Raw genomic sequence first — 108,692 nt, forward strand, 5'->3', positions numbered from 1 at the left:
CTCCGACTGCTCGCTGGTTTCCGACGGCGCGGCGGCGCTGGTCATTTCGGCCGAGCCGGTTGCGTCGGCGACGGTCCCGGCGGTGCGCTGGCGCGCGCGCACGCAGGTCAACGACTACCTGCCGCTGTCGCGCCGCGACCCGACGCGCTTCGAGGGCGCGGCGCTCGCGTGGCAGCGGGGGCTGGCCGCGGCCGGGCTCTCGCTGCATGACCTGGGCTTCGTCGAGACGCACGACTGCTTCACCATCGCAGAGCTGCTCGAGTACGAAGCCATGGGCCTGGCGCCGCACGGGCAGGGCGCACGCGTGATCCTGGACGGCGTGAGCCGCAAGGACGGCAAGCTGCCCGTCAATCCGTCGGGCGGACTGAAGTCGCGCGGCCATCCGATCGGCGCTACCGGCGTGTCGCAGCATGTGATGGCCGCGATGCAGCTGGCGGGCCTGGCGGGCGACATGCAGGTGGTCTCCGGCAAGCCGGGCGCGGTCTTCAACATGGGCGGCGCCGCGGTCGCCAACTACCTGAGCGTGCTGGAGGCGGCATGAGCCAGGCGCGGGCGATGAACCTGTCCGCGCTGCTGTCGCAGACGGCCGCGCTCTTTCCCGAGCGGCCGGGGCTGATCCAGGGCGAGCGGCAGTGGACCTGGCGCGAGATCGATGCGCGCGTCGATGCGCTGGTGCAGGCGCTGCGCGCGCTCGGCATGCGGCCGGGCGACAAGCTGCTCGTGATGTCGCGCAACAACCCGGCGCTGTTCGAGAGTTGCTGGGCCGCCTTCCGCCTGGGCGCGGTGTGGGTGCCCGTCAACTTCCGGCTCACGCCGCCGGAGGTCGCCTACCTGGGCAGCGCCAGCGAAGCCAGCGTGATGCTGGCCGAGGACTGCTTTGCCGAGCATGTGGAGGCGGTGAAGGCCGCGTCGTCGCATCTGCGCTCGGTCGTCACCATCGGTCTTCCGCGCGCGGATGAACTCGGCTACGAGGCGCTGCTCGCGGCCAATGCCGGTGCGCCCGCGGCGATGGTGCAGGTCGATGCCGACCAGCCGCTGTGGTACTTCTACACCTCGGGCACCACCGGCCGCCCGAAGGCCGCCGTGCTCACGCACGGGCAGATGGCCTTCGTCGTGGCCAACCACCTGGCCGACCTGATTCCGGGCACCACCGAGCACGACTGCTCGATCGCCGTCGCGCCGCTGTCGCATGGCGCGGGCATCCACGCGCTGCTCAACGTGGCCCGTGGCGCCGCCACCGTGCTGCTCGCGTCCGACAGGCTGGAGCCGGCCACCTTCTGGGCGCTGGTGGAGCGGCACCGCGTGACCAACGTCTTCACGGTGCCGACCATCGTCAAGATGCTGGTGGAAGACCCGGCCGTCGACCGCTTCGACCACGGCTCCCTGCGCTACGTGGTCTATGCGGGCGCGCCGATGTACCGCACGGACCAGAAGCGCGCGCTGCAAAAACTCGGCAAGGTGCTGGTGCAGTACTTCGGCCTCGGCGAAGTCACGGGCTGCATCACGGTGCTGCCGCCGGCCATGCATGCCGCCGACGACGACGATCCGAACGCGAACATCGGCTGCTGCGGCCGGGCCCGCACCGGCATGGAGGTGGCCATCCTCGACGCGTGGATGCAGCCGGTGCCCGCCGGCACCGTGGGCGAGATCTGCTGCCGCGGACCGGCCGTGTTCGCGGGCTACTTCAACAACCCCGAAGCCACCGAGAAAGCGCTGCGCGGCGGCTGGTTCCACACCGGCGATCTCGGCCGCATGGATGCGCGCGGGCTGCTCTACATCACGGGCCGCGAATCGGACATGTACATCTCGGGCGGCTCCAACGTGTACCCGCGCGAGGTCGAAGAAATCTTGCTGATGCATCCCGCCGTGCGCGAGGCGGCGGTGCTCGGCATCGCGGACGAGAAATGGGGCGAGGTGGGCGTGGCGGTGATCGTCGCTTCGCAACCCGGCCTCACGGCCGAGCAGCTGCTGCAGCACCTGGACGGCCGCTGCGCGAAGTACCGCTGGCCGCGGCACATCTTCTTCTGGGATGCACTGCCCAAGTCGGGCTACGGCAAGGTCGCCAAGGCCGACATCCGCAAGCAGTTGCTCGAACGCGGCGACGTGAAGGAGGCCGCCACCACCTGAGCGCACCCATCGACGCCGCCCCGCACGAGCAGATCCATTCACAAAAGGACCAGGAGACAAAAAATGAGCATCACCCGCCGCACCGTGCTGCGCTCGACGGCACTGGCCGCCAGCCTCGCCGTTCCCATGCATCGGGCCTTCGCGCAGAAGGCCGAGTTCAACTACAAGTACGCGAACAACCTGCCGGTCACGCATCCGCTCAACATCCGCGCCAAGGAGATGGCCGACGCCATCCGCGCCGAGACCGGCGGCCGCGTCGACATCCAGATCTTCCCGAGCAACCAGCTGGGTTCCGACACCGACGTGCTGAGCCAGTTGCGCTCGGGCGGCGTGGAGTTCTTCACACTGTCGGGGTTGATCCTTTCCACGCTCGTGCCTTCGGCGTCGATCAGCGGCGTGGGCTTTGCCTTCAACGACTACGCGAGCGTGTGGAAGGCGATGGACGGCGAGCTGGGCGCGCACATCCGCCAGCAGATCGCCAAGGCCAACATCGTGCCGATGGAGAAGATCTGGGACAACGGCTTCCGGCAGATCACGTCATCGAGCCGGGCCATTGCCGCGCCGCAGGACATGAAGGGCTTCAAGATCCGCGTGCCGGTGTCGCCGCTGTGGACCTCGATGTTCAAGGCACTCGACGCCGCGCCCACGTCCATCAACTTTGCCGAGGTCTATTCGGCGCTGCAGACCAAGATCGTCGACGGGCAGGAGAACCCGCTCGCCATCATCGCGACGGCCAAGCTCTACGAGGTGCAGAAGTACTGTTCGCTGAGCAACCACATGTGGGACGGCTTCTGGTTCCTGGCCAACCGGCGTGCCTGGGACAAGCTGCCCGCCGATCTGCGCACCGTGGTGGCCCGCCACATCAACGCAGCCGGCATGAAGGAGCGCGCCGACGTGGCCGAGCTCAACGCCGGGCTGCAGAAGGAACTGGCCGCCAAGGGCATGGCCTTCAACCAGCCGGACGCAGCCGCCTTCCGCGACCAGTTGCGCAAGGCCGGCTTCTACAGCGAGTGGAAGGCCAAGTACGGCGACGAGGCCTGGGCGCTGCTCGAGCGCAGCGCGGGCAAGCTTGCATGAGCGGGCCGGCCCTCGGCCTGGCGGCCGGCGCGCGGGTGGATGCGCCCCGGCTGTCGGCCATCGAGCGCCGGCTCGGCATGCTGGTCGACATGGCGGCCGGCGGCCTGGTGCTGGCCGACGTGGCGGTGCTGCTGGCGGGCGTGCTCGCGCGCTTCGTGTTCCACAGCCCGCTGGTCTGGTCCGACGAGCTCGCGTCGATCCTGTTCATCTGGCTCGCGATGCTGGGCGCGGTGGTCGCGCTGCGGCGCGGCGAGCACATGCGCATGACGGCGCTGGTTTCGATGCAGCCGCCATCGCGGCGCCCGCTGTTCGAGGCCCTGGCGCTGTGTGCCTCGCTCGCGTTCCTGGCGATGGTGGCATGGCCGGCCTGGGAGTACGCGTCGGAGGAGCGCTTCATCACCACGCCCGCGCTCGACATCTCGAATGCGTGGCGGGCTGCGGCGCTGCCGGTGGGTGTGGGCCTGATGGGCCTGTTCGCGGTGCTCAGGCTGCTGCGCGATGTGGAGTGGCGCATCACGGCCAAGGCGGTGGCGATCGTGGCCACGCTGGTGGTGGCGTTCACGCTGGGCCGCTCGGTGTTCCAGGAGCTCGGTCGGCTGAACCTGCTGGTGTTCTTCGTCGGCGTGGTGCTGGCGGGCGTGCTCGCGGGCATTCCCATCGCCTTTTCGTTCGGCCTTGGCACCTTCGGCTACCTGGCGCTGGCCACCGACACGGCGCTGCCGGTGATCGTGGGTCGCATGGACGAGGGCATGTCGCACCTGATCCTGCTGGCGGTTCCGCTGTTCGTGTTCCTCGGCCTGCTGATCGAGATGACCGGCATGGCCAAGGCCATGGTCGCGTTTCTCGCGGGCCTGCTGGGGCATGTGAAAGGCGGGCTGTCGTACGTGCTGGTGGGCGCGATGTACCTCGTGTCGGGCATCTCGGGCTCCAAGGCGGCCGACATGGCGGCGGTGGCGCCGGCGCTTTTTCCCGAGATGAAGCAGCGCGGCGCGAGCGAGGGCGAGCTCGTCGCGCTGCTGGCCGCGACCGGCGCGCAGACCGAGACGGTGCCGCCCAGCCTGGTGCTGATCACCATCGGCTCGGTCACGGGCGTGTCGATTGCCGCGCTGTTCACGGGCGGCCTGCTGCCGGCCGTGGTGCTGGGCCTGATGCTGTGCGTGGTCGTGTACTTCCGCTGCCGCGGCGAGGACCTGCGCGAGGTCGTGCGCACGCCGTGGCGCGAGGTCGGCCGGCTGGCCGTCGTGGCGCTGCCGGCGCTGGCGCTGCCGTTCGTGATCCGCGCGGCGGTGGTCGAAGGCGTGGCCACCGCCACCGAGGTGTCGACCATCGGCATCATGTACGCCGTGGTCGCGGGGCTCGTCGTGTACCGGCAGTTCGACTGGAAGCGTCTCGGGCCGATGCTCGTTGCGACGGCGTCGCTGTCGGGCGCCATCCTGCTGATCATCGGCACCGCGACCGCCATGGCCTGGGGCCTCACGCAGTCGGGCTTCTCGCGCCTGCTGGCCGAAGCGATGACCGGCCTGCCCGGCGGCGCGCCGATGTTCCTGGCGGTGTCGCTGGTGATCTTCGTGGTGCTGGGCAGCGTGCTCGAGGGCATCCCGGCCATCGTGCTGTTCGGGCCGCTGCTGTTTCCGATAGCGCGCCAGTTGGGCATCCACGAGGTGCACTACGCGATGGTGGTGGTGCTGTCGATGGGCCTCGGCCTGTTCGCGCCGCCGCTGGGCGTGGGCTACTACGCGGCCTGCGCGATCGGCCGCGTGCATCCTGACGCGGGCATCCGGCCGATTGCAGGCTACATGGTGGCGCTGCTGGTGGGGACGATTGCGGTGGCGGCGATTCCTTGGCTGTCCATCGGGTTTCTTTGAGGGGGCGGGGGACCTGCTATCAGTGGTTGGCAGCTTTGCCCCTGGCGCTCGGAGTTCGGGGCAGCAAGGCCTTGATGCGCTGGCGAAGCAGCGCGGGTGTCACAGCAGGCGTCATTTGCAGCACCGCCATGCAGCGGTCCATTCGTCCGTGGCGTGTCAGCAGTGCATTCACGGCCTTTGCCAGATCGCTGTCGATGCTGCTGCCGTAGGCTTGTCTGGCCTTGGTCGCCGCGCGGCGCAGCAGTGCAGAACCAGGGTGCATCATGGCCAGGTCGATGATGTCGCGGCTGAAGACGCTGTCGTCGGCCCAGCGATCCGAATTTGCAAGCAGCTTGCTTGCGGCCATGTCCAGCACGGTGAGCGTCGCAATGTCGCCGATGCGGTCTTGCTCGCCCGGCGCATCAAGTTCGATGCGTGCTTCGAGCACGATCTCGAACTTGATATCGACGTCACCCACACGCACCATCGATCGGATGCCATATTGATCGGCGCGAAGTTCGCCGGTCTGCTGGATCTTCGCGCCCTTGCGGGCCAGCGCGCTCAGCCCCTGCTCACCGGTCAGCAGCTGGCGCAGCTGCCGGTAGCCATCGATATCGGAAACGAGGAAGTCGATGTCCACCGACTCGCGGTACTCGCCATAGCGAAGCGCGATGGCCGTGCCGCCGCCGAACAGGCAATGGTTCTCGGCGAGCACTTCGGCATCGAGCATTGCAAGTGCCTCGGCGACCCGCCGGTGGTGCGGGCGTTCAAACATGCAGCGGCTTCCTGCCCAATGCGCGTGCCAGCTCGTCGAGCAGTTGCCGCTCCCGCGCGTCGAGCGCCGATGCGTCGACATGGCGCCAGTTGCGTTCGTAGGTGGCCCACGCCTCTGTGGGGGTGAGTTCGGTATCAGGCGCCAATTGCCAGGCGAGCCGGCGCAGTTGGGGGTAGTCGGCGATTCGGATGCCGCCCGCAATCGGCGCGGGGGGCGCGGATTGCGTTGATGGGACCACGTCGACATCGAGGCCCAGCGCCGCGAGGGCATTCATGTAGGCCCCCATCGTGACCGACGGCTCGCCGCGTTCGATACGGTGCAGCGTCATGCGGGACACGCCCGCCGCCTCTGCCGCTGTGGTGGCGCTGACCTTCAGGGCCTTGCGGCGAGCGTGGATGCGCCGGCCGAACGCTGCGAGGCGGCGATCGGCCGCCGGGGCAAGGGGTGGCGCTGCAGAGGGCATATATGTATCTCATACTAGACAAAACTTGAGAATATGTCCAGAATGAGATACGTAAATTGAGATTACGGCGAACATTGCCGCACGGCGCGGCCTGCTCAGGTCCTTTTCGGGCTGGCAGAACTCCTCGCGCGTTCATTCGCCCTTGACGTAGCCGCGCGCTTCCACGATCTGGCCGCCGCGCACCAGCATCAGGTTCACGCCGCGCACCGACTGGCTCTCGTCCTCGCCCCAGTGCAGCCGCCAGCGGATCGTCGCCCGCTCTCCGGCGACCGTCACGTCCTCGATGTCGAACCAGGTATCCGGACGGGTCGCGATTCCCCGCCACAACGCCAGGCAGGCGTCGTGGCCGACATGGCGCGAGCCATTCGGCGCCGGCGTGGTGTTCTCGATGACGCAGTCCGCGGCGATCAGTTCGGGGAGGGCCGTCGGATCATGCCGCTGGAAGACCTCGTTGAACCGCCGGATGACCTCGGAGGTGCTCTGCTGCCCGGCCTGGCCGAGGTTCGACACCGCCGGTGTCTTGGCGTAGCCCAGGGCCTCCGCGATCCGGCCGTGGCGCACCTTGATCAGCGTGACGCCCCGGACCGAGTTCTCCTGGCCCTCGCCGAAGCGGTAGCGCCAGCGGTTGATCGCCCGGTCGCCGCAGATGACCACTTCCTCGGTCTCGAAGGCGCCGTTCGGATCCGCGATCATGGCCTGCCAGAAGGCGACATTGGGCTCCTGGCCCTCCACCCGCAGCCCGTCGGGCGCCGGCTGCATCGCTTCCATGATGCAATCCGGAGCGACGAGCTCCCGTATGGCGGCGGCGTCCTTGTGCCGGAATGCGGCCATGAAGCGCCGCACGGCATCGGCCGTCTCCCCGGCCGATGCGGAATCGGAAAATATGAAACTGCTTGCGTCGGTCATGATGGTGTGTCCATGGTTGTCGAGCCCCAAGGATGGGCCGCCTGCGGCCGCATGACCTGATCGAGCGTCCGGCTTACTTTGCAGCGCATGAACCAGACCGATCCCCTTTCCGAAGCGTTGGGCAACGTGCGCCTGAGCGGCGCGATCTTTCTTGACGCCGAGCTGAGCGCGCCCTGGGGCTTTGCGTCGCCGCCGGCCAGTGCGGGCGCGCACCTCATCGCGCCTTCGGCGGAACACATGGTGCTGTTTCACCTGCTTGTCGAAGGCAGGGCCTCCGTGCGGCTTCCGGGGCAGCCCCGGTTGGCGCTCGAGGCGGGCGACGTTGCCATCCTCCCGCTGGGAGACGCGCATGAGCTCTGGAACGGGCGCGGGGCCGAGCTCACCGACTCGTCCGCGCTGCTGCCGAAGATCCTGGAGGGAGCGGTGGTCTCGGAGCGCGGCGGCGGCGGCGGGCCCGTCACCAAGTTCATCTGCGGCTATATCGGCTGCGATCGCCAGGCCAGGCGCTTCTTCCTGGCGGGCTTGCCGCCGCTGTTCAAGGTGAACATCCGCCGCGGGTCGACGGGCGCGTGGATCGAAAGCACGCTCCGCCACCTCGCCTCCGATCGCGAGCCGGCCGGCGCCGGGCGCAACGCGCTGCTCGCCAAGCTGGCCGAGGCGCTCTTCATCGAGACGCTGCGCCGCTACATGTCCGAGCTGCCGCGGCAGCGGACCGGATGGCTCGCGGCCGCACGCGATTCGGCGGTGGGCCGGGCCCTGGGCGCGATCCATCGCGAGCCCGCGCACCCGTGGACGGTCGCGTCGCTGGCCGAACAGGCCGGGATGTCGCGCACCGTGTTTGCGGAACGGTTCACCCGTCTGCTGGGCGAGGCGCCGCTGGGCTATGTCGCGCGCTGCCGCATGCAGCTCGGCGCCCGCCTGCTCGAGAGCACCGATGACACGGTGCTCGAAGTCGCGCTGAACGCGGGCTACGAGTCCGAGGCCGCCTTCAACCGTGCGTTCAAGCGCGAGTTCGATGTTCCGCCTGCGCGCTATCGGATGCAGCGGCGCAGGGGAGACCGGATGGCGGCGGACAGCGGCGCGCAATGACCGCCCGCCCGGGTGACTCAATAGCCGAGCAGGGCGTCCCAGACACCCAGTTGTGCGACCTTGGGTACCGGGCCGATCGTTGCCACCGCGGCATTCTGTCCACCGAACGACGCCGCGGAGTCCGATGCGCCCGAAAAGCGCGGCCAGTCGAGCGCGGGCGCCAGCCGTGCATTCCCATCGCTTGCGAACGACAGCACCGCGGTCATCAATGCGTCCGACAGCTGCGCTTCGGCAGCGCCTGCTCCCACCTTGTCCCGGTAGTAGTCGAGCCCGAAGCTGCCGAACAGCATGGGCAATTCCGCGCAATGGGGCACGCCGCGCCCCGGCGCCTGTATCTGATGCGCATAGGTGGCGTATCGGACATTGCCTCCGTCGCCGGCAACCTTGGCGGCATAGCGCACGCTGAAGTTGCGCAGGACGCGGTCGCCATAGATCTCGATCCACACATCACCCGGCGCGGTCGACCGGCCTTCGCGTGCGGCTGCATCGGTGTAGGCGTCGATCACCGCATCGGCGTTCGCCTGCGAGCCACCTGCTTGTGGTGTCACCAGGGCCAGGAGCTCGGCGCGGCTGGCGGGCAAGGCCGGCGTCAGCCGTGCCTGGGTGATCGGGTCGTAGGCATCGAGGAAGAACGATCCTTCCGTCAGCGTATTGGTGATCACGAGGGGAAGATCGCCTGGCCACGCGGTGCGCGTCCAGTCGGAAAGGCAGACCTGGCCGTCGATGATCGGTGCTGCGCGCAAGCCCCGGCCGGAGGTGATGCCCGCCGGCAGCGGCTGCGCATTGAGCGCGAGTTCGGCCTGGTGCAGCGTCGAAGCCGGAATGTCGCGCAGGCCCGAGGGCGTTGTCTGCAGCCTGGCGGCCAGCGCTTCGGCATACCTCCCGGCGTCGGCCAGGGTGAAGCCGGTGGGCGCCGGCACGCCGGCCGGGCTCAACAGCATGGCCTTCTGGAAGCAGGCCCGCGCCACCGGGTTCTGCGCCAGGATCGCGCCGCTCGTGCCGCCGGCGGACTGCCCGATGAGGCAGACATTGGCGGGATCGCCACCGAACGCCTCGGCGTTGCGCCGCACCCACTGCAGCACCGCGATCTGGTCCTGCAGCTGCCAGTTGGCCTGCGTCCCGGTGTCGGGATCGACGAGGTCCGGGTGCGACAGCGTGCCCATCGCGCCGAGCCGGAAATTGGCGGTGACGACGACCACGCCCTTGCGCGCGAGCGCCTCGCCGTTCATCAGCGGCATGCTGGTGGCGCCGGTGCGCCATGCGCCGCCGTGCAGCCACACCACGACGGGCAGCTTGCGGCGCTGGCTCGGCGCCCACACGTTCAGCGTCAGGCAATCCTCGCTCTGAACCGCAGGAGAGGGATAGATCCAGGTCACGTACGCCGGCAAGGTCTGCAGGCTGGCGGCCCCGAAGGCCGTTGCGTCGAACACGCCGCTCGGGGCCCGGTACGGCTGCGGCGAGCGAAAGCGCAGGGCGCCGACGGGCGGCTGCGCATACGGGACGCCGAGGAAGAACGCGACGGCGTCATCGGCCGTGCGCTGGCCCTTCAATGTGCCGGAGCTCGTTTCGACCATGGGTGCCGGGGCCGGGGCCGGGGCCGGCGAGGGCGCGGGTGCAGGGGCGGGCGCGGGTGGCGCCGCCGCAGTGGGCAACGGGAGAAAGCCGTTGCCGCTGTTGCCGCCACCGCCGCAGCCACTCAGCGGCACGGCGGCCAATGCGCCGGCGGAAAGGATGAACCGCCGCCGGCTGGTAGCCGAATGCCCGCATGGATCGCTCGAGGTCGTCATGTGCTTCCTTGTTCGCCGGCCCGGATGGTGCCGAAGCGGTGGCGAGTCTAGGAAGGATGACCGCCGCATGACAGGGCCGGCGGCGCAACTCAGCTTTCCAAAAATGCGTTGCCTTGGCCCGGCTTGCCCAGCGCCGAGGCCGCTTCGCAGAGTTCGTCCAGGAAAAGGCGCCCCGCGATGGTGAGATCGCGCCGCGAGAGATAGAGCGCAAAAAGCGAGATCGGCGGCGGCGTCCAGCCGGGCGCGACCAGGCCGAGGCGCCCGGCCTTGAAGTCCGCGGCGCACATCGACGCGGGCAGCTGCGCCACACCGAGCCCCGCGAGCGCAGCTTCGCGGATCTGCAGCAGGCTGTCGCTCGTGAACTGCACGCGCACATCGATCTCCGCGTCGCCCTCGTGCGCGTGGCTCAGCAACCAGCGTGCAGGATGCGGCATGAAGGTCCAGCCGATCGCCGGGCAGCCCTGCAACTGCGCGGGAAGCATGGCACCCGGCAGCGCATCGCGGACCTTGGGCGATGCGACGAGCACGTAGGGAATGTCGGCCAGCTTGCGCATCACCAGGCTCGAGTCGCGAAGCGGCTTGACCGAAGGGCGTATCAACAGGTCGACGGGATCGCTGAATGCCGAGGGCCGGCCGTCGGTCGCGTCGAGCGTGATCGCCACGCGCGGATGCCTCAGGCTGAAGTCGATGGCCAGCGGGCCCACGAGCATGGCACTCAAGGCGATGGGACACGAGATGCGAAGCGTCCCCGATGCCTCGCCCAGGCTGTCGCGTGCGGCGGACAGCGCGCGCTGCGCTTCGGCCCGGATGTTCGCGCCATGCGCATACATCCGCTGCCCGATGTCGGTCACCTTGAACCTGCGCGAATTGCGCACGATCAGGCTGACGTTCAGGCGTTTCTCCAGCCCCGAGATGCGGCGGCTGAGCCGCGACACGGGAATGCCGAAGCGCTGGCTCGCGGCGCTGAACCCGCCTGCCTCGACCACGGCGACCAGGGCCATCAGGTCGTCCGCGACATCTCCGGTTTCGTCCATCTTCGGCTCCCAAGGCAAAAGACGGCATTGTGGGTTGGCCTGGCGCCTGGCGGCGGCCCGGGTGGCACGCGCTACGCGCTCAACTGTTCATGACGCGCGCAAAGAGGGCCTGGTGCAGCCATCGCGGCGTTGCCCACACCATCGCCACGGCAGCCTTGTTGTTGAAGCCTGGAACGACACTGACGCGGCCGGCGTGCAGCGCCCGGATTCCCGCCCGCACCACCGGTGGCGGCGTCATCATCAGCAGCTTGAGCCCCCATGTGATCTTCTGCTTTGCGGCCTGCGCAAAGCCGGTGTCGGACATGCCGGGGCACAGCGAGGTCACCGTCACGCCATCGCGCTTGAACTCACGGTGCAAGGCATCGCCAAGGCGCAGCACATAGGCCTTGGCTGCGCCATAGACGGCCATGTTTTCCACGCCGAAGTAAGCCAGCATGCTGGCCACCAGCAGTATCTTGCCGTGGCCGCGTGCGCGCATGTCCTCGCCGAAGAGCCGCGTCATGACCGTCAGGCTTGCGATGTCCAGTTGCAGCATGTCCAGCGCGCTTTGCATCGGCGTGTCGAGGAAAGTACCCTGCAGGCCATGGCCTGCGTTGTTGATCAGGATCTCGACCTCGATGGCGCGCTCGCGAAGGCTGGCGTGCAGCGCTTGGACGGCGGCCGTGTCCGACAGGTCGGCCTGCTCCACGATGACCCTGGTGCCCCACTCCTGTTGCAGCGCCGCAGCCAGGGCTTGCAGCCGATCGAGCCGGCGCGCCACCAGAATCAGCGGGTGGCCCTTGGCGGCGTATTGCCTTGCGAATTCTTCGCCAAAACCACTGGATGCACCAGTGATGAGAACCCAGGAGTCGATGTTGGTAGCCATGATGTTCGCCTTTGTTGAAGCCGCTGTGATGCTGGAGGTGGCCGGCATCCTTGCTTTCAGGTAAGATTGGAGACCGACGGTCTGTAATTTAACAGACCATCGGTCTTTTAGCAAATGGAGTGTGATCGCCGCATGAATTCGCCCATCCCCTACGTACGCGCCCGCTCTGCCGAGCAGAAGGAAGAGCGGCGCCGCCATCTGCTGGCCACGGCCCGGGAAATGCTGCACCGGAGCCCGGAGGCCCTCGACCTGGGCATCAACGAACTCGCGCGCGAGGCGCAGATGACCAAGTCGAACGTCTACCGGTACTTCGAAAGCAGCGAGGCGGTGTTGATGGACCTGCTCGTCGAAGAATTCGCAGGCTGGCATGCCGAGCTGGGCGCGGCACTGGCGCGCGGCGGCAAGGCCGGCGCGAGCGTCGAGCACATTGCCCGCGTCTTCGCCTCGACCATTTCTGCGCGGCCCTTGCTTTGCCGGCTGATCAGCATCCTGCCGTCCATCCTCGAGCGCAAGGTGTCGTTCGAACGCATGGTCGACTTCAAGGGCAGCCTGCTGGCGGTCCGCCAACAGACGGCGCGGGACTTCCATGCCCGCGTGCCCGCCATGCCGGTGCCGGCCTTCGAACAGGTGGTGAAGCATTCGCTGCCGCTCATCATCGGGCTGTGGCCGCTCAGCAACCCGGCGGGGATGGCCGCGCAGGTGATCGAGCTCCCCGAGTTGAAGAGCCTGCGGTACGACTTCGAGAAAGACCTCGAACATGCCCTGCTCACATTGATGCGGGGAATGGCCCAGGCGTAGAAGGCGTTCGCAGCGGGAATGCGCCATGCGCGGTTGGAGCGCTGTGCATCGTGGCCGCCGACACGTTGAACTGACGGCACGCCGTGCGCTCCCGGCTGACGCGCGCATCGGCGGCAGCCTACGTTGAAAACCAAGGTCCTCACATTCAAATGGCGCCGACGTCGAACGGGGACCGAGGCGTGCCGTGCGTCTTGCCGTCGGCGGATCAGGAGACTGCCATGCGCATCCACGACGAGAAGAAGAACAACGGCGAGGCAAGCCATGCCGTTCACGATGCAGACACCGACCCCTCGCAAGCCCTGAGCGGCACCACCCGGCGCTCGCTGCTGCGCAGCGCCGTGCTGTTCGCGATGTTCTCGGGCAGCGGCATCGGCCTGACCGCCTGCGGCGGGGGCGGCGGAGGAGGAGGAGGAGGAGGGGGCATCGGCATCGGCGGCGGAGTGGGGGGCGGGCGTCCGCCCGACGACTCCAACTCGGTGTTCAAGCACGGGATCGCGAGCGGCGATCCCCTGTCCGACCGCGTGATCCTCTGGACCCGCGTGACGGCCGCCGCGCCGGGCACCCTCAACGTCGAGTGGGAAGTGGCCAGCGACGAGCGCTTCGGCATCATCGTGGCGCGCGGCACCGCGAGCACCGGTCCCGAGCACGACTACACGGTCAAGGTGGACGCCATGGGGCTCCAGCCGGCCAGCACCTATTTCTATCGCTTCCTGATGGGCAACGACCACTCGCCCATCGGCCGCACCCGCACGCTGCCGGTGGGCGGCGTATCGCAGGCCAGGCTGGCGGTGGTGTCGTGCTCCAATTTCCCGAGCGGCTACTTCAACGTCTATGCCGACATTGCCAAGCGCACCGACATCGACGTGGTGCTGCACCTGGGCGACTACATCTACGAGTACGGGGTGGTGGGCTATGCGTCGCAGCTGGCCATTGCGATCGACCGCACATCGAACCCCGACCACGAGATCCTGACGCTCGCCGACTACCGCCTGCGCCATGCGCAGTACCGCACCGACGGCGACCTGCGCGCCCTGCATGCGCGGCTGCCCATGATCGCGGTGTGGGACGACCATGACCTGGCCAACGGCGCATGGTCCGGCGGCGCCGGGAACCACGACGAAGCAACCGAGGGCAGCTTTGCGGCCCGGCGCGCGGCCGCCGTGCAGGCCTACCACGAGTGGCTGCCGACGCGGCTGCCCGACCCGGCGAACCCGCTGCGGATCTACCGCTCCTTCGACTTCGGCACGCTGGCTTCGGTGCACATGCTCGACACCCGGCTGATCGGCCGCGACAAGCAGGTCACGCTCTCGCAGTACCTGGCCGGCGAGGCTTCGGCGGCCACGCGGCAGCTGATGGGCCAGCCGCAGGTGGACTGGCTGTCCCAGCGCATGGCCGCATCGCCCTGCACCTGGCAGGTGCTCGGCCAGCAGGTGCTCATGATGCGCATGGCCATCCCCGTGAGCATCGCGACCGACTTCAGCCTCGAGACGCTGAGCGCCTACCTGGCGGCGCAGGCGCTTCCGGATTCCGCCCGCAGCGACAGCCAGCGCGCGCTGATCACGCAGCAGAAGGTGCCCTACAACCTGGACGCGTGGGACGGCTACCCGGCCGCGCGCGACGTGGTGCTCGCCATGGCGCGCAACCAGGGCAAGAACCTGATCTCGCTGGCCGGCGACACGCACAACGCCTGGGCCGGGAACCTCACCGACGCCTCCGGGCAGCGGGTCGGCGTGGAATTCGGAACCTCGTCGGTGTCGTCGCCCGGCTTCGAGCGGGCGCTGCCGCTGATTGCCAACGACCTGCTGGCCGATGGCTTCCGGCGCATGGTCGACGACCTGCGCTACGCCGAGACCAGCAAGCGCGGCTATGCGGTGCTGACCCTCACGCCGGCCGAAGCGCGCTGCGACTACATCGAGATCAGCACGGTGCTGAGCCGCGACTATTCGGTGAGGACCGCAGCCACGCTGCGCGTGCTGCCCGGTGTCGGCAACCTGCAGGTGCTCGCTGCCTGAACATGGGTGGGTGGGTGGCGCGGTGCCGTCAGGATCGCGCCACCAGGCCGCGGATGTAGGCCTCGAGCGTCGTCGAGCCGCGCAGCGCGTCGCCTGGCATCTCGAAGCCGCTGTCGACGCTCACCGCGGTCATTCGCGCATACGAGTCCGCGGCAGCTTCGGAAAAGCCGAGGCCGCGGAACGCTGCCTTCCACTTGCCGCGGGGCGTGACGTCGAGTTCCACCGGCCGGCCGAGCGCCTCCGAGAACGCCCTTGCCACGTCGGCCGAGGTATAGCGCCGCGGGCCCTCCAAGTAGCGGATGCCGACGTCGTCGAGCGGGGACACCAGCCTGCGGGCCGCGATCTCGCCGAGGTCGTGCGGCGCGGCCATGGGAATGGCAAGCTCGGGGTCGAACATCGTGGGCAGCCTGCCCGTGCTGCGCACCGTATCGAGCAGTCCGTCCCAGTTGCTCATGTAGTAGGCCGCGCGGTTGATCGCCGCCGGAATGGATTGGCGGCGCAGGCCCTCTTCGAGTTCCCACAGCACGCTCAGGTCGCCGATGCGCTCGCCGGGCTGCGCGCCGCCGGTCGATTCCGCCACCACCTTCTGCAGCCCCGAGCCTTCGAGCGCCTGCAGGATGTTGGCGACCGTGCGCCGCTCGATGGTGTCGGTGTCCGCCGACGTGTCCGCGGACGGATTGAGCAGGAAGGCGCGGCGCCCGCGCTGCAACGCCGCGCGCAGCGACGCCACGTCTTCAGCATTCGCCTCGGCAATCTCGGCGCCCTTTGCGCGCCACGCGCCTGCGCGCTTCGCGTCGCGCGTGACGATCGTCACTGCTTCGCCGCGGCCGAGCAGCGCCTGCGCGACCGCCGAACCGACATGCCCCGTACTACCCATGATGACGTACATCCGTGTCTCTCCTTTTCGTCGTGCCTGGAGGAAAGCCTGGCGGGGTGCGACTGGCGCAATGGCTCACCGCGCGGGCGCGGGGCCTGCGCAGACGACACCCTCGATCAGCGCCTTGGTGTAGCGCACGAATGCCGCGAGCTGGGTAGGACGATCGGCCAAGTTGTCCGGCGCACGGCCCAGGTAAGCCGCAAGCGCGCTTGCCAGCACGGGCCGATGCTCGCTCGGCAGGCGCTCCAGCGCCCATGCGGCGGCGGTGTCCTTGGGCGCAATCTGGCCGGTGCAGGCACTGAACCAGATGCGCGCGAGTGCGAGCACCACATTGCGCTCGTCACCCTGCCAGTCCGGCGCGTCGTTCCACTGCGCCACGGTGTCCAGCAGGGAGCGCGAGAAATCGGCGCGCGGCACGGGGTCGAACAGTTCGTCCGCAGGAGGGCCGAGCAGGCAGACGCTGTGCTGCCGGAGCTTCGTGAGCAGGATCGCCAGGTCATGGTCCGGCATGGCCGGCTCCACGATGCCGGCCTGCAGCTCTTCGCGCAGCCATTCGCCGAACTGCAGCTCGCGCAGCGGCGGATAGCGCCAGGGCACGACCTCGTCCCGCACCACGAGCGTCACTTCGAGCGGGCGCCATGGGCCATCGGTGCCGGGGCTGCCCGACACCGACAGCAGGTCCGTCATCAGCGGATGCCGCACTTGTGCGGCCAGCGGCGCTTCTACGGTCACCATCAGGTCGATGTCGCTGTGCGGCTTGAGCCCTCCATCGACGGCGGAGCCGAACAGGTGGATGGCCTGGAGCGTGCCGGCCAGGTGGCGCTCGAGAACGGCGCGCGCCTGTGCCAGCTGCGGGATGATTTCGGGTGGCAGTGAAGCGGTCATCACGGCCGATGTTAAGGGCCGCGAGGAGTGGAAGCCGACGGGCGCGGCAGGTCAATCCACGCGGATGTTGCGCGCCTTCACGACGCGGCTGTAGATCTCCGCGTCGCGGCGCACCATCGCGCTCATCTCGGTGCGCGTGACGCCCAGCGGCTCGCTGTTGAGGTCCTTGATGCGCCTGGCAAGGTCCGGGTCCTTGCTCGCTTCGACGAACACCGCGTTGAACCGGTTGAGCACCGCGGCCGGCGTGTTCGCGGGCGCCCAGATGCCGTGCCACGACATCATCGAGAAGCCCGGCATCACCTCCGAGAGCGTGGGCACGTCGGGCAGCGCGGGGTGCCGCGTGGGGCCCGAGTAGGCCAGCGCCTGCACGCGGCCGCTGCTGATCAGCGGGTAGCCCGTGGCGATAGGTTCCATCAAGGTGTCGACCTGTCCGCCGACGAGATCGGCGATGGGGCTCGCGCGGTAGGGCACATGCAGCATGGTGATGCCCACCTCGTCCTTCAACGATTCGACGATCAGCTGCGAAGGGCTTCCCGCGCCGTACGAGGCGTGCGAATAGGTGCCGGGCTTTTCCTTGGCTGCGGCCACGAGCTCCTTGAGGGTCTTGGCCGGGAACTTGGTGTTGGCGATCAGCACGAGGCCCTGGCGCATCGTGGTGGCGACGGGAACCAGGTCCTTCTCGGGGTCGAACGGCAGCTTGCTGTAGATGTACGGGTTGATCGTGAACGCGGTCGACAGGTTGTAGAGGAAGGTGTAGCCGTCCGCCGGCGCCTTGGCGACGGTGTCCGACGCAAGGTTGCCGGCCGTGCCGGGCTTGTTGTCGATGAGCACCGGCACGCCGAGCTTGCGGCTCGCATAGTCGCCGTACATGCGCGCGAAGATGTCGGGCGGCGTGCCGGGCGCGAAGCCCACCACGATCCGGATCGGCTTGGTGGGCCACTCCGCGGCCTGGGCGCTTGCATGGCCCGTGGCCAGCATGCCGGCAAGGCCCAGCACCAGGCCGAGCATCTTCTTGACGAGGTTTTTTGTCGAACGCATGGCTTGTCTCCTTGGGCTATGGGTGCCCGTTTGTTGGGTTGTTCTGTCTTCTTCAATCCACCTGCGCGCCGGAGCGGCGCACGGCCTCGCCCCACTTCGCGATCTCGGCCGCGGCGAAGGCGGCCATGTCCGATGCGTTCATCGCCATCGGCTCGATGCCCTGGGCCGCGAGCTTGTCGCGCACCGCGGGCTGCGCGAGCACCGCCTGCGTGGCCTCGCGCAGGCGGTCGCGCTGCGCGGCGGGCATGTCGGCCGGCGCATACAACATGAACCATGCGACCAGGTCGAAATCCGGAATGCCCTGCTCGGCCAGCGTGGGCACGTCGGGCGCGGCCATGCTTCGCCGGGCGCTCGATGCACCCAGCGCGCGCAGCCTGCCGGCGCGGATCTGCGGCAGCACGGCGGCCGGGTGATAGAACATGAACTGCACATTGCCCGCCATCACCTCGGTGAGCGCCTGGGCGCCGTCGCGGTAGGGCACGTGCACGAAGTCCTTGCCGAGCCGCAGGTTGAGCAACTCGCCCGCCAGGTGCCCCGAGGTGCCGTTGCCGGCCGAGGCAAAGCTCACCGACTTGCCGCTGGCCTGGCGCAGGTCCGACACCGTCTTCCACGGCGCGGCCGCGGCCACCACCAGCAGCGTGGGCGTGGCGCCGACGAAGCCCAGCGGCACGAAGTCGCGCTGCGGCTGGTAGGACAGGCGCTTGTAGAGCGTCGCGTTGATGGCATGCGTGCCCACGGTGCCCAGCAGCACGGTGTGCGCATCCGCCCCCGAGCGGGCCACCAGTTCGCTGCCGATGGCGCCGCCCGCACCGGGCCGGTTGTCGACGATCACCGCCTGCGACAGCTGGCGCCCGAGGGCTTCGGCCAGCACCCGTCCCACGATGTCGGTCGTGGTGCCGGCCGCGAAGGGCACGACCAGCTTGAGGGGGCGCGCGTCGCCTGCCTGCGCCCATGCGCCGCTGCTGCCCTGCGCCAGCATTGCTGCTGCGGCAACGGCCAGGATGGCGCGGCGCTTCGTCACCGCGCCTCCCCGAAGCCCGCGGGCACGGTGCCTTCGTACTGCAGCTCGCGCGTGGCCTGGTAGGACAGCGCAAAGCCGCTCGGCATCTCGGCCTCTTCCGCGAGGTGTGCGATCAGCCCCGCGGTGCGCGCGAGGATCGGCACGCCGCGCAGCGACGCCACCGGAAAGCCCACGCCCAGCAGCACCGCCGGAATCGCCGCCGAGACGTTCATGCGCAGGTCCTTGCCGACGATGGCCGGGATCGCCTCTTCCAGCGCCTGCGCGATGCGCACATAGCGCAGGTCGGCGCCGGCCTGCGTCGCCACGTCGATCAGCCGGTCGACGCGCGGATCGCGTTCCTTGTGCAGCGGATGGCCGTAACCGGGGATCGCGGCGCGCGCGGCCTTGAGTTCGGCGATGGCCGCGGCGGCGGCCTGCGGCAGCGTGGCGCCCGCATCCACGCGCGCCGCCACCTCGATGAACAGCCGGCCCGCGGTTTCGGACGCGCCGAGGATGACGGAGCCGCAGCCGAGGATGCCGGCCGCCACCGCGCCCTGCAGCGCATCGGGCGCGGCCGCGAAGGTCATGCGGCTGGCCTGCACGCTCGGCACAAGGCCGTGCTCGGCAATTGCCACCAGCGTGGCGTCGAGCACCGTGCTGCACGCGGCATCGGGGCGGCGCCCGGTGAGCAGCAGGAAGAAATAATCTGTGAACGACAGGTGCCCGATCAGCTCCCGGCACAGGTCCTGGCCGCGCACGACGATGGTGTGTTCGTCCGAGGTGCAGATGGCGGTGCGCGGGACGGTGGACTTTCCGATTTTCATGGGCGTGGTCTTTCAGGCGTGTCGGGGTTCGAGGCGGAAGTCGTAGTGCGCGGACCAGTAGGGCGTTTCCAGCGGCCTGCCATCGGGCGCGCGGCCCGGCGGATGCGACTCGAAGTCGATGACGAGCCGCGGCCGCACGCCGAACACCGCATCGGACTCGATGTACGGGCTGCCCGCCACGAACAGGTGCGTGGTCACGGGCACATGGCCCGGCGCCGAGACCATCATGTGGATGTGGCCGGGGCGGTTCGGATGGCGGCCCATCGCTTCGAGCATGCGGCCGACGGGCCCGTCGACCGGGATCGGATAGAAGTTCGGGCGGATCGACCAGAACCAGTATCGGCCTTCGTGGTCGGTGCGGATGCGCCCGCGCGCCTGCATCGCGGCGCCTTCGAGCTGCATGTCGTACACGCCTTCGCCGTCGCCCGACCAGATGTCGAGCAGCGCACCCTGGAGCGGCTGGCCGCGGGTGTCGGTGACGCGGCCGCTGTAGAAGGTCGGCTCGCCGCGGGCGCCCTGGGCCACGTCGGCGCCCAGTGGCAGGTCGGGCGCGCCCTCCCAGTAGAAGGGGCCTTGCACGGTGGCGTGCGTGGCCTCGGTGAGCTCGGTGGCTTGCATGGCTTCGCTGGCCTCGGCCCGGCCGCGCTTGCCGGCGGCGGCGCGCAGCTGGTCCAGGATCACGACCATCATCGAGGCGCCCAGCGTGTCCGACAGCAGGATGAACTCCTGGCGCTTGTCGGTGCAGGTCTGGCCCGTGGCCGTCAGGAACTCGATGCCCTGCATCCATTCGTCGGGCTTCAGGTCCACTTCGCGGATGAAGGCATGCAGGTGCGTGATCAGCGACTGCATGATCTGCAGGAAGCGCGCGTCGCGCGTTCCCTCGAGGCTCTGCAGCACGGTCTGCGTCAGCTCGCTTTCGTTCGATGGGGTCATGGTTGTCTTGTCTCCTGGCTCGTTATGTCTGGAAGGCCGCGCGGGGTCAGCGCGCGGCGTTGGGCGGCTGCCCCAGGCGCTGGCGGATCGGATCGACGATGGCCGCGTTGTCGGCGCCGAGCATGGGCGGCGCCGTCACCTCGAGCGGGCGCTCGCCGTCGAAGCTCACGGGCGAGCGGATGGTGCGCCACTCGCCGCCCTCGGGGTGCGGCGCACTCACCTGCAGCTGCAGGTGCCGCGCCTGCGGGTCTTCCATGGCTTCGCGCGTGTCGTACATGGGCGCGTGCGGCACGTCCTCGGCCTCGAGCCGCGCGCACCACGCCGCGCGGGTCTGCTGGCGGAACAGCCCGCCGAGCAGCGCGATCAGGTCTTCCTGGTGCGCGATGCGCGCCTCGCGCGTGGCGAAGCGCGGGTCCGCGAACAGGCGAGGGCGCTCGATGGCATTGGCCAGGCCCTGCCAGAACTTCTCGGGCGAGGACATGTGCAGCGCGATCCACAGGCCGTCCGCGCACTCCAGCACGTAGGACTGCGAGACGCTCGGCCGGCTGAACGGGCCCATGACCTCGCTCTCGGAAAAGTAGTGCGTGAAGGCGTCGAGGTTGAAGTGGCACATCGCCTCCAGCATCGACACCTCGACCGCGCGCCCGCGGCCGGTGCGGCCCCGTTCGACCAGTGCGCCGAGCACGCCGTAGGCGGCGTAGAAGCCGGTCATGGCATCGGCCAGCGCGGGGCCGACCACGCGCGGGTTGGCCGGGTTCACCAGCAGCTTGAGGAAGGCGCTCGCGGCCTGCGCCACCGTGTCGTAGGCGGGGCGCCCGGCTGCGGGGCCGGTCTGCCCGAAGCCGCTGATCGCGCAATACACGAGCCGCGGATTGAGCGCCCGCAGCCGCGACTCGCCGGCGCCCAGCCGCTCGGCCGCACCGGGGCGGAAATTCTGGATGTAGACGTCGGCGTCCTTCACCAGCTCGTCGAACACGGCCGCATCCTCGGGCAGCTTCGGGTTGAGCGTGACGCTGCGCTTGTTGCGGTTGTAGGTCTGGAAGTGCGGGCTGTAGAGGCCGCCGCGGAAGGCGCGGAACGGATCGCCCGCGCCGGGCTGCTCGATCTTGACCACCTCGGCACCCAGGTCCGCGAGGAACATGCCGGCGGCCGGTCCGGTGATGAACGTGCCTTGCTCCAGCACCTTGATGCCGCTGAGGACTTTTTGCACCGGGGAGTCTCCTGTCGTTGTGGTGGGCCGGAGAAACTTTAGGTTGCATCCAAGAATTCCGAAAATGATTGTTTTCCATCGTTAGCATCGATGCCATCGATCATTGCTCCCGGGGAACGCCATGGAACTCAGGCACCTGCGCTACTTCATCGCCCTGTCGGGCTCGCTGAACTTCACGCGCGCGGCCGAGCGCCTGCATGTGACGCAGTCGACGCTGTCGCACCAGATCAAGCAGCTCGAAGAGGAGATCGGCGTTGCGCTGTTCGACCGCATCGGCAAGCGCGTGAGCCTGACCGATGCCGGCGACGAGTTCCTGCACTACTGCACCAAGGCCCTGCACGAGATCGACCTGGGGCTGGGTGCGCTGCGCCAGGACAGCTCCGAGGTGGCGGGCGAGCTGCGCGTGGGCTCCACGCACACCTTCAACCTCGGCTTCATCCCCGACTGCATCGCGAGCTTCCAGGCGCGGCATCCGCGCGTGAAGGTGGTGGTCGAGGAACTGTCGGCCGACCAGATCGCCGCGCGCCTGCAGCAGGGCACGCTGGACCTGGGCATCGCCTACCGGCCGAGCGCGCCCGGGCCGCTGCAGTTCGAGCCGCTCTACAACGAGGAGATGGTGCTGGTGGTGGCCAGGAAGCACCCGCTCGCGCGGCGCAAGCGCGTGCGCATGGTGGAGCTGCACCGCCTGCCGATGGTGCTGCTGCCGGCCAGCTTTGCCACGCGCCAGATGCTCGACGAATGCTTTCGCTCCTGCGGTGCGCAGCCGCACGTGGTGGCCGAGATCAACACGCTGGCGCCGATGATGGACCTGGTCGCCAAGACGCAGCTCGCGTCCATCGTGGCCGCGAACGTGGTCAACCCGCTCTCGGGGCTGGTCGTCATCCGGCTCGAAAGCCCCACGCCCGTGCGCACGCCCGGCATGCTGTGGTCGCCGGTGGCGCGCGACGCAGCGGCCACGCGCGCGTTCTCGACCATCGTGCGCAAGCTGGCGCTGCGCAGCAGCCTGCAGGGGGCTGGCCCGCGCGTGCGGTAGCAGCGGGCCGGTTCTTCAGGCAGTTCCGAGCTTCTGGAATTCGCCGCGCAACAGCGCGATCGCGCGGCGCAGTTCGGCGGCTTCCAGCGCACCCTCGGTGAGCAGCACCCAGAGATCGAAGTAGTCCTTCATGCGGGTATTGGCCATGCCCAGCAGGCACACCGCATGAAACTTCTCGGCGACCACCGTGTATTTCGGATAGGCGCGCAGTTGCGGCGCGGACAGGTCTTCGAGCAGCACCGGGTAGCTCACCGGTTCGGGTGCCGGCGTGACCGCATCGCCAAAGCCGATATCCACTTGCAGCGCGAGGCGCGCGCCGTCCAACTTCGCAAGCAAGTCGATCCGTACGCCGCCGTAGCCCGCCTCCTTGCGGATCACCGAGCCCCTGACCGAGGCTGCGTCGAACGCGATGCCGTCGTCCACTTCGATCTGGCAGATCTCGCGGAAAGCCGATACCGCGGTGTCGACGTCATCCGGACCAAAGCCCAGCAGATCTGCGTCGCGCGTCGGCCGATGCGGCTGGTCGTACCACAGCGAAAACAGCAGCGCACCCTTGAGCAGGTAGTTGGCTGCATGCGGCGACACCGAGAGCCGGTACAACAGCCGCTCCAGCCCGTAGCGGGTGAGCGTCAGGTTGAAGTCCTGTCTCGTGGCATCGGCTCGCTGCTTCAAGCGGGCGCGGACGGACGCTGCGAGATTGCGGCTCATGCAATGACGCTTTCCAGGTAGGGCCGCATGACATTGGCCACGCGATTCACCGTTGCGTAGTGCCAGAGCGCATCCATCGACAGCTTGCGCTGCGACCAGCCATCTCGCAGCGCTTCCAGTGCCACGTCCAGGCCGATCTTGTTGCGGTACTTGAAGCAGTCGGCCACCGTCTTGGCGGCATTGAATACCGGCACTTGCACGCCGTCGATGTCGACGAGATCGACGCCTTCAGTCAGAGCCGCCCCCGACATGCGCACCACGCGAAGCGCGGGCTGGTCCAGCCGCGGCGTGGGCGAGTGATGGGGAATCGCCATCCAGACCTCGAACGGCGCCTGGGTGCCAATGCCGTGGACGCGCAGCGCCGACAGCAGGCACACCACGCCTCGCGGCACCCGCAGCGCCGCTTCGGCCAGCGACCGGTGCTCGCTGAGCGCGCGTCCCGGAAGGCTATAGACGCCGCGGGCAACGCGTTCGAGCCTGCCGGCAGCCACGAGCCGGCTGAGAACCACCGTCGGCAGGCCGTGCGTTGCAAGATCTCGCGCGCGCAGCAGTGGCTGACGCTCGGCGAGTGCCAGCGCGGCTTGTTCCAGGGTGGGATCGGAGTGCAGTGTCACCGTGCTAGTTTGTTGCAATTACTAGTCAATTGTCAATAAATGACTAAATATTGCACCGCGAGGGCGTGAGCACGTACTCGGTCTCGGTAGCGAAGGCGGTGCGAGGCTGGTAGAAGCACGGCATGACCGTCTCGCTCGCGGCCTCCCTCATCGAACTCGCACTCGGATCGGAACTCGGGGCGTCCGGCGATGCCGGGCGCAACCGTTGCACGCTCGAGGGCGTGACGTGGCAATCCATGCCGGACGGCGCCGTCGAGCTCCGGGTCCGGCGGTTCGAGGCGATGGCGCTGCGGCTTGCGTCGGATCCGTTCGTCCTTGAAATCGGCCGCATCGACGTGCGCGAGCTGGTGGCCCGGCTGCGCACCGAGGCCGGCGTGCCGCGGCTGGTGTCCGTCCAGGCGGACAAGGCCGAGTGCTCGGGATTGAAGCTGCATGGCCCGTTGGTGCTGCCGCCGCAGATCCAGAAGATCCGCGAGGCGAGCCAAGGCGTGGACGCGTCGGCGGCAACACCCACCGTGGCCGGCCAGGCTGCCGCCGATGCGTGGCGCCTTGCGCCGCTCAACGAGGCCGAAGGCACCATCCGCGGCCAGATCACCGACGCGCACCTGCTGTTCGATGCCGATGTCACGGTGCCCATTCGCCACGGCCAGATCGACTTCAACGATGCGACGGTTGAACATGTCGGGCCCGACTCGCGCATGGGCGTGAGCCGGATGGGCATCTACGTCGATGCGCCCAACGGTCGCAGCTACCTGTACCAGTTCGCCGCGGCGCCGCTCGCGGGCGTGGTGTTCGAGCACCGCGGTACCTTGCTGGGCCCCTGGGTTTCCGAGCGCGGCAAGTTGCAACTGCAGGCCTTTGCCGAATCGATGCTGCGCCAGGGCCGGCGCGGACCCGGCCAGGGCCTGACGCAACAGGCGCGCCTGCTGCTGGGCCGCACATCGCTGTCGGGCGAGCTGCGGCTTGGCGAGGGGCTCGTCGCGGTGCCGGGCCTGCAAGTGCATCTGGAAGGGCGCCATGCGATCGGGGTGCATTCCCAGTCCGTCGGCCGCGGCCTCAAGGTGGAGATGGCTTCACTCGCGGCCCGCGATGCCGCGGCGGCCTGGAAGGGTGCGCAGATGGGCTTCGATCGGGCGACGGCGAAGCTGGCGATCGAGATCCTGGTCGAAGGTCCGGCGATGCGTTTCGCGCTTCATGTCGAGAACGGCACCGCCGAGGGGCTGCGGGTCGATCTTCAGCGCAGAGGGCCGGACGGCGGCGAAGGGACCTGAGGCAAGCGCACCTCGCTGAAGCGCATCCAGGCGAAGGTCGCCCTCGGCACTTGGGCGCGCATCAGGGGCGAAGCCGTTGAGGCGCCAGAACGCTCGCAGGATCAGAGCCTCCACCAGCCACCATTGACCGGCCAGCAGGCCGAGGGCTGTTGCTGCGACCGGCCAAGCCCTGAGGCCAGTCTGCAGGAGAAGTCTCGCCGCGAACACGGCGCTCAGGCCAGCCAGCAGCCACAGGAGCGCGTAGTACCACTCGCTCGCGGAAAGGGTCCTGTAGACCAGGAAAGCGAGGGCGGATACACAGGCAAAAGGAATCCAGGGACTGGCTTGCCGCAGGTTCATGCGTCAAGCCTGAGACCGAGCCGGGACCATCGAGGCATGCGGGAGTCCAGATCCTATTTCACGCCATTGCTCAATGCCTGAGCGGCGCTGCGCGAAAGCGACCGCAGGTGCGCATCGATCGAGGCAGCCACAGGCGCGAACTCTGCATTGCTCAGCCGCTTGAAATCGCGGGGCTCGGGAAACTTGTCGAGTTGCCGGACACGGCGCGCCTGCAGGGTCTTCATCGGCTCGTAGGCCATGAGGTCCATCGGAGGATCCATGACAAAGACCTTTGCCTCGATGGCCGGCACGGCGAAGTATCTCGTCATGCCCAACATGCTGCGCGTGAAAAGACCCGAGTTCGCCATGTAGCTTTCGGCGCAGGGGCCACCGGTGCATTCGAGCCGCGCGAGCGTTCGTTTCCCTTCGACCAGGACGACTGCCGAGATCTGCTCTTCCCGGAGCTTTCGGGCCGCCCATTCCTGCTTTGGATTCGCGCTCCATCGGTCGTCGGATGAAACGGCCAAGGCATCGATGGTGCTCGTTGCAAAGCTCGAGAGCCGCACGACCTGGAAGCCCTCCTTCTCCAGGTCTGACGCGACGATCTCGTAGGCCCTGGCGGTGGGCGTCCAGGGAAACTGATAGTTCGTGGAGAAGTTGTTGAAGACGGTGGTACCCACGTGCAGGTGCTGCGCCGGCGAAGGCATGTAGACCAGCACCCCGACCTTGGCGCCTTTCGCCAGCTTGCCTGTATGGGGCGGAACCGGTGGCGCCGTGGCAGCGCATCCGGACAGGACGATCGCAATGACAAAGGCAAGCAGTCGGCTGCGCATGGTTCTCTTCTCCTCTTTATGTATGGCTGGCACGGTGGATTGTGCCCGTGCACGGTCTCAGGGCTCGCGGCCCAAGGCCTTGTGCAGCTTCGCCGCGAGCTGCTGCGCATGCAGCGCCGAGCCAACATTGGTGAAGCCCATCAACAGCCCCTCGTCCCGGAAACTTGCCGTGCCCCGCGCGGACAGCGGCTGGCAGTTCAGTCCGGCGCGTTGCGCCCGGCGTGCCAGTTCCGCGTCGCTCTCGCGCCGCCGGTCGAAGCGCGCGATCAGGTGCATGCCGCCGGCCTGCAGGTCGATGCGCACTTCGTCGCCGAAGGCCTTCTGCAGCGCGGCCGCGAGCATGTGGCGGCGACGCGCATAGAGCAGCCGCATCTTCTTCAAGTGGCGCGAGAAATGGCCTTCGCGCATGAAATCGGCGACCACCGCCTGCGTGAGCTGCGGGCATCCGTTGGACCCGGTCCGCGCGGCCTCGTCGAAGGCGCCGCGCAGCGCATCGGGCACCACCACGTAGCCGAGCGCCAGTCCGGGATACAGCACCTTCGAGAAGCTGCCGGCGTAGAGCACGCGGTCATGGCGGTCGAGGCTCTTGAGCGCGGGCAGCGGCAGGCCGGTGTAGCGGTATTCGCCGTCGTAGTCGTCCTCGACGATCCAGGCCTTCGCCTGCGAGGCCCAGTCGAGCAGCTGCAGCCGGCGGGCGAGCGACATCGAGACGCCGAGCGGCGCCTGGTGCGAGGGCGTGACGACGGCCATCTTCGCCTTCGCTGCCTTGCGCATGCCGCGCGCAACGACCAGGCCTTCTTCATCCACCGGCACGGGCACCGTGCGCTGGCCGGCGCTGCGCAGCACCTCCTGCGTCGGCGGATAGCCCGGGTCTTCCACCCACACGCGCTCGTCCCTTGCGAGCAGCGCGTGCGAGATGAGCGCGAGCGATGCGCGGTAGCCGCCGGTCACGAAGACCTGTGACGGATGGCATGCGACGCCGCGCGACACCCGCAGGTAGGCGGCAATGGCGATGCGCAGCGGCGGATGGCCCGAGGGGTCGCCATAGAACATGTCGGCCGCGGCCATCGCCCTGGCGCGGCGTGACACCAGGCGCGCCCAGAGCTTGCGCGGGAAGGCATCGAGCGCCGGGATGCCCAACTGCAGGGGCGGTGGCGGCGCGGGATCGGCCAGGTCGTGCTCCACGGCCCGCGCCTCGGCTTGCCGGGACGTGCGGCGCGCCGACCGCGGGGAGGGCAGCGAGGGCGAGACCACCGTGCCGGCCTGGCCCTGCGGCGAGAAATAGCCTTCGCCCGCGAGCTGGTTGTAGGCCGCCTCGATGGTGCCGCGCGCCACGCCCAGTTCGCTGGCCAGGCTGCGCGCCGAGGCCACGCGGTCGCCCGGGCGGAGCACGCCCTGCTCGATGGCCGTGCGAAAGCGCTCGTAGATCTGCCGGTGCAGCGGCGTGGACGCTGCGCGGTCGATCGCGAGGAGGGCGGCGGGCGGTTTCTTCTCCTGGATCATGGCCCATTCATTTTGACGAATCTTGGCTCTTTGGAATGGGGCATCGAAAACCTAAGCTTCGAACTGCCCATGAAAAAAGGAGATGCGATGAGCGAGAAGATATTCGTGGCGGGTGCGGCCGGGGCCATCGGCAGCGCACTCGTGCCCCTGTTGGTCGACGCGGGCTACACCGTGTACGGCAGCACGCGGCGCACCGAGCGCGCGCAGGCGCTGGAGGCGAGCGGTGCGGTGCCGGTCGTCGTCGACGTGTTCGACGCGAAGGCGCTGCGCGCGGCGCTGATGCGCATCGCACCGGCGATCGTGATCCACCAGCTCACCGACCTGCCGCGGGATCTCGATCCCAGGCGGATGGCCGATGCCGTCCATCGCAATGCGCGCGTGCGCACCGAGGGCACGCGCAACCTCGTGGCCGCCGCGGTGGCGGCCGGCAGCCGCCGGCTGGTGGCGCAGAGCATCGCCTGGGTCTATGCGCCCGGCGCCACCCCGCATGTCGAGGAAGACCCGCTCGATCTCGCGGCCGAGGGCACGCGCGGCGTCAGCGTGGGCGGCGTGGCGGCGCTGGAGCGCAGCGTGCTGGGCACGGCGGGCCTCACGGGCACGGTGCTGCGCTACGGGCAGTTCTACGGTTCCGGCACGTCGACCGCCGAGCCCAGGGGCGCGTGTCCGGTCCACGTGGAGGCCGCGGCCTGGGCAGCGGTGCTGGCGCTGCGGCATGCACGCGGCGGTGTCTTCAACATCGCCGAGGACAACCCCGAAGTCAGCAGCGAGAAGGCCAGGCGCGAGCTGGGCTGGAGTGCATCGCTGCGGCTGCGCCAGCGGCAGGGAGTGGCCTCGTGAAGGCGGGGCGGCTTCATCGCCGGCAACTCGGCGCGGGCATTGCGGCGCTCTCGCTGGTGCTGGCCGCCGGCTGGGCGCTGACGCCGCATGGCAACCGGCAGGAGGCGGCGCAGTGGTTTGCCGACGTGTGCAGCAGCGTCGCCCGGCCGATGTTCGCGTCGGCCCCGGCGCCCGCGGGCTCGGGCGCCGATGCGAGGCCCGCGACCTCGAGCAAGGTGCTCTCGTGCGAGGCGCTGCCGAACGTGCCGGGCAAGTCGGTGACCACCGTGCTCGTGGACTTTCCGCCGCTGGCCTATTCGCCGGCCCATCGGCATCCGGGCTCGGTGACCGCGATCATCCTCGAAGGCACCATCCGCTCGCAGCTCGGCGGCGGACCGGTGGGCACCTACAAGAGCGGCGAAACCTTCTTCGAGCCGCCGCGCACGCTGCATCTCTTTGCGGAGAACCCCGATCCGGTGCGCCCTGCGAAGCTGCTGGCGGTGTTCGTGGCCGACGAGAACTGCGGGCCGCTGGTGCTGCCGCCGGATGCCGATTGAGCGAAGGCCCGTCGAGATACACGCGGCCTCAGGTGTCCCTCGTCGTTCCGAAGCCGGGCAGCGTCCGAAGCACCGCCGTCATCGACTTGGCGGCAAGCACCGGTATGTCTGCGGGGTCCACCCACTTGAACTGGTCCACCTCGGGCGTCATCACGCCTGAAGCGTGATGAGGAAAGAAGCTCGTGCACTTGCACGCCGAAATATCGCAGTCGCGCGTGTGCACGAAGGCACGGAACAGGTGCAGGTCCTTGGCCGGGCGGTAAGGCATGCGCCCGAGCTCTTCCAGCGAATCCGCGGACAGCTCGATGCCCGTCTCTTCCCGAACCTCGCGGATGGCCGCTTCGCGCGCGGACTCGCCTGCTTCTGCGCCGCCCTTGGGGATGTCCCAGTGCTTCTGGCCCGTCGCGTGCGCCATGAGAAGCTGGTTTTGCTCGTTGACGATGAGCACGCCATAGGAGGTGGTTGGCATGATCGAACGATTGTCGCCATGCCGCTGCAACGCTGCAACAACGTCGCTCGAGCTGCGCTCAGGCCGCCTGCCGCCACGCGACAACCCCCGCCGTTCGCGCCCGCACTTCCGGCGACGCCAGGCAGGTGGCGACGGCCTCGTAGCCCGGCGCGCCGGGGCAGGGTGCGACCACGGTCGGCGGGCTGTGGTTCGCGGGGCACAGGATGATCGCCTCGTCCGGTCCGACGGCCGTCAGGTCGAGGATTGCGCAGGAGCGCGTGAGCATGAAGATCGGCCGCGCGTTGGGTCCGCGGCAGCGCAGCCGGGCGATCAGCGCCTCCTGGGTGGCCTGGTCCAGGCCGTGTTCGATCAGGTCCACGACCACCGCATCGGGGCCTTCGGCTTCCAGCCCGGCCAGAAGTGCAATCAGCGCATCCGATGGCGTTGCGCCGTCTTCCACGAGCCAGGCCAGCGCGTGGTCGACCCGAGGCTCGCGCGCAGCGGCGCCGCACTCCGCCTGCCGGTCCAGCCCGAGCCAGGCCGCGTTGGGCAGCACCTCGGCAATGCGCTGCGCCAGCCGGGTCTTGCCGCTGCCGAGCGGGCCGACGATGTAGTTCAGCGGCCGGATGTCCCGAAGCTCGAAGCGCTCTCCGCCCCAGGGCCATGGCAGGTCGAAGGCCAGGCGCACTTCGCCGGCGGGCGCGAGCAGGCCCGCGAGTTCGCCGATGCTCGGTGTCCGGCCTTGCGCAACATCGCTTCGCAAGTCGCGAACCTTCTCGACGGTGCGCATGAGCTGGCGAAGCTGCGCCTCCAGCGCCGCCTGGTGCGCGGCCAATGCCTGCTCCAGGCCTTCAGGGTTGCCCGCGAGCACCCGTGCCACCTGGGCCAGGCTGAAGCCGAGCGCGCGAAGCGCGACGATCTCGCCGGCGCGCGCCATCTCCGCCGGGCCGTAGGCCCGCCATCCCGCCGCGGTCCGGCCGGGCTCGACCAGGCCGCGCTGCTCGTACAGCCGCAGGGCCTTGGCCGAAACGCCGAGCTGCCGCGCGGCTTCGGAAGGGGTCAGGTGCGGGGCGGGAGATCGCATGAAGTGTTCCTTTCGATGGATCTTCCCCTTTTAAAGGGTGCCCCTGGGGCCGGGTCAAGCCGGAATGCCGAAAAGGCGCGATTGCCGCCTCAAAGCCCGCCCTGGCACAGGTACTTGGTGTGCATGTAATCGTCGAGCCCGTGCACCGAGCCTTCGCGCCCGTAGCCCGACTCCTTCACGCCGCCGAAGGGCGCGGCCTCCGCGGCCAGCGCGCCTTCGTTGATGCCGACGATGCCGGATTCGAGCGCCTCGGCCACGCGCCAGATGCGGCGCACGTCGGTCGAATAGAAGTAGGCGGCCAGGCCGAAGGGCGTGTCGTTGGCAGCCGCGATCACCTCGGCCTCGGTCTCGAAGCGCGTGACCGGCACCACCGGCCCGAAGGTCTCTTCGCAGCTGCAATCCATGCCCGCATCGGCGTTCACGAGCACGGTCGGCGCGTAGTAGTTGGGGCCGTCGCAGCGTGCGGAGCGCAGCCGTTCGCCGCCGACCACGATGCGCGCGCCGCGGGCCACGGCGTCGCGCACGTGGCGCTCGATCTTGTCGACCGCGCGTGCGTTGATCATCGGGCCGATCTGTGAGTCGGGCGCCGTCGCCGGGCCGACCTTGAGCGCGCTGACCCGCGCGGCCAGCTTGTCGACGAAGGCGTCGTGCACCCTGGCCTGCACGAACACGCGGTTCGGGCACACGCAGGTCTGGCCGCCGTTGCGGAACTTGGCGGCCATCAGACCTTCGACCGCGGCATCGACGTCGGCATCCTCGAACACGATGAACGGCGCATTGCCGCCGAGCTCGAGCGACAGCTTCTTGAGCGTGTCGGCCGAGGCGCGTGCCAGGTGCTTGCCGACCGGCGTGGAGCCGGTAAAACTGATCTTGCGCACCCGCGCATCGGCCAGCCATACGTCGACCACCTCGGGCGTGCGGTCGCGCGAAGCCGTGACGATGTTGAGCACGCCTGCGGGCACGCCGGCCTCCTGCGCGAGCCTGACGAGCGCGAGCGAGGTCAGCGGCGTGTCCTCGGCCGGCTTGCACACCACGGTGCAGCCCGCGGCCAGCGCGGGCGCGATCTTGCGCGCGATCATCGCGGCCGGAAAGTTCCACGGCGTGATCGCGGCGACCACACCGACCGGCTCCTTCAGCGCGAGCATGCGGCGGCCCGTGACGGGTGCGGGAATCACGTCGCCGTTGGCGCGCGTGGCTTCTTCGCCGAACCATTCGACGTAGCTCGCTGCATAGGCCACTTCGCCACGGCCTTCGGCCAGCGGCTTGCCCTGCTCGCGCGAGATGAGGCGGCCCAGGTCTTCCTGGTGCGCGAGCATCAGGTCGTTCCAGCGCTTGAGGATCTGCGCGCGCTGCTTGGCCGGCACGGCGCGCCAGGCGGGGAAGGCGGCATGCGCGGCATTCACCGCGGCGCGCGCGTCGGCGGCGGTGCCGTCGGGCACGCTCGCAAAGACGCCATCGGTGGCGGGGTCGGTCACGTCGAGGCGGCGGCCGTCGCTGGCTTCGCGCCATTCGGCGCCGATGAGGTGCTGGCCGGGCAGCAGGTCCTGGCGTTCAAGTGTCAGTGTCATGGTCGAAAAGGTCCTGGATGAATGGAGAGGTCAGGCAGCCGCCACGCGCTGGGCAATGGCCATGCCCACCTCGGTGGTCGAGGCCGTGCCGCCCAGGTCGCGCGTGCGCGGGCCGTCGCGCAGCACCGCTTCGATCGCGCCGAGGATCGCGTCATGCGCGGCGCGGCCCGCACCCTGGCCCTGCGTGAGGAAGTCCAGCATCAGCGCGCCCGACCAGATCATCGCGATCGGGTTCGCGATGTTCTGGCCGTAGATGTCGGGCGCCGAGCCGTGCACCGGCTCGAACAGCGATGGAAACTTGCGCTCCGGGTTGAGGTTGGCCGAGGGCGCGAGGCCGATGGTGCCGGTGGTGGCCGGACCGAGGTCGGAGAGGATGTCGCCGAACAGGTTGCTTGCCACCACCACGTCGAAGCGCGTGGGCTGCAGCACGAAGCGCGCCGACAGGATGTCGATGTGCTGCTTGTCGATGGTCACGTCCGGATGGTCGCGGGCGACGGCGTCGGCGCGGCCGTCCCACCACGGCATGCTGATCGCGATGCCGTTGCTCTTGGTGGCCACGGTGAGGTGCTTTCTCTTGCGCGATTGGGCGAGTTCGTAGGCGTACTTCAGCACGCGGTCGGTGCCGTGACGCGAGAACACCGATTCCTGGATCACGATCTCGCGCTCGGTGCCTTCGTACATCACGCCGCCGAGCGAGGTGTATTCGCCTTCGGTGTTCTCGCGCACCACCAGGTAGTCGATGTCGCCGGGCTTGCGGCCGGCCAGCGGGCAGGGCACGCCTTCGAACAGGCGCACCGGGCGCAGGTTGATGTACTGGTCGAACTCGCGGCGGAACTTCAGCAGCGATCCCCAGAGCGAGACGTGGTCGGGCACGGTCTCGGGCCAGCCGACGGCGCCGAAATAGAGCGCGTCCACGCCGCGCAGCTGTTCCTTCCAGTCGTCCGGCATCATCTGGCCGTGCTGTGCGTAGTAGCCGCAGCTGGCCCATTCGATGGTGCGGCAGTCGAGCTCGAAGCCGAAGCGCTCTGCGGCGGCCAGCACCACGCGCAGGCCCTCGGGCATCACTTCCTTGCCGATGCCGTCGCCGGCGATCAGCGCAATGCGGAATGTGGGGGTCATGCGAGTGCTTCCCTGGTTGATGGCGTGGCTGCTGCTGCTGCTGCGTGGTCCATGTCGTCGAGCCAGCCCTGGCGCAGCTCGGGCACGGAACGCGCCAGCAGTTCGTAGTAGGGATGGTGCGGCCCGCGCTCGTAGTCGGCACGCGCCACCTGCGAGAGCTTGCGGCCGTGCTGCATCACCACGATCTCGTCGCACACCGAGCGCACCGTGTGCAGGTCGTGGCTGATGAAGAGATAGGACACGCCGAGCTCGCGCCGCAGCTCGGCCATGAGGTCGAGCACCGCCGCGGCCACCACGGTGTCCAGCGCCGAGGTCACTTCGTCGCACAGGATGAGGTCGGGCTCGGCCGCCAGCGCGCGCGCCAGGTTCACGCGCTGCTTCTGCCCGCCCGAGAGCCCGCCCGGCAAGCGGTCGGCCACCGTGCGCGGCAGCTTCACGAGATCGAGCAGCTCGAAGATGCGCTGCTTGAGCGGCTCGCCGCGCAGGCCCTTGTAGAACTGCAGCGGCCGCGCCAGGATGCGCCAGATGGTCTGCGAAGGGTTGAGCGCCGTGTCGGCCATCTGGAACACGATCTGGATGCGGCGCAGCTGCTCGCGATCGCGCTGCTGCAGCGTGGGCGCGAGCGCGTGGCCGTCGAACGCGACGCTGCCATGGCAGGGCTTCAGAAGCCCGGCAACGGCCCGTGCCAGCGTGGTCTTGCCCGAGCCCGATTCGCCGATCACGCCAATGGCCTGGCCGCGGTAGAGCTTCAGGTTGATGTCCTCCAGGATGATCTTGGCCGGCTGGCCCTTGGCGTCCACCGCGCCGTAGCCGCATGAAAGCTGGTCCACGTGAAGCAGAAGCGCGGAATCGCCCGAGGCCTGTCCGGAGGCGCGCACCGCGGGCCGCGCGGCCGCGAGCAGGCACTTGGTGTAGTCGTCGGCCGGGGCGGCAAGGATCTGCCCGGTGGCGTTGAGCTCGCTCATCCGGCCATTGCGAAGCACCAGGATGTGGTCGGCCATTTGCGCGACCACGGCCAGGTCGTGGCTCACGTACACGGCGGTGGCGCGGCGCTCGCGCACCACGCGGCGGAAGGCGCGCAGCACCTCGATCTGCGTGGTCACGTCGAGCGCGGTGGTCGGCTCGTCGAGGATCACGAGCTCGGGATCGCCGATCAGCGCCATGGCCGCCATCAGCCGCTGCAGCTGGCCGCCAGAGACCTGGTGCGGATAGCGCGCGCCGATGTTCTCCGGGTCGGGCAGCGCCAGCTCGCGGAACAGCTGCACCGCCTTGGCCTCGGCCTCGGCCCGCTTGCACAGGCCGTGGATGACGGTGGGCTCGACCACCTGGTCCATGATCGTGCGCGAAGGATTGAAGGAGGCGGCCGCGCTCTGCGCGATGTAGGAAACCGTGCGGCCGCGCAGCCCGCGCTGCCGCGCCGCATCGAGTGCCAGCACGTCGGTGTCGCCGATCTGCACCCGGCCGGCCGAGATGCGGCAGCCGCTGCGTGCATAGCCCATCAGCGCGAGCGCGGTGGTGGTCTTGCCCGAGCCCGATTCACCGATCAGTGCCAGCACTTCGCCGGGCTGCACCGAGAAGCTCAGGTTGTCGACCAGCGTGTTCGCGCCGGCCACGATGCTGAGGCCCTGGACAGTGAGTGGTGCGCCCATCAGCGTGCTCCTCGTTCCCGGGCCGCACGGCCGGGCAGGTTGTCGATGACGAGATTGACCGCAATGGTCAGGCTCGCAATGGCCAGCGCCGGCACGATCACCGAGGCGCCGCCCATGGCGAGCGCACCGATGTTCTCGCGCACCAGCGAGCCCCAGTCGGCCGCCGGCGGCTGGATGCCCAGGCCCAGGAAGCTCAGGCTCGCCAGCAGCAGCACGACGTAGACGAAGCGCAGGCCCAGGTCGGCCAGCATCGGGCCCAGGATGTTGGGCAGGATCTCGCGCAGCATGATGTAGAGCGTGCCTTCGCCGCGCGTGCGCGCCACGGTCACGTAGTCGAGCGCGTTGATGTTGACGGCCAGCGAGCGCGCCATGCGGTAGGCGCCCGGCACGTAGATGATGGCCGCCGTGACCACCAGCATCGGCACCGAGGAGCCGAAGCCCGCCACCATGATGAGGGCGAACATCTTGCTCGGGATGGCCGTGAGCGTGTCCAGGCCGCGGCTCAGCACCGCGTCGATCCAGCGGCCGCTGGCGGCGGCCAGCAGCGCCAGCACGGTGCCGGTGCCGCTGGCCAGCAGCGTGGCCAGCAACGCAACGCCAATCGTGTAGCGCGCCCCTTCGATGATCAGCGCCAGCATGTCGCGGCCGAGGTAGTCGGTGCCCAGCCAGTGCGCCGCGCTCATCGGCTCGAAGACGTTCGAGGTGCCCATGGCTGCCGCGCTGTGCGACAGCAGCCAGGGTCCGAGCAGCGCCGCGAGCAGCCAGAACAGCAGCACCGCGAGGCCCAGCAGGCCGGAGGCGCCAAAGCCGGCGAGCCAGCGCAGCGGACCGGCCCGGCGCTCTTGCGGCACCGGCGCCAGCAAGGCCGTGGTGCTCGCGACCGTTGAAGTGGTGGAGGTTTCCATGGCGCTTCCTTCAGCGGTGCCGCAGCCGCGGGTTGGCAAGAATGCCGAAGATGTCGGCCGTCGTCACCAGGATCAGGTAGGCGCAGCAGAAGATCATGGCGCAGGTCTGCACCAGCGGCATGTCGCGCTGCGACACGCCGTCGACCATCAGCTTGGCGATGCCCGGGTAGTTGAAGATGGTCTCGACGATGATCACGCCGCCCAGCAGGTACGACAGGCTCAGCGCCACCGCGTTGGCGATCGGCCCCACCGCATTGGGCAGCGCGTGCGCCAGCACCATGCGCATCGGCGAGGCGCCCTTGAGCCGCACCATCTCGATGTAGGGCGCCTCGAGCTGGTCGATCACCGCGGCGCGCGTCATGCGCATCATCTGCGCGACGATCACGCAGCACAGCACCAGCACCGGCATGGCGAAGGCGCGCAGCAGCTGGCCCAGTGACTCGATGTCGTTGACGAAGGAGAGCGCCGGCAGCCAGTGCAGCTGCACCGCGAACACCAGCACCGCCAGCGTCGCCACCAGGAACTCCGGCACCGACACCACGCCCACCGCCGCCGTCGAGGCCGCGCGGTCGAACCACGAGCCGCGCCACACGGCCGAGGCGATGCCCAGCGCCAGCGCGATCGGCACCGAGAACAGGGCCGTGACCGCGGCCAGCAGCAGCGAGTTGGGCAGGCGGCTCGCCACCAGCTCGGACACCGGCATCTGCGTGGTCGCAGAGCGGCCGAGGTCGCCCTTCGCCATGCCGAGCAGCCACTTGGCATAGCGCGCGGGCGCCGGCACGTCCAGGCCCATCTGCGCGCGCAGCGCGGCCACCGCCTCGGGCGTGGCGTCCTGGCCGAGCTGCTCCTGCGCGGCGTCGCCGGGCAGCACCGCAGTGATCGAGAACACGACCACCGAGACCGCCAGCAGCGACACGAGCGCCAGCGCGATGCGCTGGCCGAGGAGTTTGAGAATGACGTGATTCATATCAGTGACTTCCCTGCGTTATGCGCTTCACGCCCACCGCGGCCGGCGAAGCCAGGCCCGTTCGGGGAACACCGCGGAACCGGCTTTGCCGGGCCGCTGGTGTTGCCCCCGGTGAGGGGGTTGGCGGCTACACGAAGTGAGCAAGACTGGGGGAGAGCTCATGTTTCTAGCCAGACGTTCTCGGCGAAGTTGTAGCCCATGAGGCCACCCAGCGGAATGGGCGACAGGCCCTTGAGCTTGGAGCTGTGGCCGTCGAGGCTCGAGAGGAACAGCGGAATGCCGATGCCTGCGTCCTGGTGGATCATGGTCTGCATGTCGGCATACATCTGCTTGCGCTTGGCCAGGTCGGTCTCGGCGCGCGAGGCCACGAGCAGCTGGTCGAACTTCTCGCTCTTCCAGCGCGACTCGTTCCATGCCGCACCCGACTGGAAGAACTGCGTCAGCAGCACGTCGGCGCTCGGGCGCGGATTGACGTTGCCGAAGCCGACGTGGCTGTTGAGCCAGTGGTTCGACCAGTAGCCGTCGGCCGGCATGCGCTTGATGTCCAGCTCCAGCCCCGCGCGCTGCGCCGTCTGCTGCAGCAGCAGGGACATCTCCACCGAATAGAGCGCCGCGGGCGAGGCCACCATCGGCACCTTGCCCGTGATGCCGGACTTCTGCAGGTGGAACTTCGCCTTGTCCAGGTCGAAGGCGCGCTGCGGCAGGCCGGCAAAGTAGAAGCGGTTGGTCGGGTCGACGGGCTGGTCGTTGGCCACCACCGCGTAATCGAGCGCAATGGTCTTCTTCATCTGCTCGCGGTCGAACAGGTGCTTCATGGCGAGCACGAAGTCGGGGTTGGCGCCGGGGCCCACGTCCTTGCGCATGATGAGGTCGGAGTACTGGCCCGACTGCGTCACGAAGATGCCGAAGCCGGGCGTTCCCTTCACGCGCTCCACCGAGCGCGGATTGACCGAGCCGACCAGGTCCATGCCGCCCGAGAGCAGCGCGTTGACGCGCGCGCTCTCGTCGCCGATGCCCACGAACTCGATCTCGTCGAGGTAGGGCTTGCCCGGCTTCCAGTAGGCCTCGTTGCGCACCATCAGCGAGCGCACGCCGGGCTTGAACTCCTTGAGCTTGTAGGGGCCGGTGCCGATGCCGGCGTTGAAGTCGGTGGTGCCTTCCTTGACGATGTGGAAGTGGAAGGTGCCCAGGATCACCGGCAGGTCGGCGTTCGGTGCGCTGAGCACGAAGGTCACTTCGTTCGGGCCGGTGGCCTTGGCGCTCTCGATCTGGTCGGCCAGGATCTTGGCCTTGGAGGCGGTGGCCGGGTCCTTGTGGCGCATCACCGAGAACACCACGTCGGCCGGCGCAAGCGCCTTGCCGTCGTGGAAGGCCACGCCCTTGCGCAAGGTGAAGACCCAGGTCTTGGCGTCCTTGGTGGTGAAGGATTCGGCCAGCGCGGGCTGCGGCGTGAGACTGCCGTCGAGCGTGGTCAGGCCGTTGTAGACCATGTTGCAGCGCGAGTAGTCGGTCTGGTTCGACTGCTTGGCCGGATCGAGCGTGTCGGTGGCGGCGGCCGTGGCGCCTGCCACGCGCAGCCGGCCGCCCTTGCGCGGCGTCTGCGCATGGGCGCTCATCGCCACGCTTGCAAGGCTGCCCGCCAGGGTGGCCTGCATGCCGCCGGCCATCAGCATCGTGAGGATGTCGCGCCGCGATGCGCCGCGCTTGAGCGAATCCATCACGCGAAGGCTTTCGCCGGGACCGACGAGGTTTTCGAACCTCTTGTTGCTGCTGTCGCTCATGGTGGGGTACTCCTGTGGGGCCGGTGACTGATGAGGGTTGAAGAACAAACAAACACGGAACGAAAACGGTGCACTTGCGGGGCGCTCAGGCCAGCTTGTCCTTGAGCGAGTAGTAGAGGCCCATCGCAGGCAGGAACCAGGGCGGGCCGAAGTGGCCGGGAATGGCGGGCCAGCCGCGGTCCTGCCAGGGGTTGGCGGCGGCGTTGCCCTCCATCACGGCGGCCATGCGTTCGCCCATGTGGACCGACATCTGCGTGCCGTGGCCGCTGTAGCCCATCGCGTAGTAGAGGCCGTCGCGCTCGCCGGCGTGGGGGAGGCGGTCCTGCGTCATGTCGACCAGTCCGCCCCAGCAATAGTCGAGCCGCACGGCGCCGAGCTGCGGAAAGGTTTCAGCGAGCCCGGCGCGCAGGATCTCGCCGCTCGCGGCATCGGCCTGCGGGCTGGAGACCGAGAAGCGCGCGCGGCCGCCGAACACCAGCCGGTGGTCGGCCGTGAGCCGGAAGTAATGGTGGATGTTGGCCACCGTCGTGTAGGTGCGCCGCGCCGCGAGCAGCGCCTGCGCGCGTTCGGCGCCGAGCGGCTCTGTCACGACGATGAAGCTGCCGATCGGCACGATGCGCCGGCGCAGCCAGCCGAAGCTGCCGTAGCCGCCGTGGCGCGTGGCACCGGTGGCCAGCAGCACCTGCTGCGCAGTGACGATGCCGCCGGCGGTGTGCAGCCGGTGCGCGTGGCCCTGGCCCAGGCGCTCGATGCGATTCACGGCCGTGCCGGTGTGGATCTGCGCGCCATGGCGCTCTGCGGCCTCGGCCAGGCCGTGGGCGAAGCGGCCCATGTGCATCTGGCCGCTGCGCTTGTAGAGCAGGCCGCCGTGGAAGCGCTCGCTCTGCACCTCGCTGCGCACCTGGGCCGCATTGAGGATTTCGACGTCGGTGTCCACGCCGTCGCCGACCAGGCGCTCGGCGCTGCGTTCGAGCGCGGCCATCTGGTTGGCGCGCGTGGCGAGCTTGAGCTTGCCGTGGCGCATGAAGTCGCAGTCGATCGCCTCGTCGCGCACCAGCCGCGCCACGGTGTCGACCGCGTCGTCGTAGGCGCGGTACCAGGCGCGGGCCTTGTCGGTGCCGACCTTGGCGGCCACATCGGCATAGTCCACCGCGAGCCCGTTGTTCACGTGCCCGCCGTTGCGCCCCGACGCCTCGGCCGCCACGCGGCTGCCGGCCTCCAGCACCGCGACGCGGGCACCGCGCCTGGCCAGCGCCAGCGCCGCCGACAGGCCGGTGAAGCCGCCGCCGACGATCGCAACGTCGACCTGCGCCGGCAGTGCATGCACTGCGGGAACGAAGGCCGGCGCGGAATCGGTCCAGTAGGAGTCGAGCTTCATGGCGTGGGGCCTGTGCTGGATGAAAGAAAAGATCAGAGGCCGACGACGCCGGGCAGGCCGCCGATGTCCTGGATCTCGGTGTAGCGGTAGGCCGGGTTGCCCGGGCCGTGGCCGCGGTTGACGAACACCTTGTTGACGATGCCGATGTCGTCGGCCGACATCAGGTCGTAGCGCAGGCTGGACGACACGTGCAGCACGTCTTCCGGGTTGCAGCCGAGCGAATCGAGCATGTATTCGAAGGCCTGCAGCCGCGGCTTGTAGGCCTGGGCCTGCTGCGCGGTGTAGACGCGGTGGAAGGGCGCGCCGAGCATCGCCACGTTCTTCTGGATCTGGTCGTCCGAGGCGTTGGAGAGAATGACCAGCGGGATTTCCTTGGCCACCTTGGCCAGGCCTGCGGCCACGTCGTCATGCGGACCCCAGGTGGGCACGGCGTCGTAGTAGGCCTGGCCGTCGCTGTCGAAGTACTGGATCTTCCACTTCTTGCACAGGCGTCGCACCGCATTCTTCAGCACCACCTCGTAGGGCTGCCAGGCGCCCAGCACTTCGTCGAAGCGGTAGGCAGTGAAATCGGTGACGAACTGCGCCATCTGCTCGGGCCGGATGCGGTCGGCGAAGAGGTCGGTGGTCAGCTCCTTCATGCGGAACCGGGTGAGGGTGCCGTAGCAGTCGAAGGTCACGTACTTGGGGCGGAAGGTCATGGTCTCGAATCCTCTGTGAAGGGTGGCAAATGCGACAAACTCATTACGAAGCGATTGCAGCACGCCATTGCTCGGTGCATGTAGGGAAAAACGGCGCCTGGCGAAACGAAGCTGCGGTTTGCGGGGGCGCCGACGGCATGCCGTGCGGCGTGCCCTGCGTGCGTGCAGCCATGCACCTTGGTGCGCCGCGGCAAGGCCGAAGAGCACGCTTTTGAAGCGCAGCCTGGCGTCGGCCAACTGGCGTTCCAGGTCCGTGCCGATGGGTGTTTCGCGGATCGAAGGCTTGCATGGCGGGGATCGTGGAAAGTGGCGGTCGATCCTAGGCAGGTTGGCACAGCATTTGTGTGCGTATGCGGCCGCACCGCCGCAGCGAATTGCGAAACCGGGGTGTGCTGCAACCGAAGCTTGCAAGTTGCGAAAGAGGCCCTTTTCGCGCTGGTGCGGCGCCGCAATGTCGTCCAAGATGGATGCGCCATTCCGCCGCAACAGAGAGTTTTCCCTATGCCTGAACCCACTTCGAACGCACCCGCCATGGATGGCGTGGTGCTCAGGCCGATGACGGCCGCCGACCTTCCACAGGCGCATGCGCTCTCGGCCGAACTGCGCTGGCCGCACCGTCCCGCGGACTGGGAGCAGGTGTTCCCGCATGCCGATGGCATTGCAGTGGAGCGCGACGGCGAGATCATCGCGACCGGCCTGCGCTGGCGCTGGGGCCAGCGCCACGCCACCATCGGCCTGGTGATCGTCACGCCCGCCTGCCAGGGCCGCCGCATCGGCCATCGCCTGATGAGCGCGCTGCTCGATGGGCTCGAAGACCGCACGGTGCTTTTGCACGCCACCGCGGAAGGGCGCGGACTTTATGAGCGGCTCGGTTTTGTGCGCGCGGGCGAGGTGCGCCAGCACCAGGGCATTGCGCAGCCGGCGCCTCTGGTTGCGCTGCAGCCCGGCTGGCGCCTGCGGCCCGCGGGCCTCAACGAGCTGCCGGCGCTGCAGGCGCTCGACGCGGCCGCGCGAGGCATGCCGCGCGATGCGCTGGTCGCGGAGCTGCTGCAAAGCGCCGATGCCTGCGTGGTGCTCGACCACGACAACGAGCCGAAGGGTTTTGCGATGCTGCGGCGCTTTGGGCGCGGCCATTCGATCGGCCCGGTGGTCGCGCCCGATGCCGAGGGTGCGAAGGCATTGATCGCGCATCTTGCAGGCTTGAACGCCGGCCATTTCACGCGCATCGACATCGACTTCGACAGCGGCCTGGCCGAATGGCTCGAGAGCATCGGCCTGCTGCGCGTGGATGCGCCGACGACGATGGTGCGGGGGGAGCCGCTTGCTGTTGCATCGCAGGGGCCTTCGCTGTTTGCTCTTGTTACTCAGGCTGTTGGATAGTTTTTTTCAGGGCGCGCTCCCGCCGACGGGGTATCTTGCTCCGCGAATGTCCCCCGCCTTCGGCTCCTCCTTGATTTCGCTGCGCAAGGCACCCCATCGGCGGGAGCGTGTTCAGAGCACTGGTTGATCAGCGGTGCACAACGAGCGTGCCCCGGTGCACAGGGCATCGGGTGCTCCCCGCAGCGAAATCAAGGAGGAGGGCGAAGCCCGGGGGACATTCGCGGAGGGGAGTACCCGGTGGCCTGTGCACGCGCCCTGAGCAGAAGAACCCTGAACACAACAAGCACACCCAATACACCTCCCCATGAAGACCACCTTCCTCTACAAGTCCGACCCCGTACGCGGCCGCCAATGGGCCGAAGTGTTCGGGCAGCGCCGCCCCGACATCGACTTCCGCATCTGGCCCGACATCGGCGATCCGGCGCAGGTGCGCTTTCTCGCAGCATGGGTGCCGCCGGAAGACATCGCCGAACGCTTTCCGAATCTGCAGGTGCTGTTCTCTTCGGGCGCAGGTGTCGACCAGTTCGACTTCGCGGCGCTGCCCGCTGCATTGCCGGTGGTGCGCATGGTCGAGCCCGGCATCGTGCAGGGCATGGTCGAGTATGTGACGCATGCCGTGCTCGGCCTGCACCGCGACATGCCGCAGTACCGCCGCCAGCAGCAGGAAGGCCAATGGCAGCCGCTGCCCGTGCGGCCCGCAGGCGAGCGGCGCGTGGGTGTTCTGGGACTGGGCTCGCTCGGCCAGGCCGTGCTCGCGCAACTGGTCTCATTGGGCTTCGACTGCGCGGGCTGGAGCCGCTCGCGGCATGAGGTCGATGGCGTGCAATGCCACGCGGGTGCCGACGAGCTGCCCGCCTTTCTGGCGCGCGCCGACATCCTCGTGTGCCTGCTGCCGCTCACCGATTCGACGCGCGGCTTTCTCGATGCCAGGCTCTTCTCGATGCTGCCGATGGGCGCCGGCCTGGTGCACGTGGGCCGCGGGCCGCACCTGGTCGAACATGACTTCCTCGAAGCGCTCGTCAGCGGCCGCATCGGCGATGCGGTGCTCGACGTGACCGACCCCGAGCCGCTGCCGCCCGCGCACGCCTTCTGGCGCCATCCGCGCATCCAGCTCACGCCGCACATCGCGAGCATGACGCAGCCGCTGAGCGCCGCCGAGGCCGTGCTCGAGAACCTGCACCGCTTCGAGGCCGGCGAGCCGATGGTCGGCCTCGTGGACCGCGCCAGGGGCTACTGACGAGAAGCAAGAGAAATGGCCCGCCGCATGATGTGCCGTGGCGAGGCGCATAACCGCAGCCTGCTTCGCGCAGCACCCCCAAAGCAGCACCATGCCATGCGGCACGCGGCCTAAGCTCGAGGCATCGAAAGCTTCCTTCGCTCTCGCTTCACTCGACACCGCCATGACGCACCCCACCGCATTGCCTCGCCACGCCACGCTCGACGCCATCGACCGTGCCCACCTCATCCACCCCGTCTCGCCCTGGCGCACGCACGAGCAGCGCGGCCCCACCGTGCTGGCCTCGGCCCGCGGCGCATGGTTGACCGATGCCAACGGGCATGAACTGCTCGACGCCTTTGCGGGCCTGTGGTGCGTGAACGTGGGCTATGGCCAGGAGAGCGTGGTGCAGGCCGCGGCCGAGCAGATGCGGCGCCTGCCGTACGCCACCGGCTACTTCCACTTCAGCAGCGAGCCGGCCATCCGCCTCGCGGAAAAGCTGGTGCAGATCGCGCCCGCATCGCTGACGCGCGTGTACCTCACGCTCGGCGGCTCGGAGGCGGTCGATGCCGCCGTGCGCTTCATCGTGCAGTACTACAACGCCATCGGCAAGCCGTCGAAAAAACAGTTCATCGCATTGGAGCGCGGCTACCACGGCTCCTCGTCGACCGGCGCGGGCCTCACGGCCCTGCCCGTTTTCCATCGCGGCTTCGACCTGCCGCTGCCCACGCAGCACTACATCCCGTCGCCCAACCCGTACCGCCACGCGGATGGTGCCGATCCGCAGGCTTTGATCGCCGCGTCGGTGGCCTCGCTGCGCGCCAAGGTGGCCGAGCTGGGTGCGGACAACGTGGCCGCCTTCTTCTGCGAGCCGATCCAGGGCTCGGGCGGCGTCATCGTGCCGCCCAAGGGCTGGTTGAAAGCCATGCGCGATGCCGCGCGCGAGCTCGACATCCTGTTCGTCGTCGACGAGGTCATCACCGGTTTCGGCCGCACCGGCCCCATGTTCGCCTGCGAGGCCGAAGGCGTGGAGCCCGACCTGATGACCATGGCCAAGGGCCTGACCTCGGGCTATGTGCCGATGGGCGCGACCATGATGTCCGAGAAGGTCTATGCCGGCATTGCCGACGGCACGCCGGCGGGGGTGCCGGTCGGTCATGGCGCGACGTACTCTGCCCACCCCGTGAGCGCCGCGGTCGCGCTCGAGGTGCTGCGGCTGTACGAAGAGGGCGGGGTGCTCGCCAACGGCCAGCGCGGCGCGGCGCACTTCGCGGCCGGCCTCGATGCGCTGCGCGCGCATCCGCTGGTGGGCGATGCGCGCCACCGCGGCCTGCTCGGTGCGCTGGAGCTGGTGAGCGACAAGCAAGGCAAGCGCGGCTTCGATCCGGCGCTGGGCCTCGCGGACCGCATCTTTGCCGCGGGCTACCGCAACGGCCTGGTGTTCCGCTCCTTCGGCGACCACATCCTGGGCTTTGCGCCGGCGCTCACCTTCACCGAGGACGAGTTCGCCCAGATGTTCGCGCGCCTGAAGAAAACGCTCGACGAGGTGCTGGACGCCGCCGACGTGCGCGCCGCGCTGGAGGCCTGAGCGGGAAAGCACTGCCCCGCGGCTGCGCCGGCAAAGCAGAATCGGATCCTCCTTCGTTTTTCAGGACCGCCATGTCTGAAGCTTTCAAGATCGACCGACTCGACCTGCGCATCCTGGCCCAGCTGCAGCAGAACGGGCGCATGACCAACGTCGACCTCGCGGATGCGGTCGGCCTGTCGCCCAGCCCCTGCCTGATCCGCGTCAAGCGCCTGGAGCAGGCCGGCTACATCGCCGGCTACGGCGCGCACCTGCGGCTCGAGAAGCTCGGCGACACGCTCACCGTGTTCACCGAGGTCACGCTGCAAGACCACCACCGCGAGGACTTCGTGCGCTTCGAGGCCGCGATCCGCGAGGTCGACGAGGTGCTCGAATGCCACCTGGTGAGCGGCGGCTACGACTACCTGCTGCGGTTCTTGACGCGCGGCGTCAACCACTACCAGGAAGTGATCGAGGAACTGCTCGAGCGCAACATCGGCATCTCCAAGTACTTCAGCTACATCGTCATCAAGTCGCCGTTCATCAAGACGCATTGCCCGATCGAACGGCTGTTTCCGCATCCGCGCTGACTGGCGAATGGCTGCGAGGCCAGATCAGCAGTACTCGCCGCCTTTCAGCAGGCGCCGAGGCGCCTGGCCGGTCACGGAACGGAACTCGCGGATAAAGTGCGACTGGTCGGCATAGCCAGCCTGGACAGACAGCTGTGTGAGGCTGGATGCCTCGCCGTACAGCGACAACGCATGGCGCATGCGGATGATGGAGGCGAGTTGCTTTGGTGTCGCTCCGACAGTACGGCGGAATCGTTTTGCCAGCCAGTCGACGCTGACGCCCAGATCCGACGCAAGCGCTGCGATGCGGATCGTTCCGACGCTCTTCTCGATGGCTCGCAGGGCCTCGCTCACCAACGTGTCGGCGGGCCGCCTTCGTCGGGCGAGAAGAAAGCGCTCCAGGCAATTCACGCGCTGCAGATCGTCCCCGGCCGCAGTCATGGCCGAGCAAAGACCTGCCAGGTCGGCATCCGCCACCAGGGAGGCAAGATCGATCGTGGTGCCGAACAGGCCTTCTGCGGGCAGGTCGAAGAACTGCGCAGCGCCCGCAGGACGGAAAGCAGCAAGCACGATGCCACCGCCGGCCGAGGTGTGCATCGAACGTGCGGTGTCGCGCAGTCCCGTCAGCGTGGTCTGGGGCAGGCGGCGTGTCTTCGGCCCATCCAGTTGCTCGGCATAGCCGCCGTAACGAATGCCAAGCAGGATGCTTGGCTCCGGCATGAGCAGGCGAGTGGCGGCCTCGGCGGTTTCGACGATCACGAAATTCCGCACCTGGTCTGCGAGGGCGAGGGTGGTTGGCAGCAAGCGCATGCGCATTGGCCGATGGTAACGGGGCGCCTTTTTTTGTGTGACTCACTGATTTTGTTCAATTGCCGAGCCCGCGTGCTGCCTAGCATGGAGCCCCATCCATTCAGGAGAAACCATGCAAGACGATGTGAAGGCCCGAAACAGCCAACTGATCCGGGCACTCTATGAAGACTGGTTGTCGCACGGGCGCTTCGAAGAGCTGCAGGACTCGATCGCGGATGACTACGTGGGGCCCAACGGCGAAAAAGGCGCCGCAGGCTTTGCGACGACCATGAACGGCTTGCGCAGCGCCTTTCCGGACATCCGCTTCCAGGTCGAGGACCTGATCGCCGAGCCGGACAAGGTCGCAGTGCGCTGGCGCTGGCAGGCCATTCACGCAGGCGAGTTCCGCGGCCTGGAAGCGTCGCACCGCCGAGTGGAGAACACAGGCATTGCCATCTACCACTTGCGCCACGGCAAGATCGTGCGCTCCTGGCTGGAAACCGACCGGCTGGGTGCGCTGCAGCAGATTGGCGCACTTCCTGCCGGCGTGGGTGCTTCGCCTCCGCGCAGCAACTAGGGCCTGCTGCCGTGTCCTTCACGCTGATTGCAGCCGGCCGGCTTGACGCCGGGTATTCGCGATCAGGGCCGCGCCGGCAAAGCAAAGGACCGCAAGCAGCACCAGCGCAGAACTGGCCCCTTTGGTAAAGGCCACCACATCCAGGTTCGAAAGCCCTGGGCCGCCATTTCCCAGAATCATGCGTTGCGAACCGGAAGGAAGCTGCGCCATCGCCACGCTCAGCGTCAGCGCGGTGCCGATCATGATGCCGGTGTTCTGCAGCGTCGACCGGACGCCGTTGGCGATGCCCCGGCGCCGGGGCGCCACGCTCTGGAGGATCGATGTGTTGTTCGGTGTCACGAAGCTCCCGATGCCCAGGCCGAGCAGCCAGAGGCACAGCGACAGCTGCACGGTGCCGATCGCCGGCTGCAGCAGCGCGGCCAGCAGCGCCAGGGCGCATCCCGCGAGCAGCATGCCGGCCACGCAGATGGATTCGGGCCTGAAGCGCCGCGTCAGGGCGCCCGCCAGCGGCGCAGCCATCAGCATGCCGAACGCCACCGGTGCAATGCGCAGGCCCGCCTGCGATGGCTGAAGGCCCGCGCAGGCCTGCAGGTACAAGGCCATCAGCAACAGGGGCGCCGCCTGCGTCATCGACAGCAGCAGGATGCCCGCGTACGCGGTCCGGCGTGCCGGGTCGCTGAACAGCGAGGGGTCGACCAGCGGGCTGGCCACGCGCATCTGAACGCCGGAGAAGAGGGCAATGGCGCACAGCCCCGCGAGCATGGAGGCCCACACCGGCGTGCTGGCCCAGCCGTGGGTGCCGGCCATCGAGAGTGCATAGGTCACGCATCCGATGCCGACGAGCGACAGCGCCGCGCCTGCGAGGTCGAAGCGTTCGGCCCCGGCGGCCGCACTGTGGGGCAGCACCTTCCAGGACCACGCCAGCACGCCAAGCCCGATCGGCACGTTGAGCATGAAGAGAACGCGCCATCCCCACCACGACACGACGAAGCCGCCCGCCAGCGGGCCGACGACCTGGGCCAGCGCCGCAACCATGGCGAGCACGCCCAGTGCCAGCCCCATCCTGCGGCGGCCGAAGGCATCGCCCACCAAGGCGCTGGCGTTGGCCATGACGCCGGCCGCACCGACGGCCTGGGCGATTCGGCTCGCCAGCATCAGTTCGGCGCTGGGTGCGAGGGCGCATGCCGCGCAGGCGGCCACGAAGAGCCACAGCCCCGCGAGGAAGAGCCGGCGCCGTCCCCAGAGATCGGCCAGGCGTCCGAAGCTCAGGATGCAGACGGTGCTGACCAGCATGTAGGACAGCAGGATCCAGCTTGCCTGCGTCGGCGAAGCATGCAGGCTGCGCGCCACGGCCGGCAGCGCGACATTGAGCGCGCTGAGATTGAGAAAGCACAGCAGCGCGCCCGAACTCGCGGCAACGAGCACCGCCCAATCGGCCCTGCCGGCGTCGTGGTCCTCGTCGGCCATCGTCGGTCGATTCAGTCTTCGCTCCTGAACCCCGAGGCCTTCACGATGGGGCGCCAGTACGCGCGGTCCTCGTTCATGATCCGCGTCACTTCCGCGCCAGGGAGCCCCGTCGGCTCCAGGCCCATGCGATCGACCTGCGCACGCACCTGCGGATTGCGCATGGCGGCGAGCAGCGCCGCCTCCAGCCTGGTGGCCACGTCCTTCGGCGTTCCTGCCGGCACGAAGGCGGCATAGGCGGCGTTGGCGCGGTCGAAGGCGTCGTAGCCCGACTCCTTGATCGTCGGAACGTCGGGCAGCCAGCTCAGCCGGCGGGTACCCGCAACGCCCAGGATCCGCAGCTTGCCCGCGCGATGGAGCTCGAGCTGGCTGGCGAGTGCGTCGGCGGCGAGCGGTACGTGGCCGCCGACGATGTCGGTCGCGAGCGGCGCGCCGCCCTTGTAGGTGACCGGCGCGAGCGGCACGCCGATGGCCTTGGACAGCTGCAGCACGCTGAAGTGCAGTCCGCCGCCGAGGTTGGTCAGCCCCACGCTGGCGCCGGCGGGGTTCTTCTTGATCCATGCGACGTATTCGGGAACCGTCTTGAACGGCTGGTCTGCGCCGGCGGAAAGGACACTGGGCACGATCGCCAGGTGCGCGACCGGGATGAAGTCCTTGTCGACGTCGTAGTTCAGCCGTGCATAGGTCATCGGAAAGAGAACGAAGGGCGGCGTCGAGCCCAGCAGGATGGTGCGGCCGTCGGGCCGCGCGGCCTTGACGGCCTCGATGGAAATGCGCGTCGAGGCGCCGGGCCGGTTCTCCACCAGCACGGGTTCCTTGAGCGTGGTGCGCAAGTCCTCGGCCAGCGAACGCGCCAGGCTGTCGAGCGCGCCACCGGGCGGAAAGCCGATGACCAGCCGGATGGGCGCATCGGCATGCGCGGCGGCGCCGACCAGGGAGATCGACGCAGCGAGAAGAAGTGTCTTGAGGAAAGAGGCCATGGTGGGTACCTGCTGGGTTGAGAACGAAACGAAAGGGGCGGACTCAGAAAGCGAGGGTCGGCAGCGCGTTCGCCGGCCGGTGCGCGGCTTCGAAGGACGACGCGGCCTGCAGCAGCTGCTGGTCCTCGCGGAACCGGCCGACGAGCTGCATGCCGATGGGCAGGCCATCGCGGCCCGCACCGCACGGCAGGCTGATGGCGGGGTGGCCCGTGAGGTTGAAGGGCATCGTCCACGGAAACCAGTTCGCTCGCACTTCGGCATACGCCTCGCCATCGATCTCGATGCTGCCGAACAGGTCCTGGTCGATCGGCAGCGCCGTGCGCGAGAGCGTCGGCGTGAAGATGAAGTCGTGGCTCTCCAGCTGGGCCTGAACCTTGCGAAAGAGCGCGGTCCTGGCAAACATGGCCTGCTGGAAGGTGACCCCGTCGACGTGCTCTGCGAGCGCGAGCTGCTGCAGCAGGGACGGGCTCAGCTGGTCGGCATGCGCCGCGGCCAGCGGCGCGAAGCGGCCGCGCCAGCTGGTGTGGTTGATCACCCGCCACACCGGCTCGACGTCATAGCCGTCGCCGGGCATCTCTTCGAGCTGCGCGCCCATCGAACGCAAGGTGGCCAGCGCGGCTTCGAAGGCGGCGGCGACGTCGGCGGAGATCGGGCGCCCCGCGGGTGTTGCGCAGTAAAGAATCCGCTTGCCGCGCAGATCGCCGCCGGGCTGCAGCGCGTCGAAGTAAGGCTGCGCCGGCACACCCAGTGACCAGGGGTCGGACCCATGGGCGCCAGTCATGGCCTGCAGCATGAGCGCGGTGTCGGCCACGTTGCGCGTGGTGGGCGTCACGTAGGTGTAGTTGCCGAAGGCGTCCTGCACCTGGCTGTGGGGCACCACGCCCAGGCTCTGCTTCAGGCCGACCACGCCGTTGCAGGCGGCGGGAATGCGCGTCGAGCCGCCGCCGTCGGTGGCAATGGCCAGCGGCGCGATGCCCGCCGCAATCGATGCGGCCGCCCCGCCGCTCGAGCCGCCGCTCGTGCGCGTCGCATCCCATGCGTTGCGGGTGCTTCCGAACAGGGGCGCGTCGGTGAGGCACTTGGCGCCGAACTCGGAGGTGGTCGTCTTGCCGATGAGGATGGCGCCGGCCTGGCGCATGCGCGCCACGGCCACGGCGTCCTGCGTGGGGACGTGGTCGCGATGCAGCAGCGAACCGTAGGTCGTCCTGACGTTCGCGGTGTCGACGATGTCCTTCACCGTGAAGGGCAGGCCGTGCAGCAGGCCCAGCGGCTCGCCCCTCATCACGGCGCTTTCCGCCTCGCGGGCCTGCGCCATCGCCTGCTCGTGGCACAGCGTGATGAAGCAGTTCAGCTGCGGCTGGACGGCGTCGGCGCGGCGCAGGACTTCCTGGGCGATCTCCACCGGCGAGAGCTTTCGCTGCGCGACCAGCGTGCGCAGCGCCGCGGCGGACAGCTCGCAGATTTCAGACTTCGGAAGACGCGGAAACTTTTTCATGCGCAAATGATTGATGCGCGGCAACATCGAGTCCAATACTGTTTTCTTGAAAAGGCATACGACCAGCGTATGGCAGCACCGGACTTCAGAACGCTCCGCTACTTCGTGGCCGTGGCCGAGGAACGCAGCGTGGGCAAGGCGGCACGCCGGCTCAACATGGCCCAGCCGCCGCTGTCGGTCCACATCAAGAACCTGGAGGCCGCGGTGGGCACGCCGCTGTTCCGCAGGGCGGCGCGCGGCATGGAGATCACCGATGCCGGCCATGCGCTCTTCCAGCGTGCCAAGGAGGCGCTGCTGCTTGCCAACGAAGGCTTCGATGCGGCACGGGCGATCGGCTCGGGCAGCAGGGGCCGGCTCACCGTCGGCACCATGGTCGTGCTGTCCTACCTGGTGCTTCCTCGCCTGGAAAACACGCTTCGGGCGAAGCTGCCGGACGTGGAGATCCAGTACGTGGAGCTGAACGCTGCCAACAACGTCTCGGCCCTCACTGATTCGCAGGTGTCGGTGGCGATCTGCATCCCGCCCATCGCCCACGCGGGCATTGCGGCCGAACGCATCGGAACCCAGCCGCTGATGCTGGCCGTGCGCGCGGATTCGCCGCTGGCCCGCATGTCCAGCATTCCGATGGAGCGGCTGTCAGGCATGCCCCTCATCGGGCTGCCCGTGCCCGATGGCGACGTCGACAAATCGCTCATTGCCTCGATGCTTCGGCGGCACGATGTCAGCATGCCGATCGCGCAGCGGGTCGAGACCATGGTGTCGGCGTTGGCGCTCGTCCTCGCAGGCAGGGGCGTGGCCATCCTGCCCGCCTGCGCCCGGATCGGCCGGCCTCCGGGCGTGGTGTTCCGCCCCTTGCGGAACGTCGATGCAAGGATGGACATCGCTGCCTGCTGGCGCAGCGATTGGCAGAGTCCGCTCATCGAACCCTTCCTGGCCTGCGCGCGCGCCTCTCTGCGGCAAGCTGCGTAGCGAAGCGGAGTGCCGGGAGGAAGCCGGGGCGGCAGCTGCATGCCTCGCTTCCGGCTCGCGCCGGCCTGGCTGCTAGATGTGAAACGCAGCCAGCACTCCCACCACAAGCCCCCCGGCCGCCACGCCGAACATCGCGCGCTCCAGCCATTTCTTCTTCGTCAGCAAGGCAATGGCGGCCAGCGCGATCGACACCTGCAGCACGGTCGTCGCCTGGGCCCAGCGATGGTGCTGGTGCATTTGCTCTTCCGACTGGGCGTCCCATTGGCTCGCCTCGGCTTCCAGCTTCTTCGCGGCGGCCTGGATGTCGGTCTTCTCCTGGTCGTAGCGCGCCACCTTGAGCTGCCAATCCTGCCTGCGAGCGTCGTCGGCCGCGGTGTCGCGCGCGAACTCGGCGAGCGCCTGCTTGGTGCTTTTCGACTGGAAGTAATTCCACTGGTTCGACGCCTCGGTCTTCTTGATCGCGGCGTTGTTCTTGTAGAGGCCGGCGTTGGCTTGCGTGGCCCCGCCCATGTACGAGAAGATCGCACCGACGGTGGCGATCACGGCGGTGCACACCGCGATCTTGCTCGTCATGCTCATGCCACCGGAAGGCGAGGCTGCTCCGCCGTCCGCATGGCCATGACTGTCGCCATGGCCGCTGCCGGATGCCGCGTGTTCAAGTTCGTGGTCGTGCGGGCCGTGCACGTGAAAGCCGTGTCCTGACATGGGATCCTTGCTGGAATATGGTTTCTCGGAGCGCGTGCGAGTATGCCTTGCCAGCAGGCGAAAGCATTCATTCGCTGCGCGCGGGAGCCGGTGCTTGCCAGGTGGTGATGCCCAACTGCTCAGTGGTAGTCGTCTTCACGCTGATGCCGAAGCGCCAGGATGTTGACGGTCTCAGCACCTTCAATCTCGTAAAGTGCGACGTAGCCGGCCCCGCCGCAGGGAATCACGAGTTCTCGCAAGAACGGGCTGTCACTCGCTTTGCGGAAGATGAATGGTGTTCGGCTTAAGTGGCTCTCGATCGCCGTGGCGAGAGTGTCGATGGTGCGCTGCGCCGCGTCGAAATCCTCGCGCGTTCTTGCACGCACGAGCAGGAAGTCGAAAAGCCGGATCAGGTCTTCACGGGCTGCATCGGTATATCTGACCTGGAATTCACCGTTCACCCCAACACCTGTTTACGCCGCGCGTCGAGTCGCGCCTGGAGTTCGCCGTGCACGGCCGTCGCGGAGTGATAAACGCCGGTACGCCGGGCCTCCTGGCTGGCGCGCAGACCGCGCGCGAGAAAGTCCGCCTGCACCTGGCGGCGCTGGATGGCTTCGCGTACGGCTGTTTCGATCAGCGCGCTGAGCGTCTCGCCTTCGCGGAGCACGCTCTCGGCGGCCAAGCGGAGTTCGGCCTCGACTCGAAGGGAGGGAAAGGTGGAAGTCTTCACGGCCGTGATGCGTTGCAATTGCGACGCATCAAGTATATACCCGCGCCGGAGGCGATGCTCGGTAGCAAATCGCGATGGGGAGGGCAGGGTCCGCCAGCGTGATCGCACCAAGGCGGTTTCCTGATTGGTCGCCAAGTGCCGCCCGCTGCGATCACGGCGTCAACGGCATGGCTCGGACGTCGAGAAAAACTGAAGTTCCGCACCAGGGCGGAGACCTTCCATGGGCAGATCACTTCTCGGACCGGACGAAATAAATTCAATAAATATCAATTTAAATAATATTGATTCATAAAAACAGGATTTCTAGAATTCCTCCATAGCGATTCGTCGCGGATGCGAGGCAGAATGGATACCGACAAACCCACGAAGCAGAGACAACTCACCGTACGAATCTCTCGAGGAACCGGCGATGGCTCCTTGTCGACGTACTCGGTCCCCTGGCGCGAAAACCAGACCGTGCTGGACGTCGTGACGGAGGTCCAACGGACCCAGGAGCCAGACCTTTCCTATCGATTCGCGTGTCGCGTTGGCGTGTGCGGCTCCTGTGCGATGACGGTCAACGGAAAGCCCCGCTGGACCTGCCGAACCCATGTCAGCCGCGTGGAAGAGGGGGGGGTCATCGTCATCGAGCCCCTTCGCAACATGCCGCGCATCAAGGACCTCGTGGTCGATATGCGCGAGTTCTTTCAAAAGTGGAAAAAGGCGGGCAGTACCTTTGTTGGCACGGCAACACGGAATGATCCGCCGGCACGGGTGTCTCCCCAGAGCAAGAAGCGCAGGCTGGCAGATGCCGCGATCGAATGCATCAATTGCGGCGTGTGCTATGCCGCCTGTGACGTCGTCACCTGGGACAAGGACTACCTGGGACCAGCCGCGCTCAATCGTGCCTGGACCCTCTACAACGACGAACGGCATGCGGATCCCAAGGACGTTTTGCACAAGGCCACGTCCGGTGGCGGCTGCAATTCGTGCCACACGCAAGGCAGTTGCATGAAGCATTGCCCGGTCAGCCTGAGCCCGACCGGCAGCATTGCGGGACTGAAGCGAAGTGCGCTCCTGAGTTTCCTCAAGCGAGACTGAAATGGAAGCTCGCCTCTTCGCTCTTCAGCGCCTCACGGCAATGGTCATGGCGCCATTTGTCTTCACGCATGTGGGACTCATCATCTACGCGGTCCGCGGCGGACTGACCGCTGGCGAAGTCCTCTCTCGCACGCAAGGCAACTGGGTGTGGATCGCGTTCTACGGCCTCTTTGTGATCAGCGTGGCCGTCCACGTTCCGATCGGCGTGCGCAACATTCTCATCGAATGGCTGCGCCTTGGACGAAGCGCTGCGTCCCTGGTGAGCCTGGTGTTCGGCGCCGCATTGCTGTACCTGGGCCTTCGCGCCGTCGCCGCGGTGGGGGGACTGATGCCATGAAGACCGCTCGCAGCCATCAAGCGTACTGGGCCTTCCTAGGACATCGCCTCTCGGGCCTGGCGCTTGCACTCTTCCTGCCCGTCCACTTCTATGTGCTCGGCATGGCCCTGGACGAAGCACGCCTCGACCGCTTCCTGAAGCTGTCGGAGATGCCTGCGATGAAGTTCGGCGAGTGGGGACTCGTCCTGTTGCTGACACTGCACATGTTCCTTGGATTGCGTCTGCTCGCACTCGAGCTGCTTCCCTGGAGCTCCACGCGCGACGCTCGCCTGGCCTGGATTGGCTGGGGTTTTGCGGCATCGATGGCATTTGGCTTTGCGTTCATCGCGGGAGTGATTTGAAATGAACTTCGAGACTTACAAGACCGATATCCTGGTGCTGGGAACCGGTGGTGCCGGCCTGTTTGCTGCCCTGCATGCCAAGAAGGCGAATCCTTCCCTGCGCGTCACGGTCACGGTCAAGGGTTTGCTTGGAAAGTGCGGATGCACACGCATGGTCCAGGGCGGCTACAACGTGGCACTGTCGGCTGGAGATTCGGTTGAGCGGCACTTCATGGACACCATTGAGGGCGGCAAGTGGCTGCCGCGTCAGGATCTCGCATGGCGCCTCGTGGAAGGGGCCGTCGAGCGCGTGCGCGAACTCGAGAACGAGATCGGGTGCTTCTTTGACCGCAATCCCGACGGGTCGCTCCATTCGAAAGCCTTTGCGGGCCAGAGCTTCGATCGCACGGTCCACAAGGCCGACCTGACGGGCATCGAGATCATCAACCGCCTCATGGAGCAGGTGCGCGCGATGGACGTCGAGGAGCTTGAGGAGCATCGTGCGATCGAGCTCATTCCGGCGGCCGATGGATCCGGAATCGCCGGTGTCCTGTTCATTGACATGCGTGCAGGTACCTATCGCCTGGTGCAGGCAAAGGCGGTGCTCCTTGCGACGGGCGCCGGGCCGACGATGTACCGCTATCACACACCGTCCGGCGACAAGACCTGCGATGGTCTGGCCATGGCGCTTCGGTACGGCCTGAAGCTCCGGGATATGGAGATGGTGCAGTTCCATCCCACCGGACTCCTCGGCGGACCGGATACGCGTATGACGGGCACCGTTCTCGAGGAGGGCTTGCGCGGCGCCGGTGGTTACCTGCTCAATGGGAACGGCGACCGGTTCATGACCCACTACGACAAGCGTGGCGAGCGTGCGACCCGCGACGTCGTCAGTCGAGGCATCTACGCCGAGATGCGCGCGGGGCGTACGGGGCCGATGGGTGGCGTCTACATCCAGATGAGCCACCTCGGCCCGGAGAAGGTCGCCAAGACCTTTCCTGGAATGGTCAATCGCTGCAAGGACTGCGGCTTTGATCTGGCAGGTGGCAAGGTCGAAGTGGTTCCGACAGCCCACTACCTGATGGGGGGTGTCGAGTTCAACGTCGACTGCTCGACCGCATCGCCAGGACTGTTCGCTGCGGGCGAGGACTGCGGAGGCGTCCATGGGGCCAATCGCCTCGGCGGCAACGGTGTCGCGAACTCCACCGTCTTTGGCGGCATTGCGGGAGACTCCATGGCCGCCTTCGTCGAGAGGAACGGCAAGTGGCGCGACCCCGACAGGCGAATCGTCGCCAGCGGGATCGAGCGCGCGGAGTATCCGTTCTCCAGGCCGGCGGGTCGTATCCACGAGTTGCGCGACGCCCTGGCACAGACGATGTGGGATGACGTTGGTGTGCTGCGCAACCGTGAGGCGATGGACCATGGGCTCGAAGCGGTGGCTTCTCATCGAGCCGCGCTGTCGGCGATGGGCGTCGCAGATGGCGATCGCCGCTACAACGTGACCTGGCACGACTGGCTGAACCTGGAAAGCCTCGTCGATATCTCAAAGATCATTACCGTCTCCGCGCTGGCACGCGAGAACAGCCGGGGCGCTCATTTTCGCGAAGACTTCCCCGACCCGGGCGATCTCCACTCCAGCTGCTACACGCGCGTGAGCGCCCGGGACGACCATGTACAGCTCGAAATGATTCCCGTCTCCTTCGACATCGTGAGACCCGGTGAATCGCTCATCACCGGCGAAGCAGTCACCCCCAAAACCTGAGGGCACACCCAAATGAAGATCCCGATTCAGAAAGTTGAAGAAGCCGCCTTGGAGATCACGCGACGCGCTGCGATCGAGATTCCTCCCGACTACAAGAAGGGAATTCAGGAACTGCAGAAGACGGAGACCGGAAAACTGCCCCGGTTCGTCATCCACGCGATGGTCGACAACTGGGAGGCCGCAGATCAGGATCGCCGTCCCATGTGCGCCGATACCGGCCTGCCGCGGTATTACGTGAAGGTCGGCAACAACGCATCGGTCGAGTCGGGATTCGTTGCCGTGGAGCGAGCGCTCCGGCATGCGACGGCAGAAGGTACGGTCACGATTCCGCTTCGGCCGAATCGCGTGCATCCCTTGTGGCGCACAGATCACAACAACAACGTCGGCATCAATGCCCCCGAAGTCGAGTGGTCGTTCGAGCCGGAGGCCGACTGGATCGACGTCACCACCATCCACAAAGGCGGCCTCTTCGGGACCGACTACCGCATGCTGTTCCCCGGGGACGGAATCGACGGTATCAAGCGCTTTGTCCTGGACACGCTGATTGCCTTCGGAAAGCGCGGCTTGGCCTGCCAGCCCGCGATCGTCGGGATCGGCCTGGGTGGGTCCAAGGACACCTGCATGCAGCTGGGCAAACAGGCTGCGTGCCTTCGCACGGTCGGGGATCGGAATCCCGATCCGAAGGTCGCCGAGCTCGAACTCGAGTTGATGAAGCTCGGAAACTCGATCGGGATGGGCGCCATGGGCTTTGTGGGGTCCGGGATGGTCGTGGATTGCCACATCGAGTGCGGTTATACGCACACCGGTGGCATGCCCATCAGCCTGCACACCTTCTGTCTTTCGTCACGGCGTGCCACAGCGCGCATCCATGCCAACGGCGAGATCGAGTATCGAACCGATCCCCAATGGTTCACCCCCTATCTGCGTCGGGAGACAGTCGAATGGTAAGCAGCAACGACGACATCAAAGTCTTCCACCTGAACCTTCCGGCGAAGCGGGAAGACATTGCGAAGCTCGAGTTGGGCTGCGCGGTCTGTCTGAACGGCGTGGTCTACACCGCGCGCGAGGGTGTCTACAAGAAGGTGCTGGACGAGGGATTGGCGCTGCCCGTCGATCTGAAGTCGATCAGCAACGTCAACTTCCACTGCTCGCCGGCCGCCGCACCCGACGGCAAGGGAGGCTACAGGGTCGGCGCTGTGACCGCCACGGCATCCTTTCGCTTTTCGAAGTGGATTCCTCGCTGGCTCGAACAGACAGGGTGCAGCATCCTCATCGGAAAAGGAGGCATGCCTGCCGATGACTACAAGAAGGTGCTCGCTCCGGGTGGCGCCATCTACCTGACAACCGTCGGCTACGGCACCGGTGCGCTGCTTGGTCGCGGCATCAAGCGTGTCCGGGAGGTGCACTGGCTCGACGAGCTGGGGATCGCCCAGGCCATGTGGTTGTTCGAGGTGGAGAACTTCGGTCCCTTCATCGTCGAGAGCGACCTGGAGGGCAACTCCTTGTTCGCGCAGCATGCCGAGACCATCAATGCAGGCATCGAGGCTCTGTATGCAGGTCTCAAGCCTCCAGCGCTGCATCGCTACGGGGAGACCGACAACCGCAAGGACGAGGTGATGTAGCCGCCGGCATTGCAGGCTTGCGATGCCGCCCGGGTTCGAGTCGTTTCCATTCAAAAGGTCAGTGCCATGATCATCGATTTCCGTCTGCGCCCGCCGATTAGCGGCTTCCTCAATACGCTCATGTACTCGGCCGGCGAGCGCCGCGATGGGTTCACGCGAACGGTCGGTTTTGAACCATCAGAAGCGGCTCAGAGAAAGTCGATGGCGTCGCTGCTCAAGGAGATGGACGAAGCGAGGATCGATCGTGGCGTGGTCGTAGGCCGCCTTGCCGGCGTGCTCGGCAGCGTATCGAACGATGATGTCCTGAGGATTGTCACTGATTACCCTGGCCGCTTCATCGGCGCCGCATCCATTGACCCCACCGATCGGCGCCGAGCATGCGAGGCAATCACCCAGGCGGTGAAAGATGGATTCAAGCTGATCAACATCGAGCCCGGATCGTACCCGGTGCCGATGTACGCGGATGATCGCCGCCTCTATCCGATCTACGGCCACTGCGAGGACATCGGCGTTCCTGTCATCATGATGGTGGGTGGCACCGCAGGCCCGGACCTCAGCTATTCCGATCCCATCCGGACGGACCGTGTCCTCGCGGACTTCCCCAGGCTCGATGTCGTAGTTGCCCACGGCGGATGGCCTTGGGTCAACGAGATCCTGCACCTGGGATTTCGTCGTTCCAACCTTTGGCTCTCTCCCGACATGTATTTTTCGCGAATGCCAGGATGGGAAGAGTATGTCAAGGCGGCGGATGGCTTTCTGGCTGAGCGCATGCTGTACGCCAGCTCGTTTCCCTTTTGTCCGGTCCTTGGCTACAAGGAGTGGTTCGAGAGGCTGCCAATCAGGGAAGAAAATCTGCGCAAGGTCATGGGGGGCAACGCGCGCCGGCTGCTGGGAATCTAGAAGTTCCACGGCTGACCTGCAGAGTCAACTTCGAAGAAGGTATTTGCCGCATGGACATCAAGACGCTGTACACCTTGGTCGCGATCGCTGATCGAGGAAGCTTCGTGGAGGCGGGCAATAGCATCGGCCTTTCACTGTCCGCGGTAAGCATGCAGATGCGTGCTCTCGAGGAAGAGCTCGAGAGCATGATCTTCGATCGCAGCCGTCGTCCGCCGGTCCTGACCGATGCGGGGTTGGCCCTGGTGCATCGCGCACGCGATCTGCTTGCCCATTGGGAGAGCATGAGCGCTTCGCTCAAGAAGGGCACGGCGGTCGGGTTGCTGAAACTGGGAAGCGTTCACACCGTTGCCTCAGGCGTATTGCCGCTGGCGCTGCGTCACCTGCAACGACAAGGCCATGGCCTTGAGGTACACGTCACCACCGGCCTGACGCATGACCTGGAGCGAGCTGTCTACCACCGGCAGTTGGATGTGGCCCTGGTCACCGAGCCGGAGCTTCCACGAAGCGGCCTCGACTTTCTACCATTCGTCGACGAGGCGCTCGTGGTCATCGCACACAAATCCGCAAAAGGGGCGAGCGATCAGGAAGTACTCGAAGGAACGCCGTATGTCCGCTTCAATCGATCGGCCCGGGTGGGCAACCTCGTTCAAGAGGAGATCGTCCGCCGGCAGATCACTGTCCGCTCGACCATGGAGATCGACAACCTTGAAGGTGTCATCGCCATGGTCGCCAATGGCCTCGGCGCGTCGGTTGTTCCGGCTCGCGGGGTGAAGAATGAATTTCCATCCACCGTTCGAGTGATTCCCTTCGGCAATCCGACAGTGACTCGTCGATTGGGAATGCTCGCCCCGAAGGAGAACCCGAGGTCGCACTTGTGTCAGTTGCTTCTGGAAGCGCTGCAGGCTGTCACCACCGGTCCTGACGAACTGGTTCGAAAGGTCGGCTCCGCCTAAGGCCGCCTTCAAAAACCAACTCCCCTCCTCATGCACCGAATCGAGCCAATGGGCTTGAGGGCGATCTATCGCCCGCTCCTGGGCAAACCGCTGCAACCCATCACGTCAATCATTAAGGAGACTACGATGAAATTCTCGTTCAGATCCAAGCCGACCCGTCGTCGAGCCCTGCAGGTTGCAGCGTGCGCACTGCTTGGCGGTCCGCTGCTTTGCGGCACAGCACTCGCGGACTGGCCGGCGGACAAGCCGATTCGGATCGTGGTGCCTTTTGCCGCAGGCGGTGCCACCGATCTCCTCGGGCGCGCGCTGGCCGTGGAACTGACCAAGAGTCTCAAGCAAAGTGTGATCGTTGAAAACAGGCCTGGTGCAGGCGGCAATCTGGGCGCCCAGGTCGTGGCAATGTCGTCGCCCGATGGCTACACACTGCTGCTGGCTTCGGGGAGTATGTTCACGGTCAATCAGTTTATCTACGCCAAGCCTGGCTACACCTTGAACAGCTTTTCCCTGATCAGCAAGGTGGCCAGCGGTCCGATGGTAGTGACGGTGAATTCCGACCTGCCAGTGAAAAGCACGAAGGAACTGATCGCCTACGCCAAGGAGCGGCCCGCCAAGATCAGCTTCGCCTCAGCGGGGGTTGGCAGCCAGACGCACATGGCAGGCGAGTCGCTGGCAGACGCCGCGGGACTCGAGCTTCTGCATGTGCCTTACAAGGGCGAGGGGCCCGCCTATGGAGATCTGATGGCGGGCACGGTGCATCTGGCCGTTGCCAACATCAATGCGATGTCTCCGCTTCTCAAGGGCGGACGGCTCCGCGCACTTTCGGTGACGGGGAAAGAGCGGTCCCCGCTGCTTCCCAACATTCCCACCACGGCCGAGGACGGCGTTCCCGGATTCGAGTACATGGCTTGGTTCGCTCTCGCAGCGCCGGCCGGGACGCCGAAGGCGGCCATCGACCGTTTGCTCACTGAGGCGAAAGCGGCCGTTGCCGAGCCGGGGATGAAACGATACCTGACCGAACAGGGGATGTCGGCTGCCATCGTTCCACCCGAGCCACTGAAGGTGGAGATCCTGGGTGAAGCGAGCAAGTGGAAGGCCCTCGTCGAGAAGAAAAAGCTTTCGGCCAACTGAGGCCTTGTCTCTTCCTGATTGGTCAGATGGGCAAGAGCGCACAGCCCAGACTTTCCATTTTTCTACATCTATCGAGCGATGCCACTATCACCTGAACTCGTTGCAGTTGCTGCGCCCATCGTCTTCGTCGCATACGCCGTATTCGGAATGACCGGATTCGGTGCGGCAATGGTGGCCGTGCCCATGCTGGTCCAGTTCATCCCGCTTCAGGTGGCAGTGCCTCTGGTGGTTCTCTTCGATCTGGTGGCGACATCGATGGTAGGTGGCAAGAACTGGGGCAGCGTTTCCACGCTGGAGTTGAAGCACCTGTTGCCGCCCATGCTGTTGGGAATCGCCATAGGGGTGGTGGTGCTCCACAACGTGGGGCCGAGATGGCCGCTGGTGGGCCTCGGCGTCTTCGTGCTGGTTGTCAGCGTTCGCAATCTGCTGGCCAGCGGTTCAGCGGCAAGGCCGCAGCTCGCCAGGGTATGGTCCTTGCCGTTGGGAATGGCTGGCGGCGTGTTCAGCGCGCTGTTTGGTACCGGGGGCCCGATCTATACGATCTATCTGGCCAGACGGCTATCTGATGTCGACCGCTTCAGGGCGACGATTGCCGTCGTGATCCTTCTGAGTGGGATCAGCCGCGCCGCCGCGTTTGGTGTGGCAGGTCTTTATGGAAAGGACTCCATCCTGGGATTGGCTTGCGTCCTTCTCCCGATGTCCTTGCTGGGACTCTTCGTGGGTTCGAAGGCCAGGACCCTGGTGTCGCCTGGGCGCTTGAAGCGCCTTGTCCTGCTGCTCTTGTCGGCCGCTGGCGCTGGTGCCATCTACCGCGGTTTGGCCGTAAGCGGTTGATCGTGCGGCCGGCCAACCGCGTCCGCCAGTTCAGCCAGCGTGCGGAAGTGGTAGTCGGGCTCGGTGCGTTTCGACTCGATGGTGCCTCCGGACCCCTTCTGCGCATGGCGGCGCTCGATCCAGCAGGTGGCGATGCCCAACTCTTTGGAGATGCCGATGTCGTGGTACTGGCTTTGCGCCACGTGCAGGTTGTCGGCCTGCCTGAAGCCCCAGGCGCCCTCGAAGCGGCCGCGCGCATAGGCGAAGTAGCGGGCGTCGGGCTTTTCGCACAGCGCATCGTTGCAGCTGAGCAGCATGTCGAAGGGCGAGCCCAGCGTCTTGTCGAAGTGGGCCAGCGCCCATTGCTGTGCATTGGTCATCGTGACCAGCTTGAAGCGCCTGCGCAGCCGCTGCAGCGCCTCCACGGAGTCCGGGAAAGCCGGCCATTGCGCCACCGAATCGCGCAGGCCACGGGCCAGCGCATCGCTGTCGGGCAGGCCCAGCGCGGGGGCGATGGCGTGCCAGCAGCGCTCCAGGTCGTCGGGGTACCAGCCGGCGTGGCCGTCGGCGCGGGCCTGGCGGTAGGCGGCCAGGAATTCGTCGTCGCTCACGCGCGCACCGGGCACCGCCGAGCGCAGGTAGGCGAGCATGCCGCCCTCGAAATCGATCAGCGTGCCGACCACGTCGAAGGTGAGGACCTTGAAATCTTGCAGGGACATACGAGAGAAGCTCCAGTGGGAGGGGCAGGAAATCGCCGCAGCGGCAACAGGCGAGGGGGCTGCCGGGCGTCTGTACGTCACGAGCATAGGAGCTTCGGCGGGCCTGGGCAGGCCGAACTCGGCGTGTGATCCAGCACAGGATGTCGCAGTCTTGCCGAAGACGGCATCTTCTTTGGCGTGGGCCTTGTACGCGCGATGCCGCGTGTGCGGAGCGGGGTGGACGCCGGGTGCTGGACGCTGCTCAGTGCTGCAGGATCTTCGAGAGGAACTGCTGCGCGCGGTCGGAGCGCGCAGCCGGGTTGCCAAAGAACTCTTCCTTCGGGCAATCTTCGACGATGCTGCCGCGGTCCATGAAGATCACGCGGCTGGCCACCTTGCGCGCAAAGCCCATCTCATGGGTCACGCACATCATGGTCATGCCTTCGCACGCCAGCTGAACCATCACGTCGAGCACCTCGTTGACCATCTCGGGGTCGAGGGCAGAGGTGGGCTCGTCGAACAGCATGGCGATCGGGTCCATCGCCAGCGCGCGTGCGATGGCCACGCGCTGTTGCTGGCCGCCCGAGAGTTGCGAGGGAAACTTGTGCGAATGGGCCTTCATGCCGACGCGCTCGAGCAGCGCCATGGAGCGGGTGCGCGCCTCGCTCGACGAGCGCTTGAGCACCTTGACCTGCGCGATCGAGAGGTTCTGCTCGATCGAGAGATGAGGAAACAGCTCGAAGTGCTGGAACACCATGCCCACGCGCGAGCGCAGCCGGTTGAGGTCGATCTTCGGATCGCCCACCGAGGCCCCGTCGACCGTGATGCTGCCCTGCTGGAAGGGCTCCAGCGCGTTCACGCACTTGATCAAGGTGGACTTGCCCGAACCCGATGGCCCGCAGACCACGACAACCTCGCCTTTGCGGATGCGCGTCGTGCAATCGGTCAGCACCTGGAACGCGCCGTACCACTTGCTCACCTGGTTGATGTCGATCATCGGGTTTCCTTTGGCAGGACCATGAGCTGCAACAGCGTGTGGGCAACGACGAGGGTCGCCTTGCGCAGCTCGTCGAGGGGAACCCGTTCGTCGGCGCGGTGGCCGTTGGCTTCGAGCAGCGACTCGGGGCCGGCGCCGTACATCACGGTCGGGATGCCGGCTTCGCTGTAGAGGCGCGCGTCGGTGTAGAGCGGCACGCCGATGGGTGTCACCGGCTTGCCCATGACCGCGCTCGCCTCGCGGCACATCAAGGCGGCAAACTCAGCCGCACCGGGTGCGGGCGCGAACGGGCGGGCCAGCAGGATCTGCCGGATCTCGACGGCGATGCCCGGCAGCGTGGCGCAGGCGTCTTCGATGACCTGCCGCAGTTCCGCCTCGACCGCTTCGGGCGTCTCTTCCGGCACGATGCGGCGGTCGATGCGCAAGCTCAGCGTGTCGGCCACGACGTTGGTGTTGATGCCGCCCTGGATCAGCCCGACCACCATCGTCGGATGCGTGATGCCGGGGGTCTGCGAGGGCCGTGCGGCCAACTGGTCGCGGTAGTGGTACAGCGCGGGCAGCAAGGTCGCAGCAGCCTCGATGGCGTCGGCGCCCGTGTCGGGCCGCGCCGCATGCGCCGACTTGCCGCGCAGGATCACTTCCAGGTGCAGGCAGCCGTTGTGCGCCACGACAACGTGGTGCGAGAAAGCGGCGGAGATCACGTAGTCGGGGCGGCTCAGGCCTTGCGAAAGAATCCAGCCGGGTCCGGTCATGCCGCCGGTCTCTTCATCGTAGGTCAGGTGCAGCTCGACCGTGCCGGCCAGCGGTGTGCCGCTGGCGCGCAGCTGCTTCAGCGCACGCAGCGCGAAGGCGTAGGTGGTGAAGTCCGACTTGGAAACCGCCGCGCCGCGCCCGTACAGCCATCCGTCGCGCACCTCGCCGCTGTAGGGCGAGCCGGTCCAGCCCGAGCCCGGCGGCACCACGTCGCCGTGCGCGTTCAGGGCAATCACCGGCCCCTCGCCGAAACGCTCGCGCACGATGAGGTTGGTCACGCTGCGCATGCCGTGCTGCTGTGCGAACGCAGGCGGCACGGCATGGCGTTCGACCACCAGGTCCATGCCCTCGAGCAGGCGGGCCGCCACTTCGGCATGCGGCGCGCAATCACCGGGCGGGTTGTCGGACGGGCATTGCACCAGCTGCGCCAGGGTCTCGACCTGTTCCTGGAAGTGGCTGTCGATGAATTGGCGCAGCACGTCGCGCGCTGGGGCTTGGGAGTGGTCAGTCATGGAGCTCTGTCAAAGAAACCGGTCGATCCGGAAAGGCGTGATGTCGATGTCCGTGCGCCCGCGCACGATCAGGTCGGCGACCAGGCGCGCGGCGATGGGCGCCAGGGTGTAGCCGTTGGAGGTGACGGCGTTGTAGAAGCCGGGCACGCCGGGCACGTCGCCCAGGATCGGCGCGCCGTCGATGTTGACGTTCATGCCGGCCCAGCAGCGCACCATGTGCAGGCCGCACACGGCCGGCAGCACCTGCCGCGCAACCCACAGCCCGCCCTCGATGCTGGCGCGTTCGGCGCGGTTCAGCCGCATGCCTTCATGGAAGGCCGCGGTCCAGCCGCCGCCGATGATCAGCCCGCCGGTGGCCGCCTGCTTGAGGCTCAGGTGCCGGTCGGCATGCGCCACCAGGTGGTTGACCAGAGGCGGCGCGGGCTCGGTCACGATCATCTGCAGCGGTGCGCCCTTGACGGGAATCTGCACGCCGAGCATGTCGCCCACCGTGCTGGACCATGCGCCGCTGGCGTTCACCAGGCGGCCCGCGTGGATGACGCCGCGCGAGGTGTGGACGACGAAGCCGCCGCCGTCGCCCGGACGGCGTTCGATCCGGCGTACGTCGCAGCCTCGCAGGAAGCGCGCGCCCTGCTGCTGCGCGAGAGAAGCCACGGCATAGGTCGCGCGCAGCGGGTTGATCTTGCCCTCCATGGGACAGAGTTCGGCCCCCAGCAGCTGCGGCGACAGCGCGGGCGACAGGCGGCGCAGCGTGGCCGCGTCGATCACCTGCGCCTCGATGCCGTGGCTGCGCTCCAGCGCGGCCTTGGCCTCGATGAAGCGCAGGCCGGCCTCGGTGTCGGCCACCATCAGTCCGCCAGTGATCTTGATCTCCAGGTCTTCGCCGCTCTCGGCCTCGATCTCCTGCCACAGCCGCACCGACACCGGGCCCAGCGGCAGCGTGGCCGCGGCCGGACCGCCGCCTTCCTGCGCCTTGGCGCCGAAATCGAAGGACAGCAGCTGCACGTGCAGGCTGCCGGCATTGGCGCCCGAGGCCTGGAGGTTGATATCGTCGCGGTCGACCACCGTCACGTCCTGGCCCGCCTTCGACAGATAGTGGCCGAGACAGGAGCCGAGCACGCCGGCGCCGATGACCAGCACGTCGGTGCGCAGGGTTTCGAAGGGCGCGTGTTCGACCGGGCGCGCGAGATTCGGCGTGATGGCCGGCTTGTGGCCGCCCCATTCGGGCTTCTCGAAGCCCAGCGCGCCGGCCGGCACGGGCTTGGCCGGCGGGCGCGGCGCGAAGTACTGCTCGACCTCCAGCGGCCGCCCCGTCATCTCGCTCACCAGCTTGGCGGCCGTGACCGCGCAGTAGCGCCCTTGGCAGCGGCCCATGCCCAGCCGCGTGTTGCGCTTGAGCGCTGCCAGCGTGTCGCGGCCCGCGCGGATCTGTTCGCGCGCGGAGCCGAAGCTGATTTCTTCGCAGCGGCACAGCAGCGTGTCGTCGCTGACGGCAGCCAGTGCCACGGGCGGCGCCTTGTACAGCGACCAGAGGGCCTGCTGGAAGCACTCGGCACGCTGGAGCTGGGCCGCCGTCCGGTCGGGCACGGCCGTTGGCTTTGCCGGCAGTCCGAGCTTGCGCGCCGCGGAGCGCCCGGCCAGCGTGCCGCGTGCCAGCGCGACGCGCGAACCGCCGAGGTCCGCGCCGTCGCCGACCACGAAGACATCTTCCAGGCTGGTGGCGCCGTCGCCGGCTGTCACGGTCGCGAGATAGCCGAGGTGCCGGTCGACCACGCGATGCTCGCAGCCCAGCATGCGTGCGAGTTCGGTCGAAGGGATGAAGCCGTAGCCCAGGCACAGCGTGTCGGCCTCGAAGCGCCGCATCGGCGCTGCCGTGCGCTGGCCCTGTGCGTCCAGTTCAACCACATGCACCGCCTGCAATTCGCCGTCGCCTTCGGCCGCTGCCACCGCGTGGCGCCACAGCACAGGCACCTTGTGTGCGCGCAGCTGCCGCAGGTAGCCCCAGCCCTGGCGCACCAGGTCGGGGGCGGTGCGGGCAGTGGTCAGCAGGTGGCGCCAGTCGCGCACCGAGGGGCGGGCCGCCGATTCGAGCACCGCGACCACGTGCGCACCGCCGGCCAGCAGTTCCGCGGCAAGTTGCAGGTTGAGCGGACCGTTGCCCGCGATCACCACGCGCCGGCCCGGCGCGACGCGGTAGGCCCGCGCCAGCGTCTGCGCGGCGCCGGTGGTCATCACGCCGGGCAGCGTCCATCCCGGAATGGGAACGGGTCGCTCGTAGGCACCTGGTGCGACCACCAGTTGCCGGCACCGGATGTGGGTGGCGCGCCCGGCGATCAGCGCGCTGACTTCATGCGCCGAGAACGCGGCCCAGACCTGCGCGCCCTGGGCGATGGCCACGCCGGCCGCGCGCACGTCGCGCTCGAGCGCGAGGCCCTCCGCGAATTGGCGATCGACGGGGCGGGGCGCGTGGTGCGAGGGGGCCAGCGGCTTGTAGAACTGGCCGCCGGACTGCAGCCGCTCGTCGAGCACCAGCACGCTGGCGCCGGCTTGCCGCGCGGCCAGTGCCGCCGACAGGCCGGCCGGCCCGGCGCCCACCACCAGCACGTCGATGTTTTGTGCGGCCGGCGCCGCATCGGCGGCTGGCGTGAGCGGCTGCAGGGGGTCGGCCGGCGTGCCCGCCGGCATGGCCGAGCGGATCTGCTGGCCCTCCGCCACTTTGGCCAGGCAGGCGCGCTGGCTGGCCACGCCGTCGATCGTCACCAGGCAGTCGAAGCACGCCCCCATGCCGCAATAAAGGCCCCGGCGCCCGCCACCGCGCGTGTGCCGCATCTGGCGGATGTGGCTGGCCGCCAGTGCAGCTGCCACGGTCTCGCCCTCGAGGCCGTCGATGGCCTGGCCGTCGTACCAGAAGCGGATCGTCCGGCCACTGGCGGCAATGGAGCTGTGGGTCAGTCGGGCGCTCATGAGCAGGTGCGATGAAAAACTGCTTGGATATACTGAATGTATACGTATACTAATCGTACACGATCATTCAGTCATCCGATTTTTCACCGAGGACCGACCCATGACAGCGTTTCGAGGCACCTATACGGTGCTGATCACCCCCATGACCGCCGACGGAAAGCACGTGGACGTGCCTGCGCTCAAGAAGCTGGTCGACTGGCAGATCGAAGAGGGCATCCACGGGCTGATTCCGCTGGGCAGCACCGGGGAGTTCCTCTCGTTGACGCCCGAGGAGCGGCAGCTGGTGATCGAGACCTGTGTGCAGACGACCGCAAAACGCGTGCCTGTTCTGATCGGCACCGGCGCGGAGTGGACCGACGAGTGCGTGCGGCTGAGCCGCGAAGCCGAGGGCATGGGCGCCGACGGCGTGATGATCATTCCGCCGTTCTACAGCTCGCCCACCGACGACGAACTGTTCGAGCACTACCGCAAGGTGGGCGAGGCGATCAACGTGCCGATCATGGTCTACAACAACCCGGCCACGGCCAATGTGGACCTCAAGCCCGAGCTGGTGGCGCGCCTCTCGCGCATCGACAACTGCAGGTACATCAAGGAGTCGACGCTCGAGGTCACGCGGGTGCGCGACATCATCGAACTGTGCGGCGACCGCATGACGGTGTTCGCGGGCATCCTCGGCTACGAGTCGTTCTGGCTCGGCGCCCAGGGCTGGGTGGCGGTGTGCTCCAACCTGATTCCGAAGATGTCGGCCCGCCTGTTCGAGCTGGTGGCCGACGAGCACGACATGCCCGCCGCGCTGGCGCTCTACAAGCAGATGCTGCCGATCGTGCGCTGGGTCGGCGGCCACCGCTACGTGGCTGCGTCGAAGGACGGCCTCTCGATGATGGGCCTGCCCGTGGGCAAGCCGCGCGCGCCGCGCCTGCCCCTGCCTGAGGCCGATGCCGCCGACCTGCGGCGCGCGCTCGATCGGCTCGGCCTGCTGGACTCCATCGCGCCTTGAGCTCCCTTTTTGCCACCACGCCGCCTCGTCCAACCTCCACCAGGAAATCACCATGAAACTGCTCCCCGCTCTCGCTTCGGTCGCTGCTCTTTTCATTCTCGGGATCGGGGGCGCGAACGCCCAGGCCTGCAAGTCGCCCGTGCCTGATGCCGCGCTGGTGAAGAAGGGCACGCTGACGATGTCGATCAACCCGACCCTGCCGCCGATGCAGTTCGTGGACCAGACCGGTGCGCTCAAGGGCATGCGGGTCGAACTGGGCGAGGCCATTGCCAAGCGGCTGTGCCTCACGCCCGAGTACGTGCGCATCGAGTTCTTGGCCATGATCCCGGGCCTGCAGGCCGGCCGCTGGGACGTCATCAACACCGGCATCTTCTACACCGACGAGCGCGCCAGGCTCATGCAGATGCTGCCCTACGAAGACCAGGCCATCAGCATCAGCACCGCCAAGGGCAATCCGCTGAAGATCGGCAAGCCCGAGGACCTGTCGGGCAAGAGCATCGGCGTGGAGATCGGCGGCTTCGAGGAGCGCAAGGCGCGCGAGCTCGACAAGCAGCTGACCGACAAGGGCCTGAAGGGCATGACCATCCGCACCTTCGAGAACTTCGCGATGGCGTTCCAGGCGCTGCGCGCCGGCCAGGTCGAGGTGGCCCTGTCGATCGACTCCACCGGTGCCGAGTACCAGAAGCGCGGCGACTTCGACCGCGTGCTGCAAGGCCTGTTCCCGACGCCGGTCGCGCTGGCCGCGAAGAACAAGGAACTGTCCCTTGCGGTGGCCAAGGTGCTCAACGACATGAAGGCCGACGGCTCCTTCAACAAGCTGCTCGACCAGTACGGCGTCAAGGCGACCGACGGCGCCGTGGTCGTCAAGGGACCGGCGAGCTGAGCGCCCTCGCTGCGCACCATTGACTTCGGCAACCAAGGAACTTCCATGGGACAAGGCTGGAACTGGTCGGGCTTCTTCGGCTATCTGTTCAACCCCTACATCCTGAGCGGTGCGTTCACCACCCTGTGGCTGACGCTGGCGGCCATTGCAGGCGGATTGGTCGTGGGATGTGCCCTGGCCCTGGCCAGGCTGTCGCGCCATGACTGGCTCGCCGCGCCGGCGCACTTCTACATCTGGGTGTTCCGCGGCACGCCGCTGCTGGTCCAGCTGATCATCATCTACACCGGGCTGCCGCAGCTGGGCCTCAAGCTGTCGGTGGTCGAGTCGGCGCTGCTCGGCCTGATCCTCAACGAGGCGGCCTACCTCGCCGAAGTGGTGCGCGGCGGCATCCAGTCGGTGCCGGCCGGCCAGACGAACGCGGCGCGCGCCGTCGGCTTCAGCAGCGCACAGAGCATGCGCTACATCGTGATGCCGCAGGCGATGCGGCTGATCATCCCGACGCTGGGCAACAGCATCAACGGCCTGCTCAAGACCACGTCCATCACTTCGGTGATCTCGATGGAAGAGCTGCTGCGCCGCACCCAGGTGCTGATCCAGGAGAAGTTCATGGTGCTGGAGCTGTTCATCGTGGCCGCGATCTACTACCTGCTCATGACGACGGTGTGGGACGTCATCCAGCGCCGCATCGAGCGCCACTATGGCCGCGCCTACGGCAATGCGAGCGAGCCCGTGGCGGCAGCCACGGCCGACGTCGTGCTCGAGCAACGCTAGCCAGGAGCCCGTCATGCAGCCCTACGACCTGATCCTTCGCAACGCCGACATCGCCACCGTGGGCGACCGCTACCGCGCCGACATCGGCGTTCGCGACGGACGCATCAGCGCCATCGCCCGGCAGCTCGACGGCAGTGCTGCGCGCGAGATCGATGCGGCCGGCCGGCTCGTCACGCCCGGCGGTGTCGACGGCCATTGCCACTTCGACCAGCCCACCGGGGACGGCTCGCGTTTCTCCGATGACTTCTTCACCGGAACGCGCTCGGCGGCCTGCGGCGGCACCACCACCGTGCTGCCTTTTGCCGCGCAGCAAAAGGGCGGCAGCATCCAGGACGCGGTCGACGATTACCACCGCCGTGCCGACGGCAAGGCGGTGATCGACTACGCCTTTCACCTGATCGTCGCCGACGCCACCCGGGACGTGACGCAGCGCGAGCTGCCCGCGTTGATCGAGAAGGGCTACACCTCGTTCAAGATCTACATGACCTACGAGGACCTGAAGCTGGACGATCGCCAGATCATCGAGGTGCTTGCGGTGGCGCGCCGGCAGGGCGCAATGACGATGATCCACGCGGAGAACAGCGACTGCATCGCCTGGCTCACCGAGCAGCTGCTGGACGCGGGCCTCACCGCACCGCGCTACCACGCGAGTTCGCGGCCGATGGCCGTGGAGCGCGAAGCCACGCACCGCGCGATCGCGCTGGCGGAACTGATCGACACGCCGGTCCTCATCGTGCATGTCTCGGGCCGCGAGGCCGTCGAGCAGATCCATTGGGCGCGCGGGCGCGGGCTGCCGATCTTTGCAGAAACCTGCCCGCAGTACCTGTTCCTGAGCGCGGAAGACCTGGGCATCGATCCCGACGATCCCATGCACGGTGCGCGCTGCATCTGCAGCCCGCCGCCGCGCGACAAGGCCAACCAGCAGTTCATCTGGAACGCCCTGGCGAGCGGCCTCTTCACGGTCTTCTCATCGGACCATGCGGCGTTCAACATCGACGGCCCCGACGGCAAGCGCGTGGCCGGCGACGACGCTTCCTTCGATCGCATTCCGAACGGCATTCCCGGCGTCGAGACGCGCATGCCGCTGCTGATGAGCGAGGGCGTGCTGGCCGGGCGCATCGACGTGCACCGCTTCGTCGAGCTCACGGCCACCAACCCGGCGCGCATGTATGGCCTGTATCCGAAGAAGGGAACGATCGCCGTGGGAGGCGATGCCGATTTCGTCGTCTGGGATGTCTTCGAAGCGGGAAGCGAGAAGGTCATCGCCAACGACATGCTTCATCACGCAGCCGACTACACGCCCTACGAAGGCATGCGGCTGCGGGCCTGGCCCGCAGTCACGGTCTCGCGCGGGCGGGTGGTGTGGCAGGACGGCGTCTTTTCGGCCGAACCCGGCTCGGGGCAGTTCCAGCCCTGCCTGCGTCCGCGCACGCCGAACGCCGGCAGTCCGCTGGACAAATGGCTGTGAGACCATTCGTCCCCCGGCGGTCGGCCTGCTAAGCTTTTTCGACACCGCCTGTGGAAACCTTTTTTTGTCGTCGCATGCCCAGTCTTCCCAGTCCGGCCCAACCCGCCACCATCACCATCGCACCGCTCGAGGTGCGCTCTGCCAGCCTGGCCGAACAGGCCTATGCGCGCCTGCGCACCTTGATCCTGGATCGCCAGATCTCGGCCGGCAGTCCCCTGCAGGAAGGCCGCCTGGCGGAAGAACTCCGGATCTCGCGCACGCCGATGCGCGAGGCGCTGGTGCGCCTCGCCGGCGAAGGGCTTCTGGTGCGCCGCGATGCGCGTTCCTATGCGGTGCGCGCGCTGGGCACCAAGGAATACTTCGACTGCATGCGAGCCCGCGAGATCATCGAGGGCGAAGCCATCGTGCTCGCCATCGACAAGATCAGCGACGCGCAGATCGATGCGCTCGAGGCCGACCTGAAGTCGCTGGACGCCGGTGAGCATGACGAGACCGAGCACTGGCATTTCGATGACCGGTTCCACTTGCTCATTGCGGCGGCCAGCGGCAACGTCGTGCTGCCGAGGCTGGTCGAGGAGCTGCGCGTGAACGCGCGTCTGTTCCGGCTGCACAGCCCGCTGCATCGCCAGCGCGAAAACCACGACGAGCACGGCGAGATCATCCATGCGCTGCGTGCGCGCGATCCGGCGCTGGCACGCAACGCCATGTGCGCGCATTTGCGCAGCCTTCAGGAGGACGTCAAGCGCGCGATCGTCGGTTGATGGCGCCGGCGCGGCCGATGTGCGGCCGCCCTCCTCACATCACCCCGAAGGTCTTGAACGCCTCGACCGTGCTCATGCCGTTCTTGATGGCTTTTCTCACGCTGCTTTCCGTGTCGGCCTTCTCCAGCGCGAGGCTGATCGCCTCTTTCTCCGCCTCGCGCGGAATGATCAGCACGCCGTCCTGGTCGCCGAAGACGATGTCGCCGGGGCGAACTCGAATTCCCCGGATCTCCACCGGCACGCGATAGTCGACGACCTTGCCTCGCGGGCCCTGGTCCTGGGCATAGCCGCCAAGCGAAAACACCGGGAGGCCGAGTTCGAGCACCTCCGCCGTATCGCGGGAATACCCGTCGAGAACCGCGCCGGCTGCTTTCAGATGCAGGGCGCGCGTGGTCATCAGACCTCCCCACAGCGCGAACTCGGGGGCCGACCCCGTTGCCACGTAGACCTCGTTCGGCGCGAGATCGTCCAGCGCCTCGAAAAGCAGACCGAAAGCCTGCCGGCTCAGCGGCGACTTTCCCTCGGGTTCGGAGCGCGCAAAGCAGTGGGTCTCCAGCACGGGCATGGCGCGGCCCGCCACGACCAAGGAGCGTTCGACCGGCTTGATGGCCGGGGGCAGGAACTGGTGCATGAAACCCAGGGTGTCGAGGATGTCGCCGACCACCGCAGGGAACAGGCGCGCGCGCATCAGGGCGAACAGTCCGTCATCGTCTTTCCACATTGCTTCTTGCCTCCTGAAAGAAATGCGGATTGGACCCATGGCGGCACGCGTGCACAACCTGTCCACCTGTATGATAGGTAAGGAGACCGACGCATGACCGCACACCCCTTCGTCCTGGGCCGACTGGAGAGAACTTCCCTTGCAGAGCAGGCCGTTCAGAGCCTTCTGCAGCGCATACAGGACGCGAAGCTCGGCCCGGGAGCATCGCTGCCTTCGGAAGCGCGCCTGGGTGAGTTGCTCGGCGTGAGCCGAACCGTCGTGCGCGAGGCGCTGAGAACCCTCAAGGGCTTGGGTGTGATCGACATTTCGAACGGCAAGAGCCCGACGATTCGCCGCGAGCTGGACGCGGCTGCGCTGGCCGTCTACTTTTCGCGCGCCGTGCAGGTCCTGGACAATTCCACGGAGGACTTGATGGACGTGCGGGCAAGCCTCGAGGGCCGCGCTGCAGCATTGGCAGCGCTTCGCCGCACGCCGGAGCAACTGGCCCGGATGTCTGATTTGGTGATCCGGATGCAGGCGCAGCTTCGCCGCCCCGCGGTGTACGCGTCGCTCGATATGGAACTGCACCTGGAAATCTCGCGGGCGAGCGGAAACCTGCTGCTGTTCCAGATCATCGGATCGATCCGGGCCTCGCTGGAAGCGCAGTCGCGCCAGGGCATGGAACGGCGCAAGACGAAAGCAAGCCTGCAACAGGTGCAGGATGCCCACGTCGAACTCGTCGAGCGGATCGGCAACCGGGATGCAGAGGGTGCGAGCCGATGCATGCTCTCGCACATGGAGAGCGCGCTGAGGGTGCTCCCGGTCCAGGGCAGACCGGCCGTCAGCCGCCCGCGCGCTCGTCCGGAAGCTTCGCGATCACCTTGATCTCGAACTGGAAGCCATAGAGCCAGGTCACGCCGATGCCCGTCAGCGTCGGGTGCGGCGCCTCGCCCCAATATTCCCCAACCACCTTCCAGATGGTTTCGAACTTCGATTCAGGGTCGACGATGAAGACCGTTACGTCGACCACGTCGTCGAAGCTGCAGCCCGCGGCCGAGAGGATCGCGTTGAGGTTGTCGAACGCGAGCCGGACCTGCGCCTCCAGGTCGGGCTCCGGCGAGCCATCGGGCCGGCTGCCGACCTGCCCCGACACGAACAGAAAGCCGTTGGAGCGGATGGCTGGCGAATACCGGTTGCGCGCATAGAGCGCCTGGCGGCCGGCGGGAAAAACAACGTTGCGTGCGGACATGGTTCGGCTTTCTTTCTTTCTTTCTTGGAAAGGGAGGTTGCGATCGATGGACTCTAGAAGCGCGCGGCCGCCAGATAAACAGGCAGGACGCACAATGACTGTTTGCTCAGCCCAAACAATCGACCGAGGCACAGAGATGGACCGATTCGATGCGTTGCAGGCCTTCGCCCGCGTGGTGGAGGCGGGCAGCTTCACCAAGGCGGCGCAGACGCTCCACATGAGCAAGACCACCGTGACGCAGCTGGTCCAGCAACTGGAGGCGCGGCTGCGCGTGAGGCTCTTCAACCGCACGACGCGCCAGGTCAGGGTCACGGCCGAGGGCGCGGCCTACTACGACCGCGTGGTGCGGCTGCTCGCCGACCTGGAGGACGCGGACGCCAGCCTGCTGGGCGCCTCGGCCTCGCCGAGGGGGCGCCTGCGCGTGGACGTGCCCACCCCGTTCGCCCGCATGATCCTGGTGCCTGCGCTGCCGGCGTTCCATGCGCGCCATCCCGAGATCCAGCTCGAACTCGGCGTGAGCGACCGCATGGTCGACCTGATCGGCGACAACGTCGATTGCGTGCTGCGCGGCGGCGAGCTCACCGATTCATCGCTGACGGCGCGCCGCGTGGGCGAGCTGCGGCTCGGTGTCTTTGCGGCGCCGTGCTACCTGGAACGTGCCGGCACACCCGCGCACCCGAACGAGCTCGAGGGCACCCACCACCGCATCGTGGGCTACCTGAGCACGCGCAGCGGCAAGGTCGCGGCGCTGCGCATGCAGCGTGGCGCCGAGCACATCGAACTGCAGGGCCGCCATGTGGTCGCGGTCGACGACGGCAATGCCTACCTCGCGGCCGGCGTGGCGGGCATGGGCGTTCTCTGGCTGCCGCACTACATGGCCGCGCCCCACGTGGCCCAGGGCGAGCTGGTGCCGCTGTTCGAGGGCTGGCACTTCGGCGCGATGCCGATGTACGTGATGTTCCCGCCGAACCGGCATGCCAGCGCGAAGCTGCGCGTGTTCATCGAATGGATCGACGAGCTGATGGCGCTGCATGCGCCGATTGCTGCGCTTGGGGATGCCTGAATCACTCCGGCGAGCGTTCGCGCCAGGCCTCCAGGATCATCGTCTCGATGTCATGCACTTCGCGCCCGACCGCCGCAGCCACGGCCTCCCGGTATGGCGGCATGTTCGTGCATTCGAGCACGATGCGCTCGATGGAAGGAAAGGCCTGCACCAGGCGCACGGCCGCCTCGACGACATTGCGCTGCGCCTCGGCAAGGTCGAGCACGGTGTCGTTGTCCAGGATGCGGCGATGGAATTCGCAGCCTGGACGCACACCCATGACGGGTGTTCCCGCGGGCACGCCGGCAGCCTGCAGGATCTGCGGCGTCAGTGATTGCGCATCGAAGGTGACGATGCCCGGACGGGCGCAGTGCCGCACCTGCAGCAGGCTCGAGGTCAGCACCGGCACCGGCACCGCCTGCGAGAGCACGTCCTGGTAGGCGGCCAGGAAACCGCAGCTGGTGGTGATCATCGACGCACCTTCGGCCACCAGCCGCACCGCGGCGTCGACGAAAGGCTGGACCAGGCGCGGATCGGCTTCTTCGACGATGCGCCTGGGTGATGCACCCTGCACCGCGAGAAAGCGCACCGGGATGCCGGCCCGCCCATAGGTCTGCGCGTTGCCGACATCGCCCGGCGGCCGCGGAAAGCGCGTGTCGAGCATCAGCACACCGAGAAAGCCAGGCGCAGCGGCGTTCATCTCAAACAAGGAATCAGGAGACCGAGGGAAGGGCGCTGCGCCGGTCGATCTTCCGGCTCAGCACGATGGAGGTCTGCGTCTGGTTGATGCCCTCCAACTGGCCGAGCTGGTCCAAGAGGACATCGAGCTTTTCGGGCGTGTCGCAGCGCAGGAAGACCATGTAGTCGAACTGGCCGCTCACGGCCGAGAGCTCCTCGACTTCGGGCACGCGTTCGAGCGCCCGGATCACCGCGGGCGCGTTCTTGGCATTGACGCTGAGCCCGCAGATCGCGCGAACGGCCGCATGCTCGAGCTTGTGGCCCAGGCGCACGCCATAGCCCGCCACGATGCCTTCGCGCTCGAGCCGTGCGATGCGCGCGACCACGGTGGTGCGCGCGATCTTGAGCTTTCGCGCCAGGTTGGCGGCGGGCTCCCTGGCGTTGGCCTGGAGCAGGCTCAGCAGGTGCCGGTCGAGATCGTCAAGTCTTCCATCCATCGGGGTGTCTCGTGAAGTTCTGGCGTTTGACGGCATGCTACGGCACTGCGGCCCAGCTGCGGCCGTCGTGCAGGGAAAGCTCGATGCGCGCATCCTGCAGCGCGTCGACGCAATGCAGGTTGACATTGACCTCGCCGGGGGCCGACCGCGGATGGCAGTGCGTATGGATGCCGCAGGTCCTGCAGAAGAAGTGGCGTGCGCGCATGGTGCCGAAGCGGTAGCTCGACAGCTGCTCCGCGCCCATGAGCAGGCGGAAGTTGCCGGCCGGCACGCGGTGGTGCAGCGCCGCCTTGCGCACGCAGTAGCTGCAGTTGCAGCTCACGCCCTTGTGCGACGCCAGCACGAACTCGAAGCGCACCGCGCCGCAGTGGCAGCGCCCCTGCTGCCACGCGCAGGCTTCTTCGGAAGGAGCCTCGCCGCTCACTAGGCGAGGACAGCAGCGGGTTCGGCCGTGCCGGCGGACGCCTTGAAGCGGCCGAGGAACGCGCGCGTCGACTCCTGCTGCGGGTTGTCGATGACGATGCCGGGCGGCCCGCATTCCGCGACGACGCCATCGCGCATGAAGATCACCTGGTCCGCCACCTCGCGCGCAAAGCCGATTTCATGGGTGACCAGGATCATGGTCATGCCTTCCTTCGCCAGGCTCTTGATGACGGTCAGCACTTCTCCGACGAGCTCGGGATCCAGCGCCGAGGTGGCCTCGTCGAACAGCATCACGTTCGGCTTCATGGCCAGCGCGCGGGCGATGGCCACGCGCTGCTTCTGCCCGCCCGAGAGCTTGTCGGGGTAGTAGTCGGCGCGCTCGAGCAGCCCCACCTTCTGCAGCAGCGCCCGGGCCTCGGCCGCTGCCTGGGCCTTGGGCGTCTTGAGCACGGTGACCGGGCCTTCCATGACGTTCTGCAGCGCGGTCATGTGGGGGAACAGGTTGAAGTGCTGGAACACCATGCCGGTGGAGGCGCGGAACTTGGCGAGCTTGCGCTCGTTCGGCAGCGCGGTGTCGCGTCCGCTGAACTGGATCGCCTGGTCGCCGACGGCGATGCGTCCGCCGTCTGGAACCGTCAGCAGGTTGATGCAGCGAAGCAGTGTGGATTTGCCGGAACCCGAAGGCCCGATCATTGCGACCACCTGGCCGCGTTCGATCTTCAGCGAGATGTCCTTGAGGACCACGTGGGCGCCGAAGGACTTTCGAAGGCCTGCGATCTCGATCACGGTGGGTGTCGTCATGTCAGGCTTCCTTGGCAACGCCGTATTCCATGCGCTTGGCCCAGATCGTGATGGGCAGCAGCACGGCGAAATAGGCAATGGCGATGAAGGTGTAGAGCTCCAGCGGCCGGTAGGTGTCGTGCGCGATCACCTGGCCCTGGTACAGCAGGTCCGGCACGGCCAGCACCGAGAGCAGCGAGGTGTTCTTCAGCTGCATGATCGACTGGCTCATCAGCGGCGGCACCATTTTCTTGAACGCCTGCGGCAGCAGGATGCGGCGCAGCAGCTGCAGGCGCGTCATGCCCAGCGCCTTGCCGGCCTCGGTCTGGCCGGCCTCGATGGAGATGATCCCGCCGCGCACGATCTCCGAATAGAACGCGCCGCCGTAGAGCGTCAGGCACAGCGTGGCGGCGGCCGTGGCCGAGAGTTCGAGGCCGGTGAGCACGGGCAGCGCGTAGTAGAACCACACGAGCTGCACCAGCACCGGCGTGCACCGGAACACCTCGATGTAGGCGCGCAGCGGCGCCGTGATGTACGGGTTGGTGGACAGGCGCCCCAGGCCGGTGACCACGCCCACCAGCAGCCCGAGCACCACGCAGACCACCGTGAACAGCAGCGTGTAGAGCAGCCCGCTGATGAGCAGCGAGCGGTACTTCCACAGCACCGCGAAGTCCCAGTCGTAGCCCGCGGAGGCCGCGCTGGCGCCGGCGAAGTGCTTGACCAGCGCCCAGGCACCGGCCAGCGCGAGCACCACCATCAGGGCCATGCCCAGACGGGAGCGCGAGCGGGGCGCCCCCTGCGATTCGGCGTATTCCATGGCCCGGCCTCAGAACTTGATTTCGGACGGGAAGGCGCTGGCGGGAACGCCGGCGAGTTTTTCCATGTTCTTCAGGATCACGCTGCGGACCTCGCCCTTGGCGCGAACCTCTCCCAGCCAGGCGTTGACGGCTGTCTGCATGGCCGGATCGGCTTCCTTGCGCAGGCCGATGCTCACGGGTGCGGTGTAGATCGGCGTGGGGATCTGCATCACGCCCACGTTGGCGCGCTTGGCCAGCAGCGGCTGCGCCAGCAGGATCACCAGGATCTGGCAGTCGGCGCGGCCGGCCTGCAGCGCGAGCGTTGCGGAGCCCGAGTTCTCCAGCCGCTGGACGTCGGCCTTCGGCAGGATGCGCGTGGCGAGCTGGTCGTGGCTGGAGCCCACGTCGACCACGATCTTGTTCTCCGGCGCGTTCAGCTGCTCCCAGGTCTTGGTCGGGAACCCCTTCTTGCACACGGCGGTGTAGGTGTTGTCGAACAGGGTGTCGGAGAAGTTCACGACCTCCTTGCGCGCCGGCGTCGGCGCCATGCCGAACATCGCATCGATCTTGTTCGACTGCAGGTCGAGCACCGCGTTGCCCCAGGTGGTTTCCACATACTCGACCTTGGCGCCGAACTTCTTCGCCAGGCTCTCGGAGAAGTCGGGCCCGAAGCCTTCCCACTTGCCCGAGACCAGGTCCTTGCTGAAGTACGGAATGGCCCCGGCGATCGCGCCCACCCGCAGGACCTTGGTCCGTTGGACGCGGGTCATCGAGCTTTCCGGCTCCTGGGCGACGCTGAGGGTGAGGGTGCATGCGCTCGTCAGCGCGAGGAGGGTGCGAAGGATCGCTCGTTTTGTAGTCATGGGGTCTCCAAGCAAAAAGCTCGCCATTTGAATAAGAAGGAAGGCTTCGACTCGCGAATGAAGTCTAGGAGCCATGATAGTCACGAGCAATGCGGCACTTCGTCAGGATCGCGCGAAGTTTTCGTCATACCGTCATCCTGGGCATGCGAAACGACCGATTCCGTCAGACGGCGCTCGAATGTCCGGGTCGCACCATGGGCACGCCCCGGGTGCCAGATCGGTGCACCCCGCGCGGCTTCAGCCCAGGAAGCGTGAAGGCCGGAACGGCGCGGGATCGAAGGCGCAGGCTTCGCCGGCCATCATTGCGCCCAGGAGCGCGGCCGTTCCGGGAGCGGTGTTGAAGCCGATGTGCTGATGGCCGAAGGCGAGCCAAAGGCCTGGGCGGCCCGGGCATTCGCCGATCACCGGGCGGCTGTCCGGCAGCGTGGGGCGGCTGCCGAGCCAGGCTTCCTTGTCAAGGCGCTCCTCGAGCGGAAACGCCTCGCGCGCCGCGCGCTCCGCCAGGTCGAGCTGCGCGAGATTCCGGGGCGCCTCGCGATCGGTCAATTGCACGCCGGTGGACAGGCGCAGGCCTTGTTCCATCGGCGACAGCACATAGCCGCCGCCGGTGTCGTAGACCGGCCGCCCGAGCGAGGCGCCGCCGGCGGCCCCGTAGTGCATGTGGTAGCCGCGCTCGTACGCCATCGGCACCGACAGACCCAAGGCCTTCTTCGCGAACTCCCGGCTCCACGGCCCCAGCGCGAGCACGACGCGCGAGGCCTCGTGGAGCGTGCCGCCGTCTTCGCTGAGCTGCCAGGCATCGCCTGCATCCGATCGGCGCAGGCCGCCGATCGATGCCTGCCGGATGCGGCCTCCGCGCGCGGTGAAAAGCCTGGCATAGGCCTCGACCACCTGGCCAGGGCTGTCCACCGACGCCGTGTCCTGGATCCACAGCGCGCGCGGGAACAGCGGCTTCAGGTGCGGCTCGAGCTGCGCGAGCTCTCGCGCATCGAGCAGCTGCGTTGCAATGCCGAATTTCTTGAAAGTGTCCCGCGAGCGCTGGCCGCCGAGAAAGCCTTCCTCGCTGCGGTAGAGAAAGAGCCACCCGTTCGTGCGCAGGCGGTGCGCCGCGCCCGCTCCGCCCAGCAGCCGCAGGTGCTCCTGCGTCGAAAGCCGGATCAGTGCATCGAGCGCCGCGGTCGTTTCATGAAAGACCGCCGCGCGCGCGTTGGCCAGGAACTTCAGCGCCCATGGCAGGTTCTTCGCGAGGAAAAGCGGGTTGTAGCGAAAGCCCGCGGAGCTGTTCTTCAGCAGTCTGGGAAGCGAGGACCACAACCCCGGATGGTTGAACGGCATCAGCGAGCTGCGGGCGATCACGCCGGCATTGCCGTAGGAGGTTTCACGGCCCGGGGCGGTGCGGTCGAAGACCGTCACGTCGAAACCCCGCCGCTGGAGCTCGAGGGCACACGACACGCCGACGATGCCGGCGCCGAGCACGGCAACAGTGTTCTTCATTCAGGCCAATCGGTTCATTCGCCGAAAAGTCTATCGCGAACCGCCGGCGCCGCGATCGGGTCTACAGATAGGCCACGTCTTCCGGCGCCAGCGCCAGCGGATCGAGCTTCTTTTTTGCCAGCCATGAATACACGGGCGGCACGCGGTCCGCCAGCGATTCGATGTGGATGTCGATGAGGCAGGGGCCGTCATACGCGAAGGCTTCATCGAGCGCCTGCACCAGTTCGCCGGGCGTGGCGGCCGTCCAGGCCTTGATGTCGAAGGCCTCGGCAATGGCCTGGCCGCGCGGCGGCAGGAAGTCCACGCCAAAGCATTCGTCGTGGCCCTTGAGCCGGTGCAGCCCCTTGATCCAGCCGAAGCAGCCGTTGTTGAACAGCATCAGCAGCGCCGGCACCTTCTTGCGAACCAGCGTCTCGAGCTCGCCGACGGCCATGTTGAAAGAGCCGTCGCCGAACATGCCGATCGGCCGGCGGGTCTTGTCGGCATACCAGGCGCCGACCACCGCGGGAATCGCCGAGCCCAGGCCGCCGAAGGCACGCGGAATGACGAAGCGCGTGCGGCGGTCCCCGATGCGCAGGAAGCGCGTCATGTAGGGCGTGGGTGTGCCGGCATCCGAAAGAATGTGCACGGCCTGGCCGTACTTCTCGAGCTGCTTGCCGAATTCGCGCACCACGCGCTCGGGCCGCAGCGGCACGTCACTCAGCGAGAGCACGCCTTCGGCATGGTCCCAGAAGTTCGCCCGGTAAGTGTTGAGATGGTCGATCCAGGGCGTGTGCTTCGAGCCATCGAAATCGACGGGCGCCTCGTTCAGGATCTGCTTCAACACCAGCTGCGCATCCGCGGCGATCGACAGCAGGTTCTCGTAGTTGTTGGCAAGGCGCTCGGGGTTGATGTCGATCTGCACCACGCGCTTGTTGAGCGTCGACTTGGGGAAGGTCCAGCCCACGGTGACGACGGAGCCCATGCGCGAGCCGACGAAGATCACCAGGTCCGATTCCTCGAGCGCGCGGTTGGCATGCGGATGAAAGCCGTTGTCGCCGATGACGCCGATGGCCAGGCGGTGATCGTCGGGCAGCGCGCCCTGGCCGGTGATCGTGTTGACCACGGGCACGTTGAGCTTCGCGGCCACCTCGGTGAGCGCGCTGCCGGCGCAGGAGCGGTTCACGCCGCCGCCCGCGACGAAGAGCGGCTTCGAGGCCTTCCGCAGCAGCGCGAAAAGCTCGCCCACCTTGCCGGGCGCTGGCGCCATCGGAAAGGCCGGGAAGGTCCTGCATTCGGGCTCGGCGTGCAGCGAGATGGCGTCGGGGTCGATCTCCGCCAGCAGCATGTCTTCCGGGATCTGCAGGTGCACGGCGCCGGGCGTGCCGGAGCAGGCCACGCGGAATGCGCGGCGAACGATCTCGGGCAGCTTCTCGGGCGACTTCACCTGCACCGACATTTTGGTGACGGGTTCGAACAGCCTGGCGCAGTCGAGCTCGGTGATCATGCCGCGGCCTTCGCCGGGCAGCGGCAGGTCGATGGTCAGCAGGATGACCGGCACCGAGGAAGCATTCGATTCCGCCAGCGGCGGCAGCGAGTACATCGCGCCGGCGCCCGAGGGGCATTCGAAGATGCCGGGCCTGTCGGTCAGCCGCGCATAGGCGTCGGCCATGTAGCCGGCCGAGCGTTCGTCGCGGGCCATGACGTGCTCGATGTCGCCGTGGCGGCGCTGCAGCGCCTCGTAGAACGGCACGTTGGTGTCGCCGGGCACACCGAAAAGTACGTCGACACCGTAGTTGATCAACATCTGCACGAGCACGTCTGCACCACGCATGGCAAAACTCCAGTCCGGATTGAAAAAGAAGAAAGAGAGACAGGGGCGGGCCGGGGCCTTGCGCTCCCCGGCCGCGGCTTGCGCGAAGCACTCAGGCTCAGGCTTCGGCGAGCTTCTGCTGCGAAGGGCTGGAGGCGCTCACGCCAAGCCCCTGGTAGTAGTGGCCCACGCGCGTCGAGAGAAAGGCCTCGAGCGGCGCCTGCTCCTGCCCGACAAAGCCGGCGCGGGGCAGCTTGCCTTGCTGCAGCAGCTCGAACACGCCGACCACGCCGGCCGCCGTGGTGAGCTCGATGGCGGTGCGGTCCTTGCCGCGAAGCCTGGCGCCGAACACGCGGCCCAGGCGGGTTTCCTGCTCGAAGCGGCCGCCGCGCATGCCCGAGGCCGACGCGAACACGATCACCACGTCTTCGCGGCTGTGCGGCACCGCGTGCTCGAGCACCTGGCGCAGCAGGTCGCGGCGCTCGATCAGGCGCAGGTCGTGCAAGAGGAAGTTCATCGCATCGCGGTGGCCCGGATAGCGGATGGTCTTGTAGTCGAGGTTGCGCACCTTGCCGCGCAGCGTCTCGCACAGCGTGCCCAGGCCGCCGGATGTATTGAAGGCCTCGAAGGCCTCGGCGTCGAGCGTGAAGGTCTCATGGCCCTCCAGCGCCTGCACCGACACGAGCTGGCCGTTCACGATCGCATCGCAGGCGTTGCAGTACTCGTTGATGACGCCGTCGATGCTCCAGGTGAAGTTGTAGCGCAGGCTGTTGGTGGCATTGCGCGTGAGCGCGCCGACGCGAAGGCGCAGATCGTAGAGCTCGTCGAAGTGCCCCGCCAGGTGCCCGCCGAGCATGCCAATCACGCCGGGCGCGAGGCCGCTTTGCGGCATCAGCACCGACGTGGCTTCGTCGGAAAGCTGGCGGATCGCATGCGTGGCCGCCACGTCCTCCGTGAGGTCGAAGTAGTGCACGCCCAGCCGCGCCGCCTGCGTGGCCACGCGCGCGGCCAGGAAGAACGGCAGCGCGTTGATGACCACCGTGTGCGCGGCCAGTTCGCCGGCCAGCGCCGCTTCGTCCTCCACGTTCAGCGTGATCTGCCGCACCAGCGGATCATTGGACGGCGTGCCGGCGCGCTGGTCGGCCAGCGTCACCGGGATGCGGTGGTATTCGGCGATCATGTCCGCCACCGTGCTGCCCACCTTGCCCGCACCCAGCACCAGAACATTCTTGACTTGCAGCTTCGACATTTTGTTTCTCCAGAAAAGAGCCACAGCTCCGTAGAGAAAATGTAGAAGCGAAGGCTGGCAGGCGGTAGAGAGCAGAACGGCGAAGGCGGCAGTGTTCTCGACGTTTCGACGAAGGGGCGTGACGTTTTCGCGCGAGGGGCGGCCCGCGCCCTCCGGTTCAGGCCGTGGCGACCGGCTGCCGTGCGAGCACCTGCAGCACGTTCTTCGCCGCGCCGACGCCCATGTTCACATAGGCATCGCCGGTCACGCCGCCGATGTGCGGGCTCAGCACGAAGTTCTCCTCGCCCTGGAACGGGTGGCCGGCGGCCATGGGCTCGACCGCGAAGCTGTCCAGGCCCGCCATGCCGACCTGGCCCGAGCGCACCGCGGCCAGCAGCGCCGCCTCGTCGACGAGGCCGCCGCGCGCGGTGTTCACCAGGATCACGCCGCGCTTGCACCGCGCCAGCGTGCCGGCGTTGACCATGCCGCGGTTGTCTTCCGTCAGCGGGCAGTGCAGCGAGATCGCATCCGACTCGCGCCAGATCGCCGGCAGGTCGACCGGCGTCACATGGGGCGGAAGATTCGCGGCATAGGGATCGAAGCCGATCACGCGCATGCCCAGCGCATCGGCCATGCGGGCAAAGCGCAGTCCGATCGCACCCAGGCCGATCAGCCCGATGGTGCGGCCGCCGAGCTCGAGGCTCTTGTGCGTGGCCTTGTCCCAGTGGCCGGCGTGCATGCGCGCGTCCAGCGCCACGACCGACTTGGCGCAGGCCAGCAGCAGGGCCAGTGCCTGCTCGGCCACCGCAGCGGCATTCGCACCGGCCGCCGCGACGACCTCGATGCCGCGCGCCCGGGCCGCGGCCTTGTCGATGGTGTCGGTGCCGCTGCCGTGCTTGGAGATCACGCGCAGCGAGGGCGCCGCATCCATCACCGCGGCGCCGACCTTGCCGTAGCGCACGATGATGGCCACGGGGTCGTGCGCGCGGCACAGCGCCACCAGGTCGTCTTCGGTCGGCGTCTTGCCGGCGTAGACGATCTCGTGGCCCTCGAGCAGCGCGATGGCCTGCGGCGCCAGGTCGGCGCCGGTCACCACGATGGTGCTCACAGGGTCTCTCCTTCCTTGAGCACGCCGGCCGTGCGCAGTGCGCTGTTCAGCCACTTGGCCGCGGTGTCGCCTTCCTTGATGGCGGCAATGCGTGCGGCCTCGTCGCTGACCTTGCGGGCCGCCGCGGGCAGCAGCGCCTCGATCTTCTCGCGCTCGACCACCACCACGCCGTCGCCGTCGGCAATCACGAAGTCGCCCGCGCGCACCGTGACGTCGCCGACCGAGACGGGATGGCCGATGCGCCCGGCGATGTTCTTGGTCGGGCCGTTCGGGTTGGTGCCCACGCAGAACACGGGGTAGTCCATCTCGTCGATCTCGAGGCTGTCGCGGCAGGCGCCGTCCATCACCACGCCCGCGATGCCGAGCTTCTGGCAGGCCGTCATCATGATGGTGCCCATGAGCGCCGAGCCTTGGTCGCCCTTGCCGTCGATCACCAGCACGTCGCCGGGCCTGGCCATTGCGATGGCGGCGTGGATCATGAGGTTGTCGCCGGGCCGCACTTCCACCGTGAAGGCGGGGCCGGCCAGCTTCATGCGTGGGCGCAGCGCCTTGATGCGGCCATGCATCGCGCCTCGGCGGCCGGCCACGTCGGCCAGGATGGCGGGCTGCAGTTCGGCGGCCTGCGCCACGACGTGCGCGGGCACGCGCTCGAAATTGCGGATGATGTCGGGAGGGTTGGAGGACATGGTTTCTCTTGGAGGAATGAAGAGGGGAGGTTCAGTGCGGCGTGCGCCTCAATCGACCTTGGCGCCCGAGTCCTTGACGACCTTGCCCCAGCGCACCATTTCTTCGCGGATGTAGGCGCCGAACTCCTCCGGCGTGCTGCCCTTCACCTCGGCGCCCTGGCTTGCGAGCTTGCGCTTGACCTCGGGGTCCTGCAGCGCCTTGTTGAACGCCGCGTTGAGCTTGGCCACCACGTCCTTCGGCAGGCCGGCCGGACCCGCAACGCCGAACCATGTCGCGGCCTCGAAGCCCTTGTAGCCCGACTCGTCCACCGTTGGCGCACCGGGAAGGTCGGCGGTGCGCTTGCGCGAGGTGACGACGATCGGGCGCATCTTGCCGCTCTTGATGTGCCCGATCAGCGTCGGCACCGAGGACATGTACATCTGGACCTGGCCGCCGATCAGGTCGGTCGATCCCTGCGCGGCGCCCTTGTAGGGCACGTGCGTGAACCTGACGTCGGCGGTCTTCTGGAAGAGCTCGGTCGCCAGGTGCGCCACCGTGCCGCTGCCCGAGCTCGCGTAGTTGAGCGCATCGGGCCTGGCCTTGGCCGCGGCCACCACGTCGGCCAATGTCTTGTACGGCGAGTCGGCCGCCACCACCAGCACCAGCGGCGCGCTGGCCACGAGGCCGATCGGCGTCAGATCCTTCTCGGGGTTGTAGGGCAGCCTGGCGTAGAGCGTGGGATTGATCGCCAGGTTGCTGGTCTGGCCGAGCACCAGCGTGTAGCCGTCGGGCGCTGCCTTGGCGGCCGCATCGACCCCGAGGTTGCCGCCCGAGCCGGGCTTGTTGTCGATGACGATCGACCAGCCGTTGCTGGTGGCGACCTTGTTGGCAACTTCACGCGCAATCAGGTCGGTGCCGCCGCCGGCCGGGAACGGCACGATCAGCCGGATCGGCCGCGACGGATACGGGGCCTGCGCAAGAGCGCCGGCAGGTGCGAGGAGGGTGGCGCCGGCCACCAGTGCTGCGGCGGCGATGGCGAGACGACGACGCGAAGCGCCGGCACGAAGCGGGAATGAGGGCATGAACTTGTCTCCTGTGGCCGAACTGCCCGGCCCTGTGAAGCGGGTCCGGTGCGTTCGATGGAGGCAAGTATTCGCGCTGCTTCGCCAGCGGTCCAATCGATAATTTCTTGGAACCGATAAATGCCGCTTGGGGTATCAGCGCGACCGGAAACGCCCGTGCCTGGCCAGCAGCACCACCAGGCGCTGCGCTGCCGGCGAGAGGTAGCCGCTCTCGCGGTAGGTGACGACCATGCGCCGGCGCATCGTCACGCCCCGGACCTTGACCTCGCGCAGCGCCGCGCCCGAGCGGCCTTCCTGCAGGTGCAGCCGCGAGATGAAGCTCAGCAGGCCGGTCTCGTCGATCAGGCTCGGCAGCATCAGCAGCATCGTGCTTTCCACCTGCACCTGGGGCCGCGGCAGGTGGCTGCGGTCGAAGGTCTGGTCCAGCCAGTCGCGCGTCGGCGCGCCGGGCGGTTGCAGCACCCAGCGGTAGCCGGCCAGGTCCTTGAGCGTCGGCTTGGCCTTCTTGAAGATCTCGTGCGAGCTGGTCGCGGCAACCACGATCGGGTCTTCGGCGAGCAGCTTCGAGGTGAAGCCCGGCTCCTGCGTGCCCTCCGTGCCGACCATCAGGTCGATCTCGCCGGACCGCAGCAGCGGCGTCAGGATGTCGCCCAGCGCCACCGTCGTGCGAAGCGTGATGCCCGGCGCCTCGCCCATCAGCTCCCGCGCCGCCGGCGGAAGCAGGAACTGCGCGGCCGTGGGCACGATGCCGATGCGGATGTTGCCCGCCAGGCCGCGGCCGATGTCGCCGATCTCGCGGCGCGCGCTTTCCACATCGAAGCGCGTGCGCTGTGCCCACTTGAGCAAGGCCTTGCCGGCCGCCGTGAGGCGGATGCCGCGGCCCGTTCGCTCGAACAGGGCCGCGCCGCAGGCTTCTTCCAGGCGCTTGACGCAGCTCGTCAGCGCAGGCTGGGTGCGGTGCAGCCGCTCCGAGGCACGGCCCATGTGCTCGAGCTCGGCAATGACCTCGAAGTACTGCAGGTCGCGCAGGTCCAAAAAAAATCTCCTGGTTTTGCTCTTGCGCGACGCGTGGCGCCGAGGCCTTCGAGCGAATGGTCTTGTCCCGTGCACGGTGGACACGGGCTGTGCGCAATATAGCGCCCAGCATCTCGGGATCGGCGTTCCGTTCAGGGTTGGCGCCTGTCCAGCCCTCGGCTGCGGAACCAGCGGAGTTTCGATCCGTTACTCTGCCGAGCCCGGCCGCTCCCCGCCAAGTCATCTGCGCTTCACGTTCGCGAGCCACACTGCAATGGATGCTTGCCGGCGCTGGTAGAGGTGGCCTTATGGCACCCGCCTGCAGTGCGGGTCCTCGAGGCCGGCGGCATCCTCTCTTCCGCCCTCGGCTCAGTCCGGCGAGGCCTCAGCCCAGCAGCTCGATCGCCGCCTGCACGATCGGCCGCGCCCAGGCCGGCGTGGCCGCGAGCGCGGCCAGGTCGCCCGGCTGCGGAAAGACGGGTTCGCCCGCGCTCAGTTCGAGCACCAGCACCGGGTCCGCAATGTCGCCGCCGGGCGGCGCCTCCGCGCTGTTGTCGAAGACCTGCAGCCGCGTGAGCTTGGGCAGCAGCTTGATGAGGTTGGCGCGCGAGGCGATCCAGCGCTCGCGGATCTTGGCCTCTGGAATGTCGTGGCCGCCGCGCGTCACGCGCGCCCGCACGCGGGCGATGTGCTGCTCGGGCGAAGACAGCCCGCAGAAGATCATGACCACGTCGTGGCTCGACGCGGCGCGCGCGAGCAGCGCGGGAATGGTGCTCGCGCCCAGCGTGGTCTCGAAGGCGTAGTTGGAACGCTGCGCGATGGCCGCTTCCAGCCGCTCGCGGCCCAGATTCCATGCGCGGGCGTTCGCCTCTTCGGGCGTGATCCCGAGCTGCGCGATGAGCTCGCGCGCGCAGGTGTCGGGGTTGAACCAGGTCAAGCCGTGCTCGGCGAGCAGGGCACCACCGACCGAGCTCTTGCCCGCGCCGTTGACACCGGCCAGCACCAGGATGAAGGGGCGGGCGGCCGCCGCCATCAGAAGGTGTCGCCCGCCTTCGGGCGGCGCCCGAGCTTGCCCTTGGCGGCGAACAGCTTGCCCATCTGCGCGGCTGCTTCGGGCTGCTGCAGCACGCCCAGGCGCACGTCGAAGCGGCGCCCGAGCTCGTCGAGCACCGACTGCTCGCGCGCCTTGAGCGCCTGCGCGTCTTCCACCAGCTGGTTGTAGGTGGCTGCGGTCAGTAGCACCATCTCCACCGTCGAATGGTTGGTCACGGCCAGGCTGCCGGTCTTCTGGACCTGGCGGACCACGTCGCCCCAGCGGTTCTTGACCTGGGATGCGTTCTGACGCGGCAGTTCATCGAGGTTTGGCAGGATGGCGGCCATGGTGTGCTCCTTTGGCGCCATTATGGCAAAAATAGCAAAATTGGACAAAATGGCCGGTTATGGCGGATTGCGGGCGCTGCAAAGGCTGCGGCGGCAACCGCCGGCTAGGGCCGTGCGGCCGCCAGCACCCGGGCCAGGGCGCGCGCGAGTTCGCCGCGCGTGTAGGGCTTGCGCAGCAGCTCCCAGCCTTGCGGCACGTCGCGGTCGGCGTCGAGCAGCTCCGACGAAAAGCCGGACATCAGGAGAATGGCGAGCCGCGGAAAGCGCTGCTGCGCCTCGGCGGCGAGCCGGGTTCCGCGCATGCCGGCTCCGAGCGCGATGTCGCTGAGCAGCACGTCGAAGGAATCCGCATCCGTTTCCATGCTCAGCAGCGCCTGCTCGGCATTGGCCGCGGTCACCACGCTGCAGCCGAGCGTCGCGAGAAAGGTGTGAACCACCCGGCGCACCTCGGCGTCGTCCTCGACCAGCATGACCCGCAGGCCGGCGGGGATGGCCTGCTCTTCGTCTTCCTCCTCTGCGGCCGCAGGCGCCGGGTCGTACAGCTGGGGAAGATAGAGCGTCACGGTCGTTCCCGCGCCCGACCGCGTTTCGATGGCCACGGCGCCCTTGGACTGCTTCACGAAGCCGTACACCGTGCTCAGGCCCAGGCCGGTGCCGCGGCCGGCTTCCTTGGTCGTGAAGAAGGGCTCGAAGGCGCGCTCCCTCACTTCCTCGGTCATGCCCGTGCCGCTGTCGGCCACCGAAATGGCAACGAAGCTGCCGTGCGCATCCTGGTCGCTGAGCTCGTTGTGCACCTCGGGCGGCAGCGCGCCGCAGGCCTCGGCGCGAAAGTGCAGCGTGCCACCCTCGGGCATGGCGTCGCGCGCGTTGATGGCAATGTTCAGCAATGCCGATTCGAGCTGTCCGGGATCGGCGAGCACCGGCGGGCAGCCCGGCGCCGCATCGATCGCGATGCCGATGCGCTGGTCGAGCGTGCGCCGCAACATGTCGGCCAGCGAATGCAGCATCGCATGCGTGTCCACCGCGTTGGGCTGCAGCATCTGCCGGCGCGAAAAGGCCAGCAGCTTGCCCGTGAGCTCGGCGCCGCGCCGCGAGGCCCGCGCCGCGGCGCCCACCAGCTGCTGGGCGTAGCCGTCCTGTGCAATGGCGGGCAGCTCTTCGAGCACCTGCAGGTTGCCCTGGATGATGGTGAGCAGGTTGTTGAAGTCGTGCGCAATGCCGCCCGTGAGCTGGCCGACGCTTTCGAGCCGCTGGGCATGGCTGAGCGCCTCTTCGGTCTGCACCCGCTGCAGGCTGGTGGCCAGCAGGTTGGAAAGCGATTCGAGGAAGCGCAGCTCCTCGTCGCCAAAGCGCTTGGCCTCGCGCGATCGCACGGCCAGCACGCCGATGAACCGGCCCCGGTCGTAGAAGGGCACGGCCAGCGCGCTGACCAGCCCGGCATCGAGATACGCCTGCGGCACCGCGAAGCGCCGCTCGTTGCCGTAGTCGGCCACCACCACCGGCCGCCCCTCGGCAAACACGAAACCCGGCGGCGTGTTCGCATGGCTGGGAATGCGCGCGCCGATTTCTTCTCCGGGCACCAGGCCCACGCCGCTCGCCACGCGGAATTCGAGGCGGCTGTTCTCCAGCAGCAGCACCACGGCCACCTCGACCTCCAGCGCTTCCGCGGCCATGGCGGGCACGTGGTCGAGCACCACCTGCAGGTCGCGGGTGTCCACGGCCAGGCGGCCCAGCTGCGCGAGGTAGTCGCTGTAGCGCGCCCGCTGCAGCGCCTGCTTCACGCGGGGATAGGCGCCGATGTCGCGGATGGCGGCCACCACGAAGGGCAGGCCCTGGCTCTGCAGCGGGCTGAGCGCGATCTCGACCATCACCTCGCTGCCGTCCTTGCGCTTGGCGACCAGCTCCATCTGCGTGCCCATGGGCCGCGGGCGCGGCGCGCGGCCGTAGGCCTCGCGGTAGGAGGCGTGGCGCGGGCGGATGCTGTCGGGCACCAGCGCATCGACGTTCAGGCCCACCAGCTCGTCGACCGCGTAGCCCAGCAGGCTGGCTGCCGCGGGGTTGGCCAGCACGATGCGGCCGGCCTGGTCGACCAGCAGCAGCGAGTCAGGGTAGGAAACGAAGAGCGAACGAAAGACGCTGCTCTCTTCAACGCCCGAGGGCAGTCCCGGAAGGGTGGGGGCGACCGGGGAAGAGGGCGGGTTCATCGGCTCAGCCCTGCGTGACGGGCGGAACCAGGATGTAGCCCGCGCCCCGCACCGACTTGACGATCTGCGGCTCGTCCGGATCGGCCTCGATCTTCTTGCGCAGCCGGCCGACCTGCACGTCGATGGTGCGGTCGAAAGGGCTGGCTTCGCGTCCGCGCGTCTGCTCGAGCAGGAAGTCGCGCGAGAGCACGCGCCCCGGGTGCCGCGCAAAAGCGCAGAGCAGGTCGAATTCGCCACCGGTGAGCGCCACGTTCTGTCCCTGCGGGTTCGTGAGGCTGCGTGCCGCAAGATCGAGCTGCCAGCCGGCGAAGCGCAGCCGGTCGGCAGAGGCAAGACCGGCGGGCCTGGACGATGCGGGCACGGCCACCGGTGCGTCGTCCGGCGCCAGGCGCCTGAGCACCGCCTTGACCCGCGCCACCAGCTCGCGCAGGTCGAAGGGCTTGGTCACGTAGTCGTCCGCGCCCACCTCCAGGCCGACGACCTTGTCCACCGCATCGCCGCGGCCGGTGACGATGACCAGGCCGCAGCGCCAGTTCTCGCGCATGCGGCGGGCAATGGAGAAGCCGTCCTCGCCGGGCAGCCCGAGGTCGAGCAGCACGAGGTCGGCCGGGTCGCTGTCCATCAGTGCCATCAAGGAAGGGCCGTTGTGCAACTGGGTGACGCGAAAACCGTGGCTTTGGAGGTAGTTGGCCAGCAGCTGCGTGATGTCGATCTCGTCGTCGAGTACCGCGATATGAAAGGCGGATTTCATTCGGAAAGCGTGGATTCGAGGCCGAATGTCACAGCATTGTTAAGAACCGTACAAGCGTAGCACGCAGGCCTTGTGCGCAGCCCGTCATTCCCGCGCGGTTTGCATGGGGCCTTGCGTTCCCTCCTCAGGCTTCCACGGCCAGTTCGTTGACCACCGAAACCACCCCCGGCGCGGACCAGGCGGCGCCGCGCACCGCGTCCAGCTCCGCCCAGGAACGCACCTTGCCGCGCAGCACGACCTGCGAGCCGTTCACGTCGACCGCCACCTGCCGCGGCGCGTCGTGGAACACGCGGATGAGCGCGTCCTGCACCTGCCGTTCCACGTCGGCGGAACACCGCTGCAGCTTGATCCTCACCAGGTTCGTGATGCCGGTGACACCCAGCAGGTTGCGAACCGTCGATTCCGCGGCCTGGCGCTGGTAGTCCCACTCGACTTCGCCGGTCAGCGTGACCCATCCGTCCTCGACCATCGGCCGCACCGCGTCGCGGGGCACCTGCACGTTCCATTCGAGCGCGTGCCCGGCAGCCTGTGCGATGTCGGCATCGGTGCGTTCGAAGCCGGCGGCCAGCTTCACCGAGGTTTCGATGGCCAGCGCCTTCACGCCGCTGACGCGCTGCGCGGCCTGTTCCACCGCGAGCTTCTCGGCGCAGCTGCCGAGATGGCCCGTCAGCGTGACCACGCCGTGGTTGACGATGACGCCCACGTCCGTCGAAGTGATGGCGGGGTCCCATTCGAGTTCGGCTTGGACGTCCGCCCTGAGCTGTGTGTCGGATTTCATGGGCACCCAATGTAGGCCGCACGCGCCGCGCCCGGCTTGATCTGGAACAAGGCGCGGCTGCCAGCCGGCGGCGAACATCCGGCCATCTCGAACGAGCCCACCAAGGAACATCATGAAGATTCTCCTCGCCGTCGACGGCAGCGACTACACGGCCCGCATGCTCGACTACCTGGCCGCGCACAAGGAATGGTCCAACGCGGGCCATGCGTTCACGGTCTTCCATGCGGTGCTGCCGGTGCCCCATCGCGCAGCCGCCTTCGCAGGGCCGGACCTCGTGCACACCTACTACGGCGACGAGGCACGCGTCGTGCTGGAACCGGTGCGCGCCGCGCTGGCCGCGCACGGCATCGAGGCGGCCTTCGCCCACAAGGTGGGCCATCCTGCCGGCGAGATCGCCGCCTTTGCGGAGCACGGAAAGTTCGACCTCGTGATCATGGGATCGCGCGGGCAGGGTGCGCTGACGAACCTCGTGCTGGGTTCGGTGGCGATGAAGGTGCTGGCCCGCTGCACGGTGCCCGTGCTGCTGGTGCGCTGAGCTTCGGGCCATCCGCAACGCCCGCGCGCCAGGCACCGCACCGACTCCGATCATGCACAACGATTTCACCTTTCCACTGGCGCTTTGCAGGGCGCAGTGGAGCGTTGGCCTGCACGCGCTCGCCGTGCTTGAGACCTGCGGCGCACAGTGCCTGTCGCTTGGCGCGCACATGCTGCAGGACGCGGTGCGCACGCTGAAGGCCGCGCTGAATGCGCGCGCGGTCCGGCATCCCCGAAAAGCCGGGGCACGGCCTCTTCGGGCAAGGGCCTGACGCGCGCGGCGCCTCAGGCGACGCTGCCCAGCAGCAGCGCCTGCAGCAGGAAGCGCCGGTTGTCCGCGGGCGAGGTCCGCTCGTCGAGCAGCGCGGCAAGCCGGGCGGTGGAATGGCTCGCGCAGGCAAGGCCGTCGTAGACCGGAATGCCCGCATGCCGGCCGATCTGCCGCACCACGTCGGGCGCCATGCCCTGGCACTCGAGCGCGTCGTAGAAGCGGCCGAGCACGCGCGCGGTGTGCTCGATTTCGCCGGAGTTCCCGAGGTTCGAGAGCGTGGGGCGGATGATCGCCACATGCGCGCCCAGTTCCTCGGCGGCATGCTGGAACAGCAGCCGGCTCTCGCTGGCGTCGCTGCCTTCGTCGCAGAGAATGCCGAGCTTCTTGCCCTTGAGCTGCCGCGAAGGAGCGCCCCGCAGCGAGGCCGCTTGCAGCAGGCGCGCGCGGCTCAGCAAGGCCGTCTCGTCCTGGGGCGACAGCGCATGGAAGGCCGAGAAATTGTGGTCCTCGAAGGGAAAGAGCATGGGCCCCCTGGATGTGAACGCCAAAGGCTACCTCCGGAAGGCGTGCCGGCCTTGATGCAGATCAAGGCCGGCCACGCCGGCGCTGATACACGCCGGACACAAAGCATTCACCGAGCGTTACCCACCGATTCCGGCCGTTGTCACTGTGTTGCCGGGCACTTCCTAGCATTCGTCCATCGACCCGCGACCAGACAACACCAGGAGTTCTTCAAATGTTCAACCCGTCCCTGACCCAAGCCGCCGCACGCGCAGCAGTGCCGAAGGCCGGCATCGCGGTCCACGAGCGGGCCAGCCGGAAGCTGGTGGAGACGCAGCAGCTGCTGAAGGAGTGCCTGGCTCCGCAGCGCCGCGTGGTGCATGCCGGCGACGTGATCTACCGGGCCGGCGAGCAGTTCGGCAATCTCTACATCCTGAACTCGGGCTTCTTCAAGATCGTGAACCTCTCCGCGGACGGGCGCGAACAGGTGGTGGGGCTGAAGTTCCGCGGCGACTGGCTCGGCTTCGACGGCATCGCCTCCAACCACTATTCCTGCGACGCCGTGGCCATGGACACGGGCGAGGTCTGGGTCGTTTCCTACGAGGCGCTGCTGGCCGCATCGCTTGCGGAGCCTGCCTTGCTGCAGGTGTTCCACACCGCGATGAGCCGCGAGATCGCCCATGACCGCGATTCGCTGATGTCGGTGTGCACGCTGCCGGCCGATGCGCGGGTGGCCGACTTCCTGCGCTACTGGGCCGAATCGCTGGCCGAGCGCGGCATGCGCACCGACCAGATCACGCTGCGCATGACGCGTGCCGAAATCGGCAACTACCTGGGCATGACGCTCGAGAGCGTGAGCCGGGCGCTGTCGAGGCTGGCGCGCGACAAGGTGATCGAGTTCGTGGAAAAGGGCCGCCGCGACGTGCAGATTCCCGACGTGGGTGCCCTGTCGGCCTTTGTGCAGCGCTGCCTCGCACCGGCGCCTGCGATGCTGCAGTAAGGATCGGCGCTCGAGCGCTGCCGGCGGCCGGCCGGCAGGACCGCCGCGTTATTCGGCGGCCTGGACAAAAGCGGACTCGTCCATTCGGAGCATGTGCGACAGCGGTGCAATGTCGACCTCGCCAAAGCGCGTGGACACCGGGAACTCCAGCTCCCGCAGGACGGCGTATTCGCGCAGCCGCGCGGCGCCGTGCGGGTCGCTCGGCAAGAGGCCGGCGGACGGGTGGCACATCAGCACGTCGCCGCTGCGGCTGGCGGCGATCCAGGCGGACAGGCGCTGCCGGTAGTCGGCCGCACTGCCCGAAAAATCGTAGACACCGACCAGGCCGCGGCTCACCGGAATGCCGTGCTGCCGCGCGAGCGCGCGCAGGCTGGCGCCGCCCAGCGCATGGATGATGCCGGCCTTGATGCCGCCGGCGGCAGCGCCCGGGGCCGCCGCGGCGGTGCAGCGCAGCCACGGCCGCGGCATGGGGTAGCGCCGCACGATTTCCTCGACCAGCAGTTCGCGCACCACCGGCAGCTGGTGCACGTGCCGGTGCCCGTCGACGAAGGCGGGCGCGTATCCCATCGCATCCTCGAAGCGGTCCAGCTGGTCGCGGATGTCGGCGCGCAGCGCCTGGGCATCGACGGTGCGCATGCAGGTCCTCGCGATCAGGCCCGCCAGCCCGGGTTCGGCGCCGTCGGCGATGGCCGGCCGCGTGAGGTCCAGGTGCAGGCCCACGTCCAGCCGGCTCGTATCGAAGTGTCTCAGCGCGCACGCACCGCCCTTCCAGGCGCTGCGGCGCACCATGCCGCTGGTGGCGGAGATGGCGCCCCGCTCGGCCAGATCGAAGACGGCCGAGTTGATGCCCGCGCTCATGCCGAAATCGTCCGCGCAGATGCAGAGATGGCGCGAAGCCGGAATCGGCTGTATTCCGCTGGCCTCAGTCATTGCCGTCCGTCTTCTTTTCCGTCGCCGCTGGCGTGGCGGGCGCGGGCGCCCCGGGCGAAAGATCCAGGCAATGCTGATCGTGCGCCGTGCTGCCGGCGAATCGCCACACTGCAATGCGCTTGTTGAACGCGACCAGCTGCGCGCGCGCCAGCCAGGGGTTCGCCAGCTGCGCGTTGCTGGGCCCGACCAGCCAGCTGGTGCGCGGGCTGCAGAGCGTGCTTGCCAATCGCGACCGCTCGACGAGCGTGGCGGCCGCGCGTGCGGGATCGAAGCGCGCCGCGTCCAGCAGCTCCTTGTGCCAGTTGTCGCGACCCTCGTCGCCGGCCGCCTTCCAGTCGGCCGCGACGAGCACCGGATTGCGCAGCCGCCAGTAGAACGGCAGTTCGTAGGTGTAGCTGTCGAGCATCACGACCTGGTCGCCGGGCGCCGCGGCCAGCTCCGCCGGAGGCCGCAGCCGGGCGCCGGGCGGCGGGGCATAGGCCACGATCGCCATCAGGCAGGCCACGCACACGGCCGCGGCGGCGAGGGCCATGGCGCGCAGCCTGGGCAGCAGCGCTTCCAGCGGCCGGCCCGCCAGCGCGCGCTGCGCGATCAGGTACGCCAGCGGCGGCAGCGCCGGCAGCACATAGCCGATCAGCTTGGAACGCGGGACGGAGAAGAAGGCCACGATGACCGCGAGCCAGATCCACATCAGCCAGTCGATCTCGGAGAGCCGGCGTCCTGCAGGCGGCGCCTCCTGGCGCCGCGGCATGAGCAGCCAGCCGAACCAGGGCAGCGTGAGGCCCGCCAGCACCGGCAGGTAGAACCAGAACGGGTGCTCGTTGTTGAAGCCCGAGGACGCGAAGCGCCGGAAATGCTGCGTGACCACGAAGTAGTCGAAGAACTCCGGATACTTCATCTGCATCGCGACGAACCACGGGCCGGCCACGGCCAGCAGCAACGCCCATCCCGGCTGCCAGGCGGCCAGGCGCAGCACGGCGCTCTTGCGCGTGACCGCGCACCAGGCCAGCAGCACCGCCGCCGGCAGCACCACGCCGATCAGCCCCTTGGCGAGCAGACCGGCCGCAGCGAACAGGTAGGCGCACGCCAGCATCGCGCGCCAGGGTTCGCCGCGCTCCCTGGCCAGCACGGCGCCGGCGCCCAGCAGCACCGTGCCCGCGATGCAGCCGGCCACCAGCATGTCGAGGTTTGCGAACTGTGCACCCAGGAAGAAGAAGGGCGTGGTCACGAGCACCACGGTGGACAACAGGGCGAGCCGCACCGTCGACCAGCGGCGCAGGAAGAGGAACAGCGCCGCCGCCGCCGCGACCGCACCCAGGATGGAAGGCAGCCGCGCCGCCCATTCGACCGGGCCCGCCAGCGCCATCGCGCCGGCGCCGATCCAGTAGAAGAGCGGCGGCTTGTGGAAAAAGGGCAGGCCGTCGAGCCGCGGCACCAGCCAGTCGCCGGAATACAGCATCTGCAGCGCCACGCCGGCATAGCGCCCCTCGTCGGGTGCCATCAGCGGGCGGACCCAGGCGGTGGCGATGAGCCAGGCGAAAAGAGCCGCGACGAGCCACAGCGGCTGCGGCGATGTCCACCATGTGGTGCTGCCGGACCGCTTCATGGCTGGTCGGCCTCGAGGCCGACGCCGCTTTCGCGGCGGACCACGTAGAGCGGCCGGCCCTTGACCTCTTCGTAGATGCGCGCCACGTACTCACCCACGATGCCGGTGAAGATCATCTGCACGCCGATGAAGAACATCAGGCTGACCACGATCGTGCTCCAGCCCGAGACCGGGTTGCCGAACATCAGGTGGTCGAGGACCACGTAGGCGCCATATGACAGCGCGGGCACGGCGAACAGCAGCCCCACCACGCTGACCATGCGCAGCGGCCAGGTGGTGAACGCGGTGAGCCCGTCGATGGCCAGGGCGAACAGCCGCCGCGCATTGAAGCTGCTGGCGCCTGCGGCGCGCGGCCTGGGCGTGTAGGGCATGGCCACGGCCCGGAAGCCGACCCATGCATACAGGCCCTTCATGAAGCGGCTGCGCTCGGGCAGGCTGGTCAGCGCATCGACCACCCGCCGGTCCATCAGCCGGAAATCGCCCGCATCCTGCGGCACCGCGAAGCGGTCCGACGCGTTCAGAAGCCGGTAGAAGATCCGGCTGCCGATCTGCTTGAGGCGGCTCTCGTCGCTGCGCTCCTGGCGCACCGCATAGACCACCTCCGCGCCGGCCTTCCAGTGGTCCAGCATGGCGCGGATGAGCGACGGAGAGTGCTGCAGGTCGCCGTCGAGCACAACCACCGCGTCGCCTGCAGCGGCCGCCAGGCCGGCCGAGAGCGCCGCCTCCTTGCCGAAGTTGCGCGACAGGCAGATGCACCGGAAGCCCGTCAGTTCGCACCAGGCCTGGGCCACGGCCGCGGTGTCGTCGGTGCTGCCATCGTCCACGACGATGATCTCCCAGCGCATTCCCGTGGCCCAGAGTGTTTCTTCGAGCAGGGGCAGCAATTGCCGCAGGTTGGCCGCCTCGTTGAAGCACGGGATCACGCAGGAAATGCTGCGTTGCTGCGTCCCGGTCGCGCTCTGCGCGTGCGGGGCCGCGGTGGACGCGGACGCGGGTTCGGCAGCGGTCGAGGAGATCATGAAGGCCTCCACAGCGAACCGGCCGCGTCCTTGCCGCCGGATGCGCCGCCGGTTCGTGGCAGGGCAAGATGCACGCACCATTGCACGAGGGCCAGCGCCGCGGCGATCACACCGGCCAGCAACAGGCCCGCGATGATGTCGAGCGGGAAATGGACGCCCACGTAGATGCGTGCCCACCCGGTGGCGGCCGCCAGCGCAAGCAGCGGCACGCCAAGCGCGCGCAGGCGGGGGCGCAGCAGGAAGGCCAGCGCCACCATGAACATGACGGCCGCGTGCGTGCTGGGAAGGCTGCCGCGTCCCCCGTGTTCGATGTAGGCCGGTGACAGCGCCAGCACGAAGGGCCGGGGCATGTCCAGAGACAGTGCGATGGCATGCGCCATCGCCGATGTCGCGCCTGCGAGCGCCGCGACGATGCACAGGTAGGCGCGCTCGGCGCGATGGCGCCACAGGGCCGCCACCACGACAGCCCCGCAGAGCCAGCTGCCCCAGAGCGCGAGGGCGGTTGCAAGGCCAAGGACCCACGGGGTGGGCTGGGTGCCGGCAGCGATCCATTGGAACGCCGTGAAATTGAGCGCGTTCATGGGCGCCCCCGCGCACGCACGGCGGCGCGCGATGCGTCGCATGAGCAGGAAAACGGAAACATCGCAAATACCTTTCGACGGAGCAGGAAGGCCCGCGCGCGGCGCGCAGCGGGAGGCCCGGCGCGCGAGGCGCCGCTTCTCAGATCGCCGAAGGGGGGGCGGTGGTGGGCGGCAGCCGCCGCCACGATTGCGCGGGCGGCGGCGCGCCGCTGTGGTGCGGCACGCGTTCGGGGATGTCGCGCGTGGCGGGCGCCGTCGGCCGCGCCAGCACCACCACCAGGGGGGCCAGCGCGAGAACCAGCGCAAGCAGGGTGTCCAGCCCGGAGCTCAGCGCATGGGGAAGGTCGATGCTGGCCGGGGCCTGAGCAAAGACCGTCGTCTCCCGGTCGGCCGCATGATCCGGCCGGTCATCGGCCTCGAACTGGGTCGTGGCGCTGGCGTTGCGCACCCTCAGCTCGGGCTCGTCTTCCAGGCCGTCGCACCGGAAATGAACCGCGATGAAGGGCTGCAGCAGAAGCAGCGCGATGCCCGCCACGCACCACAACCTGCGGTGCGCTTCGGCGAATCGGCGGATGCATGCCAGCAACATGCGCGGATGCTAGTTCCGCCAAGTGAACGGAACCTGAGCGGGCTCGTCAGCATCCAGCAAGGTCATGCTGCTTCTTGTCGAACGCCTGCGCTCGATCAGCTCGTACCCCGCCATGCCCGCGAGCATCGCGGCGACGAAGACCAGCGCCTTCACCTCCCCCATGCCCGCGGCCACCAGCCCCGGGCCCGGACAGAAGCCCGCCACGCCCCAGCCGATGCCGAACAGCACGCTGCCCAGGACCAGACGGCGATCGATCGCGCGCGAGGCCGGCAGCCGCATCGGCGCGCCGAGGAAGAAGCGCGTGCGCCGCCTGGCCACCGCGAACGCGACGGCGCCGACGGCGATCGCTCCGCCCATCACGAAGGCAAGCGACGGGTCCCAGCGCCCGCCAAGATCCAGGAAGCCGAGCACCTTGGCGGGATTGGCCATGCCGGAGACGATCAGGCCCAGGCCGAACACCAGGCCGGCAAGAAACGAAGTGAAGAGGGTCACGGTGGGTTCTCTCAAAGACCGAGCAGATGGCGCATCAGGAACACGGCCAGGAAGCCGGCACCCATGAAGACCGCGGTCGCCGCCAGCGAGCGCGGCGACAGCCGCGAGAGGCCGCACACGCCGTGGCCGCTCGTGCACCCCGACGCGTAGCGCGTGCCCACGCCGACCAGCAGGCCGGCCGCAACGAGCGCAACGTAGCCGGCATCGATCTGCGGCCGGGGCCACGGCGCGAAAGCCGCATAGGCCATGGGCGCCGCGACCAGCCCGGCCACGAACGCCAGGCGCCAGGCCACGTCGCCCCGCACGGGCCGCAGCAGCCCGCCGACGATGCCGCTGATGCCGGCGATGCGGCCGTTGAGCAGCACGAACATCGCGGCGGCCGCGCCAACGAGCACGCCGCCCGCCAGGGCGGTCCATGGAGTGAATGCAGGCCAGTCGATCGTCATCGTCATTCTTCCTTCGGGCAGTAGATCCGGTAGAGCAGGGCGAGGATCTCGAGCAGCGACGGGTCTGCCACGGCGTAGAAGACGTTCTTGCCCTGGCGGCGCGTGGTGACCACGCCCTCGTTGCGCAGCACGCCCAACTGCTGGGACAGCGTCGGCTGGCGGATGTCGAGCTGCGCTTCGAGCTCGCTCACGCACATCTCGCCCTGGGACAGCTGGCACAGCAGCAGCATGCGGTCCTCGTTGGCCAATACCTTCAGCATGCCGACCGCGCGCGCAGCGGCGCCGCGCAGGATCTCGGGATCGAAGACGGGGTGGCGCTTTCTTGACTTCATGGTTGACTACATTATATAAAAATATATATTATTTGTCCGTAGATCATTGATCGATCCTGCGAGCTCGCCATGAACAACACCAAAGCCTCGGTCCAGGCCTTCTTCGACCCGCGCACCGGCACCGTCTCCTACCTCGTGTGGGACCCGGGCAGCCTGCGTGCCGCCGTGATCGACCCGGTGCTCGACTACGACTTCAAGTCGGGCCACACCGGCACCGCGTCGGTGGACCGGGTGCTGGCCTGCGTGGCCGAGCACGGGCTGCAGGTCGACTGGATCCTGGAGACCCATGCCCATGCCGACCACCTCTCGGCGGCCAGCCATCTGCAGGAGCGGCTCGGCGGGCGCATTGCCATCGGCGAGCACATCCGCACGGTGCAGGCCACCTTCAAGACGCTGTTCAACCTGGAGCGCGGCTTCCTGCCCGACGGCAGCCAGTTCGACCACCTGTTCAAGGACGGCGAGACCTTCCGCATCGGCGCCATCGAAGCCACCGCGATCCTGGTGCCCGGCCACACGCCTGCCGACATGGCCTACCTGATCGGCGGCGCGGTGTTCGTCGGCGACACGCTCTTCATGCCGGACCTCGGCAGCGCGCGGGCCGACTTCCCGGGCGGCGATGCGCGCCAGCTGTACGCATCGATGCGCCGGCTGCTGGACCTGCCGCCCGAGACGCCGGTGTATGTCTGCCACGACTATCCGCCGCCCTCGCGGCCGGCGCAATGGCAGACCACCGTGGCCGAGCAGCGCGCCCGCAACATCCACGTGCGCGACGGCATCGGCGAGGACGAATTCGTGGCCATGCGGCGCGCGCGCGACGCCACGCTCGAAGTGCCGACGCTGATCCTGCCGTCGATCCAGGTCAACGTGCGTGCCGGCCGGCTGCCGCCGCCCGACGGCAACGGCGTGTCCTACCTGCGCATTCCGCTCAACGCGCTGCCGGTTCGCGCAAGCTGCGGCGCCTGAGCGCCGCAGGTTCAGTGCGACCGGCTCTGGCGCACCTCAGGCCACGCCCGCCGGGCGAGTGCCGCCGAGCAGCCATCGCATCAGGTCGCGCACCGGGCGGATCTCGCTGCCGAAGGGCAGCGCCCCCGCGCCCCGGAAGAACAGGCCGCGGTCGAGGTGGCCCTCCAGCGCGTGCCCCAGTGTCTTGTCGATGCAGAACTGGCCCCAGCTCGGGGTGCCGTCGCGCAGGCCGCAGTGCGCCAGGCAGTCGAAGCGCATGGTGCAGCTTTCCTTCTTGTGCGCCTTGTGCTGCAGCCGCTCCTCCAGCCGCAGGTATTTGTCGAGCCACGGCGTGCGCACCGCGCGCGCGGGCAGGCCCGCCGTGCTGACGAACTCGACGATGTCGGCGGGCTGGGCATCGGCCAGCACCTGCTTGAAGGCCGGATGCGCATCGCATTCGGCGGTCACCGCGAACGCGGTGCCCAGCTGCACCGCCGCCGCGCCGATGCCCTGCAGGCGCCGGATGTCTTCGAGGCTGCCGATGCCGCCGGCCGCGATCAGCGGAATGCGGCCCTCGAGGCCGGCCGTCTTGAAGAATTCGAGCACCTGCGGAATGGCGACGTCGAAGTCGAAGCGCGGGTCCTGCAGGTCGGCCACCTTGGCAGCGCCCAGGTGGCCGCCCGCGAGCCGCGGATGCTCGATCACGATGGCATCGGGCAGGCGCCCCTTCTTCTCCCACTTGCGCACCACCAGCTGCACGCCGCGCGCGTCCGAGAGGATGGGGATCAGCGCCACCTCGGGGTGGTCGCGCGCGAGCTCGGGCAGGTCCAGCGGCAGGCCCGCGCCCACCACCAATGCGTCGATGCCGCAGGCCATGGCGTGGCGCAGGTAGGCCTCGTAGGCGGTCAGCGCCTTCATCACGTTCACGGCCACGAGGCCGCGCCCGCCGGAGAGCTCGCGCGCCCGCGCGATCTCGCGGCCCAGCGCCTCGAGATTGGCGGCGTCGATGCGCTGCCCGGCGTCCGGCTCGGCGTTCAGGTGGGCCGTGCGAGCCATCAGGTCGGGATGCAGCCGGCGCAGGTCGACGGCCGAGATCGTGCCCATGCCGCCCAGCCCGGCGACCGTGCCGGCGAGCCCGCCGGCCGACACGCCGACACCCATGCCGCCCTGAATCACGGGGAGGCGTTTGGCGCCCTTGAGGCGCCAGTTGCGCAGGCCCGCATCGCGCGAAAGCGCTTGCAGCGCGACTGCTGTTTCGTCAGAGGATCGATCCATCATGTTCCACATCAGGTTGATAGGGGCCGTGGACGGCATTGGCGTTCTTGTTGCACGCGGATTCCTGGGGAGGTGCGCCGGGATTGTTGGATGGGGCGGCGACGCGCACCTTGACGAGCATCAAGCGCGCGGGGTCCTTCGGTTCCAGCCGAAGGTCTCTTCCATTTTTTTGCTGCGGCAGGTGAAGAAGATCACAGCCTGCCGCGCGATGCGAAGCCACGTCGGCACGATGGCCCGCATGAACCACAAGCGCCAGCCGCATCACGGCGATACCAGGCATGCAGCGCGGGAACCGGCGGGTTCTCGGGCGCATGCGGATGCGCCCGCGAGCGGTCCCTTCGTCAACTGTTCATGCGGGCTCGCGCACCTGGAGCGCATCCATCGGCACTGGTGGATGAAGCTCCTTCCCTGGCTGCGGTTCTATTGCTGCAGCCGCTGCGGAAAATCGCAGCTGGCCTCGAAGCGGGCGGTCAGCTTCGCGGTCACGTCTCTCAGGAGTGGAAGCGAGGCGGCCCAGGTGCCTGCGCCCTGATCGGGGCCGCTGGCGATGCGCCGGGCAGATCAATCCGGCTTCGGTCCGGCGTTGCCCGTGTCTTCCGGCATGGTGAACAGCTCGGGGTCGAACATGGGATGGGCTTCCTCGGCTTGCTCGGCGGGCGCATCCGGAAGCAGGCTGCCGAAGTCCGTCGAGGCGAAGTTCGGCGGGATGTGGATGCCTTTCTCGTCGCGGCGGACCAGGCCGCGGCTTTCCAGGTCGCGCATGGTCTTGTTGACCACCTCGCGCGAGAGCCCCGAATACGATGCGATGACCGCCTGGGTGATGCGCTTGTCGTAGCCGCCGCTGCCCGCAGGGGCCAGCTGGGTCAGCTCGTGGAGCACGCGGCCGACCAGGTTCTCGGCCGACAGCGACGAGATCCGGCGCAGCTGTCCGCGGATCATGGTGATGCGTTTCATCGCAACCTCGAGCAGGCCGATGGTCACCTCGGGGTAGGTCGAGCACAGCCTGCGGATCGCGGCGATCGGCATCAGGTAGACCGAGGAGGGCAGGGCCGCAACCAGGGTCGAGGTGGTCTGGTAGCGGTCCTCGCCCAATGAAGGGCCGAGGAAGAAATCGCCCCTGCGGATGAAGTCGGTCGTGACATCCCGATCGACGGCGCGCAGCAGGCCGCTGGCCACGCAGTAGATGCTGTCGGTCCAGGTGTCCGCGAGAAGCACCGTCTCGTTGCGCCGGTAGGACCGCAGTTCGCTGCTGCGGATCAGGGCGGCCCGGTCGGCGGGCGGCACGCTGGCAATGAGGGGATGGAGGTACATGGCGAAGGTTATGTCGGCCACCTCATTTGCAGTCCGCCTGAAGCAGCCGGAACAGCGCCTCGATGCGGTTTTGTTCTTCGGCCTCGTGCAGGGCGCGGCCCCGCAACCAGAGTCTTCCGGCTTTTCTCTCGACATGCACGTCGTAGACGCGGTCGACGCAATCGACCACGACATCCGGCGCGAGCCGCTCCTGCGCGGCCCACAGGGCCAGTTCGATCTCCGCCGCGCCCAGGCGCCTGGACGCGCGCATCGCGATCCAGTCCGCATGCAGCCGCGGCAGTGCCGTCATGCCGCGCACCTTGAGCGGCTCGCTGCCGAGCTTCGCCAGCAGTTCCTCGAGCTGCCCGCCGCCGGAGCGCTGCGCGGGCGTGGAACTGGCCGTGCAGGCGGCGCTGGTGCGCAGCAGGAAGCAATCGTCGCGCAGGCAGCTCAGGTCGGTGTCGGCCGAAGCCAGCAGGCTCGCGCGGATCCGCCGCCGGATCTCGCGGCTGACGTCCGCGGCAACCTCCGGCCCATCGGCGTCGACCAGCTGCGCGAAATTGGCGATGAAGAAGAGTGCGCACACCCTGGCAGGCAGGGCGCTGCGGTTTCGCTCCCTCGCTGCCGCAGCGGCGGCAGCGCGATGTTTTGCGGGCAGCAAATGCGCCAGGGCCGCGCGCCACCGCGGCCCGAAGAGCCTGTTTTCCATCCGTGGCAGGGCGATCGCTGCATCGCCTGCGTGACACCACTTTCTCTGCATTTGGCATGCCCCTGAATCGTTGAACCATTTCTTGGATCCGCTCGTGAGCGGTCCTCAGGGGAATGCTACGGAGCAACATGCGGCTTGGCATCGGGTTTCGAGTCGCGGATGTGTTCCGAATCACAATCAGACACAATTGGCGTTCGGCCTCTTGCGGTTCGCGCAAATGTTGGAGATGGACGGGGTCCGCCGCCGCTGCTGGAGGCGTTTCAAGTTCATTGTGTGGGACCGGGTGCTGGGCAGCACTCCCACAAAAAGGTGAGTGGCCGATGCGCGACAGGAGAGGTGCGCGGCTGCGTCCGGCAGGCCGCTCCCGGCGCATGGCCGGGCGCCTGGACCGCTGGTTCTACGGCCGGCTTCGCAAGCTCAGGCGGGGCACGGCTGTTCGGGCGGTGGCCATCGTGTCCATCGCGATCGTGCTTGCCTGAGGCGCGAAGCCGCGCGGTGCTGCTCAGCGCTCCGCGAAGACCTCGATCTCGACGCGGCGGTTGGGTGCCAGGCAGTCGATCAGGGCCGCGCGCGCCGTTTGCGTGCACTGCACCTTCGGCTCGGATTCGCCCTTGCCTTGCACCTGTATCTTCTGCGCCGGCACACCGGCCTGGACCAGGTAGTCGCGCACGGTGTTGGCGCGCGCCAGCGAGAGGGCGCTGTTGTAGGCCTGGCTGCCGAGCCGGTCGGTGTAGCCCGTCACCTTGATGGCATCCGCCGCCTTGATGTCGCCGGCCAGCGCATCGAGCTTGCGGCGGCCCTCCGGCAGCAGGTCGGCGAGCGACCGGCCGTCGAAGCGGAACAGGCCATCGGCACCCAGCGTGGTGCGCCGCGGTGCCGGGCTCGCGGCGGCCGGCCGTTCGGCCGCCGGCAATGCGCGCACCGCCAGCACATCGGCGCAGCCGGCCGGCAGCCAGTGGAAGGTCTGCGCCTTGTAGTCCTTGTCGAAGATCGCCTTGTACTGGCAGGTGGTCACGCCGCCGCCGGGCTTGCGGAAATGGAAGATGTAGTCCCACTCGCGCGGGCCCGCCATGCCTTCGCGGAAATGCGGTCGGCCGAGCAGGTCGTACAGCTGGTCCTTGGTGACGCCGGGCGCCACGGCGCGCAGGTTGTCCAGGTTGGGGAAGGTGCCTTCCTTGAGCCATGCATCGTTGTCGATGTTGGGAAAGATCACTTCGGTGGCCTTGCCGTCGTCGGTGATGCCGCGGCTCACATAGGAGCTGCAGCCCTGCAGCAGCAGCAGCGCCGCGGCGCCCGCTGCAATGGCCGAGAAGCGATGGATGTGCGTTGTCATGATGTTGTTCCTCTTTGTGATGCCGCCGGCCTACCAGTGGAAGCCCGCACCGGCCGCCACGCCGACCTTGCCGCGCGTGTTGGCCGAGCCGCTGAACTTCACGACCCACCGGCCGTTGTCCGAGAGCTTCGACACGCCGATGGCAAGGGCGGCCTGGCCGTCGAAACCCGCCACGCCCGCGGACACCATGCTCTTGCCCGGGATGTAGGCCTGCGGCATGGTGGCCATGGCCATTGCGCCGGCCGCGCCTGCGCTCGCATCCTTGGCAATGCTGCGGATCTCGCCGCCCAGGGCGTTGACGCGCGCGTCGGTGTAGGCGTTGGCCCCCGCGATGCCGCTGTTGAGCTGGTTCACGTTGACCGCATCGGTGCCCGCGACGCCGGGCGCCACGTTGTGCACCGTGACCGGCCCGGTCGCGTTGCTGCCGCCCATCGACACGCTGTTGTAGTTGATGGAGCCGTCGGGGTTGGTGTCGTACTTGACGGTCGACTGGTCGATCACCGCCACCTGGCCCTGCACGCCGCGCAGCTGCGAGACGTTGACCGCATCGCTGTCGGCCGAGCCCGCGGCCACGCCGGTGATCTGGCGGAACTGTCCGTTGGCCGCATCGCCCACCGACACCGCCGCCAGCGTGCTGGTGGTGGCGCCAATGGCGATGCGCTGTGCCTCGGTGGCCGTGGGCGGCACGTAGCCGGCCACGCCCGCGGCGGTGGAGGCCACCGAGCCCGCGCCCAGTGCCACGCCGCCGGCCTGCGTCACGCTGCTGCCCGCGCCCAGCGCCACGCCCTGCACGGCCGCGGCCGAAGACTGCGTGCCCAGCGCAATGGAGTCGGCCATGTGCGAGGTCGCGCCCTGGCCGATCGCCACGCCGCCCGGCGCGGTCTGCTGCACCACCGCGCCGTTGCCGATGCCGATGCCGTTGTTGCCGTTGACCACCGTCTGCGGGCCCACCGCCACCGACTCGGCGCCGATGGCCAGCGAGTCCGCGGCGTTCGAGTTGGCATGGAAGTACAGCGTCGGCGTGACCGCGAAGGAGGTCAGCGCGCCCGCGAGCTGCCGCACCGTGACCGCGTCCTGCGCCTGCGTGCCGTCGGCCACGTTGGTGATCTGGCGGTAGCTGGTGGCGCTGCCCAGGGACAGGGCGCCCAGCAGCGCGCGGTCGGTGGTGTTGTAGCTGATCAGCGAGCTGCCCGCCGGGATGCTGCCGGTGGAGGGTGCCACGAAGCGGTCGGACACGGCGCCCGAGCCGATGGCCACCGCGCCGGCGACCGTTGCGCTCGCATCCTTGCCCGACGCAATGGCGTCGGTACCCGTGGCGCCCAGGTTGTCCTCGTTGCCCCCGCCCGTGGAGTTGACGCTGTAGTACCTGATCTTGTTGGCCGTGAC

The 108,692-nt window shown here is 68.0% G+C and carries 111 protein-coding genes and 1 pseudogene (2 of these 112 running past the window's edge); 39 read left to right on the plus strand and 73 right to left on the minus strand.

Going from position 1 to position 108,692, the window contains the following annotated elements:
* The 4 genes from AC1DMS_RS00840 to AC1DMS_RS00855 form a co-directional block, all read left to right on the plus strand.
* A protein-coding gene (locus tag AC1DMS_RS00840) for an acetyl-CoA acetyltransferase (RefSeq protein WP_015865722.1) crosses the window boundary here: on the plus strand, positions 1-541 show its final stretch. The gene continues 629 nt to the left of window position 1, outside the view; 541 of the gene's 1,170 nt are visible here — the last part of the coding sequence; the start codon falls outside the window, past its left edge; it ends in the stop codon at positions 539-541.
* Complete coding sequence (locus AC1DMS_RS00845) at positions 538-2,127, plus strand: acyl-CoA synthetase (RefSeq protein ID WP_015865721.1); 1,590 nt, start codon at positions 538-540, stop codon at positions 2,125-2,127. The genes AC1DMS_RS00840 and AC1DMS_RS00845 overlap by 4 nt, the downstream gene beginning before the upstream one ends.
* 63 nt (positions 2,128-2,190) lie before the next feature.
* Entirely contained in the window at positions 2,191-3,204 is a 1,014-nt protein-coding gene (locus tag AC1DMS_RS00850; protein ID WP_015865720.1) for a TRAP transporter substrate-binding protein, read from the plus strand.
* Positions 3,201-5,069 carry a TRAP transporter large permease gene (locus tag AC1DMS_RS00855; protein ID WP_015865719.1) on the plus strand — a complete coding sequence of 623 codons (1,869 nt, stop codon included), beginning with the start codon at positions 3,201-3,203 and terminating at the stop codon, positions 5,067-5,069. The genes AC1DMS_RS00850 and AC1DMS_RS00855 overlap by 4 nt, the downstream gene beginning before the upstream one ends.
* Before the next feature lie 19 nt (positions 5,070-5,088).
* Here AC1DMS_RS00855 and AC1DMS_RS00860 read toward each other — a convergent pair whose 3' ends face one another.
* The 3 genes from AC1DMS_RS00860 to AC1DMS_RS00870 all read right to left on the minus strand — a co-directional run bounded on the left by AC1DMS_RS00860 (position 5,089) and on the right by AC1DMS_RS00870 (position 7,192).
* Positions 5,089-5,823 carry a nucleotidyl transferase AbiEii/AbiGii toxin family protein gene (locus tag AC1DMS_RS00860; RefSeq protein ID WP_015865718.1) on the minus strand — a complete coding sequence of 245 codons (735 nt, stop codon included), beginning with the start codon at positions 5,821-5,823 and terminating at the stop codon, positions 5,089-5,091.
* A complete protein-coding gene (locus AC1DMS_RS00865; RefSeq protein WP_015865717.1) occupies positions 5,816-6,286 on the minus strand; it encodes a helix-turn-helix domain-containing protein in 471 nt (156 codons plus the stop codon). The genes AC1DMS_RS00860 and AC1DMS_RS00865 overlap by 8 nt, the downstream gene beginning before the upstream one ends.
* 132 nt (positions 6,287-6,418) lie before the next feature.
* Complete coding sequence (locus AC1DMS_RS00870; protein WP_015865716.1) at positions 6,419-7,192, minus strand: nuclear transport factor 2 family protein; 774 nt, start codon at positions 7,190-7,192, stop codon at positions 6,419-6,421.
* Between the two features lie 87 nt (positions 7,193-7,279).
* Between AC1DMS_RS00870 and AC1DMS_RS00875 the strand changes: the two genes are divergently transcribed.
* Positions 7,280-8,281 carry an AraC family transcriptional regulator gene (locus AC1DMS_RS00875; RefSeq protein WP_015865715.1) on the plus strand — a complete coding sequence of 334 codons (1,002 nt, stop codon included), beginning with the start codon at positions 7,280-7,282 and terminating at the stop codon, positions 8,279-8,281.
* Between the two features lie 17 nt (positions 8,282-8,298).
* Here the strand turns inward: AC1DMS_RS00875 and AC1DMS_RS00880 are convergent, their stop codons facing one another.
* From AC1DMS_RS00880 to AC1DMS_RS00890, 3 genes are all read right to left on the minus strand, one after another.
* Positions 8,299-10,068 carry a carboxylesterase family protein gene (locus AC1DMS_RS00880; protein WP_015865714.1) on the minus strand — a complete coding sequence of 590 codons (1,770 nt, stop codon included), beginning with the start codon at positions 10,066-10,068 and terminating at the stop codon, positions 8,299-8,301.
* 89 nt (positions 10,069-10,157) lie between these two features.
* Positions 10,158-11,102, minus strand: coding sequence for a LysR substrate-binding domain-containing protein (locus AC1DMS_RS00885; RefSeq protein WP_015865713.1), 945 nt, complete (start codon positions 11,100-11,102; stop codon positions 10,158-10,160).
* Positions 11,103-11,181: 79 nt separating this feature from the next.
* On the minus strand, positions 11,182-12,015 hold the full coding sequence (locus AC1DMS_RS00890; RefSeq protein ID WP_478180609.1) for an SDR family NAD(P)-dependent oxidoreductase: 834 nt from the start codon (positions 12,013-12,015) through the stop codon (positions 11,182-11,184).
* Between the two features lie 84 nt (positions 12,016-12,099).
* On the opposite strand from AC1DMS_RS00890, the gene AC1DMS_RS00895 reads away from it, so the two are divergent.
* Both AC1DMS_RS00895 and AC1DMS_RS00900 read left to right on the plus strand, forming a co-directional pair.
* Positions 12,100-12,765, plus strand: a complete 666-nt coding sequence (locus AC1DMS_RS00895; protein ID WP_015865712.1) for a TetR/AcrR family transcriptional regulator — start codon at positions 12,100-12,102, stop codon at positions 12,763-12,765.
* A gap of 218 nt (positions 12,766-12,983) precedes the next feature.
* Positions 12,984-14,777, plus strand: a complete 1,794-nt coding sequence (locus AC1DMS_RS00900; protein ID WP_478180610.1) for an alkaline phosphatase D family protein — start codon at positions 12,984-12,986, stop codon at positions 14,775-14,777.
* Positions 14,778-14,805: 28 nt separating this feature from the next.
* Here the strand turns inward: AC1DMS_RS00900 and AC1DMS_RS00905 are convergent, their stop codons facing one another.
* The 7 genes from AC1DMS_RS00905 to AC1DMS_RS00935 form a co-directional block, all read right to left on the minus strand.
* Positions 14,806-15,666: an NmrA family NAD(P)-binding protein gene (locus AC1DMS_RS00905; protein WP_478180611.1), complete on the minus strand. Its 861-nt coding sequence runs from the start codon at positions 15,664-15,666 to the stop codon at positions 14,806-14,808.
* 63 nt (positions 15,667-15,729) lie between these two features.
* Positions 15,730-16,539, minus strand: a complete 810-nt coding sequence (locus AC1DMS_RS00910; RefSeq protein WP_478180612.1) for an AadA family aminoglycoside 3''-O-nucleotidyltransferase — start codon at positions 16,537-16,539, stop codon at positions 15,730-15,732.
* A gap of 51 nt (positions 16,540-16,590) precedes the next feature.
* A complete protein-coding gene (locus AC1DMS_RS00915) occupies positions 16,591-17,577 on the minus strand; it encodes a Bug family tripartite tricarboxylate transporter substrate binding protein (RefSeq protein WP_478180613.1) in 987 nt (328 codons plus the stop codon).
* A gap of 52 nt (positions 17,578-17,629) precedes the next feature.
* The gene (locus tag AC1DMS_RS00920; RefSeq protein WP_015865707.1) at positions 17,630-18,556 is read right to left on the minus strand and encodes a tripartite tricarboxylate transporter substrate binding protein; all 927 of its coding nucleotides are present in this window, start codon (positions 18,554-18,556) and stop codon (positions 17,630-17,632) included.
* A gap of 38 nt (positions 18,557-18,594) precedes the next feature.
* The gene (locus AC1DMS_RS00925; protein ID WP_015865706.1) at positions 18,595-19,401 is read right to left on the minus strand and encodes a citryl-CoA lyase; all 807 of its coding nucleotides are present in this window, start codon (positions 19,399-19,401) and stop codon (positions 18,595-18,597) included.
* Between the two features lie 12 nt (positions 19,402-19,413).
* Positions 19,414-20,334 carry a dioxygenase family protein gene (locus AC1DMS_RS00930; RefSeq protein ID WP_478180614.1) on the minus strand — a complete coding sequence of 307 codons (921 nt, stop codon included), beginning with the start codon at positions 20,332-20,334 and terminating at the stop codon, positions 19,414-19,416.
* Between the two features lie 46 nt (positions 20,335-20,380).
* On the minus strand, positions 20,381-21,544 hold the full coding sequence (locus AC1DMS_RS00935; protein ID WP_015865704.1) for a CoA transferase: 1,164 nt from the start codon (positions 21,542-21,544) through the stop codon (positions 20,381-20,383).
* Positions 21,545-21,665: 121 nt separating this feature from the next.
* On the opposite strand from AC1DMS_RS00935, the gene AC1DMS_RS00940 reads away from it, so the two are divergent.
* Positions 21,666-22,577 (plus strand): LysR substrate-binding domain-containing protein, encoded by a 912-nt coding sequence (locus AC1DMS_RS00940; RefSeq protein WP_015865703.1) that lies wholly within the window; start codon positions 21,666-21,668, stop codon positions 22,575-22,577.
* A gap of 54 nt (positions 22,578-22,631) precedes the next feature.
* Here AC1DMS_RS00940 and AC1DMS_RS00945 read toward each other — a convergent pair.
* Positions 22,632-23,285 (minus strand): annotated as a pseudogene (locus AC1DMS_RS00945) (nucleotidyl transferase AbiEii/AbiGii toxin family protein); the annotation flags it as partial.
* The gene (locus AC1DMS_RS00950) at positions 23,282-23,899 is read right to left on the minus strand and encodes a type IV toxin-antitoxin system AbiEi family antitoxin domain-containing protein (protein WP_478180615.1); all 618 of its coding nucleotides are present in this window, start codon (positions 23,897-23,899) and stop codon (positions 23,282-23,284) included. The pseudogene AC1DMS_RS00945 and the gene AC1DMS_RS00950, both read right to left, overlap by 4 nt.
* A 122-nt stretch (positions 23,900-24,021) precedes the next feature.
* Here AC1DMS_RS00950 and AC1DMS_RS00955 point away from each other — a divergent pair, with 122 nt between their 5' ends.
* Positions 24,022-25,170, plus strand: a complete 1,149-nt coding sequence (locus tag AC1DMS_RS00955; protein ID WP_478180616.1) for a hypothetical protein — start codon at positions 24,022-24,024, stop codon at positions 25,168-25,170.
* Between the two features lie 392 nt (positions 25,171-25,562).
* On the opposite strand, the gene AC1DMS_RS00960 is transcribed toward AC1DMS_RS00955, so the two are convergent.
* Positions 25,563-26,321, minus strand: coding sequence for a hypothetical protein (locus tag AC1DMS_RS00960; RefSeq protein WP_478180617.1), 759 nt, complete (start codon positions 26,319-26,321; stop codon positions 25,563-25,565).
* Positions 26,322-26,378: 57 nt separating this feature from the next.
* A complete protein-coding gene (gene pdxR, locus AC1DMS_RS00965) occupies positions 26,379-27,824 on the minus strand; it encodes a MocR-like pyridoxine biosynthesis transcription factor PdxR (protein ID WP_478180618.1) in 1,446 nt (481 codons plus the stop codon).
* A gap of 87 nt (positions 27,825-27,911) precedes the next feature.
* On the opposite strand from pdxR, the gene AC1DMS_RS00970 reads away from it, so the two are divergent.
* Together AC1DMS_RS00970 and AC1DMS_RS00975 are read left to right on the plus strand one after the other, a co-directional pair.
* Positions 27,912-28,661 carry an NAD-dependent epimerase/dehydratase family protein gene (locus AC1DMS_RS00970; RefSeq protein ID WP_478180619.1) on the plus strand — a complete coding sequence of 250 codons (750 nt, stop codon included), beginning with the start codon at positions 27,912-27,914 and terminating at the stop codon, positions 28,659-28,661.
* Positions 28,658-29,197 (plus strand): cupin domain-containing protein, encoded by a 540-nt coding sequence (locus AC1DMS_RS00975; protein ID WP_062364959.1) that lies wholly within the window; start codon positions 28,658-28,660, stop codon positions 29,195-29,197. Before AC1DMS_RS00970 ends, AC1DMS_RS00975 begins: the two co-directional genes overlap by 4 nt.
* A gap of 28 nt (positions 29,198-29,225) precedes the next feature.
* On the opposite strand, the gene AC1DMS_RS00980 is transcribed toward AC1DMS_RS00975, so the two are convergent.
* The 10 genes from AC1DMS_RS00980 to AC1DMS_RS01025 form a co-directional block, all read right to left on the minus strand.
* On the minus strand, positions 29,226-29,666 hold the full coding sequence (locus tag AC1DMS_RS00980; protein WP_015865694.1) for an NUDIX hydrolase: 441 nt from the start codon (positions 29,664-29,666) through the stop codon (positions 29,226-29,228).
* Between the two features lie 58 nt (positions 29,667-29,724).
* A complete protein-coding gene (locus AC1DMS_RS00985; RefSeq protein ID WP_015865693.1) occupies positions 29,725-30,729 on the minus strand; it encodes a MerR family transcriptional regulator in 1,005 nt (334 codons plus the stop codon).
* 89 nt (positions 30,730-30,818) lie between these two features.
* Positions 30,819-32,297: an NAD-dependent succinate-semialdehyde dehydrogenase gene (locus tag AC1DMS_RS00990; RefSeq protein ID WP_015865692.1), complete on the minus strand. Its 1,479-nt coding sequence runs from the start codon at positions 32,295-32,297 to the stop codon at positions 30,819-30,821.
* 30 nt (positions 32,298-32,327) lie between these two features.
* Positions 32,328-33,416 carry a tartrate dehydrogenase gene (locus AC1DMS_RS00995; protein ID WP_015865691.1) on the minus strand — a complete coding sequence of 363 codons (1,089 nt, stop codon included), beginning with the start codon at positions 33,414-33,416 and terminating at the stop codon, positions 32,328-32,330.
* A complete protein-coding gene (locus AC1DMS_RS01000) occupies positions 33,413-35,065 on the minus strand; it encodes an ABC transporter ATP-binding protein (protein WP_015865690.1) in 1,653 nt (550 codons plus the stop codon). The genes AC1DMS_RS00995 and AC1DMS_RS01000 overlap by 4 nt, the downstream gene beginning before the upstream one ends.
* Positions 35,065-35,970 (minus strand): ABC transporter permease, encoded by a 906-nt coding sequence (locus tag AC1DMS_RS01005; RefSeq protein ID WP_015865689.1) that lies wholly within the window; start codon positions 35,968-35,970, stop codon positions 35,065-35,067. The genes AC1DMS_RS01000 and AC1DMS_RS01005 overlap by 1 nt, the downstream gene beginning before the upstream one ends.
* 10 nt (positions 35,971-35,980) lie before the next feature.
* Positions 35,981-36,937: an ABC transporter permease gene (locus AC1DMS_RS01010; RefSeq protein WP_015865688.1), complete on the minus strand. Its 957-nt coding sequence runs from the start codon at positions 36,935-36,937 to the stop codon at positions 35,981-35,983.
* Positions 36,938-37,095: 158 nt separating this feature from the next.
* The gene (locus AC1DMS_RS01015) at positions 37,096-38,718 is read right to left on the minus strand and encodes an ABC transporter substrate-binding protein (protein WP_478180620.1); all 1,623 of its coding nucleotides are present in this window, start codon (positions 38,716-38,718) and stop codon (positions 37,096-37,098) included.
* Between the two features lie 85 nt (positions 38,719-38,803).
* Entirely contained in the window at positions 38,804-40,096 is a 1,293-nt protein-coding gene (locus tag AC1DMS_RS01020) for an NAD(P)/FAD-dependent oxidoreductase (protein WP_015865686.1), read from the minus strand.
* A 32-nt stretch (positions 40,097-40,128) separates the two neighbouring features.
* Positions 40,129-40,794, minus strand: a complete 666-nt coding sequence (locus tag AC1DMS_RS01025; RefSeq protein WP_015865685.1) for a haloacid dehalogenase type II — start codon at positions 40,792-40,794, stop codon at positions 40,129-40,131.
* Between the two features lie 501 nt (positions 40,795-41,295).
* On the opposite strand from AC1DMS_RS01025, the gene AC1DMS_RS01030 reads away from it, so the two are divergent.
* The 4 genes from AC1DMS_RS01030 (at position 41,296) to AC1DMS_RS01045 (ending at position 45,544) form a co-directional block, all read left to right on the plus strand.
* On the plus strand, positions 41,296-42,174 hold the full coding sequence (locus AC1DMS_RS01030; protein WP_015865684.1) for a GNAT family N-acetyltransferase: 879 nt from the start codon (positions 41,296-41,298) through the stop codon (positions 42,172-42,174).
* 304 nt (positions 42,175-42,478) lie between these two features.
* Positions 42,479-43,411: a 2-hydroxyacid dehydrogenase gene (locus AC1DMS_RS01035; protein ID WP_015865683.1), complete on the plus strand. Its 933-nt coding sequence runs from the start codon at positions 42,479-42,481 to the stop codon at positions 43,409-43,411.
* A gap of 163 nt (positions 43,412-43,574) precedes the next feature.
* Positions 43,575-44,978 carry an aspartate aminotransferase family protein gene (locus tag AC1DMS_RS01040; RefSeq protein WP_015865682.1) on the plus strand — a complete coding sequence of 468 codons (1,404 nt, stop codon included), beginning with the start codon at positions 43,575-43,577 and terminating at the stop codon, positions 44,976-44,978.
* A gap of 71 nt (positions 44,979-45,049) precedes the next feature.
* Positions 45,050-45,544 carry an Lrp/AsnC family transcriptional regulator gene (locus tag AC1DMS_RS01045; RefSeq protein ID WP_015865681.1) on the plus strand — a complete coding sequence of 165 codons (495 nt, stop codon included), beginning with the start codon at positions 45,050-45,052 and terminating at the stop codon, positions 45,542-45,544.
* A gap of 24 nt (positions 45,545-45,568) precedes the next feature.
* On the opposite strand, the gene AC1DMS_RS01050 is transcribed toward AC1DMS_RS01045, so the two are convergent.
* Positions 45,569-46,339, minus strand: coding sequence for a helix-turn-helix transcriptional regulator (locus tag AC1DMS_RS01050; protein WP_015865680.1), 771 nt, complete (start codon positions 46,337-46,339; stop codon positions 45,569-45,571).
* Between the two features lie 106 nt (positions 46,340-46,445).
* Here AC1DMS_RS01050 and AC1DMS_RS01055 point away from each other — a divergent pair, with 106 nt between their 5' ends.
* Positions 46,446-46,889, plus strand: a complete 444-nt coding sequence (locus AC1DMS_RS01055; RefSeq protein WP_015865679.1) for an ester cyclase — start codon at positions 46,446-46,448, stop codon at positions 46,887-46,889.
* 18 nt (positions 46,890-46,907) lie between these two features.
* Here the strand turns inward: AC1DMS_RS01055 and AC1DMS_RS01060 are convergent, their stop codons facing one another.
* From AC1DMS_RS01060 to AC1DMS_RS01070, 3 genes are read right to left on the minus strand one after another with little or no spacing between them, the layout of a single operon-like run.
* Positions 46,908-48,356, minus strand: a complete 1,449-nt coding sequence (locus AC1DMS_RS01060; RefSeq protein WP_015865678.1) for an MFS transporter — start codon at positions 48,354-48,356, stop codon at positions 46,908-46,910.
* A gap of 11 nt (positions 48,357-48,367) precedes the next feature.
* Positions 48,368-49,333, minus strand: a complete 966-nt coding sequence (locus AC1DMS_RS01065; protein ID WP_015865677.1) for a tripartite tricarboxylate transporter substrate-binding protein — start codon at positions 49,331-49,333, stop codon at positions 48,368-48,370.
* Between the two features lie 43 nt (positions 49,334-49,376).
* Positions 49,377-50,828 carry an amidase gene (locus tag AC1DMS_RS01070; RefSeq protein WP_478180621.1) on the minus strand — a complete coding sequence of 484 codons (1,452 nt, stop codon included), beginning with the start codon at positions 50,826-50,828 and terminating at the stop codon, positions 49,377-49,379.
* A gap of 69 nt (positions 50,829-50,897) precedes the next feature.
* On the opposite strand from AC1DMS_RS01070, the gene AC1DMS_RS01075 reads away from it, so the two are divergent.
* On the plus strand, positions 50,898-51,797 hold the full coding sequence (locus AC1DMS_RS01075; protein WP_015865675.1) for a LysR family transcriptional regulator: 900 nt from the start codon (positions 50,898-50,900) through the stop codon (positions 51,795-51,797).
* A 72-nt stretch (positions 51,798-51,869) separates the two neighbouring features.
* Here AC1DMS_RS01075 and AC1DMS_RS01080 read toward each other — a convergent pair whose 3' ends face one another.
* The 3 genes from AC1DMS_RS01080 to AC1DMS_RS01090 form a co-directional block, all read right to left on the minus strand.
* Positions 51,870-52,502: a DUF4337 domain-containing protein gene (locus tag AC1DMS_RS01080; protein ID WP_015865674.1), complete on the minus strand. Its 633-nt coding sequence runs from the start codon at positions 52,500-52,502 to the stop codon at positions 51,870-51,872.
* Positions 52,503-52,621: 119 nt separating this feature from the next.
* Positions 52,622-52,942, minus strand: coding sequence for a type II toxin-antitoxin system RelE/ParE family toxin (locus tag AC1DMS_RS01085; protein ID WP_015865673.1), 321 nt, complete (start codon positions 52,940-52,942; stop codon positions 52,622-52,624).
* Complete coding sequence (locus AC1DMS_RS01090) at positions 52,939-53,211, minus strand: YlcI/YnfO family protein (protein WP_018905937.1); 273 nt, start codon at positions 53,209-53,211, stop codon at positions 52,939-52,941. The genes AC1DMS_RS01085 and AC1DMS_RS01090 overlap by 4 nt, the downstream gene beginning before the upstream one ends.
* Before the next feature lie 345 nt (positions 53,212-53,556).
* Here AC1DMS_RS01090 and AC1DMS_RS01095 point away from each other — a divergent pair, with 345 nt between their 5' ends.
* The 10 genes from AC1DMS_RS01095 to AC1DMS_RS01140 all read left to right on the plus strand — a co-directional run bounded on the left by AC1DMS_RS01095 (position 53,557) and on the right by AC1DMS_RS01140 (position 62,147).
* Positions 53,557-54,291, plus strand: a complete 735-nt coding sequence (locus AC1DMS_RS01095; protein ID WP_015865671.1) for a 2Fe-2S iron-sulfur cluster-binding protein — start codon at positions 53,557-53,559, stop codon at positions 54,289-54,291.
* A 1-nt stretch (position 54,292) separates the two neighbouring features.
* Entirely contained in the window at positions 54,293-54,628 is a 336-nt protein-coding gene (locus tag AC1DMS_RS01100; RefSeq protein ID WP_015865670.1) for a succinate dehydrogenase membrane anchor, read from the plus strand.
* Positions 54,625-54,969 carry a succinate dehydrogenase gene (locus AC1DMS_RS01105; RefSeq protein ID WP_015865669.1) on the plus strand — a complete coding sequence of 115 codons (345 nt, stop codon included), beginning with the start codon at positions 54,625-54,627 and terminating at the stop codon, positions 54,967-54,969. The genes AC1DMS_RS01100 and AC1DMS_RS01105 overlap by 4 nt, the downstream gene beginning before the upstream one ends.
* A 1-nt stretch (position 54,970) precedes the next feature.
* Positions 54,971-56,710: an FAD-dependent oxidoreductase gene (locus AC1DMS_RS01110; protein WP_015865668.1), complete on the plus strand. Its 1,740-nt coding sequence runs from the start codon at positions 54,971-54,973 to the stop codon at positions 56,708-56,710.
* Between the two features lie 12 nt (positions 56,711-56,722).
* Positions 56,723-57,658: a fumarate hydratase gene (locus AC1DMS_RS01115; protein ID WP_015865667.1), complete on the plus strand. Its 936-nt coding sequence runs from the start codon at positions 56,723-56,725 to the stop codon at positions 57,656-57,658.
* Positions 57,652-58,332: a fumarate hydratase C-terminal domain-containing protein gene (locus tag AC1DMS_RS01120; protein WP_015865666.1), complete on the plus strand. Its 681-nt coding sequence runs from the start codon at positions 57,652-57,654 to the stop codon at positions 58,330-58,332. Before AC1DMS_RS01115 ends, AC1DMS_RS01120 begins: the two co-directional genes overlap by 7 nt.
* Positions 58,333-58,398: 66 nt before the next feature.
* Complete coding sequence (locus AC1DMS_RS01125) at positions 58,399-59,232, plus strand: amidohydrolase family protein (RefSeq protein WP_015865665.1); 834 nt, start codon at positions 58,399-58,401, stop codon at positions 59,230-59,232.
* A 50-nt stretch (positions 59,233-59,282) separates the two neighbouring features.
* Positions 59,283-60,185 (plus strand): LysR family transcriptional regulator, encoded by a 903-nt coding sequence (locus AC1DMS_RS01130; RefSeq protein ID WP_015865664.1) that lies wholly within the window; start codon positions 59,283-59,285, stop codon positions 60,183-60,185.
* Positions 60,186-60,311: 126 nt separating this feature from the next.
* Positions 60,312-61,313: a tripartite tricarboxylate transporter substrate binding protein gene (locus AC1DMS_RS01135; protein WP_015865663.1), complete on the plus strand. Its 1,002-nt coding sequence runs from the start codon at positions 60,312-60,314 to the stop codon at positions 61,311-61,313.
* Between the two features lie 78 nt (positions 61,314-61,391).
* Positions 61,392-62,147 carry a sulfite exporter TauE/SafE family protein gene (locus AC1DMS_RS01140; RefSeq protein WP_015865662.1) on the plus strand — a complete coding sequence of 252 codons (756 nt, stop codon included), beginning with the start codon at positions 61,392-61,394 and terminating at the stop codon, positions 62,145-62,147.
* Here AC1DMS_RS01140 and AC1DMS_RS01145 read toward each other — a convergent pair.
* From AC1DMS_RS01145 to AC1DMS_RS01160, 4 genes are all read right to left on the minus strand, one after another.
* Complete coding sequence (locus tag AC1DMS_RS01145; RefSeq protein ID WP_015865661.1) at positions 62,120-62,845, minus strand: HAD-IA family hydrolase; 726 nt, start codon at positions 62,843-62,845, stop codon at positions 62,120-62,122. The two genes, AC1DMS_RS01140 and AC1DMS_RS01145, sit on opposite strands and share 28 nt — an antisense overlap.
* A 241-nt stretch (positions 62,846-63,086) precedes the next feature.
* Positions 63,087-63,821 carry an amino acid ABC transporter ATP-binding protein gene (locus AC1DMS_RS01150; RefSeq protein ID WP_015865660.1) on the minus strand — a complete coding sequence of 245 codons (735 nt, stop codon included), beginning with the start codon at positions 63,819-63,821 and terminating at the stop codon, positions 63,087-63,089.
* Positions 63,818-65,086, minus strand: a complete 1,269-nt coding sequence (locus AC1DMS_RS01155; protein WP_015865659.1) for a M20/M25/M40 family metallo-hydrolase — start codon at positions 65,084-65,086, stop codon at positions 63,818-63,820. The genes AC1DMS_RS01150 and AC1DMS_RS01155 overlap by 4 nt, the downstream gene beginning before the upstream one ends.
* Positions 65,087-65,095: 9 nt before the next feature.
* Positions 65,096-68,050 (minus strand): FAD-dependent oxidoreductase, encoded by a 2,955-nt coding sequence (locus AC1DMS_RS01160; protein ID WP_015865658.1) that lies wholly within the window; start codon positions 68,048-68,050, stop codon positions 65,096-65,098.
* Positions 68,051-68,150: 100 nt separating this feature from the next.
* On the opposite strand from AC1DMS_RS01160, the gene AC1DMS_RS01165 reads away from it, so the two are divergent.
* From AC1DMS_RS01165 to AC1DMS_RS01185, 5 genes are all read left to right on the plus strand, one after another.
* On the plus strand, positions 68,151-69,047 hold the full coding sequence (locus AC1DMS_RS01165) for a dihydrodipicolinate synthase family protein (RefSeq protein WP_015865657.1): 897 nt from the start codon (positions 68,151-68,153) through the stop codon (positions 69,045-69,047).
* Positions 69,048-69,099: 52 nt separating this feature from the next.
* Positions 69,100-69,930 carry an ABC transporter substrate-binding protein gene (locus AC1DMS_RS01170; protein ID WP_015865656.1) on the plus strand — a complete coding sequence of 277 codons (831 nt, stop codon included), beginning with the start codon at positions 69,100-69,102 and terminating at the stop codon, positions 69,928-69,930.
* A 45-nt stretch (positions 69,931-69,975) separates the two neighbouring features.
* The gene (locus tag AC1DMS_RS01175; protein ID WP_015865655.1) at positions 69,976-70,701 is read left to right on the plus strand and encodes an amino acid ABC transporter permease; all 726 of its coding nucleotides are present in this window, start codon (positions 69,976-69,978) and stop codon (positions 70,699-70,701) included.
* Between the two features lie 13 nt (positions 70,702-70,714).
* Positions 70,715-72,169, plus strand: coding sequence for a dihydropyrimidinase (gene hydA, locus AC1DMS_RS01180; RefSeq protein ID WP_015865654.1), 1,455 nt, complete (start codon positions 70,715-70,717; stop codon positions 72,167-72,169).
* A 74-nt stretch (positions 72,170-72,243) separates the two neighbouring features.
* Positions 72,244-72,930 carry a GntR family transcriptional regulator gene (locus AC1DMS_RS01185; protein ID WP_015865653.1) on the plus strand — a complete coding sequence of 229 codons (687 nt, stop codon included), beginning with the start codon at positions 72,244-72,246 and terminating at the stop codon, positions 72,928-72,930.
* 34 nt (positions 72,931-72,964) lie between these two features.
* On the opposite strand, the gene AC1DMS_RS01190 is transcribed toward AC1DMS_RS01185, so the two are convergent.
* Positions 72,965-73,651 (minus strand): RraA family protein, encoded by a 687-nt coding sequence (locus tag AC1DMS_RS01190; RefSeq protein ID WP_015865652.1) that lies wholly within the window; start codon positions 73,649-73,651, stop codon positions 72,965-72,967.
* A 93-nt stretch (positions 73,652-73,744) separates the two neighbouring features.
* Between AC1DMS_RS01190 and AC1DMS_RS01195 the strand changes: the two genes are divergently transcribed.
* Positions 73,745-74,515: an FCD domain-containing protein gene (locus AC1DMS_RS01195; protein ID WP_015865651.1), complete on the plus strand. Its 771-nt coding sequence runs from the start codon at positions 73,745-73,747 to the stop codon at positions 74,513-74,515.
* On the opposite strand, the gene AC1DMS_RS01200 is transcribed toward AC1DMS_RS01195, so the two are convergent.
* Complete coding sequence (locus tag AC1DMS_RS01200; protein ID WP_015865650.1) at positions 74,472-74,879, minus strand: RidA family protein; 408 nt, start codon at positions 74,877-74,879, stop codon at positions 74,472-74,474. The two genes, AC1DMS_RS01195 and AC1DMS_RS01200, sit on opposite strands and share 44 nt — an antisense overlap.
* 136 nt (positions 74,880-75,015) lie before the next feature.
* On the opposite strand from AC1DMS_RS01200, the gene AC1DMS_RS01205 reads away from it, so the two are divergent.
* Entirely contained in the window at positions 75,016-75,942 is a 927-nt protein-coding gene (locus tag AC1DMS_RS01205; RefSeq protein WP_015865649.1) for a LysR family transcriptional regulator, read from the plus strand.
* A 1-nt stretch (position 75,943) separates the two neighbouring features.
* Here the strand turns inward: AC1DMS_RS01205 and AC1DMS_RS01210 are convergent, their stop codons facing one another.
* The 18 genes from AC1DMS_RS01210 to AC1DMS_RS01295 all read right to left on the minus strand — a co-directional run bounded on the left by AC1DMS_RS01210 (position 75,944) and on the right by AC1DMS_RS01295 (position 93,456).
* Positions 75,944-76,621, minus strand: coding sequence for an aspartate/glutamate racemase family protein (locus AC1DMS_RS01210; protein ID WP_015865648.1), 678 nt, complete (start codon positions 76,619-76,621; stop codon positions 75,944-75,946).
* A gap of 13 nt (positions 76,622-76,634) precedes the next feature.
* Positions 76,635-77,096 (minus strand): Lrp/AsnC family transcriptional regulator, encoded by a 462-nt coding sequence (locus AC1DMS_RS01215; RefSeq protein ID WP_015865647.1) that lies wholly within the window; start codon positions 77,094-77,096, stop codon positions 76,635-76,637.
* 37 nt (positions 77,097-77,133) lie between these two features.
* The gene (locus tag AC1DMS_RS01220) at positions 77,134-77,520 is read right to left on the minus strand and encodes a GFA family protein (RefSeq protein WP_015865646.1); all 387 of its coding nucleotides are present in this window, start codon (positions 77,518-77,520) and stop codon (positions 77,134-77,136) included.
* A complete protein-coding gene (locus tag AC1DMS_RS01225; RefSeq protein WP_015865645.1) occupies positions 77,520-78,320 on the minus strand; it encodes an amino acid ABC transporter ATP-binding protein in 801 nt (266 codons plus the stop codon). Before AC1DMS_RS01225 ends, AC1DMS_RS01220 begins: the two co-directional genes overlap by 1 nt.
* 1 nt (position 78,321) lies before the next feature.
* Positions 78,322-79,116 carry an amino acid ABC transporter permease gene (locus AC1DMS_RS01230; RefSeq protein WP_015865644.1) on the minus strand — a complete coding sequence of 265 codons (795 nt, stop codon included), beginning with the start codon at positions 79,114-79,116 and terminating at the stop codon, positions 78,322-78,324.
* A gap of 9 nt (positions 79,117-79,125) precedes the next feature.
* Positions 79,126-79,866, minus strand: coding sequence for a transporter substrate-binding domain-containing protein (locus AC1DMS_RS01235; protein WP_369664965.1), 741 nt, complete (start codon positions 79,864-79,866; stop codon positions 79,126-79,128).
* Between the two features lie 330 nt (positions 79,867-80,196).
* The gene (locus tag AC1DMS_RS01240; protein WP_015865642.1) at positions 80,197-81,453 is read right to left on the minus strand and encodes an FAD-dependent oxidoreductase; all 1,257 of its coding nucleotides are present in this window, start codon (positions 81,451-81,453) and stop codon (positions 80,197-80,199) included.
* 61 nt (positions 81,454-81,514) lie between these two features.
* On the minus strand, positions 81,515-83,266 hold the full coding sequence (locus tag AC1DMS_RS01245; RefSeq protein WP_015865641.1) for a thiamine pyrophosphate-binding protein: 1,752 nt from the start codon (positions 83,264-83,266) through the stop codon (positions 81,515-81,517).
* 97 nt (positions 83,267-83,363) lie between these two features.
* The gene (locus tag AC1DMS_RS01250; protein WP_015865640.1) at positions 83,364-84,494 is read right to left on the minus strand and encodes a saccharopine dehydrogenase C-terminal domain-containing protein; all 1,131 of its coding nucleotides are present in this window, start codon (positions 84,492-84,494) and stop codon (positions 83,364-83,366) included.
* 157 nt (positions 84,495-84,651) lie between these two features.
* Positions 84,652-85,581: an NAD(P)-dependent oxidoreductase gene (locus AC1DMS_RS01255; protein ID WP_015865639.1), complete on the minus strand. Its 930-nt coding sequence runs from the start codon at positions 85,579-85,581 to the stop codon at positions 84,652-84,654.
* Entirely contained in the window at positions 85,578-86,267 is a 690-nt protein-coding gene (locus tag AC1DMS_RS01260) for an RraA family protein (protein ID WP_015865638.1), read from the minus strand. Before AC1DMS_RS01260 ends, AC1DMS_RS01255 begins: the two co-directional genes overlap by 4 nt.
* 48 nt (positions 86,268-86,315) lie before the next feature.
* The gene (locus AC1DMS_RS01265) at positions 86,316-87,329 is read right to left on the minus strand and encodes a tripartite tricarboxylate transporter substrate binding protein (protein ID WP_015865637.1); all 1,014 of its coding nucleotides are present in this window, start codon (positions 87,327-87,329) and stop codon (positions 86,316-86,318) included.
* Between the two features lie 135 nt (positions 87,330-87,464).
* Positions 87,465-88,364, minus strand: a complete 900-nt coding sequence (locus AC1DMS_RS01270; protein WP_015865636.1) for a LysR family transcriptional regulator — start codon at positions 88,362-88,364, stop codon at positions 87,465-87,467.
* Between the two features lie 364 nt (positions 88,365-88,728).
* Positions 88,729-89,376 carry an AAA family ATPase gene (locus tag AC1DMS_RS01275; protein WP_015865635.1) on the minus strand — a complete coding sequence of 216 codons (648 nt, stop codon included), beginning with the start codon at positions 89,374-89,376 and terminating at the stop codon, positions 88,729-88,731.
* Positions 89,376-89,723, minus strand: coding sequence for a type II toxin-antitoxin system prevent-host-death family antitoxin (locus AC1DMS_RS01280; protein ID WP_015865634.1), 348 nt, complete (start codon positions 89,721-89,723; stop codon positions 89,376-89,378). Before AC1DMS_RS01280 ends, AC1DMS_RS01275 begins: the two co-directional genes overlap by 1 nt.
* A 104-nt stretch (positions 89,724-89,827) precedes the next feature.
* Positions 89,828-91,927: a PAS domain S-box protein gene (locus tag AC1DMS_RS01285; protein ID WP_015865633.1), complete on the minus strand. Its 2,100-nt coding sequence runs from the start codon at positions 91,925-91,927 to the stop codon at positions 89,828-89,830.
* Positions 91,928-91,931: 4 nt separating this feature from the next.
* Positions 91,932-92,678: a response regulator transcription factor gene (locus AC1DMS_RS01290; RefSeq protein WP_015865632.1), complete on the minus strand. Its 747-nt coding sequence runs from the start codon at positions 92,676-92,678 to the stop codon at positions 91,932-91,934.
* A 124-nt stretch (positions 92,679-92,802) separates the two neighbouring features.
* Complete coding sequence (locus AC1DMS_RS01295; protein WP_015865631.1) at positions 92,803-93,456, minus strand: BON domain-containing protein; 654 nt, start codon at positions 93,454-93,456, stop codon at positions 92,803-92,805.
* A 112-nt stretch (positions 93,457-93,568) separates the two neighbouring features.
* Here AC1DMS_RS01295 and AC1DMS_RS01300 point away from each other — a divergent pair, with 112 nt between their 5' ends.
* Positions 93,569-93,991 (plus strand): universal stress protein, encoded by a 423-nt coding sequence (locus AC1DMS_RS01300; protein ID WP_015865630.1) that lies wholly within the window; start codon positions 93,569-93,571, stop codon positions 93,989-93,991.
* A 52-nt stretch (positions 93,992-94,043) separates the two neighbouring features.
* Positions 94,044-94,262, plus strand: a complete 219-nt coding sequence (locus tag AC1DMS_RS01305; protein WP_041945778.1) for a hypothetical protein — start codon at positions 94,044-94,046, stop codon at positions 94,260-94,262.
* A gap of 13 nt (positions 94,263-94,275) precedes the next feature.
* Here the strand turns inward: AC1DMS_RS01305 and AC1DMS_RS01310 are convergent, their stop codons facing one another.
* A complete protein-coding gene (locus tag AC1DMS_RS01310) occupies positions 94,276-94,785 on the minus strand; it encodes a Rossmann-fold NAD(P)-binding domain-containing protein (protein ID WP_478180622.1) in 510 nt (169 codons plus the stop codon).
* 212 nt (positions 94,786-94,997) lie between these two features.
* On the opposite strand from AC1DMS_RS01310, the gene AC1DMS_RS01315 reads away from it, so the two are divergent.
* On the plus strand, positions 94,998-95,762 hold the full coding sequence (locus AC1DMS_RS01315) for a Crp/Fnr family transcriptional regulator (RefSeq protein ID WP_015865628.1): 765 nt from the start codon (positions 94,998-95,000) through the stop codon (positions 95,760-95,762).
* A gap of 48 nt (positions 95,763-95,810) precedes the next feature.
* On the opposite strand, the gene AC1DMS_RS01320 is transcribed toward AC1DMS_RS01315, so the two are convergent.
* The 8 genes from AC1DMS_RS01320 to AC1DMS_RS01355 all read right to left on the minus strand — a co-directional run bounded on the left by AC1DMS_RS01320 (position 95,811) and on the right by AC1DMS_RS01355 (position 101,757).
* Entirely contained in the window at positions 95,811-96,692 is an 882-nt protein-coding gene (locus AC1DMS_RS01320) for a ChbG/HpnK family deacetylase (protein WP_015865627.1), read from the minus strand.
* Complete coding sequence (locus AC1DMS_RS01325) at positions 96,685-98,298, minus strand: ArnT family glycosyltransferase (RefSeq protein WP_015865626.1); 1,614 nt, start codon at positions 98,296-98,298, stop codon at positions 96,685-96,687. The genes AC1DMS_RS01320 and AC1DMS_RS01325 overlap by 8 nt, the downstream gene beginning before the upstream one ends.
* Complete coding sequence (locus tag AC1DMS_RS01330) at positions 98,295-99,317, minus strand: glycosyltransferase family 2 protein (protein WP_015865625.1); 1,023 nt, start codon at positions 99,315-99,317, stop codon at positions 98,295-98,297. The genes AC1DMS_RS01325 and AC1DMS_RS01330 overlap by 4 nt, the downstream gene beginning before the upstream one ends.
* Positions 99,314-99,898, minus strand: a complete 585-nt coding sequence (locus tag AC1DMS_RS01335; RefSeq protein WP_015865624.1) for a phosphatase PAP2 family protein — start codon at positions 99,896-99,898, stop codon at positions 99,314-99,316. The genes AC1DMS_RS01330 and AC1DMS_RS01335 overlap by 4 nt, the downstream gene beginning before the upstream one ends.
* 139 nt (positions 99,899-100,037) lie before the next feature.
* Positions 100,038-100,487, minus strand: coding sequence for a hypothetical protein (locus tag AC1DMS_RS01340; protein WP_015865623.1), 450 nt, complete (start codon positions 100,485-100,487; stop codon positions 100,038-100,040).
* Between the two features lie 9 nt (positions 100,488-100,496).
* Positions 100,497-100,979, minus strand: a complete 483-nt coding sequence (locus tag AC1DMS_RS01345; RefSeq protein WP_015865622.1) for a YeeE/YedE family protein — start codon at positions 100,977-100,979, stop codon at positions 100,497-100,499.
* 11 nt (positions 100,980-100,990) lie between these two features.
* The gene (locus AC1DMS_RS01350) at positions 100,991-101,425 is read right to left on the minus strand and encodes a YeeE/YedE family protein (protein WP_015865621.1); all 435 of its coding nucleotides are present in this window, start codon (positions 101,423-101,425) and stop codon (positions 100,991-100,993) included.
* A 2-nt stretch (positions 101,426-101,427) separates the two neighbouring features.
* Positions 101,428-101,757, minus strand: a complete 330-nt coding sequence (locus AC1DMS_RS01355; protein WP_015865620.1) for a metalloregulator ArsR/SmtB family transcription factor — start codon at positions 101,755-101,757, stop codon at positions 101,428-101,430.
* A 69-nt stretch (positions 101,758-101,826) separates the two neighbouring features.
* On the opposite strand from AC1DMS_RS01355, the gene AC1DMS_RS01360 reads away from it, so the two are divergent.
* Complete coding sequence (locus AC1DMS_RS01360) at positions 101,827-102,720, plus strand: MBL fold metallo-hydrolase (protein ID WP_015865619.1); 894 nt, start codon at positions 101,827-101,829, stop codon at positions 102,718-102,720.
* Between the two features lie 36 nt (positions 102,721-102,756).
* On the opposite strand, the gene AC1DMS_RS01365 is transcribed toward AC1DMS_RS01360, so the two are convergent.
* The 4 genes from AC1DMS_RS01365 to AC1DMS_RS01380 all read right to left on the minus strand — a co-directional run bounded on the left by AC1DMS_RS01365 (position 102,757) and on the right by AC1DMS_RS01380 (position 106,024).
* A complete protein-coding gene (locus tag AC1DMS_RS01365; protein ID WP_015865618.1) occupies positions 102,757-103,974 on the minus strand; it encodes an NAD(P)H-dependent flavin oxidoreductase in 1,218 nt (405 codons plus the stop codon).
* Positions 103,958-104,254: a hypothetical protein gene (locus tag AC1DMS_RS01370; protein ID WP_150106882.1), complete on the minus strand. Its 297-nt coding sequence runs from the start codon at positions 104,252-104,254 to the stop codon at positions 103,958-103,960. Before AC1DMS_RS01370 ends, AC1DMS_RS01365 begins: the two co-directional genes overlap by 17 nt.
* A 281-nt stretch (positions 104,255-104,535) precedes the next feature.
* Complete coding sequence (locus tag AC1DMS_RS01375) at positions 104,536-105,285, minus strand: Crp/Fnr family transcriptional regulator (RefSeq protein WP_015865617.1); 750 nt, start codon at positions 105,283-105,285, stop codon at positions 104,536-104,538.
* 22 nt (positions 105,286-105,307) lie between these two features.
* Positions 105,308-106,024 (minus strand): hypothetical protein, encoded by a 717-nt coding sequence (locus tag AC1DMS_RS01380; protein WP_167313253.1) that lies wholly within the window; start codon positions 106,022-106,024, stop codon positions 105,308-105,310.
* A 269-nt stretch (positions 106,025-106,293) separates the two neighbouring features.
* On the opposite strand from AC1DMS_RS01380, the gene AC1DMS_RS01385 reads away from it, so the two are divergent.
* On the plus strand, positions 106,294-106,452 hold the full coding sequence (locus tag AC1DMS_RS01385; protein ID WP_167313252.1) for a hypothetical protein: 159 nt from the start codon (positions 106,294-106,296) through the stop codon (positions 106,450-106,452).
* 23 nt (positions 106,453-106,475) lie between these two features.
* Here the strand turns inward: AC1DMS_RS01385 and AC1DMS_RS01390 are convergent, their stop codons facing one another.
* Both AC1DMS_RS01390 and AC1DMS_RS01395 read right to left on the minus strand, forming a co-directional pair.
* Complete coding sequence (locus tag AC1DMS_RS01390; protein WP_015865614.1) at positions 106,476-107,306, minus strand: OmpA family protein; 831 nt, start codon at positions 107,304-107,306, stop codon at positions 106,476-106,478.
* A 30-nt stretch (positions 107,307-107,336) separates the two neighbouring features.
* Positions 107,337-108,692, minus strand: the final stretch of a protein-coding gene (locus tag AC1DMS_RS01395; protein ID WP_015865613.1) for an ESPR-type extended signal peptide-containing protein. Its footprint extends 5,835 nt past the window's final position; only the last 1,356 of its 7,191 coding nucleotides appear in the window; the start codon falls outside the window, past its right edge — the gene reads right to left on this strand; its stop codon occupies positions 107,337-107,339.

The organism is Variovorax sp. 05T418 (genome assembly GCF_056396385.1).

What these genes read in the sequence shown, in the direction of transcription:
- AC1DMS_RS01030 (WP_015865684.1), top strand. Translation starts at nt 41,296, where the DNA reads ATGCCTGAACCCACTTCGAACGCACCCGCCATGGATGGCGTGGTGCTC.
- AC1DMS_RS01055 (WP_015865679.1), top strand. Translation starts at nt 46,446, where the DNA reads ATGCAAGACGATGTGAAGGCCCGAAACAGCCAACTGATCCGGGCACTC.
- AC1DMS_RS00915 (WP_478180613.1), bottom strand. Translation starts at nt 17,577, where the DNA reads ATGCGTTCGACAAAAAACCTCGTCAAGAAGATGCTCGGCCTGGTGCTG.
- AC1DMS_RS01125 (WP_015865665.1), top strand. Translation starts at nt 58,399, where the DNA reads ATGATCATCGATTTCCGTCTGCGCCCGCCGATTAGCGGCTTCCTCAAT.
- AC1DMS_RS01200 (WP_015865650.1), bottom strand. Translation starts at nt 74,879, where the DNA reads ATGTCCGCACGCAACGTTGTTTTTCCCGCCGGCCGCCAGGCGCTCTAT.
- AC1DMS_RS00870 (WP_015865716.1), bottom strand. Translation starts at nt 7,192, where the DNA reads ATGACCGACGCAAGCAGTTTCATATTTTCCGATTCCGCATCGGCCGGG.
- AC1DMS_RS01185 (WP_015865653.1), top strand. Translation starts at nt 72,244, where the DNA reads ATGCCCAGTCTTCCCAGTCCGGCCCAACCCGCCACCATCACCATCGCA.
- AC1DMS_RS00890 (WP_478180609.1), bottom strand. Translation starts at nt 12,015, where the DNA reads ATGCCGGCCACCTCCAGCATCACAGCGGCTTCAACAAAGGCGAACATC.
- AC1DMS_RS01045 (WP_015865681.1), top strand. Translation starts at nt 45,050, where the DNA reads ATGTCTGAAGCTTTCAAGATCGACCGACTCGACCTGCGCATCCTGGCC.
- AC1DMS_RS01230 (WP_015865644.1), bottom strand. Translation starts at nt 79,116, where the DNA reads ATGGAATACGCCGAATCGCAGGGGGCGCCCCGCTCGCGCTCCCGTCTG.
- AC1DMS_RS01070 (WP_478180621.1), bottom strand. Translation starts at nt 50,828, where the DNA reads ATGAAAAAGTTTCCGCGTCTTCCGAAGTCTGAAATCTGCGAGCTGTCC.
- AC1DMS_RS01390 (WP_015865614.1), bottom strand. Translation starts at nt 107,306, where the DNA reads ATGACAACGCACATCCATCGCTTCTCGGCCATTGCAGCGGGCGCCGCG.
- AC1DMS_RS00925 (WP_015865706.1), bottom strand. Translation starts at nt 19,401, where the DNA reads ATGAAAATCGGAAAGTCCACCGTCCCGCGCACCGCCATCTGCACCTCG.
- AC1DMS_RS01040 (WP_015865682.1), top strand. Translation starts at nt 43,575, where the DNA reads ATGACGCACCCCACCGCATTGCCTCGCCACGCCACGCTCGACGCCATC.
- AC1DMS_RS01355 (WP_015865620.1), bottom strand. Translation starts at nt 101,757, where the DNA reads ATGAAGTCAAGAAAGCGCCACCCCGTCTTCGATCCCGAGATCCTGCGC.
- AC1DMS_RS00905 (WP_478180611.1), bottom strand. Translation starts at nt 15,666, where the DNA reads ATGTACGTCATCATGGGTAGTACGGGGCATGTCGGTTCGGCGGTCGCG.
- AC1DMS_RS01285 (WP_015865633.1), bottom strand. Translation starts at nt 91,927, where the DNA reads ATGAACCCGCCCTCTTCCCCGGTCGCCCCCACCCTTCCGGGACTGCCC.
- AC1DMS_RS01280 (WP_015865634.1), bottom strand. Translation starts at nt 89,723, where the DNA reads ATGGCCGCCATCCTGCCAAACCTCGATGAACTGCCGCGTCAGAACGCA.
- AC1DMS_RS00855 (WP_015865719.1), top strand. Translation starts at nt 3,201, where the DNA reads ATGAGCGGGCCGGCCCTCGGCCTGGCGGCCGGCGCGCGGGTGGATGCG.
- AC1DMS_RS00970 (WP_478180619.1), top strand. Translation starts at nt 27,912, where the DNA reads ATGAGCGAGAAGATATTCGTGGCGGGTGCGGCCGGGGCCATCGGCAGC.
- pdxR (WP_478180618.1), bottom strand. Translation starts at nt 27,824, where the DNA reads ATGATCCAGGAGAAGAAACCGCCCGCCGCCCTCCTCGCGATCGACCGC.
- AC1DMS_RS01115 (WP_015865667.1), top strand. Translation starts at nt 56,723, where the DNA reads ATGAAGATCCCGATTCAGAAAGTTGAAGAAGCCGCCTTGGAGATCACG.
- AC1DMS_RS01175 (WP_015865655.1), top strand. Translation starts at nt 69,976, where the DNA reads ATGGGACAAGGCTGGAACTGGTCGGGCTTCTTCGGCTATCTGTTCAAC.
- AC1DMS_RS01315 (WP_015865628.1), top strand. Translation starts at nt 94,998, where the DNA reads ATGTTCAACCCGTCCCTGACCCAAGCCGCCGCACGCGCAGCAGTGCCG.
- AC1DMS_RS01080 (WP_015865674.1), bottom strand. Translation starts at nt 52,502, where the DNA reads ATGTCAGGACACGGCTTTCACGTGCACGGCCCGCACGACCACGAACTT.
- AC1DMS_RS01025 (WP_015865685.1), bottom strand. Translation starts at nt 40,794, where the DNA reads ATGACCTTCCGCCCCAAGTACGTGACCTTCGACTGCTACGGCACCCTC.
- AC1DMS_RS01250 (WP_015865640.1), bottom strand. Translation starts at nt 84,494, where the DNA reads ATGTCGAAGCTGCAAGTCAAGAATGTTCTGGTGCTGGGTGCGGGCAAG.
- AC1DMS_RS00850 (WP_015865720.1), top strand. Translation starts at nt 2,191, where the DNA reads ATGAGCATCACCCGCCGCACCGTGCTGCGCTCGACGGCACTGGCCGCC.
- AC1DMS_RS01105 (WP_015865669.1), top strand. Translation starts at nt 54,625, where the DNA reads ATGAAGACCGCTCGCAGCCATCAAGCGTACTGGGCCTTCCTAGGACAT.
- AC1DMS_RS01295 (WP_015865631.1), bottom strand. Translation starts at nt 93,456, where the DNA reads ATGAAATCCGACACACAGCTCAGGGCGGACGTCCAAGCCGAACTCGAA.
- AC1DMS_RS01245 (WP_015865641.1), bottom strand. Translation starts at nt 83,266, where the DNA reads ATGCGTGGTGCAGACGTGCTCGTGCAGATGTTGATCAACTACGGTGTC.
- AC1DMS_RS01210 (WP_015865648.1), bottom strand. Translation starts at nt 76,621, where the DNA reads ATGAACGCCGCTGCGCCTGGCTTTCTCGGTGTGCTGATGCTCGACACG.
- AC1DMS_RS00880 (WP_015865714.1), bottom strand. Translation starts at nt 10,068, where the DNA reads ATGACGACCTCGAGCGATCCATGCGGGCATTCGGCTACCAGCCGGCGG.
- AC1DMS_RS01000 (WP_015865690.1), bottom strand. Translation starts at nt 35,065, where the DNA reads ATGGGCGCACCACTCACTGTCCAGGGCCTCAGCATCGTGGCCGGCGCG.
- AC1DMS_RS00985 (WP_015865693.1), bottom strand. Translation starts at nt 30,729, where the DNA reads ATGCGATCTCCCGCCCCGCACCTGACCCCTTCCGAAGCCGCGCGGCAG.
- AC1DMS_RS01155 (WP_015865659.1), bottom strand. Translation starts at nt 65,086, where the DNA reads ATGACTGACCACTCCCAAGCCCCAGCGCGCGACGTGCTGCGCCAATTC.
- AC1DMS_RS01300 (WP_015865630.1), top strand. Translation starts at nt 93,569, where the DNA reads ATGAAGATTCTCCTCGCCGTCGACGGCAGCGACTACACGGCCCGCATG.
- AC1DMS_RS01135 (WP_015865663.1), top strand. Translation starts at nt 60,312, where the DNA reads ATGAAATTCTCGTTCAGATCCAAGCCGACCCGTCGTCGAGCCCTGCAG.
- AC1DMS_RS01035 (WP_015865683.1), top strand. Translation starts at nt 42,479, where the DNA reads ATGAAGACCACCTTCCTCTACAAGTCCGACCCCGTACGCGGCCGCCAA.
- AC1DMS_RS01170 (WP_015865656.1), top strand. Translation starts at nt 69,100, where the DNA reads ATGAAACTGCTCCCCGCTCTCGCTTCGGTCGCTGCTCTTTTCATTCTC.
- AC1DMS_RS01360 (WP_015865619.1), top strand. Translation starts at nt 101,827, where the DNA reads ATGAACAACACCAAAGCCTCGGTCCAGGCCTTCTTCGACCCGCGCACC.
- AC1DMS_RS00930 (WP_478180614.1), bottom strand. Translation starts at nt 20,334, where the DNA reads ATGACCCCATCGAACGAAAGCGAGCTGACGCAGACCGTGCTGCAGAGC.
- AC1DMS_RS01350 (WP_015865621.1), bottom strand. Translation starts at nt 101,425, where the DNA reads ATGACGATCGACTGGCCTGCATTCACTCCATGGACCGCCCTGGCGGGC.
- AC1DMS_RS00860 (WP_015865718.1), bottom strand. Translation starts at nt 5,823, where the DNA reads ATGTTTGAACGCCCGCACCACCGGCGGGTCGCCGAGGCACTTGCAATG.
- AC1DMS_RS00980 (WP_015865694.1), bottom strand. Translation starts at nt 29,666, where the DNA reads ATGCCAACCACCTCCTATGGCGTGCTCATCGTCAACGAGCAAAACCAG.
- AC1DMS_RS01160 (WP_015865658.1), bottom strand. Translation starts at nt 68,050, where the DNA reads ATGAGCGCCCGACTGACCCACAGCTCCATTGCCGCCAGTGGCCGGACG.
- AC1DMS_RS01340 (WP_015865623.1), bottom strand. Translation starts at nt 100,487, where the DNA reads ATGTTGCTGGCATGCATCCGCCGATTCGCCGAAGCGCACCGCAGGTTG.
- AC1DMS_RS01365 (WP_015865618.1), bottom strand. Translation starts at nt 103,974, where the DNA reads ATGGATCGATCCTCTGACGAAACAGCAGTCGCGCTGCAAGCGCTTTCG.
- AC1DMS_RS00845 (WP_015865721.1), top strand. Translation starts at nt 538, where the DNA reads ATGAGCCAGGCGCGGGCGATGAACCTGTCCGCGCTGCTGTCGCAGACG.
- AC1DMS_RS00895 (WP_015865712.1), top strand. Translation starts at nt 12,100, where the DNA reads ATGAATTCGCCCATCCCCTACGTACGCGCCCGCTCTGCCGAGCAGAAG.
- AC1DMS_RS01330 (WP_015865625.1), bottom strand. Translation starts at nt 99,317, where the DNA reads ATGATCTCCTCGACCGCTGCCGAACCCGCGTCCGCGTCCACCGCGGCC.
- AC1DMS_RS00960 (WP_478180617.1), bottom strand. Translation starts at nt 26,321, where the DNA reads ATGCGCAGCCGACTGCTTGCCTTTGTCATTGCGATCGTCCTGTCCGGA.
- AC1DMS_RS01015 (WP_478180620.1), bottom strand. Translation starts at nt 38,718, where the DNA reads ATGAGCGACAGCAGCAACAAGAGGTTCGAAAACCTCGTCGGTCCCGGC.
- AC1DMS_RS00995 (WP_015865691.1), bottom strand. Translation starts at nt 33,416, where the DNA reads ATGACCCCCACATTCCGCATTGCGCTGATCGCCGGCGACGGCATCGGC.
- AC1DMS_RS00955 (WP_478180616.1), top strand. Translation starts at nt 24,022, where the DNA reads ATGACCGTCTCGCTCGCGGCCTCCCTCATCGAACTCGCACTCGGATCG.
- AC1DMS_RS00865 (WP_015865717.1), bottom strand. Translation starts at nt 6,286, where the DNA reads ATGCCCTCTGCAGCGCCACCCCTTGCCCCGGCGGCCGATCGCCGCCTC.
- AC1DMS_RS01095 (WP_015865671.1), top strand. Translation starts at nt 53,557, where the DNA reads ATGGATACCGACAAACCCACGAAGCAGAGACAACTCACCGTACGAATC.
- AC1DMS_RS01065 (WP_015865677.1), bottom strand. Translation starts at nt 49,333, where the DNA reads ATGGCCTCTTTCCTCAAGACACTTCTTCTCGCTGCGTCGATCTCCCTG.
- AC1DMS_RS01275 (WP_015865635.1), bottom strand. Translation starts at nt 89,376, where the DNA reads ATGGCGGCGGCCGCCCGCCCCTTCATCCTGGTGCTGGCCGGTGTCAAC.
- AC1DMS_RS01150 (WP_015865660.1), bottom strand. Translation starts at nt 63,821, where the DNA reads ATGATCGACATCAACCAGGTGAGCAAGTGGTACGGCGCGTTCCAGGTG.
- AC1DMS_RS01290 (WP_015865632.1), bottom strand. Translation starts at nt 92,678, where the DNA reads ATGAAATCCGCCTTTCATATCGCGGTACTCGACGACGAGATCGACATC.
- AC1DMS_RS01190 (WP_015865652.1), bottom strand. Translation starts at nt 73,651, where the DNA reads ATGTGGAAAGACGATGACGGACTGTTCGCCCTGATGCGCGCGCGCCTG.
- AC1DMS_RS00990 (WP_015865692.1), bottom strand. Translation starts at nt 32,297, where the DNA reads ATGACACTGACACTTGAACGCCAGGACCTGCTGCCCGGCCAGCACCTC.
- AC1DMS_RS00910 (WP_478180612.1), bottom strand. Translation starts at nt 16,539, where the DNA reads ATGACCGCTTCACTGCCACCCGAAATCATCCCGCAGCTGGCACAGGCG.
- AC1DMS_RS01380 (WP_167313253.1), bottom strand. Translation starts at nt 106,024, where the DNA reads ATGCAGAGAAAGTGGTGTCACGCAGGCGATGCAGCGATCGCCCTGCCA.
- AC1DMS_RS01145 (WP_015865661.1), bottom strand. Translation starts at nt 62,845, where the DNA reads ATGTCCCTGCAAGATTTCAAGGTCCTCACCTTCGACGTGGTCGGCACG.
- AC1DMS_RS01130 (WP_015865664.1), top strand. Translation starts at nt 59,283, where the DNA reads ATGGACATCAAGACGCTGTACACCTTGGTCGCGATCGCTGATCGAGGA.
- AC1DMS_RS01260 (WP_015865638.1), bottom strand. Translation starts at nt 86,267, where the DNA reads ATGTCCTCCAACCCTCCCGACATCATCCGCAATTTCGAGCGCGTGCCC.
- AC1DMS_RS01265 (WP_015865637.1), bottom strand. Translation starts at nt 87,329, where the DNA reads ATGCCCTCATTCCCGCTTCGTGCCGGCGCTTCGCGTCGTCGTCTCGCC.
- AC1DMS_RS01010 (WP_015865688.1), bottom strand. Translation starts at nt 36,937, where the DNA reads ATGAATCACGTCATTCTCAAACTCCTCGGCCAGCGCATCGCGCTGGCG.
- AC1DMS_RS01335 (WP_015865624.1), bottom strand. Translation starts at nt 99,898, where the DNA reads ATGAACGCGCTCAATTTCACGGCGTTCCAATGGATCGCTGCCGGCACC.
- AC1DMS_RS00900 (WP_478180610.1), top strand. Translation starts at nt 12,984, where the DNA reads ATGCGCATCCACGACGAGAAGAAGAACAACGGCGAGGCAAGCCATGCC.
- AC1DMS_RS01235 (WP_369664965.1), bottom strand. Translation starts at nt 79,866, where the DNA reads ATGACCCGCGTCCAACGGACCAAGGTCCTGCGGGTGGGCGCGATCGCC.
- AC1DMS_RS01020 (WP_015865686.1), bottom strand. Translation starts at nt 40,096, where the DNA reads ATGAAGCTCGACTCCTACTGGACCGATTCCGCGCCGGCCTTCGTTCCC.
- AC1DMS_RS01225 (WP_015865645.1), bottom strand. Translation starts at nt 78,320, where the DNA reads ATGACGACACCCACCGTGATCGAGATCGCAGGCCTTCGAAAGTCCTTC.
- AC1DMS_RS01310 (WP_478180622.1), bottom strand. Translation starts at nt 94,785, where the DNA reads ATGCTCTTTCCCTTCGAGGACCACAATTTCTCGGCCTTCCATGCGCTG.
- AC1DMS_RS01320 (WP_015865627.1), bottom strand. Translation starts at nt 96,692, where the DNA reads ATGACTGAGGCCAGCGGAATACAGCCGATTCCGGCTTCGCGCCATCTC.
- AC1DMS_RS01375 (WP_015865617.1), bottom strand. Translation starts at nt 105,285, where the DNA reads ATGTACCTCCATCCCCTCATTGCCAGCGTGCCGCCCGCCGACCGGGCC.
- AC1DMS_RS01195 (WP_015865651.1), top strand. Translation starts at nt 73,745, where the DNA reads ATGACCGCACACCCCTTCGTCCTGGGCCGACTGGAGAGAACTTCCCTT.
- AC1DMS_RS01005 (WP_015865689.1), bottom strand. Translation starts at nt 35,970, where the DNA reads ATGGAAACCTCCACCACTTCAACGGTCGCGAGCACCACGGCCTTGCTG.
- AC1DMS_RS01325 (WP_015865626.1), bottom strand. Translation starts at nt 98,298, where the DNA reads ATGAAGCGGTCCGGCAGCACCACATGGTGGACATCGCCGCAGCCGCTG.
- AC1DMS_RS00885 (WP_015865713.1), bottom strand. Translation starts at nt 11,102, where the DNA reads ATGGACGAAACCGGAGATGTCGCGGACGACCTGATGGCCCTGGTCGCC.
- AC1DMS_RS01050 (WP_015865680.1), bottom strand. Translation starts at nt 46,339, where the DNA reads ATGCGCATGCGCTTGCTGCCAACCACCCTCGCCCTCGCAGACCAGGTG.
- AC1DMS_RS01305 (WP_041945778.1), top strand. Translation starts at nt 94,044, where the DNA reads ATGCACAACGATTTCACCTTTCCACTGGCGCTTTGCAGGGCGCAGTGG.
- AC1DMS_RS01240 (WP_015865642.1), bottom strand. Translation starts at nt 81,453, where the DNA reads ATGAAGAACACTGTTGCCGTGCTCGGCGCCGGCATCGTCGGCGTGTCG.
- AC1DMS_RS01215 (WP_015865647.1), bottom strand. Translation starts at nt 77,096, where the DNA reads ATGGATGGAAGACTTGACGATCTCGACCGGCACCTGCTGAGCCTGCTC.
- hydA (WP_015865654.1), top strand. Translation starts at nt 70,715, where the DNA reads ATGCAGCCCTACGACCTGATCCTTCGCAACGCCGACATCGCCACCGTG.
- AC1DMS_RS01060 (WP_015865678.1), bottom strand. Translation starts at nt 48,356, where the DNA reads ATGGCCGACGAGGACCACGACGCCGGCAGGGCCGATTGGGCGGTGCTC.
- AC1DMS_RS00940 (WP_015865703.1), top strand. Translation starts at nt 21,666, where the DNA reads ATGGAACTCAGGCACCTGCGCTACTTCATCGCCCTGTCGGGCTCGCTG.
- AC1DMS_RS01110 (WP_015865668.1), top strand. Translation starts at nt 54,971, where the DNA reads ATGAACTTCGAGACTTACAAGACCGATATCCTGGTGCTGGGAACCGGT.
- AC1DMS_RS01205 (WP_015865649.1), top strand. Translation starts at nt 75,016, where the DNA reads ATGGACCGATTCGATGCGTTGCAGGCCTTCGCCCGCGTGGTGGAGGCG.
- AC1DMS_RS01120 (WP_015865666.1), top strand. Translation starts at nt 57,652, where the DNA reads ATGGTAAGCAGCAACGACGACATCAAAGTCTTCCACCTGAACCTTCCG.
- AC1DMS_RS01370 (WP_150106882.1), bottom strand. Translation starts at nt 104,254, where the DNA reads ATGCCTGGTATCGCCGTGATGCGGCTGGCGCTTGTGGTTCATGCGGGC.
- AC1DMS_RS00920 (WP_015865707.1), bottom strand. Translation starts at nt 18,556, where the DNA reads ATGCTGGCGCAGGGCAGCAGCGGCGCATGGGCGCAGGCAGGCGACGCG.
- AC1DMS_RS01165 (WP_015865657.1), top strand. Translation starts at nt 68,151, where the DNA reads ATGACAGCGTTTCGAGGCACCTATACGGTGCTGATCACCCCCATGACC.
- AC1DMS_RS00875 (WP_015865715.1), top strand. Translation starts at nt 7,280, where the DNA reads ATGAACCAGACCGATCCCCTTTCCGAAGCGTTGGGCAACGTGCGCCTG.
- AC1DMS_RS01385 (WP_167313252.1), top strand. Translation starts at nt 106,294, where the DNA reads ATGCGCGACAGGAGAGGTGCGCGGCTGCGTCCGGCAGGCCGCTCCCGG.
- AC1DMS_RS01100 (WP_015865670.1), top strand. Translation starts at nt 54,293, where the DNA reads ATGGAAGCTCGCCTCTTCGCTCTTCAGCGCCTCACGGCAATGGTCATG.
- AC1DMS_RS01075 (WP_015865675.1), top strand. Translation starts at nt 50,898, where the DNA reads ATGGCAGCACCGGACTTCAGAACGCTCCGCTACTTCGTGGCCGTGGCC.
- AC1DMS_RS01140 (WP_015865662.1), top strand. Translation starts at nt 61,392, where the DNA reads ATGCCACTATCACCTGAACTCGTTGCAGTTGCTGCGCCCATCGTCTTC.